The organism is Rhodococcus cerastii (assembly GCF_033042195.1).
GTDB lineage: Bacteria > Actinomycetota > Actinomycetes > Mycobacteriales > Mycobacteriaceae > Rhodococcoides.
Genome location: NZ_JAWLKF010000010.1, coordinates 1 through 115,343, shown reverse-complemented (window position 1 = coordinate 115,343; position 115,343 = coordinate 1). Strand labels below are relative to the sequence as shown.

The 115,343-nt window shown below is 65.5% G+C and carries 104 protein-coding genes, 1 tRNA gene and 1 pseudogene (1 of these 106 running past the window's edge); 68 read left to right on the top strand and 38 right to left on the bottom strand.

Annotated features, from left to right (window positions below):
* Window positions 1-154: the 3' end of a TetR/AcrR family transcriptional regulator gene (locus R3P93_RS17595; RefSeq protein WP_317533577.1), read on the top strand. The gene continues 512 nt to the left of window position 1, outside the view; only the last 154 of its 666 coding nucleotides appear in the window; its start codon lies off the left edge, out of view; the stop codon is at window positions 152-154.
* 11 nt (window positions 155-165) lie between these two features.
* On the opposite strand, the gene R3P93_RS17590 is transcribed toward R3P93_RS17595, so the two are convergent.
* Window positions 166-921, bottom strand: coding sequence for a TspO/MBR family protein (locus tag R3P93_RS17590; RefSeq protein ID WP_317533576.1), 756 nt, complete (start codon window positions 919-921; stop codon window positions 166-168).
* Window positions 922-1,078: 157 nt separating this feature from the next.
* On the opposite strand from R3P93_RS17590, the gene R3P93_RS17585 reads away from it, so the two are divergent.
* Genes R3P93_RS17585 through R3P93_RS17575 form a run of 3 tightly spaced genes read left to right on the top strand, consistent with a single transcriptional unit; the run spans window position 1,079 to window position 4,268 of the window.
* Window positions 1,079-2,299 carry an alpha/beta hydrolase family protein gene (locus tag R3P93_RS17585; RefSeq protein WP_317533575.1) on the top strand — a complete coding sequence of 407 codons (1,221 nt, stop codon included), beginning with the start codon at window positions 1,079-1,081 and terminating at the stop codon, window positions 2,297-2,299.
* Entirely contained in the window at window positions 2,293-3,156 is an 864-nt protein-coding gene (locus R3P93_RS17580; protein ID WP_317533574.1) for an alpha/beta fold hydrolase, read from the top strand. Before R3P93_RS17585 ends, R3P93_RS17580 begins: the two co-directional genes overlap by 7 nt.
* Before the next feature lie 29 nt (window positions 3,157-3,185).
* Window positions 3,186-4,268: a M20/M25/M40 family metallo-hydrolase gene (locus tag R3P93_RS17575; RefSeq protein WP_317533573.1), complete on the top strand. Its 1,083-nt coding sequence runs from the start codon at window positions 3,186-3,188 to the stop codon at window positions 4,266-4,268.
* Here R3P93_RS17575 and R3P93_RS17570 read toward each other — a convergent pair.
* The gene (locus tag R3P93_RS17570) at window positions 4,229-5,254 is read right to left on the bottom strand and encodes a LacI family DNA-binding transcriptional regulator (protein ID WP_068049304.1); all 1,026 of its coding nucleotides are present in this window, start codon (window positions 5,252-5,254) and stop codon (window positions 4,229-4,231) included. The two genes, R3P93_RS17575 and R3P93_RS17570, sit on opposite strands and share 40 nt — an antisense overlap.
* 201 nt (window positions 5,255-5,455) lie before the next feature.
* Between R3P93_RS17570 and R3P93_RS17565 the strand changes: the two genes are divergently transcribed.
* From R3P93_RS17565 to R3P93_RS17530, 8 genes are read left to right on the top strand one after another with little or no spacing between them, the layout of a single operon-like run.
* The gene (locus R3P93_RS17565; protein ID WP_231893772.1) at window positions 5,456-6,322 is read left to right on the top strand and encodes a BtpA/SgcQ family protein; all 867 of its coding nucleotides are present in this window, start codon (window positions 5,456-5,458) and stop codon (window positions 6,320-6,322) included.
* A 3-nt stretch (window positions 6,323-6,325) separates the two neighbouring features.
* Window positions 6,326-7,222: a carbohydrate kinase family protein gene (locus R3P93_RS17560; protein ID WP_068049301.1), complete on the top strand. Its 897-nt coding sequence runs from the start codon at window positions 6,326-6,328 to the stop codon at window positions 7,220-7,222.
* Window positions 7,219-8,232 carry a substrate-binding domain-containing protein gene (locus R3P93_RS17555; RefSeq protein ID WP_317533572.1) on the top strand — a complete coding sequence of 338 codons (1,014 nt, stop codon included), beginning with the start codon at window positions 7,219-7,221 and terminating at the stop codon, window positions 8,230-8,232. The genes R3P93_RS17560 and R3P93_RS17555 overlap by 4 nt, the downstream gene beginning before the upstream one ends.
* A gap of 4 nt (window positions 8,233-8,236) precedes the next feature.
* A complete protein-coding gene (locus R3P93_RS17550) occupies window positions 8,237-9,022 on the top strand; it encodes an ATP-binding cassette domain-containing protein (protein ID WP_068049297.1) in 786 nt (261 codons plus the stop codon).
* Window positions 9,019-10,053, top strand: coding sequence for an ABC transporter permease (locus tag R3P93_RS17545; protein ID WP_068049295.1), 1,035 nt, complete (start codon window positions 9,019-9,021; stop codon window positions 10,051-10,053). The genes R3P93_RS17550 and R3P93_RS17545 overlap by 4 nt, the downstream gene beginning before the upstream one ends.
* Window positions 10,050-11,081 (top strand): phosphotriesterase family protein, encoded by a 1,032-nt coding sequence (locus R3P93_RS17540; RefSeq protein WP_317533571.1) that lies wholly within the window; start codon window positions 10,050-10,052, stop codon window positions 11,079-11,081. The genes R3P93_RS17545 and R3P93_RS17540 overlap by 4 nt, the downstream gene beginning before the upstream one ends.
* A 9-nt stretch (window positions 11,082-11,090) precedes the next feature.
* Window positions 11,091-11,843 (top strand): glutamine amidotransferase, encoded by a 753-nt coding sequence (locus R3P93_RS17535; RefSeq protein ID WP_094669955.1) that lies wholly within the window; start codon window positions 11,091-11,093, stop codon window positions 11,841-11,843.
* On the top strand, window positions 11,840-12,493 hold the full coding sequence (locus tag R3P93_RS17530) for a TenA family protein (protein ID WP_317533570.1): 654 nt from the start codon (window positions 11,840-11,842) through the stop codon (window positions 12,491-12,493). The genes R3P93_RS17535 and R3P93_RS17530 overlap by 4 nt, the downstream gene beginning before the upstream one ends.
* A 31-nt stretch (window positions 12,494-12,524) precedes the next feature.
* Here R3P93_RS17530 and R3P93_RS17525 read toward each other — a convergent pair whose 3' ends face one another.
* Together R3P93_RS17525 and R3P93_RS17520 are read right to left on the bottom strand one after the other, a co-directional pair.
* Window positions 12,525-12,965, bottom strand: coding sequence for an Hsp20/alpha crystallin family protein (locus R3P93_RS17525; protein ID WP_317533569.1), 441 nt, complete (start codon window positions 12,963-12,965; stop codon window positions 12,525-12,527).
* A 169-nt stretch (window positions 12,966-13,134) separates the two neighbouring features.
* A pseudogene (locus R3P93_RS17520) lies at window positions 13,135-13,263 on the bottom strand (steroid 3-ketoacyl-CoA thiolase); the annotation flags it as partial.
* A gap of 133 nt (window positions 13,264-13,396) precedes the next feature.
* Between R3P93_RS17520 and R3P93_RS17515 the strand changes: the two are divergent.
* Complete coding sequence (locus R3P93_RS17515; protein ID WP_317533568.1) at window positions 13,397-13,792, top strand: VOC family protein; 396 nt, start codon at window positions 13,397-13,399, stop codon at window positions 13,790-13,792.
* A 349-nt stretch (window positions 13,793-14,141) separates the two neighbouring features.
* On the opposite strand, the gene R3P93_RS17510 is transcribed toward R3P93_RS17515, so the two are convergent.
* From R3P93_RS17510 to dcd, 7 genes are all read right to left on the bottom strand, one after another.
* Complete coding sequence (locus R3P93_RS17510) at window positions 14,142-15,257, bottom strand: fused (3R)-hydroxyacyl-ACP dehydratase subunits HadA/HadB (RefSeq protein WP_394855323.1); 1,116 nt, start codon at window positions 15,255-15,257, stop codon at window positions 14,142-14,144.
* Between the two features lie 50 nt (window positions 15,258-15,307).
* Window positions 15,308-16,276 (bottom strand): Hsp70 family protein, encoded by a 969-nt coding sequence (locus R3P93_RS17505; protein WP_262498501.1) that lies wholly within the window; start codon window positions 16,274-16,276, stop codon window positions 15,308-15,310.
* 140 nt (window positions 16,277-16,416) lie between these two features.
* On the bottom strand, window positions 16,417-16,704 hold the full coding sequence (locus tag R3P93_RS17500) for an ANTAR domain-containing protein (RefSeq protein WP_068049279.1): 288 nt from the start codon (window positions 16,702-16,704) through the stop codon (window positions 16,417-16,419).
* A gap of 151 nt (window positions 16,705-16,855) precedes the next feature.
* Window positions 16,856-17,932 carry a hypothetical protein gene (locus R3P93_RS17495; protein WP_317533567.1) on the bottom strand — a complete coding sequence of 359 codons (1,077 nt, stop codon included), beginning with the start codon at window positions 17,930-17,932 and terminating at the stop codon, window positions 16,856-16,858.
* A gap of 81 nt (window positions 17,933-18,013) precedes the next feature.
* Window positions 18,014-19,456: a CYTH and CHAD domain-containing protein gene (locus R3P93_RS17490; protein ID WP_121871235.1), complete on the bottom strand. Its 1,443-nt coding sequence runs from the start codon at window positions 19,454-19,456 to the stop codon at window positions 18,014-18,016.
* 55 nt (window positions 19,457-19,511) lie between these two features.
* Window positions 19,512-21,041 (bottom strand): Hsp70 family protein, encoded by a 1,530-nt coding sequence (locus tag R3P93_RS17485; RefSeq protein ID WP_147458333.1) that lies wholly within the window; start codon window positions 21,039-21,041, stop codon window positions 19,512-19,514.
* Between the two features lie 168 nt (window positions 21,042-21,209).
* Window positions 21,210-21,788 carry a dCTP deaminase gene (gene dcd, locus R3P93_RS17480; RefSeq protein WP_317533566.1) on the bottom strand — a complete coding sequence of 193 codons (579 nt, stop codon included), beginning with the start codon at window positions 21,786-21,788 and terminating at the stop codon, window positions 21,210-21,212.
* Window positions 21,789-21,928: 140 nt separating this feature from the next.
* Between dcd and R3P93_RS17475 the strand changes: the two genes are divergently transcribed.
* From R3P93_RS17475 to R3P93_RS17450, 6 genes are all read left to right on the top strand, one after another.
* On the top strand, window positions 21,929-22,642 hold the full coding sequence (locus R3P93_RS17475) for a hypothetical protein (protein ID WP_317533565.1): 714 nt from the start codon (window positions 21,929-21,931) through the stop codon (window positions 22,640-22,642).
* On the top strand, window positions 22,639-24,768 hold the full coding sequence (locus tag R3P93_RS17470; RefSeq protein WP_317533564.1) for an Rv1355c family protein: 2,130 nt from the start codon (window positions 22,639-22,641) through the stop codon (window positions 24,766-24,768). Before R3P93_RS17475 ends, R3P93_RS17470 begins: the two co-directional genes overlap by 4 nt.
* Before the next feature lie 117 nt (window positions 24,769-24,885).
* Window positions 24,886-26,667 (top strand): putative bifunctional diguanylate cyclase/phosphodiesterase, encoded by a 1,782-nt coding sequence (locus tag R3P93_RS17465; protein ID WP_394855322.1) that lies wholly within the window; start codon window positions 24,886-24,888, stop codon window positions 26,665-26,667.
* Between the two features lie 31 nt (window positions 26,668-26,698).
* Window positions 26,699-26,772 (top strand) — tRNA-Gly (locus R3P93_RS17460).
* A 271-nt stretch (window positions 26,773-27,043) separates the two neighbouring features.
* Window positions 27,044-27,895, top strand: coding sequence for a glycoside hydrolase family 16 protein (locus R3P93_RS17455; protein WP_317533563.1), 852 nt, complete (start codon window positions 27,044-27,046; stop codon window positions 27,893-27,895).
* A gap of 167 nt (window positions 27,896-28,062) precedes the next feature.
* Window positions 28,063-29,019: an esterase/lipase family protein gene (locus R3P93_RS17450; RefSeq protein WP_068049230.1), complete on the top strand. Its 957-nt coding sequence runs from the start codon at window positions 28,063-28,065 to the stop codon at window positions 29,017-29,019.
* 3 nt (window positions 29,020-29,022) lie between these two features.
* Here R3P93_RS17450 and R3P93_RS17445 read toward each other — a convergent pair whose 3' ends face one another.
* Complete coding sequence (locus R3P93_RS17445) at window positions 29,023-30,210, bottom strand: PucR family transcriptional regulator (RefSeq protein WP_094640608.1); 1,188 nt, start codon at window positions 30,208-30,210, stop codon at window positions 29,023-29,025.
* Between the two features lie 188 nt (window positions 30,211-30,398).
* Here R3P93_RS17445 and R3P93_RS17440 point away from each other — a divergent pair, with 188 nt between their 5' ends.
* From R3P93_RS17440 to R3P93_RS17420, 5 genes are all read left to right on the top strand, one after another.
* Window positions 30,399-32,117, top strand: a complete 1,719-nt coding sequence (locus R3P93_RS17440) for an aldehyde dehydrogenase family protein (RefSeq protein WP_176460203.1) — start codon at window positions 30,399-30,401, stop codon at window positions 32,115-32,117.
* 29 nt (window positions 32,118-32,146) lie between these two features.
* Complete coding sequence (locus R3P93_RS17435) at window positions 32,147-33,733, top strand: GMC family oxidoreductase (protein ID WP_317533562.1); 1,587 nt, start codon at window positions 32,147-32,149, stop codon at window positions 33,731-33,733.
* Window positions 33,734-33,895: 162 nt separating this feature from the next.
* Window positions 33,896-34,588: a hypothetical protein gene (locus tag R3P93_RS17430; protein WP_094640843.1), complete on the top strand. Its 693-nt coding sequence runs from the start codon at window positions 33,896-33,898 to the stop codon at window positions 34,586-34,588.
* A 93-nt stretch (window positions 34,589-34,681) separates the two neighbouring features.
* Window positions 34,682-35,152, top strand: a complete 471-nt coding sequence (locus R3P93_RS17425) for a hypothetical protein (protein ID WP_094640606.1) — start codon at window positions 34,682-34,684, stop codon at window positions 35,150-35,152.
* On the top strand, window positions 35,149-35,814 hold the full coding sequence (locus tag R3P93_RS17420; RefSeq protein ID WP_094640605.1) for a methyltransferase domain-containing protein: 666 nt from the start codon (window positions 35,149-35,151) through the stop codon (window positions 35,812-35,814). Before R3P93_RS17425 ends, R3P93_RS17420 begins: the two co-directional genes overlap by 4 nt.
* Here R3P93_RS17420 and R3P93_RS17415 read toward each other — a convergent pair.
* On the bottom strand, window positions 35,801-37,084 hold the full coding sequence (locus R3P93_RS17415) for a glycosyltransferase family protein (protein WP_255183106.1): 1,284 nt from the start codon (window positions 37,082-37,084) through the stop codon (window positions 35,801-35,803). The genes R3P93_RS17420 and R3P93_RS17415 overlap by 14 nt on opposite strands.
* A 112-nt stretch (window positions 37,085-37,196) precedes the next feature.
* Here R3P93_RS17415 and R3P93_RS17410 point away from each other — a divergent pair, with 112 nt between their 5' ends.
* From R3P93_RS17410 to R3P93_RS17390, 5 genes are all read left to right on the top strand, one after another.
* Complete coding sequence (locus tag R3P93_RS17410) at window positions 37,197-37,994, top strand: S-methyl-5'-thioadenosine phosphorylase (RefSeq protein ID WP_094640604.1); 798 nt, start codon at window positions 37,197-37,199, stop codon at window positions 37,992-37,994.
* Window positions 37,991-39,049, top strand: coding sequence for an NAD-dependent epimerase/dehydratase family protein (locus tag R3P93_RS17405; protein WP_094687074.1), 1,059 nt, complete (start codon window positions 37,991-37,993; stop codon window positions 39,047-39,049). The genes R3P93_RS17410 and R3P93_RS17405 overlap by 4 nt, the downstream gene beginning before the upstream one ends.
* The gene (locus R3P93_RS17400; protein ID WP_082898705.1) at window positions 39,042-39,695 is read left to right on the top strand and encodes a glycosyltransferase; all 654 of its coding nucleotides are present in this window, start codon (window positions 39,042-39,044) and stop codon (window positions 39,693-39,695) included. Before R3P93_RS17405 ends, R3P93_RS17400 begins: the two co-directional genes overlap by 8 nt.
* Window positions 39,692-40,342 carry a TIGR04282 family arsenosugar biosynthesis glycosyltransferase gene (locus R3P93_RS17395; protein WP_317533561.1) on the top strand — a complete coding sequence of 217 codons (651 nt, stop codon included), beginning with the start codon at window positions 39,692-39,694 and terminating at the stop codon, window positions 40,340-40,342. The genes R3P93_RS17400 and R3P93_RS17395 overlap by 4 nt, the downstream gene beginning before the upstream one ends.
* Before the next feature lie 196 nt (window positions 40,343-40,538).
* Window positions 40,539-40,700 carry a hypothetical protein gene (locus R3P93_RS17390; RefSeq protein ID WP_176460173.1) on the top strand — a complete coding sequence of 54 codons (162 nt, stop codon included), beginning with the start codon at window positions 40,539-40,541 and terminating at the stop codon, window positions 40,698-40,700.
* Window positions 40,701-40,706: 6 nt separating this feature from the next.
* Here R3P93_RS17390 and R3P93_RS17385 read toward each other — a convergent pair whose 3' ends face one another.
* On the bottom strand, window positions 40,707-41,141 hold the full coding sequence (locus R3P93_RS17385; protein ID WP_094687077.1) for a MarR family winged helix-turn-helix transcriptional regulator: 435 nt from the start codon (window positions 41,139-41,141) through the stop codon (window positions 40,707-40,709).
* A 179-nt stretch (window positions 41,142-41,320) separates the two neighbouring features.
* Here R3P93_RS17385 and R3P93_RS17380 point away from each other — a divergent pair, with 179 nt between their 5' ends.
* The 3 genes from R3P93_RS17380 (at window position 41,321) to R3P93_RS17370 (ending at window position 44,953) form a co-directional block, all read left to right on the top strand.
* Complete coding sequence (locus R3P93_RS17380; RefSeq protein WP_094687155.1) at window positions 41,321-42,391, top strand: DUF4185 domain-containing protein; 1,071 nt, start codon at window positions 41,321-41,323, stop codon at window positions 42,389-42,391.
* A gap of 23 nt (window positions 42,392-42,414) precedes the next feature.
* Window positions 42,415-43,038 carry a class I SAM-dependent methyltransferase gene (locus R3P93_RS17375; RefSeq protein WP_317533560.1) on the top strand — a complete coding sequence of 208 codons (624 nt, stop codon included), beginning with the start codon at window positions 42,415-42,417 and terminating at the stop codon, window positions 43,036-43,038.
* Window positions 43,039-43,117: 79 nt separating this feature from the next.
* Window positions 43,118-44,953, top strand: coding sequence for an acyl-CoA dehydrogenase (locus R3P93_RS17370; RefSeq protein ID WP_068049178.1), 1,836 nt, complete (start codon window positions 43,118-43,120; stop codon window positions 44,951-44,953).
* A gap of 246 nt (window positions 44,954-45,199) precedes the next feature.
* Here the strand turns inward: R3P93_RS17370 and R3P93_RS17365 are convergent, their stop codons facing one another.
* The 4 genes from R3P93_RS17365 to R3P93_RS17350 all read right to left on the bottom strand — a co-directional run bounded on the left by R3P93_RS17365 (window position 45,200) and on the right by R3P93_RS17350 (window position 51,061).
* The gene (locus R3P93_RS17365) at window positions 45,200-46,084 is read right to left on the bottom strand and encodes a hypothetical protein (RefSeq protein ID WP_317533559.1); all 885 of its coding nucleotides are present in this window, start codon (window positions 46,082-46,084) and stop codon (window positions 45,200-45,202) included.
* A 622-nt stretch (window positions 46,085-46,706) separates the two neighbouring features.
* Window positions 46,707-47,198 (bottom strand): flavin reductase family protein, encoded by a 492-nt coding sequence (locus R3P93_RS17360; protein WP_068049175.1) that lies wholly within the window; start codon window positions 47,196-47,198, stop codon window positions 46,707-46,709.
* 148 nt (window positions 47,199-47,346) lie between these two features.
* The gene (locus R3P93_RS17355) at window positions 47,347-49,581 is read right to left on the bottom strand and encodes a VanW family protein (protein ID WP_317533558.1); all 2,235 of its coding nucleotides are present in this window, start codon (window positions 49,579-49,581) and stop codon (window positions 47,347-47,349) included.
* 229 nt (window positions 49,582-49,810) lie between these two features.
* Window positions 49,811-51,061: a PucR family transcriptional regulator gene (locus R3P93_RS17350; protein ID WP_317533557.1), complete on the bottom strand. Its 1,251-nt coding sequence runs from the start codon at window positions 51,059-51,061 to the stop codon at window positions 49,811-49,813.
* 202 nt (window positions 51,062-51,263) lie between these two features.
* On the opposite strand from R3P93_RS17350, the gene R3P93_RS17345 reads away from it, so the two are divergent.
* From R3P93_RS17345 to R3P93_RS17325, 5 genes are read left to right on the top strand one after another with little or no spacing between them, the layout of a single operon-like run.
* Window positions 51,264-52,085, top strand: coding sequence for an ABC transporter ATP-binding protein (locus R3P93_RS17345; protein ID WP_256989537.1), 822 nt, complete (start codon window positions 51,264-51,266; stop codon window positions 52,083-52,085).
* Window positions 52,075-52,797, top strand: coding sequence for an ABC transporter ATP-binding protein (locus tag R3P93_RS17340; RefSeq protein ID WP_317533556.1), 723 nt, complete (start codon window positions 52,075-52,077; stop codon window positions 52,795-52,797). The genes R3P93_RS17345 and R3P93_RS17340 overlap by 11 nt, the downstream gene beginning before the upstream one ends.
* A 22-nt stretch (window positions 52,798-52,819) precedes the next feature.
* A complete protein-coding gene (locus tag R3P93_RS17335; RefSeq protein ID WP_094639203.1) occupies window positions 52,820-53,698 on the top strand; it encodes a branched-chain amino acid ABC transporter permease in 879 nt (292 codons plus the stop codon).
* A gap of 1 nt (window position 53,699) precedes the next feature.
* A complete protein-coding gene (locus R3P93_RS17330) occupies window positions 53,700-54,743 on the top strand; it encodes a branched-chain amino acid ABC transporter permease (protein WP_068049160.1) in 1,044 nt (347 codons plus the stop codon).
* The gene (locus R3P93_RS17325; RefSeq protein ID WP_317533555.1) at window positions 54,740-56,059 is read left to right on the top strand and encodes an ABC transporter substrate-binding protein; all 1,320 of its coding nucleotides are present in this window, start codon (window positions 54,740-54,742) and stop codon (window positions 56,057-56,059) included. Before R3P93_RS17330 ends, R3P93_RS17325 begins: the two co-directional genes overlap by 4 nt.
* Window positions 56,060-56,189: 130 nt before the next feature.
* On the opposite strand, the gene R3P93_RS17320 is transcribed toward R3P93_RS17325, so the two are convergent.
* On the bottom strand, window positions 56,190-57,533 hold the full coding sequence (locus R3P93_RS17320; protein WP_094612988.1) for an acetyl-CoA C-acetyltransferase: 1,344 nt from the start codon (window positions 57,531-57,533) through the stop codon (window positions 56,190-56,192).
* Window positions 57,534-57,616: 83 nt separating this feature from the next.
* Here R3P93_RS17320 and R3P93_RS17315 point away from each other — a divergent pair, with 83 nt between their 5' ends.
* Window positions 57,617-58,963, top strand: coding sequence for a 3-oxoacyl-ACP reductase (locus R3P93_RS17315; protein ID WP_317533554.1), 1,347 nt, complete (start codon window positions 57,617-57,619; stop codon window positions 58,961-58,963).
* Complete coding sequence (locus tag R3P93_RS17310) at window positions 58,960-59,817, top strand: MaoC/PaaZ C-terminal domain-containing protein (protein WP_094639226.1); 858 nt, start codon at window positions 58,960-58,962, stop codon at window positions 59,815-59,817. The genes R3P93_RS17315 and R3P93_RS17310 overlap by 4 nt, the downstream gene beginning before the upstream one ends.
* Before the next feature lie 70 nt (window positions 59,818-59,887).
* On the opposite strand, the gene R3P93_RS17305 is transcribed toward R3P93_RS17310, so the two are convergent.
* The gene (locus R3P93_RS17305; protein ID WP_032396646.1) at window positions 59,888-60,490 is read right to left on the bottom strand and encodes a TetR/AcrR family transcriptional regulator; all 603 of its coding nucleotides are present in this window, start codon (window positions 60,488-60,490) and stop codon (window positions 59,888-59,890) included.
* 62 nt (window positions 60,491-60,552) lie between these two features.
* Complete coding sequence (locus tag R3P93_RS17300; RefSeq protein WP_317533553.1) at window positions 60,553-61,728, bottom strand: glycoside hydrolase family 3 N-terminal domain-containing protein; 1,176 nt, start codon at window positions 61,726-61,728, stop codon at window positions 60,553-60,555.
* A gap of 155 nt (window positions 61,729-61,883) precedes the next feature.
* Between R3P93_RS17300 and R3P93_RS17295 the strand changes: the two genes are divergently transcribed.
* From R3P93_RS17295 to R3P93_RS17285, 3 genes are all read left to right on the top strand, one after another.
* A complete protein-coding gene (locus tag R3P93_RS17295; RefSeq protein WP_094639207.1) occupies window positions 61,884-62,351 on the top strand; it encodes a universal stress protein in 468 nt (155 codons plus the stop codon).
* A 103-nt stretch (window positions 62,352-62,454) separates the two neighbouring features.
* Window positions 62,455-62,625 carry a DUF2613 domain-containing protein gene (locus tag R3P93_RS17290; protein ID WP_082073827.1) on the top strand — a complete coding sequence of 57 codons (171 nt, stop codon included), beginning with the start codon at window positions 62,455-62,457 and terminating at the stop codon, window positions 62,623-62,625.
* A 22-nt stretch (window positions 62,626-62,647) separates the two neighbouring features.
* Window positions 62,648-66,895 carry an alpha-(1->3)-arabinofuranosyltransferase gene (locus R3P93_RS17285; protein WP_317533552.1) on the top strand — a complete coding sequence of 1,416 codons (4,248 nt, stop codon included), beginning with the start codon at window positions 62,648-62,650 and terminating at the stop codon, window positions 66,893-66,895.
* Here R3P93_RS17285 and R3P93_RS17280 read toward each other — a convergent pair.
* A complete protein-coding gene (locus R3P93_RS17280) occupies window positions 66,873-68,021 on the bottom strand; it encodes an acyltransferase family protein (RefSeq protein WP_317533551.1) in 1,149 nt (382 codons plus the stop codon). The genes R3P93_RS17285 and R3P93_RS17280 overlap by 23 nt on opposite strands.
* 166 nt (window positions 68,022-68,187) lie before the next feature.
* On the opposite strand from R3P93_RS17280, the gene R3P93_RS17275 reads away from it, so the two are divergent.
* From R3P93_RS17275 to R3P93_RS17265, 3 genes are all read left to right on the top strand, one after another.
* A complete protein-coding gene (locus R3P93_RS17275) occupies window positions 68,188-69,324 on the top strand; it encodes a DUF3068 domain-containing protein (protein ID WP_317533550.1) in 1,137 nt (378 codons plus the stop codon).
* A gap of 120 nt (window positions 69,325-69,444) precedes the next feature.
* A complete protein-coding gene (locus R3P93_RS17270; RefSeq protein ID WP_317533634.1) occupies window positions 69,445-70,158 on the top strand; it encodes a phosphotransferase enzyme family protein in 714 nt (237 codons plus the stop codon).
* Between the two features lie 92 nt (window positions 70,159-70,250).
* Window positions 70,251-71,744: a hypothetical protein gene (locus tag R3P93_RS17265; protein ID WP_317533549.1), complete on the top strand. Its 1,494-nt coding sequence runs from the start codon at window positions 70,251-70,253 to the stop codon at window positions 71,742-71,744.
* A 26-nt stretch (window positions 71,745-71,770) separates the two neighbouring features.
* On the opposite strand, the gene R3P93_RS17260 is transcribed toward R3P93_RS17265, so the two are convergent.
* Entirely contained in the window at window positions 71,771-72,994 is a 1,224-nt protein-coding gene (locus tag R3P93_RS17260; RefSeq protein WP_317533548.1) for an MATE family efflux transporter, read from the bottom strand.
* 25 nt (window positions 72,995-73,019) lie between these two features.
* Between R3P93_RS17260 and R3P93_RS17255 the strand changes: the two genes are divergently transcribed.
* The gene (locus R3P93_RS17255; protein WP_394855321.1) at window positions 73,020-74,756 is read left to right on the top strand and encodes a hypothetical protein; all 1,737 of its coding nucleotides are present in this window, start codon (window positions 73,020-73,022) and stop codon (window positions 74,754-74,756) included.
* On the opposite strand, the gene R3P93_RS17250 is transcribed toward R3P93_RS17255, so the two are convergent.
* Window positions 74,703-75,923, bottom strand: coding sequence for a glycosyltransferase family 4 protein (locus R3P93_RS17250; RefSeq protein WP_317533633.1), 1,221 nt, complete (start codon window positions 75,921-75,923; stop codon window positions 74,703-74,705). The two genes, R3P93_RS17255 and R3P93_RS17250, sit on opposite strands and share 54 nt — an antisense overlap.
* An 84-nt stretch (window positions 75,924-76,007) precedes the next feature.
* Here R3P93_RS17250 and R3P93_RS17245 point away from each other — a divergent pair, with 84 nt between their 5' ends.
* The gene (locus tag R3P93_RS17245; protein ID WP_262498494.1) at window positions 76,008-76,778 is read left to right on the top strand and encodes a class I SAM-dependent methyltransferase; all 771 of its coding nucleotides are present in this window, start codon (window positions 76,008-76,010) and stop codon (window positions 76,776-76,778) included.
* Window positions 76,779-76,787: 9 nt separating this feature from the next.
* Window positions 76,788-77,666, top strand: coding sequence for an ROK family protein (locus tag R3P93_RS17240; protein ID WP_094671025.1), 879 nt, complete (start codon window positions 76,788-76,790; stop codon window positions 77,664-77,666).
* Window positions 77,667-77,733: 67 nt separating this feature from the next.
* On the opposite strand, the gene R3P93_RS17235 is transcribed toward R3P93_RS17240, so the two are convergent.
* The 4 genes from R3P93_RS17235 to R3P93_RS17220 form a co-directional block, all read right to left on the bottom strand.
* Window positions 77,734-79,563, bottom strand: a complete 1,830-nt coding sequence (locus R3P93_RS17235) for a phosphoenolpyruvate carboxykinase (GTP) (RefSeq protein ID WP_317533546.1) — start codon at window positions 79,561-79,563, stop codon at window positions 77,734-77,736.
* A gap of 309 nt (window positions 79,564-79,872) precedes the next feature.
* Window positions 79,873-80,178 (bottom strand): DUF6802 family protein, encoded by a 306-nt coding sequence (locus R3P93_RS17230; protein WP_317533545.1) that lies wholly within the window; start codon window positions 80,176-80,178, stop codon window positions 79,873-79,875.
* 46 nt (window positions 80,179-80,224) lie between these two features.
* Entirely contained in the window at window positions 80,225-81,727 is a 1,503-nt protein-coding gene (locus R3P93_RS17225) for a P-loop NTPase family protein (RefSeq protein ID WP_317533544.1), read from the bottom strand.
* Window positions 81,724-82,752: a hypothetical protein gene (locus R3P93_RS17220; RefSeq protein ID WP_317533543.1), complete on the bottom strand. Its 1,029-nt coding sequence runs from the start codon at window positions 82,750-82,752 to the stop codon at window positions 81,724-81,726. Before R3P93_RS17220 ends, R3P93_RS17225 begins: the two co-directional genes overlap by 4 nt.
* A gap of 212 nt (window positions 82,753-82,964) precedes the next feature.
* On the opposite strand from R3P93_RS17220, the gene trmB reads away from it, so the two are divergent.
* Genes trmB through R3P93_RS17205 form a run of 3 tightly spaced genes read left to right on the top strand, consistent with a single transcriptional unit; the run spans window position 82,965 to window position 87,541 of the window.
* Entirely contained in the window at window positions 82,965-83,723 is a 759-nt protein-coding gene (trmB, locus tag R3P93_RS17215) for a tRNA (guanosine(46)-N7)-methyltransferase TrmB (RefSeq protein WP_094639229.1), read from the top strand.
* The gene (locus R3P93_RS17210) at window positions 83,720-84,424 is read left to right on the top strand and encodes an NYN domain-containing protein (protein WP_068049106.1); all 705 of its coding nucleotides are present in this window, start codon (window positions 83,720-83,722) and stop codon (window positions 84,422-84,424) included. The genes trmB and R3P93_RS17210 overlap by 4 nt, the downstream gene beginning before the upstream one ends.
* Window positions 84,425-87,541, top strand: a complete 3,117-nt coding sequence (locus R3P93_RS17205; RefSeq protein ID WP_317533542.1) for an MMPL family transporter — start codon at window positions 84,425-84,427, stop codon at window positions 87,539-87,541. It begins immediately after the preceding gene.
* A 118-nt stretch (window positions 87,542-87,659) separates the two neighbouring features.
* On the opposite strand, the gene R3P93_RS17200 is transcribed toward R3P93_RS17205, so the two are convergent.
* From R3P93_RS17200 to R3P93_RS17190, 3 genes are all read right to left on the bottom strand, one after another.
* Window positions 87,660-89,552, bottom strand: coding sequence for a DUF2339 domain-containing protein (locus R3P93_RS17200; protein ID WP_197477971.1), 1,893 nt, complete (start codon window positions 89,550-89,552; stop codon window positions 87,660-87,662).
* Between the two features lie 75 nt (window positions 89,553-89,627).
* Window positions 89,628-90,278 (bottom strand): DUF1707 SHOCT-like domain-containing protein, encoded by a 651-nt coding sequence (locus tag R3P93_RS17195; RefSeq protein ID WP_094639220.1) that lies wholly within the window; start codon window positions 90,276-90,278, stop codon window positions 89,628-89,630.
* A gap of 21 nt (window positions 90,279-90,299) precedes the next feature.
* Window positions 90,300-91,412, bottom strand: a complete 1,113-nt coding sequence (locus R3P93_RS17190; protein ID WP_068049066.1) for a glycosyltransferase — start codon at window positions 91,410-91,412, stop codon at window positions 90,300-90,302.
* A gap of 110 nt (window positions 91,413-91,522) precedes the next feature.
* Between R3P93_RS17190 and R3P93_RS17185 the strand changes: the two genes are divergently transcribed.
* Entirely contained in the window at window positions 91,523-91,912 is a 390-nt protein-coding gene (locus R3P93_RS17185; RefSeq protein ID WP_068049094.1) for an SRPBCC family protein, read from the top strand.
* Here R3P93_RS17185 and R3P93_RS17180 read toward each other — a convergent pair whose 3' ends face one another.
* From R3P93_RS17180 to R3P93_RS17165, 4 genes are read right to left on the bottom strand one after another with little or no spacing between them, the layout of a single operon-like run.
* Window positions 91,913-92,134, bottom strand: coding sequence for an autophagy-related protein 2 (locus R3P93_RS17180; protein ID WP_068049063.1), 222 nt, complete (start codon window positions 92,132-92,134; stop codon window positions 91,913-91,915).
* 37 nt (window positions 92,135-92,171) lie between these two features.
* Window positions 92,172-92,831 (bottom strand): response regulator transcription factor, encoded by a 660-nt coding sequence (locus R3P93_RS17175; RefSeq protein ID WP_317533541.1) that lies wholly within the window; start codon window positions 92,829-92,831, stop codon window positions 92,172-92,174.
* Window positions 92,828-93,997, bottom strand: a complete 1,170-nt coding sequence (macS, locus tag R3P93_RS17170; protein WP_317533540.1) for a MacS family sensor histidine kinase — start codon at window positions 93,995-93,997, stop codon at window positions 92,828-92,830. Before macS ends, R3P93_RS17175 begins: the two co-directional genes overlap by 4 nt.
* Window positions 93,984-95,162: an AI-2E family transporter gene (locus R3P93_RS17165; protein ID WP_149407095.1), complete on the bottom strand. Its 1,179-nt coding sequence runs from the start codon at window positions 95,160-95,162 to the stop codon at window positions 93,984-93,986. Before R3P93_RS17165 ends, macS begins: the two co-directional genes overlap by 14 nt.
* Before the next feature lie 142 nt (window positions 95,163-95,304).
* Here R3P93_RS17165 and R3P93_RS17160 point away from each other — a divergent pair, with 142 nt between their 5' ends.
* The 14 genes from R3P93_RS17160 to R3P93_RS17095 all read left to right on the top strand — a co-directional run bounded on the left by R3P93_RS17160 (window position 95,305) and on the right by R3P93_RS17095 (window position 108,467).
* A complete protein-coding gene (locus R3P93_RS17160; protein WP_068049088.1) occupies window positions 95,305-96,780 on the top strand; it encodes an adenylate/guanylate cyclase domain-containing protein in 1,476 nt (491 codons plus the stop codon).
* 9 nt (window positions 96,781-96,789) lie between these two features.
* A complete protein-coding gene (locus R3P93_RS17155) occupies window positions 96,790-97,920 on the top strand; it encodes a lysylphosphatidylglycerol synthase transmembrane domain-containing protein (RefSeq protein ID WP_317533539.1) in 1,131 nt (376 codons plus the stop codon).
* A 112-nt stretch (window positions 97,921-98,032) separates the two neighbouring features.
* Window positions 98,033-98,584, top strand: a complete 552-nt coding sequence (locus tag R3P93_RS17150) for a YceI family protein (RefSeq protein WP_094639223.1) — start codon at window positions 98,033-98,035, stop codon at window positions 98,582-98,584.
* Window positions 98,585-98,737: 153 nt separating this feature from the next.
* Entirely contained in the window at window positions 98,738-99,118 is a 381-nt protein-coding gene (locus R3P93_RS17145) for a DUF3054 domain-containing protein (RefSeq protein ID WP_394855329.1), read from the top strand.
* A 158-nt stretch (window positions 99,119-99,276) separates the two neighbouring features.
* Window positions 99,277-100,587, top strand: a complete 1,311-nt coding sequence (nhaA, locus tag R3P93_RS17140; protein WP_068049049.1) for a Na+/H+ antiporter NhaA — start codon at window positions 99,277-99,279, stop codon at window positions 100,585-100,587.
* A gap of 42 nt (window positions 100,588-100,629) precedes the next feature.
* Window positions 100,630-101,727: a serine hydrolase domain-containing protein gene (locus R3P93_RS17135; protein WP_317533537.1), complete on the top strand. Its 1,098-nt coding sequence runs from the start codon at window positions 100,630-100,632 to the stop codon at window positions 101,725-101,727.
* Window positions 101,728-101,793: 66 nt separating this feature from the next.
* The gene (locus R3P93_RS17130; protein WP_317533536.1) at window positions 101,794-103,047 is read left to right on the top strand and encodes an APC family permease; all 1,254 of its coding nucleotides are present in this window, start codon (window positions 101,794-101,796) and stop codon (window positions 103,045-103,047) included.
* Window positions 103,048-103,078: 31 nt separating this feature from the next.
* Window positions 103,079-103,444: an ArsR/SmtB family transcription factor gene (locus R3P93_RS17125; RefSeq protein ID WP_094640491.1), complete on the top strand. Its 366-nt coding sequence runs from the start codon at window positions 103,079-103,081 to the stop codon at window positions 103,442-103,444.
* Window positions 103,441-104,529 (top strand): ACR3 family arsenite efflux transporter, encoded by a 1,089-nt coding sequence (arsB, locus tag R3P93_RS17120; protein WP_068049037.1) that lies wholly within the window; start codon window positions 103,441-103,443, stop codon window positions 104,527-104,529. The genes R3P93_RS17125 and arsB overlap by 4 nt, the downstream gene beginning before the upstream one ends.
* Complete coding sequence (locus R3P93_RS17115) at window positions 104,529-105,203, top strand: arsenate reductase/protein-tyrosine-phosphatase family protein (RefSeq protein WP_317533535.1); 675 nt, start codon at window positions 104,529-104,531, stop codon at window positions 105,201-105,203. Before arsB ends, R3P93_RS17115 begins: the two co-directional genes overlap by 1 nt.
* Window positions 105,204-105,239: 36 nt before the next feature.
* The gene (locus tag R3P93_RS17110; RefSeq protein WP_068049031.1) at window positions 105,240-105,662 is read left to right on the top strand and encodes an arsenate reductase ArsC; all 423 of its coding nucleotides are present in this window, start codon (window positions 105,240-105,242) and stop codon (window positions 105,660-105,662) included.
* The gene (locus R3P93_RS17105) at window positions 105,659-106,075 is read left to right on the top strand and encodes an arsenate-mycothiol transferase ArsC (protein WP_317533534.1); all 417 of its coding nucleotides are present in this window, start codon (window positions 105,659-105,661) and stop codon (window positions 106,073-106,075) included. Before R3P93_RS17110 ends, R3P93_RS17105 begins: the two co-directional genes overlap by 4 nt.
* Window positions 106,076-106,080: 5 nt before the next feature.
* Window positions 106,081-107,136: an ArsO family NAD(P)H-dependent flavin-containing monooxygenase gene (locus R3P93_RS17100; protein WP_317533533.1), complete on the top strand. Its 1,056-nt coding sequence runs from the start codon at window positions 106,081-106,083 to the stop codon at window positions 107,134-107,136.
* Window positions 107,133-108,467 (top strand): FAD-dependent oxidoreductase, encoded by a 1,335-nt coding sequence (locus tag R3P93_RS17095; RefSeq protein ID WP_317533532.1) that lies wholly within the window; start codon window positions 107,133-107,135, stop codon window positions 108,465-108,467. Before R3P93_RS17100 ends, R3P93_RS17095 begins: the two co-directional genes overlap by 4 nt.
* Before the next feature lie 18 nt (window positions 108,468-108,485).
* Here R3P93_RS17095 and R3P93_RS17090 read toward each other — a convergent pair whose 3' ends face one another.
* From R3P93_RS17090 to R3P93_RS17080, 3 genes are all read right to left on the bottom strand, one after another.
* Window positions 108,486-109,232: a sulfite exporter TauE/SafE family protein gene (locus tag R3P93_RS17090; protein ID WP_068049019.1), complete on the bottom strand. Its 747-nt coding sequence runs from the start codon at window positions 109,230-109,232 to the stop codon at window positions 108,486-108,488.
* A 67-nt stretch (window positions 109,233-109,299) separates the two neighbouring features.
* Window positions 109,300-110,961 carry an NTF2-like N-terminal transpeptidase domain-containing protein gene (locus R3P93_RS17085; RefSeq protein ID WP_176460201.1) on the bottom strand — a complete coding sequence of 554 codons (1,662 nt, stop codon included), beginning with the start codon at window positions 110,959-110,961 and terminating at the stop codon, window positions 109,300-109,302.
* Window positions 110,962-111,069: 108 nt separating this feature from the next.
* Window positions 111,070-112,899, bottom strand: coding sequence for a penicillin-binding transpeptidase domain-containing protein (locus R3P93_RS17080; protein WP_317533531.1), 1,830 nt, complete (start codon window positions 112,897-112,899; stop codon window positions 111,070-111,072).
* A 91-nt stretch (window positions 112,900-112,990) separates the two neighbouring features.
* Between R3P93_RS17080 and R3P93_RS17075 the strand changes: the two genes are divergently transcribed.
* Window positions 112,991-113,536, top strand: coding sequence for a hypothetical protein (locus R3P93_RS17075; RefSeq protein ID WP_068049016.1), 546 nt, complete (start codon window positions 112,991-112,993; stop codon window positions 113,534-113,536).
* A 133-nt stretch (window positions 113,537-113,669) separates the two neighbouring features.
* Entirely contained in the window at window positions 113,670-115,280 is a 1,611-nt protein-coding gene (locus R3P93_RS17070) for an ABC-F family ATP-binding cassette domain-containing protein (RefSeq protein WP_317533530.1), read from the top strand.
* Window positions 115,281-115,343: the final 63 nt, after the last annotated feature.

The following is a 115,343-nucleotide window of genomic DNA, read 5'->3' as shown; positions in this document are numbered from 1 at the left end:
GGCCCGATGGTTGGAAGAGGACACGCGCATCGACGTCGAGCAGATGGTCGAGTGGCTGGTGCACCTCATCGTTGGGTGCCTGAGCACCGCGCCGGTTCTCGATCACACGCTGAACATCGACGGTGCTGTCGCATTGCTCCGAGGATCGGACTAGATCGCGGGGAATCACCCCACCGAGACGGTCCTTCGTCCACGGACCCGTACTCCTACCGTGGCAATCGCGACCACCACTGCAGCGAGAACGGCTGCCCAAGCGACAGTCGTATCGATCACCTCACCGGAGAAGCGGCCCTGCGCCAACCATCCCAATCCCCAGACGATCGCCAACATCGGTGCGACCGCACCACCGGAGAACTGGGCCAGAAGCACCCCGACACCGGCAGCCACCACGAGCACGATGACCGCCCATACCGTTGCACCACTGGTGAATCCGAGACTCACCAGCCACGCGGAGATGTTCGCGATCGTCGCCACACACACCCACCCGAGGTAGATCCCCATCGTGCCGTCGGTGATCACCGCGTCGGCCACACCCTCCGGTCGATGCTGCTGCATCAGCACGAACACGCGGACGAGCACCGCCAGCAAGGCGACGATGACGATCACGCTCAGCCACACCTGGCCGAACTGGATCACGAGAATCCACGCGGGATTGAGCAACATCGACGCGACGATCGGTGCACGCAACGCGTCGTGACGTGCGGTGCGGCCGGGTAGGAACTGCCAGACGGCGTAGGCGATGAGTCCGGTGTAGATCACCGACCAGATCGAGAACGCCGGGCCTGCGGGTGCCACCAGCGTGGACGTGGCACTCAGCGCCCCGCCCGCCGCCTCGGCGATCGGCGTTCCGATCCACGCACCGGACCCCAGAAACGACACCACGACTGCCACGACCGCACTGACGACGACCACTGTTTTCATAGCAGCACTGATCCCCTGAATACGACGGTCGCAAACACCGCTGCCGGGTTGGCGACCCGAATCGGCCGCCACTCACGACCTGGTCGACGATGTCCGCCGGAAGCACACGGGCAGTTGAGGCTGCCGATTCCCGCCAGGGTCTGGTAGACACGCGAGGGTGAATGCCATCAGTGGTCCGAATCGAGCTCGACGCGTCGGAGCCGTTCTCGCGGCGTCCACCTGCGCGCTCGTCGGGTGCAGCTCCCCGCCCGAGCCCGCGCCCTCGGTCACGCCCGCCGAGACGACGACCGCACCGGCCCCGCAGTACGACTTCACCGGAGTGCCGGGCACCGTTCTCGATTCCGAGGACTTCGGCGATCGATCGACGGAGCTCTCCGCCACCGGAGCCACGCTGTACCGATTCGTCTACGAGTCCACATCGGGTGTCGACAATTCCCCCACGGCGGTCTCGGGTGTCGCAGCCGTTCCGGCAGGCACCCCACCCGCGGGCGGTTGGCCGACCGTCGTCTACGGGCACGGCACCACAGGAATTCAGGCCGACTGCGGACCCACGCTGTATCCCGATCTACTCGGCTACCAATTCGCTGTGCAGGACTTCACCGAACTCGGATACGTCACCGTGCTGCCCGACTACCAGGGCCTGGGCACCGGCGGCGGCACCCACCCGTACCTGGAACCGCGCACCTCGGGACACAACATGATCGACGCGGCCCGCGCCGCCCAGAGCGCGCTGCCGGACATGTCCACCCGATGGGCCGCTGTCGGGTTGTCACAGGGTGGCCAAGCAGCCTGGGCTGCAAACGAACTCGCCGCCACCTACGGTCAGGGCCTCGACCTGGTGGGATCGGTGTCGCTGTCGCCGCCGACGGACCTGACGCCCCTGGTGCAGGCGGCAACGGACGGAAACCTCACCAGACCGCAGAAGGAGCTTCTGCCGTACCTGCTCTACGGCGCACAGCAAGTCGACCCGACGATCGATCCGATGGACTACAGCGGCAGCGTCGCGGAGGCCAACAACGAGCTGCTGCTCACCTGCTCGGGCGGAGACACGGACGGCAAGGAGCGAGCAGTCGAGGCAATGGCTCCGGACGAGTTCGCGGCCGACTCAGCGCAATCCGAGCAACAGCTGCTCGACGTGATCGGCCGCTACACACTCCCCCAGGTGCGAACCGAGGTGCCGATGTTCGTGGCCTACGGCGCGAAAGACGACATCGTGCTGCCCCAGTGGACCGCCGACGGTGTCGAAAAAGCCTGCGCTCTGGGTGATCCGATCGTCGCGCAGGAGCAGCCCGAGCAGGGCCACGACGTCAGCGACGAGGCCGCCATGCAGTTCCTGGCTGCCGTGTTCGCAGGCCAATCGGTGCCAAGCACATGCTGACTAGCGGCTCCGCGACGGAGAGAATCACCGAGTACACCCGTGACGGATTGGTGTTCGACGTCCTCGACCAAGGCCCGCTCGACGGCCCGATCGTGTTGCTACTGCACGGATTTCCCGAGCGGGCATCGTCGTGGTCCGCGGTGATGGCCGTTCTGAACGAGCACGGATTCCGCACTGTCGCACCGGATCAGCGCGGGTACTCACCGCGGGCCCGGCCGAAGCGGCGACGGGACTATCGCATCGGAGCGTTGGTCGGCGATGTCGCCGCCCTGATCGAGGTGATCGGTCAACCGGTTCATCTGGTCGGACACGATTGGGGAGCGAACATCGCCTGGGTCACCGCAGGACGACACCCTCGGCTCGTTGCGTCACTGACGGCGTTCTCGGTTCCACACCCCGGCTCGTTCATGACCGCGATGCTCACCTCGAAGCAAATTCTGCACTCCTGGTACTTCGCGTTCTTCCAACTGCCGCTACTGCCCGAGAAATGGATGATGCGGCCCGGCGCCCGGGCCGAGAAGTGGTACGAACAAAGCGGAATGACCGAAGACGACCTCGAACGGACGAAGACGGAGATCGTCGACTACGGCGCACTGCCCTTCGCCGTCACCTGGTACCGCGGACTGCCGTTCTCGAACCCGGGCATCGGCCGTCTGCGCATCACCGTGCCGACGTCGATGGTGTGGAGTGACGGAGACACCTTCATCGGACGATCCGCCGTCGACAATGCACAGCGCTACGTCGACGCTGCATACACCTTGACCGTGTTACCCGATGTGTCGCACTGGATTCCAACACAGGCATCGGATGCGGCCGCCGCAGCAGTGCTGCGGTCGATCGCCCTCAGCGGCACGTGACCGCTCCACAACCGGAGGCATACTGCACCATGGACACCACCGGCCTGCTCACTGAACTCGTCACCACGAGCACCGTTTCCGGCGACCCCGCACCGCAGCGACTGACCATGAACACGGTTCTGTCGCTGCTTCGAGCGCGCACTCCGAAGCTGACCGTGGAAGGCGACACCGACGGTCCGCACCCGTGGATGCTGATAACCAACGACGCATCTCCCGAGACGACGCGGCTGATGTTCGCCTGTCACGTCGACACCGTCCCGCCCGGCGACCTGAAGCACTGGCAGTTCGATCCGTTCGTCGCCGACATCGAGGATGGCGTCCTACGCGGCCGAGGCACCTCGGACATGAAGGCCGGTCTCGTGGCGGCCACGGCCGCGGTGCTCAACGCCATCGACGACGGCGTCCCGGTCGCATTCCTGCTCACCAGCGACGAGGAGATCGGATCGCTCGGCGCGCAGGCCGCCCGCCACGCCGTCGCCGACTGCAGCGTCGGAGCCGTCGTAGTTCCGGAGGCCACAGGAAACCGCGTACACCTCGGCCATCGCGGTGCGCTGTGGGTCGACGTGTTCACCGCAGGCGTTGCCGCACACGGCAGTACACCGCAACGCGGCGAGAGCGCCATCTTCAAACTCGTCGACGTGTTGGCGCGCGCAAAAGAGGAACTGCCGCTCGCCTCGGATGCGTTCCTGGGCGCGGAAACGTTCAACGTCGGACTGATCGACGGCGGTTCGGCCCCCAACATCGTGCCCGACGCGGCCCACGTGGTGATCGACCACCGTACCGTCGGCGATGGCCGGGATCTGCTGGCCTGGTGGAGGGATCAGCCGGAAGTGGATCGTGTCGACGCGCGGATCGACCTCCCCGGGGTACGCACCACACCGGACAACAACTGGATCTCCGCGCTCCCGAATCCCGTTGCAGCAGAGCCGGTCACCTACTTCACCGACGCTTCCATCCTGGCCGCCGCGGCCCCGTCGGCCCCGATCGTGGTGTGGGGACCGGGCACGCCGGCGCTGATGCACGCGGCCGACGAGAGCGTGTCCTTGGCCGAACTCGACGCCGCCGTCGCCGCCTACGGCGCGGTGACGCGAGCCTGGCCTACGGTCGACTGACGCACCACCAGTTCAGGTTTGAGCGCGATGTGCGCGGTACCGGTGAGGTCGGTGTTCATCGCCTGATCCAGCAGCCGCGTCGCCTCGGCCGCGATCCGTTCCTGGGGCTGCCTGATGGTGGTGATCGGCGGATTGCTCAAGGCGGAGAACGGAATGTCGTCGAAGCCCGTCACCATGATGTCCGACGGTACGGCGAGCCCCAGCGCCTGGCAGCTCTGCAGCACCCCCAGCGCGATCAGGTCGTCGGCACACACCACCGCGTCCGGACGAGACGCCGAACTGAGCATCGCCCGAGACGATTCGCGTCCCCAGTCGATCGAGTAGTCGCCCAGCTGGGTCCACTCCTCTCGCGTCTCGATGCCGACGCGGGCGGCGTGCCGAAAGAAGCCGGCCCGGCGCAGCTCGGTGGAGGAGTTGGTGAGCTCCGAGCTGATGAACGCGGCGCTGCGTGCGCCCTGGGCGGCAAGGTGATCCATCAGAAGTGCCTGCGCCGCATCGTCGTCCACGCCCACCCAGTCGGTATGCGTGTCGAGGGCGAATCGGTCCAGTTGGACGACGGGGATCGCGCGAGCCGAGGCTCGGACGGCGTCGGCGGATCGTTCACCGTGGCACGGGCTGATGATGATGCCATCGACCTGACGCGAGACCAGGCTTCGCAGACGCTGCGCTTCGACGGCCGGATCCGAGCGCGAATCGCAGAGGAACAGTTGCAGTCCACGCTGCGAGAGCACGTGTTCGACGTTGACGACGAGCGACGTGAAGAACGGGTTGGCAATGGACGGAACCACCATGCCGATGGTGTCGGTGCGATTGCGACGCAGCGAGCTGGCGATGATGTTGCCGGAGTAGCCCAGCTCGTCCGCTGCTCGCCGGATGGCCGCGGCGACCTCCTCCGAGACCGGCCGAGAACCCGACAGTGCCCGCGACACCGTGGCCGTCGAGACGCCCGCACGTTCGGCGACGTCGCGAATCGTTGCCTTGCGCATCCGACTCCTAGTCTTTGGTGTGGCCTGAGGGTAGCGAACCGTGGACACCGTCCGGTCTGGTTAACACGATAGAGGCAATCGTTTACATAAACGACTCGAGAATTCCTTGACATGAACGGGTGCTGATCCCCTACGGTGCATATACGCAAGGTAATCGATTACATGCCCGACTCGATTGCCCCGATCCCAGGAGCCACCCACGTGAGCACGCCCCCTCCGGAAGCCAGCCCGACACCGTCGCTGGGAGTATTCCCGTCCAAGCCGTCGGCGCTCGCCGACATCGTCGCCACCACCCCCGCCCTCATCGGGGCCATCCACCTCCCCGCGCTCCCGGGAAGCCCGCATTACAAGGGCCAGCCCGTCGCCGAGATCGCCGCCTTCGCAGTCGCCGAGGCACACGCCTACATCGACAACGGCTTCGACGCGGTCATCGTCGAGAACCATTGGGACATCCCGTTCCTCAAGCCCGGTGAACACGGCTACGAAACCGCGGCGACAATGGGCGTCGTCACCGCCGCCGTGGTCGCAGAATTCGGCCGAGCCGTCGGCGTCAGCATCCTGTCCAACGCAGGCGAATGCGGCGTGGCCGCAGCGTGGGCCGCAGGCGCGAGCTTCGTCCGCGTCAACCAGTGGGCCAACGCATACATCGCCAACGAGGGCTTCATCGAGGGCCAGGCTGCCAAGACCACTCGCTTTCGCCATCGCATCGGAGCCACCCCGGTCAAGATCTTCGCCGACGTGCACGTCAAGCACGGTGCGCACGCCATCGTCGCCGACCGCACCATCGCCGAGCAGACCGAGGACGCCGAGTTCTTCGACGCCGACGTCCTCATCGCCACCGGCTCCCGCACCGGTGACGCCGCCTCGGTGGACGAGGTGTCGGTGATCAAGAACAACACCGTGCTCCCGGTCATCATCGGCTCCGGAATCACCGCGGGCAACGTGGGCGATCTGATGAAGGAGTGCGACGGTGCCATCATCGCCTCCTCGGTCAAGGAGAACGCGCGCTGGTGGGGCCGGGTGGACGGCGACAAGGTACGCGCCGTCGCCCGCGCAGCAGGCAAGTAGCGCATGATCGTCTTCTTCGGCTACGCCAACAGCGATGTGACGGTGCATGTTCCGCACGTGCCGGTGCTCGGCGAACGGGTTCAGGCGACGGCCGTCGACACCATCGACGGGGGCATGACCGCCAACGCCGCCGTCGCCGCCGCCCGCATGGGTGCCCGAGTCGCCTTCGCCGGAGCCGTCGGACCGGACCCGCGTTCGACGCAGTTCCTCGCCACACTCGAACACGACGGCGTCGACACCAGCTGGTCACCGCGTGACGCATTCCTCTCCACCGCAGTGGTTCTCATCGCCGACGGCGGCGACCGATCCATCATCAGCCAGGACGACGCCAACGACGCCACCCGGTTGGCTGCGGTGCTCGCCACCCTCGCCGAGGGCGGCGGCCGACTCTTCCTCGACGGCTATCGAGCAGCGATGCTGCCCGCCGAACTCCCCCCGAACGTCAGCCTCGCAATCGACCTCGACGGCTGCGAGGACGCCGATGCCGCGCTGCGCGCATTCGCTCTCGCAGACCACGTGATAGTCGGACGCAGTCTCTGGCAGAACAGCTTCGGCATCGAGGCCGAGCGGTGGTCGACGCTGACCGCCGAGTACGACACCCACCTCGTCGTCACCGATGGCGAACACGGGTGGACCCTGGTCACGCCCACGGGTGAGACCGTCACCGAACCCGCGGTGCGCGTCGAGATCGTCGACGCCGTCGGCGCGGGCGACTGTTTCTGCGGTACCTACATCGCCTTCGTCGACGCAGGCACACCGCCGGCCGACTCGGCACGTCTCGCGGGAGTGTCGGCAGCCCTCGCCTGCGCCACCCCCGGGCCACGCGGCTGCCCCAGCCTCACCGAACTGACCGAATTCACCTCCACGCACGCACCATTCGACCTCCAGGAGATCCCATGATCAAACGCGCACTCCCTCTCGTTCTCGGTGCTGCCGTGGCGCTGACGCTCACGTCCTGCGATTCCGCCGCTCCCAGCGATACCGCCGGTGGGACCGACGTGGCCGCGTCGTCGATCCCCGAGCCCACCCGCGTCGCCGAAACCTGCGAGGGCAACAACGGCACCCTCAAGATCGGGCTGGTGACGATCAACCTTCAGGCCCTGTTCTTCAACCAGATCAACAACGCAGCTCAGAACGTGGCCGATCAGGCCGGTGTCGATCTCCAGATCATCAGCGGCAACGACGATTCCGTCACACAGGCCAACGCGTTCGACAACCTCATCGCCTCCGGAGTCGACGCCATCATCGTCGACGCGATCGACACCGACGGAATCAAGCCGTCCGTGGCCAAGGCAGCTGCCGCGGGCATCCCCGTCGTCGCCGTCGACGCCACCGTCGACGATCCGGCCATCTCCACCCAGGTGGGCACCGCCAACGCCGAGGGCGGGGCGCAGATCGGCGACACCCTGGCCGAGCTCGCGAACGACACCGGCACAGTCGGTATCGTCGGCGCGCTCAACAGCACCATCCAGCTCGAACGCCAGAAGGGCTTCACCGACACCGTCTCCGCCGCAGGCATGACCGTCGGAACGGTGGTCGACAGTCGCAACATCCAGGAGAACGCGCAGACCGCCGCGGAGAACCTGCTCACCGGTAATCCGGACATGGAATACGTCTACGCCACCGGCGAACCCGCGCTCATCGGTCTCGTTGCCGCAGTGAACAGTCAGAGCGCACAGGACCGGGTCAAGGCCGTCGGATGGGACCTGTCGGATCAGGCCGTCACCGCGCTCCAGGCCGGCTGGCTGGAAGGCGTCGTACAGCAGAACACCTTCGAATTCGGTTACGAGGCAATGAATGCCGCCATCGACCTCGGCTGCGGACGCACCGCCCCCGCAGACATCCCTGTCCCGACGCAGATCGTCACCCCGGCGAACGTCGGCGACTACATGTACTACCTGGAGAAGTAGAGCCATGACACAACAGCTTTCACCGGATCCACCCCTGATCGAACTCTCCGGAATCACCAAGTCGTACGGCCCGGTCAAATCACTCCGCGGAGTCGATCTCAGGCTCGGACGCGGCGAGGTACTCGGAGTCGTCGGAGACAACGGCGCCGGCAAGTCGACGCTCATGAAAATCCTTGCCGGCGCCGTTCAACACGACGGCGGTGAGATGCGCGTCGACGGCAACCCGGTGCGCTTCTCGACGCCGCTCGACGCACAGCAGAAGAAGATCGGCATCGTGTACCAGGATCTCGCCCTGTGCGACACCCTCGACGTCGCCAGCAACCTGTTCCTCGGGCGCGAGCCCAGGAAGGGCCCGTTCCTCGACCGGCACGGCATGCACGAGCGGGCCGCGAAGATCCTGGCGGACCTGCACGTGAAGGTGAAGTCGACGTACCAGGAGATCGGGCAGCTCTCGGGCGGACAACGTCAGACCGTCGCCATCGCCCGCGCCGTGTCGTTCCGTCCCGACGTGCTGATCCTCGACGAGCCAACGGCGGCACTGGCCGTCGCCGAGGTGGAGTCGGTACTGAAACTCATCACGGACGTCGCGGCCCAGGGCGTCGGCGTCATCCTCGTGACGCACCGACTGCAGGACCTGTTCCGCGTCTGCGACCGCATCACCGTCATGTACGAGGGCCAGAGCGTCGACGACGTCCCCATCGGGGACCTGAACATCGAATCCCTCGTCGGCCTCATCACCCGTACCCCGGTACCCACGCACTCCACGTCCCGGCCGGGAGGCCCATCATGACGATTCTCGACAAGAACGCTCCACCCAGCGTGGAGAAGCTCGCCAGCAGACCCACCCTGTGGCAGCAGGCGAACAAACCGACGCTGGCAATGCTGGCCGTCACCGTCGCTGTCGCCGCGATCTTCTCGGTCACCACATCGTCGTTCCTGACGTTCACCAACATCTCGAACCTCGCCACGCAGATCGCTCCGGTTCTGATCATCGCCGTCGCCATGACGTTCGTGATCACCACCGGTCAGATCGATCTCTCCGTCGGGGCCACGGTGGCGTTCGTCGCCGCGATGAGCGCCGAGCTGATCCAGGCCGGCGTCGACTCCTCGGTGGTCTTCGTGGCAGCGCCCTTGATGGGGGCCGCGTGGGGTCTGGTCAACGGTTGGCTCGCTGCCTACCAGGGCATTCCACCGTTCATCGTCACCCTCGCGACGCTGTCCATCATTCGCGGCATCGCCCTGTACCGCACCGAGGGATTCTCCGTCCCGATCACTCCCGGTACGGCGTTCGCCAAGCTGGGCACCGCATCGTGGCTCGGGTTCTCGGCCAGCGCCTGGATCGCCCTCGGCGTGGTGATCATCGGTGCAATCACCCTCAACCGCACTCGATTCGGCCGCTACGTCACCGGGATCGGCTCCAACGTCGAATCCGTTCGCCGCTCGGGCGTCAACACTCGCCGGGTGCTGATGATGACGTTGGTGTTCACCGGTCTCGCCGCGGGCATCGCCGGACTTCTCATTGCAGCCCGGCTGGGATCCGGATCGGCCAACTCCGCCAACGGATTCGAGCTCACCGTCATCACCGCGGTGGTACTCGGTGGCACCAACCTCTTCGGTGGACGCGGCACCGTGATCGGAACCGTCATCGGCGCGGTCCTCACCGGCATCATCGCGAACGGCCTCACCCTGCTGGGCGTCAGTCCATTCCTGACTCCCATCATCACCGGTGTCGTTCTGCTGATGGCGATCTGGATCAACATGCGCGGACATTCCCTGGCCTCGCTGTTCAAGCACCTGCAGAGTGCACCGGGGAAGCAATGATCGTCACCACCGTCACCGGAGCGATCGAATCCGATCGGCTCGGACTCGTCCTGCCGCACGAACACCTGCACAACGACGCTTCCGTCGCCTACTCACCGTCGCCGGATCCTGTTGTCGCGCAGATCCTCGCCGGCCCGGTCGCGTCGGAGAACGCGTGGCTGTTGCACGACAACCCGTACCACAGTGCCGACAACTGCCGAGTCGACGATGCAGCCGGGGTTCTCGACGAGCTGAAGACGTTCGCAGACAACGGAGGAACGACGATCGTCGACCTGACACCCCCGGGTATCGGCCGTCGACCACAGATTCTCGCCGACTACTCACGCCGGTCCGGTGTTCGGGTCGTCATGGGCTCGGGCTGGTATCTCGAGTCGACGCATCCGCCCGAAGTGGCCGCACTCGGCATCGACACCCTCGCCGCGTCGCTCATCTCCGAGTTCACCGCCGATACGGATGCGCCGAAGCCAGGCGTGATCGGCGAGATCGGAATCTCACCGTCGTTCACCGAGAACGAGGCGAAAGCGCTTCGCGCAGCATGCGTCGCTCAGCGGGAGGTGAACGTGCCCCTGTTCGTTCATCTTCCGGGTTGGAAGCGCTACGGACCGGCGGTGCTCGATATCGTTCTGGACGAGATGGGTGTCGATCCGGGCGCGGTGGTGCTGTGCCACATGGACCCGTCGGGCAACGATCCCGACTACCAGTGCGCGCTCGCCGATCGCGGGGTCTTCCTCGAATTCGACATGATCGGTATGCCCTTCGAGTTTCCCGGGGAGGGGCAGTCGCCGCCGCCCGCCGAGACTGCCCTCGCCGTTGTGGGTCTGGTCGGTGGCGGATACGGAGCGCAACTCCTCCTCAGCCACGACCTGTTCCTCAAATCGATGCTGCGAAAGTACGGAGGCAACGGATTGGCCTATGTGCCCGTCTCTTTCGCCGCTCGGCTGGTTCGCAACGGACTGGATCCGCAGCGCGTGTCCTCACTCATGCAAGACAACCCGAGGTCGCTCTTCGAGCAGGCCGGAAAAGGATAGAGAAGCGTCATGGGTAAGAAAGTTCTGATCGCCGGTGAAAGCTGGATGACGTCGTCCACCCACGTCAAGGGTGTCGACGAGTTCACCGTGCATTCCTACGTCGAAGGCGTCGGCCCACTGCGGGACGCGCTCGCCTCCCGTGGGCACGAGGTGGTGCACATGCCGGCGCACCTGGTACCCACCCAGTTCCCCGGTAACGCAGATGCGCTGTCGGAGTTCGACGTGGTGGTGCTCTCCGATATCGGTGCCAACTCGATTCAATTGGCACCCAATGTTTTCGACCGCTTCCAGGCGGGCGAGGATCGATTGGTCGAGCTTCGGAACTGGGTGCACGACGGCGGTGCGCTGATGATGATCGGCGGATACCTCTCGTTCTCCGGGTTTCAGGCTCGGGCCGCGTTCCGGCAGACGGCCCTCGCCGACGCACTGCCGGTGACGATGCTCCCGGAAGACGATCGGGTGGAGACGCCCGGTGGAATGATTCCCGTCGTCGTCGACGGCACCCACCCCACCGTGAGCGGCAGCGGCACCGAGTGGCCTGCCCTGCTCGGCTACAACCGAGTGATCGCCAAGGACGGGGTTGCCGTACCGGCCACCATCAACGGTGATCCGCTGGTGGCGGCGGGCGCCTACGGCAAGGGCCGCTCCGCAGTGTTCACCTCGGACTGCTCACCGCACTGGGCACCGCCGGAGTTCTGCGAACAATGGCTCGGATACACGGATCTGTTCGACGGCCTGATCACCTGGTTGTCCGAAAAGTGACTCGCTCCGCCGAACTGACTGCGCGGCAGCATCGCAATCTTGCTGCCGCGCAGCGTGTCCGCTTCATCACCGACTCGATCGACGGCACGTTGCGCGACGACGACTTTCGGCGCTACCTGGTGATCGAGGAAGCATTCGTGCTCACCGCGGTGCGCATTCTCGGGCTCGTGGTCGCGGAGTCGACGTCGTTGGACGACGCCACCGATCACGTGACGTCACTGTCCAACCTCGTCGGCGAGCAGCGCGAATATTTCGCCGGACTACGCGAGCAGTTTCCGTACGACGGTGACGTGGACGAATTGATCGAGGGCTCGTCCGTTCTGTCGAACTACGCACTGGGACTTGCCCGTAAGGACGGTAGAGCCGCAGCTCTGGTCGCAATGTTCGCCGCCGAGACCCTGTATCTGTCCTGGTGCCGCGCTGCGATGGACAGATCTGTCGATCGTGAACCGGCACTGCAGGAGTGGATCGAGATGCACACCCGCCCCGCGTTCGTCGCGCAGGTGGACGCGTTGGCCCGAGAAGTCGACGCGATGGACGAGGTGGACGACGCGACCCTGGACGCGTGGTTCGTCGGAATGTTGGCTGCCGAGATGGAATTTCACGACGCCGCGATTACCCACGACAGTGGTGTGGACAAGCGCCACTGAAGGCACCTATCCGCACCACTGCCGCAGGCGCTCAGCTTGTCTGAGTCTCGATGGTTCGTTGCGTGTTGTCGTGGGCGATCTGGATCTTGCGTGGCTTGGCCCGCTCCGCCAGCGGGATGGTGACCGTCAGGACGCCGTTGTCGTAGGACGCAGAGATCTTCTCCGCGTCGACCCCGTCACCGAGCGAGAGCTGGCGTCGATACGTTCCGGCAAATCGCTCCGACGAAAGCCACTGCACGCCATCACTGGTGGGTGCGGTTCGATGCGCGGTCAACGTGAGAGTGCCGCGATCGACGTCGACATCGATCGAGCCCGGATCGACACCCGGGAGGTCCGCGTTGAGGACGTAGTGATCATCGAGCTTGTAGAGGTCCATAGGCATGAACCTGGGTGCACGGTCCGAACCACTGGTCGCGCCGAGCATCCCGGCAGCAATCGAGTCGAGGTCACGGAACGGATCGAAGCGAAGCACAGCAACCACCTCCTGAACGACGATGCGTCCGCCCCTCTGGCGGCCGCGTCTTCACTGTGCGAGACCCAAGTTAGCACTCTGCACCCAAGAGTGCCAAGAGGGAATTCGCTCCGCAGTGGTGTGGCCGAGTGCCGCCCAGGGCACTCGACCACACCACTGCCGCAGGCACTTACAGCCGTTCGATGATGGTTGCGTTCGAGAGTCCTCCCGCTTCGCACATCACCTGCAGGCCGAATCGCTGCTCACGTTCGGCGAGGGCGTGAACCATCGTCGTCATGATGCGCGCACCGCTGCCGCCGCCATCCTCGATCTACAGAAGGGGCCGGATCGTAATCGTCTGGCGTTGTGCGATGCCCAGTGATGCGGTCAACTGTTTCTGCAGGATCGACCCGATCAGCAATGGTGCAGCACTCCCAGGAGACGACCCGATCATGAACATTTCGGTACATCAAGTGGTCCTCGACTGCACCGACACCCGTGAGTCCGCCGAGTTCTACCGGCAACTACTCGGATTCGAATACGTACCCGGCTACGCCGAACCGATCAATCCGGATTGGCTCGCGATCACCGCACCCGACGGTTCGTGGCGTATCGCGTTTCAGCAGGTCGGCGCACTTCCGGCCGCAACATGGCCGGACGGCGAACACCCTCAGATGTTGCACCTGGACTTCCGCGTCGATACTGTCGCGCAACTCGACGAAGAGCATTCGCGTGCAATGGGTTTGGGAGCTACTCTGCTTCGGGATCTGCACGACGACCCGGTGGAGCCGATCCGAATCTATGCCGACCCGGCCGGCCATCCATTCTGCATCTTCGTGGGTGGATGAACCCAGCGCACCGTCTCGCGGCCGATCGGCTCCCCACATTCGGATACCCGACGCCCATCGGAGTCAGAAATCCCAAACTGAGGAGCCGATCCGCGGCAGAGGCCGGGTGAACACATCTACGCCCCTCGCATGAATTCACGCCCGCTACAGGGGGTGCGTATTCCAACGAAGGGCGTAAATGCCGCTGCGCCCTGCAGATCGGCTCCCCACATTTGGATACCCGACGCCCATCGGAGTCAGAAATCCAAAACCGGGGAGCCGATCAGCGGCACAGGCGAACCAACTAAGCGGTCGAGTGGCGTGATTGAGTCCCGCCCAGGGCACCTGATCACACCACTGCCGCAGGCATTCAGCCCAATTGCACTGTTGCCGTAGCGCGGTGGCCGAAGATTCGCTTGCCCTCGAATGTCGCGCCCAGTGAGATCACTGCAGTACGCGTCGCCTCGTCCTTGGACTTGATCTTGCCGGTGAAGACGATTTCGGCGGCCTTGTGGGTGTCCACGGGGATGGGGGTGGTGAAGCGGACGGTGTAGTCCTTCACAGCGCCCGGGTCGCCGAGCCACTCGGTGACGTAGCCGCCGCCGACGCCCATCGTGAGCATCCCGTGGGCCAGCACGTTCTCGAGATCGATCAGCTTGGCGAACTGCTCGCTCCAGTGAATCGGGTTCGCGTCACCGGCAACGCCTGCGTAGTTGACCAGATCACCGCGGGTCAGGCGCACCGTGCGCGGCGGCAGTTCGTCTCCGACGTTCACGTCGTCGAACTTCTGCGTCGGCCGACCCCGGTACTCCTCGACGATCAGCGGCTCGTGCTCCTGCGGAGTGGACAGTGTGTCGCTCTGGCTGGAATCGGCTCCGCCGACGTCCGTCGTCGCACCGAACATGACCAAGTTCTTCGCGGACTCGGCGATGGCCGGATCGATCTCGCCGGACCGACCGACGAGGAGTGTGGTGTACGTGGTCTGAACCAATTCGTTCTTCTGATTGGACACGACGTTCTTGGTGACCATCATGTCGCGACCCATGACCGTCTTGAACGAATCGAGCGAGACATCGCATGTCAGTTGGTCGCCGGCAAGGATCGGCTTCTGGAACACCAGCACCTGATCGGTCTGCAGAATCTGGCTCAGGTCGTAGCCCTCGGCGATGGACTGGAGAAGCTTCTTCTGCGCGAGGGTGCCGACCAGCGACATGAACGTCAGAGGTGCGACGAGGGCACTGTGACCCAGCGCGGCCGCAGCGTCGCCATCCCAGTGGGCGGGGTGGAAATCCTGGACAGCGCGGGCATACTCACGGACCTTCTCGCGGCCCACCTCGTAGTAGTCCTCGGTGCGGTAGTGATAACCGACCATGCTCCGAGCGTGTTCCGCCGGATCGAACGCCTCCTCGCCGGTCGCTGCCGTACCGGACTCCGCTACCTGCTCTGCCACTGTTGTCCCACCGTCTCGTACCCCACTGTTCACCATTACCCGAGCAACTTACCGAACAACGGCGTTGGTTGGCCAGGCCGGAGGGGTCAAGCCGAGCGGTGTCGCGGAGAGTCGTGGTAGCCCACCATGCCCACCATCGAGGCGTGTTGCGACGGCACAACGTTGGCGATCATGGCACCACGCGGGCGATGGCGACGAGACGCGACCGCGTCGACCGCCATCAGAGCCGCACCGTGCGCGGTGAGGGACTCCGGATTGGCGGGCGCGACGACCGGCAGCATCAGATCACGACGAAACAGACGCCGCAGCGTGGGGATGTTGGCGCACCCGCCGACCATCACCAGGGCGTTGACGGCACAGGGAGCGTCGACAATGACACTGGCCACCCAGTCCTCCAACGAACGAATGCTGCGCTCGAGAACATCGTCGAAGGTATTGCGCCACAACCGCACCGGCCCGCCGACGAAAGGTCCGGCAACTTCCGCCACCCGCAGCCTCGACAGCTGCTCGCGTGCAGTGCGAACCGACACCGCCAGATCTGCTCGGGTGCGATCGGACGCCAACTCGTCCGCTCCGTACATCGAGAGCAAGTAGCGGGCGACCTGCTCGTCGCAGCTGTTACCCCCGAACAGCGTGGTGCGCACCGAACTGAAGACCGTGCCGGTGGCCGGGTCCGCGACCGACACCGTGGTGCCCGACGCCCCGACGTCACAGATAGCGACGGTACGAGCGCCCTCCAGCTGGCCGGTGCCCCGCAGATACCGCAGCTGAGCACCGAGCTCGGAGGCGACCAACAGACGATCGGCCTCGTACGTGGAGTAGGCGGAGGTTCGCGCGCGAGCACCGGGATCGTCGGGCACAGCCAAGACGATGTCGGTTCTGTCGACCATCTGGTCGCGCGACATGGAGTCCAGCAAGTCGATGGCGACCTGAAGATGGTCGTCGGGATCGAACGAGTGAACGATGTGGGCCGACCGCACCGACTCGTCGATCGCATCGACTGCGACCCCTCGGGCAGTGGCGGAACCCACCGAAACACCAAGGACTGTTCTCATGATTCCTCGACTCGACTGGCTACTCCGACCTGCCGATAGTAACCGTCGAACCGCCGCCTGGACAGCAAACTGGGTATCTCAATGAACTTTTGGTTTGTTTTGGGAGATACAACAAGCAGCAGGACGTCAACCGTCCATTCTCAGGCGACGTGGTCGAACGGTTCTCGACGGTCGGCCAGCAGCGGACCCCATTCCTCCTGCGCCGACGTCATCGCTGCGCACGCGACACCGTTGGCCGAAGCCATCCCACGCGCGGCCGCGACGATGGAGCGGGCGGACTGCACGAGCGAGACATCGAACCGGAAGCTGTGCGCCGCCAATTCGGCGAACGCCTCCTCCGGACTACAGCCACGCAGTGCGATGAGAACACCCACTGCCCTGTCGATGGTCGTGCGGGTCACCGGTTCTGCTGCGGGATGTTCGGTCATCGAATACTCACCGTCTACTGGTCGATCACTCGATGGTAGCGACGGCTGAGCAGAAGTTCAGGTGTCCGAGTCGAATTCACATACCCGTCACGCGAAGGACTTGTACAAGTATCAAAACCGCTCGCTCACAATGCAATCAACGGATCGAGGGCTATTCGACCGGATCTGCCGGCGGTTCTGTATCGGTGGTGGGGTCGGTGGTCTCCGGAACCTCGGTGGTCGGCTCGGCCGGGTCCGTGGACGGCACCTCGGTTTCGGGTTCCGGCTCGGGCGGGGGATCGACGGTCGTCGTTTCCTCGCCACCCGAGTCGCCACCCGAGTCACCACCCGAGTCACCACCGCCGGAATCACCGCCACCGGAGTTGCCCCCGCCGGGTCTGCCGCCACCCGAATCGACGGCACCAGCATCGACGGCACCCGAATCGACGCGACCGGAGTTGCCGCCACCCGACGACGCCTCGACGTACGGAGTGGGGACCGAACCCGCAGTGGGTGCTGCACTCCAGGTACCGACCGGCATCGGCCCGTACGCGGGGACCTCGAGCAACCCGGTGTCGACGGACGGAATCGCCGACGGGTCGGTAGAGGGGACCGCCGAATCGGCGACCACCACCGCCGAGGACGCGGCTTCGTTGTTTCCGCTCGACGGGACCTCGGCAACATCGGCGGTATCGACCACGGAACTCTGCGTCGGATCGGACGCCGCCAGAGCCCACACGGTGGCTCCGCTCAGTGCCGCGAGAACCGCGACGCCCAACCCGATCATCGTCAGTCTCGCGCTGCGGGGTGTACCGGCCACATCGCTGCCGGAACCACTCCGGTCCTCGTCACCCGTCGCATTCGGAACGGCCACCGGCTCGGCGAGGGCGGCCTTGGCTCCGATCAGTGCCGCTGCAATTCCCAATGGAACCGCGGAGTTCAACCGCGGATCTCCGGCATCCACCACCCCGACGTCGTGAACATCGTGGGCGGCCAGAGCGGCGCGAACGGTCCCGCAGAGCGCGATGCTGTCGCAGACCACCCCGGAACCGCTGATCAGCAGGTCGTTCTGGGCCGCCTGCACCCTCATGATTCCGAGCATCGTCGTGACGGCGTCACCGACACCCCCGGGAACCGAGGAGACGGAGACGGTGCGAGTGGAAATGGGGCCGAGCTCGGGTAGATCGGCCTCGACCAATGCAGCAGATATTTCGTCGTCACCGACGTGCACCCCGAGCGCAATGGCCATGATCGTCGACTCCCCCGAATTCGATTCGGGCTCAGAGTACCCTTCGGGTCTCGAATCGGGGAATCATCCCGGTTTCGCTGATCAGAACTCCAACCTGCTCGCCTCGTCCCGGGCTACCTCGGCGGCGCGACACTCGCGCTCGAACAGCAGGCCGAAGGTGAAACCGTTCTCCCCCGCCGTCGTCCCTGCCCGCGCGCCGAGAGTCCGCAGAATTTCCGCCGCGATCACCGCATCCTGGTGCTCTCCCAGCACCTCCTGAATCGTCTTGTAGTGCTTGATGTTCGCCTTCGAGACCTTCTTGTCCACCACCGGCGCAACCAACTCGGCCGCATACCGCGCACGTTTCGACGCCTTCCGTGCACGATGCAACGCCTCGTCGTCGGTACCGCGCACGGCACTCTTCGTGCGATCGATCGCCTTCTTTCCGGCCTTGCGCGCTAGCTTGACCAACACGCGGTCGGTGACCTCGCCGTCGATCGGTAGCCCCCGCGACCACTCCGACAGCGTCGTGAGCAGCGCGCGGTATCGCTCTCCGTCGAGTTCGGTCATCGCCGCCTCGCGGTATCGGATCTGCTCGGCCAACAGATCGTTCTCGATGCGCGACGCCACCGGCCCGAGCACCAGTTCGGGCGGCAGTTCGCGCAGCGCTGCCGCGAACCGAGCACGCTGCACCTGACGATCTCGAACCTCGCCGAGAATGCTTGCATACCAAGATAGTTCGGCCTCGAGTTGGGCAGCCGGCTCGTCCTCGAACAAACTCCCGAATACGCGGAGGGTACTGCGGTAGCGCCGAATGGCCACCCGCGTGGAGTGAATCGGATCCAGCCCCCGACGCAGATACACATCTCCTGCGACGATCGCCTGCGCCTGATCGTCGAGATAATCCGCCAGCAGCGCCACGCCGGGTTCGGCAGGCTCCTGGCGCACCACCGACAGCGCCCGATCCAACTTCGACGGATGCGCCGACGGCCGAGCACCGGCGGCGCGCAACACCTTGCCCGCCTTCTTCAGGAACGACTCCGAGCCTGCGGGGCCGAGTTCCACCTCCACCTCGCGCCACCGCGGACCGGTCGCGCCGCCGATCAAGACCACCGACACCTCGTCGTCGGCGATTTCCGCGACGACAGCCCCATCGGCGTCGGACACGGTGTGAATCGTTCGACGCGTCGTGAGCGTCGCGACCGCGGCCAACTCCGCGCCCATCACCGCACCGCGCAGCACATCGTTGAGCTCGTCCGGCACCGCGTTGTGCGCACCGCTGCCGAGAGGGAGCCGAATCTCGGTCCGCGCCTTCTCTGCCGGGACCTTCGCATGCCAGCCGTTGTCGGAATCACCGGTACGACGCCGGACGGTGATCCCGCGTCGCAACAGGTCGTGGCCGGCAGTGTCGAAGTACTCACTGCTCAGGTCGGTCTCGCTCGACACCAGTGCGCCGCCGGTGGGTACCAGCGAAGCGAGAGTGGGCAACTGAAAATCTGCGTCGACGTCGAACTTGTCTTCGCGCTCGGTCTGAATCGACTCCATACTGCTCATCCTGCCTCGAGTGCCCGGGCCGGTGACGGCGGAAAGCGCAGACCGGTCAGCGTCGCGGAAAGTCGAAATCCGGCAACGGAAAATCGAACGTCCGGGTCGACCGCGTGGTGGTCGTCGGCGTCGTGGTCCGGGTGGTCGTGGTGGGACGCGTTGTGGTCGGACGAGTCGTGGCGGCGGGTGGGACCGTCGTCTGCACCACGGTCGACGAATCGACGGTGGGCCTGCTCGGTGCCGTCGTCTGCTCGATGACGGACGGGGCACCGGTCGTGGTGACGACGCGCCGTGTGGCGGTGGCGCTTTCGGCGACCGTCGTGGCCGGTGCCGGGGACGAGGACGACGTTGTCGGCGCGCCGACCGGAGACGAGGTCGGCGTCGCCGTCGTGGTCGCGAACGGCACCGAGGGCCCGGCGGGTTCGGCGGGTTCGGCGGCTGACCCGTCCGCCGCAGGCACCACGGACTGCGACCGGGCGGGTTGCGAGGAGTCCTGCGACGTGGTCACCGACGTCGCTGGATCTTCGCCGCTGGTCCGTGCCGCCGCAGTGACCACGGTGCCGGCTGCACATACCGCGACGAGTGCCGCGAGCGCGCCGCCGAGATGCCGAGCCTTGTTGGCCCTGGTCATCCGCTTGAAGGAGGTGTCGCTGTGCCGGGGACGCTTGGAGACCACCGCGGCCACCTCGAGGTCTGCGGAATCCCGGTCCACGGCAGCGAATCGATCGGTGAGCACCTCAGGTGCCGCCGGCGCAGGCCGCAGACCCACCGTCCGAACGATCCCGGCAGCGCCGTAAGCCGCCAGCAGTTCCGGCTGCTCGGGCACGTAGACCGGCACCGCCACCGCGTCGAACAGGACCTGGCGAACTATCTGCATGTTGGCACCGCCGCCGACGGCGACGACGGCGTCGACGCGAACGCCCTGCGCGCTGACCGCATCGAGGACGTCGACGGCCATCGAAACGGCTCGGTGCACGGCGTCGCCGATGACCTCGTCGAGATTGCCACGCCACAGCGACGCTCGTCCGCCGACGAACGGCCCGATGATCGACACGCTGCGAAGCAGGGCCAGCTCGTGTTTGCCGTCGCGGACGTCGTGCACGAGCCGCCTGCGAGCCTCGATCGTCGGCGCCTCGGCCGCACCGAATGTCGCGATGAGGTGATCGCACAGCATTCGATCGCACTCATCGCCGCTGAGCGCGTCGGTTCGACGCGACGCGAGAACGTCACCGCTGTCGATGTCGACGACGGAGACCGAGGTACCGGATGCGCCGACGTCGAACAGGGCGACGCAGCGTTCGCCTGCCAGCACACGTGTCTCACGCAGTGCACCCAACTGGGCGCCGAGTTCGGATACGAGGACGACACCGTCTGAGAAGTCCTGGTCGTAAGCCGTTCGGGGGTCGCTCTCGCGCAATGCGAGCACCGGATAGAAATCCGCCGACGCATACTCCGTCGCCAGATTGTGTACCGAGGTGACGACGGCATCCCACGGATCGGGGGCGAGGCCGTTGGGTGCGGGCCGAGACGCGACGGGCTCGTGCACTTCCAGAACGGCACCGGAGCGCGAGTCGGCACTGATCACGCTGCGGAGACCACTCGACCCCAAAGAAGCGCCGAGGACGGACACATCGTGAACCGCGGACACTAGAAACCTCGCTCTGGTAGGCCCCAACCCACGTGAGGTCACCAGAGTACCGCTACAACCGGTCGTTCGTCATGTTTTACGGCTGGCAAACAAACTGCGAGATCGTTACTCGACGCTCGACCGGACGAAATTCAGGTAGGCCTTCGACGGCGTCGGCCCGCGCTGACCCTGATACTTCGACCCCACCGCGGCACTGCCGTACGGATTCTCGGACGGCGACGACAGCCGGAACAGACACAGTTGCCCGATCTTCATGCCCGGCCACAACGTGATCGGCAGGTTGGCGACGTTGGACAACTCCAACGTGATGTGGCCGCTGAAGCCCGGATCGATGAAACCCGCGGTCGAGTGCGTGAGCAGACCCAGCCGCCCGAGCGAGCTCTTTCCCTCGAGCCGACCGGCCAGGTAGTCCGGCAGCGTCGTCAGTTCCAGCGTGGAGCCGAGAACGAACTCACCGGGATGGAGAACGAACGGCTCACCGGCCGCGGGTTCGACCAGCGTCGTCAACTCGTCCTGCTGCAGCGCCGGGTCGATGTGGGTGTAGCGGGTGTTGTTGAACACCCGGAAGAGCTTGTCGAGCCGCACATCGACACTCGACGGCTGAACCATCGACGGGTCGAACGGTTCGATCGCCAGGTTTCCCAGGGTCACTTCGGCACGGATGTCACGGTCGGAGAGCAGCACCTCTGCAGGCTACTGGTCCTGGGCAGTCCGCCGCGACACACCCGAGCCCCGATCACGACAGATAGCTCCGCAAAGGAAAAGCCGGACAATCGAGCGGCACAACCATTCACATTCGGGCAACTCCTATCAGGAAGAGTGAAATGACAATTCCGTTCGACGTCCCCTCGTACTGGGATGACAGATCCCAATGCCTCGTTCTGGCCACCACTCCCGCCGAAAATCCGGCCTTGTGGGAACAATTCCTGGACGGTGCCGAGGAAAGCTACACGCGACACGGTGTGACCACCGCACTCGAAATGTCGACCATTCGTGACGGCGGCACTACCGCACTGTTCTTCGCAGCACTCGACCGAACCGGACAAATAGTCGGCGGGGTACGGGTGCAAGGACCGTATTCCTCGGTCGATCAATCGCACGCACTGATCGAATTCGCCGAATATCCCGACGGCCTCCGTCACGTGCACACGATGCTCGACGAACGCATCGGCTACGGAGTCGTCGAACTCAAGTCTGCGTGGGTCGCTCAGGACGCACCCCACGGCCGCGCCGTCACCGCGATGATCGCGGAGTCCCCCGCCTACAGCACGGCTCTTCTCGGCGCGCGCTACGCCCTGGCCACCGCGGCCTCCCACGTCCGCGCCGCGTGGCTCGACACCGGAGCGGTCATCGCCACCCAGATCGCGCCGATACCCTACCCCGACGAACGCTATCGAACCGAGGTGTTCTGGTGGGACAGAACAACACTCGCCTTCAACGCCGATCTGGCCACCTGGCGCCGGATGCGACACAACACGGTCACCCTGCTCGCACACCGCCGCGCAGCCGTCGAACTCCCGGAAGCAGTCGCATCATGAACGATCGAAACACACCCGGCCACTACTGGAAGCCTGTGATATTCGACGAGACGGACGCCACACAGCGCGCCGCACTCGACGAACTCAGACGCGATCCGACCCTCACATTTCTGGACGAGCGGAAGACGCAGAGAAAGGGCTTGCACTCACTGCTTCCCAGCCCTGAGCAGAGCCTTCTCGACGAAAACGAAAGGTGGGTATTCTTTCCCTGGCGAAAAACTGTCGTCGCCGTACTCGGACCCCACTCGTTTCGACACCTGAGGCTGGACAGAAACAGGAACAAGATAACCCTCGCGGAACAGAATTCCTTGGGAGATCTCACGATAGGAATCATCGGACTCAGCGTCGGGCACGCCATTGCCCACACCCTCGCACTCGAGGGAATCTGCGGGACGCTTCGCCTCGCAGATTTCGACGAGATCGAACTTTCCAACCTCAATAGAATTCCGGCGTCCATCCTCGATCTCGGCGTCAACAAAGCAGTCGTCGCTGCCCGACGCATTGCCGAAATCGACCCGTATCTACGCGTCGAAATCGCCGAGGACGGCATCACCGAGAACACCATCGACGACTTCTTCGACGGACTCGACCTGCTCGTCGAGGAATGCGATTCCCTCGACGTCAAGGTCCGCGCCCGCGAGGCAGCCCGGTCGCGACGCATCCCGGTACTGATGGAGACCTCCGACCGTGGACTCCTCGACGTCGAACGCTTCGACCTCGAACCCGACCGCCCTGTGTTCCACGGCGTCCTCGGTGAGATCGACTCGACGAGCCTGCGAGGGCTGGGCACCCGCGACAAGATCCCGATCGTGCTGGATCAGCTCGACGCCTCGCTGCTCTCGGCCCGCATGGCCGCTTCGATGGTGGAGGTGAGCGAAACGATCGAGACCTGGCCGCAATTGGGCGGCGACGTTCAACTCGGCGGGGCCACCATCGCCGCAGCCGTTCGACGCTTCGGCACCGGAGCGCACCTGCCCTCCGGACGAATCCGCATCGACCTCGACACCCATCTCGACGCGCTCGCGCCCCCGAACCCGACGCGTAGGGAGCAGCAGCCCTCGGACGATACCGCCGTCGACACACACCCCACCTCCGTCGAGCCCGACGCGCTCGTTCTCGACGCTGCCCGCCGCGCGCCGTCCGGCGGAAACAGTCAGCCGTGGACGTTCACCCGAGACGGACGCACCGTGCGGATCGGGGTCGATCGTTCACGAACCTCGACCCTCGACATCGCCTTCCGCGGCAGTTACGTGGCAGTCGGTGCGGCCGCCTTCAACGCGCGAGTGGTGGCCACCGCGCAGGGCAGACTCGACCGCACCGATGTCGACGAGCACGGAGTCGAGATCACGCTGAGTGCAGGCGGCCCACGACCCATCACCGATCGACGCCTGCTCGACGGCGTTCTCGAGCGGTGCACCAACCGGGAAATGGGTACCGGCGCACCCCTGGACGCGGACATCGCCGCCGACATCGCCGCTGCGGCAGCAGCAGAAGGTGGACGGGCAGTGCTACTGACGGCACCCGAATCCATGGCCGCGGCCGCGGATATCCTCGCCGCCGCCGATCGAATCCGGTATCTCACACCGCACCTGCACCGAGACATGTTCTCCGAGTTGCGCTGGCCGGGAGATCTCGATCCCGATCGGGGAATCGAGGTGTCGACCCTGGGGATCGACGACGCGGACCTGTCCAAGCTCGAGATCGTCAAGCGCCCGGACGTCATGGAACTCGTGCATGCCTGGGACGCCGGCGCGGCACTGGGGACCGATATGCGCGATCGAGTGCTGTCGAGTTCGGCACTTGCAGTGGTCGCCGTACCCGGATCGACCGCAGAACATTACATCAGAGGAGGATATGCAACGGAGAACGTTTGGGTAACTGCGCATTTGCGCGGTGTAGCAGTGCAACCGGTTTCCCCTGCGTTCCTCTACGCACGGACCGTGGAAGAATATCGACAACTCTCGATGCACCACGCAGAAGCATTGCAGCAGTTGAGTTTCGAGTTCCGCGCACTGCTCGAGCTCGAAAACACCGAGTCCGTTGCACTGGTGTTGCGGCTCAGTTGCGCCCCGAAAACCGCGATACATAGTCGCAGACTTCCTGTTTCAGCGTCTGTATCGGGGTAGAGTTCCGGCGAAGACCAGGGGGAACAGTCCTGCGCTGAGTCTACGAGAGGCGGGAGTGGGGCCCTGGAGCACAACCGGACGCTCGAGGTCCTCGTCACCGGCGTCGCAACCGAACTCATGGGAGTCGATGCGGCGACGGTGCGCGAGGCCTACGGATCCGTACTGCGGCAACTCGTGGACTACCTCGGCATCGACTTCAGCTTCCTCCGGCACAACGATTTCGAGGCCAGAGCCACCAGACTCACCGCGGAATGGCCACCTCGACTGACCGTGCCCGATCCGGATCCACTGGCAGTGGTCTACTTCGACGACGCAGACTCGGTATTCCGCCTGGCCGAAACACTGACCGAACCGGCAGTGTTTCGGCCGGATCCGGAACAGGAGGACTACCGCCGACGCGTCGAGCAGGGGTCGGGATTCTCCGCAACCTCGATGGCCGTCGTTCCACTGCTGCACTCCGGACGCACCACCGGCATCCTCGGCTTCATCAAGATCGGTGACCGAAGTTGGTCCGAGGCAGAACTCAACGCGCTCAAAGCAATTGCGGCCCTGCTCTCTCAACTGCAGTCGCGGGTGATCGCCGAAGAACAACTTCGATTCTCGGCGCTGCACGACCACCTCACCAAGCTGCCGAACCGCACGGCCCTCGCACAACACCTCCGCGAACGGCTCGACCCGTCCATGCCCGGCCCCGTCGCGGTGATGCACATCGACCTCGATCGACTCAAAGCACTGAACGACTTTCTGGGCCACCTCGCCGGAGACCATTACCTCGAGACCATCGCCGATCGACTGCAGAGCTTCGTCGGCAAGTCGGCCGGTCTCGTCGCGCGCCTGGGCGGCGACGAATTCCTGGTTGTGCTGGCCGGGCCCTGCTCGGCCCGCGTCGCGACACACCACGCCGAGATGATCGCCGATGCCATGAACGCCCCCGTCACCCTCGGAGTCGAACGCATCAGCAGAAGCGCGAGCATCGGAATCGCCTTCGGCCAACCGGGCAAGCACACCGCCGAGTCGCTTCTGCGGCAAGCAGATCAGGCCGCCCTCGTGGCCAAACGCGCAGGCGGCCACGACATCGCCCTGTTCACCGAAGAGATGCACGCCGAAGCCGAACTCCGCAACGACGTCGAAATCCATCTGCGCGACGCCATCGCAGGTGACTCACTCACCCTGCATTTCCAGCCCGAGGTGGACCTCGTCACCGGACGCATCACCGCAGTCGAAGCACTGGTCCGATGGCAACACCCCACCCGCGGACTACTCCCCCCATCCGCATTCATCCCGGTAGCCGAGGAGACGAACCTCGCCGGAGAACTCGGCCGCTGGGTCCTCGACCGCGCCTGCCGCACCCTCGCCGACTGGCAACGCGAAATCCCCCACCTCGACATCGCGATGCGCGTCAACATATCCCCCGTCCAACTGGTGACCAACGGATTCGTCGGAGCCGTCGCCAGAGCACTCACGGAGTTCTCGATAGCCGGGCCCGATCTCTGCCTCGAGATCACCGAAGTGGCAGTGGTACAAGACCTTTCCCGCACCCGTGTGACACTCCGCGAACTCCGCGAGCTCGGCGTGCAAGTGGCCATAGACGACTTCGGCACCGGATACAGCTCCCTGTCGCACCTCAAGGAACTCCCCGTCGACACACTCAAGATCGACCGCGCCTTCGTCACCGACCTCGGAGCCAGAGACACCGGCGACCTCGCCATCGTCCAATCCATCATCGGACTCGCCGACGCATTCGGACTGAACATCATCGCCGAAGGCGTCGAAACACAGACCGCCAGAAAAACCCTGATCGAACTGGGCTGCACCCGCGCACAGGGATACCTGTTCTCCAAGCCGGTAGCCGCACACGACGCCCTCACCCTGCTGCACGGCGTGCGAATCGACATCTGAACGCCCTGCTAACCTGACACCCGCACCACACGCCGGTGTAGTTCATTGGTAGAACGCGACCTTCCCAAGGTTGAGAGGCGGGTTCGATTCCCGTCACCGGCTCCACGCTGGCTCCCCCTCGAGTCGCTTCCGCCTCGCCCACACCGCTGATTTCGCTAACCCTCCCTAGTCACTGCGGTCACTCCTGAAACAAACCGACCACCGCAGACCATTGGTCGATACCCTTGCTACCGACCAGTAACATAGGCTAATTCATTCATTGTATTCGCAAGAATTCCTGCATTTCAAAAGAAACTTCTGTCGCCTAGTTTGCCGTGCTAGAAATCAAATGTCGACATTTGTTCACCGACATATGACCCTGACAGGAATCCCCCTCATGCGATCACTATTCACAATTGTCGCGGTCGCCCTGACGACGATGGCCGTGGCCGTCTCGTCGGCGACCGCAGCCCCGTCACTCGCCGCGCCCCCGAGAACCCAGGGCGGAGCAGGAACCGTGCTGTGGGAAGACCAATTCAACGGGCACGGCGGACCCGACCCCTCCAAATGGGGGTTTCAGACCGGCCGCTGGGGCGCGAGTTCCGGTGAGCAGCAGTACTATACGGACTCCTGGAACAACGCCAACCAGTTCAACGGCTCACTGAACATCACCGCGCGTCGAGAGACACCACCGGACCGCAAGCGGGCACCGTACAACTTCACCAGCGCCCGCGTGGTCAGCATGGGCAAGCAATCGGTGACGCCGCCGGTGCGCATCGAAGCATCGATCAAGATGCCGAGCGCCCAGGGCCTGCTGCCCGCATTCTGGACCCTCGGTCTACAACCCGGTGGCGAATATTCATGGCCCAGCCAAGGGGAAGTGGACATCGTCGAAATTCCCGGACTGTACGGACCGTCATTCAATTTGCACGGTCCCTCGAAGTGGAACTCCAATCAAGATGTGAAGACCGGCGGCAGTATGAATCCGGTCGGCAACGGATTCCACACGTACCGCATCGACTGGCTACCGAACAGCATCACCTGGTTCGTCGACGGGGTCGCTCGATACTCCTTCACTCAGGCCCAGTACGAGGCGAAGGGTGGCAACTGGAAGGCGTTCTCGGGCGCATGGCCGCACTACATCCTGTTCAACGTCGCCGTGGGCAACAACTGGACCGGCAAGACGCTGAACAGCACGCCGTACCCGCAGACGATGAGTGTCGACTGGCTGCGTGTGAGTCGCCTCTGACCTGCAGAGCAATCCTTCTCTCCGCACGGGGCCCAGCCACCACGGCTGGGTCCCGTGCGGTGTACGCGCCAGGCACGGTTTCGCGCGAAGAACAATTCTTGTGACTTTTCTCAGTCCACACCCCCACTCATAGGGACATTCCACAGTTCGAGGAATACCGTCTATTCATGCGCGGGCCACGGCGAAGTCTGATCACCCTCGTACTCGTCGCTGCCGCTGCGCTGCTGGCACCCTCCGCGCACGCGGGGCCGCTGATGCCCATCGCCGCTGCCCCCGAGCAGCCCGATCACGCCGATGCCATCCGCTACGCCGCATCCAATCGCGACGCCGCACCTCCCGGAGCCAACGATATGGGCTGCAAGCCCACTGCGGCGCACCCGAATCCAGTCGTCCTGGTACACGGCACCGACGCCACTGCGTACTCCGACTGGGCCGGCTTCGCCCCCATCCTGAAAGCAGCCGGATTCTGCGTCTTCGCCATCAACTACGGCACCTCGCCGGACGGCAAATCCAACGGGTACGGCGTCATCGAAGACAGTGCAGCGCAACTGAAGTCGATGACACTGTCGATACTTCAGGCAACCGGTGCCGGAGCAGTCGACGTGGTCGGCTACTCGCAGGGTGCCGCGGTCGCTCGATACTTCGTCAACAGGCTCGGCGGTGCCTACGTGGTCGACAGATGGGTGGGCATCGCATCACCGACCTACGGCGGCACCATGTACGGAGTAGCGCCCGTCGTACAGGCAGTGCCGGGTGCAACCGGGGTCGTAGCGGGCGAATTCGGCCCAGGGCTCGCCCAACTGATGGCCGGATCCGATTTTCTCGAACGCCTCAATGCAGGCGGCGACACCGTGCCCGGAGTGGAGTACACCTCCATCGCGACGAGGGTCGACGAAGTGATCCAGCCGTACACCAATGCGCTGCTGCGGGATCCGGGAGCGCACAACATCGTGGTGCAGGACGTGTGCCCCGATACCGAGGTAGCGCACTTCACGTTCACCTACGACCCCACCGCGCTGCGGCTGGCGCTCAACGCACTCGACCCGGCGAACGCGCGTCCCCCGACCTGCGTACCGGTGCCGCTGGGAGCCGGAATTCTCGACGTCGTCCTCGCCAGCCACTGACCCTCACGTCAGCAGCTGATACGCCCTGAGCCCGACGTAGAGTTCCGCGGCTTGAATCGGATCACGGAAGTCGCGTCCGGTGAGCTCGGCGATGCGACGCAGCCGATACAACACCGTATTGCGATGGTAGTGCAGCGATTCGGCGGCGTCGCGGGTGGAACCGCCGCACGAGAACCAGGCGTCGAGAGTGTCCAGCAGGCTCTGCCGTTCGGCTCGCGGCAGCGCCAGCAGATCACCGAGTATCTGACGCGAGGCGATGCGGCCCGACGAGGGATCGCGGACCAGCAGCAGCGGTACCGGCACGGAGTCGTAGCGCACCGGCGCGGACGGTGAGGCCGCGTTCGGGGTGCACGACCTCGCCAACCGGGCCTGACCGACGGCATCACCGATACCCGACGGAGACCGGAAGACCGAACTCACCCCCACCCGTCCCGGACACAGCTCGCTCAGCGTGATCAACGCGCAATCGATCTCCGATTCCGTTGCAGCACAGATCAGCCCGACGCTGCCGTCCACCTCGGCGTCCCACACCGATTCGGCACCCGCGGTACGGAGGCGGGAGATCAACCCGTCGATTCCCATCGCTGCGGTCAACGGCTCCTGCGAGACCACCGCGAAGTAGCCGTGGTCGGGAATGCGAAACGTGCGCAATGCGTCCGCTGCCGCAGTCGGATTCGCGCCGTGATCGGCGAAGAGCACACGGATGAGGCGTCCACGGGCTTCGGCGCTCTCCCGCGCACGCATGTCGGCACTCTCTCGATAGGCCTCCGCTGCCTCGTCGGAGTACACGTCGACCAGAGCCCAGACCTGGGCGGCCATGTCCAGCAGCGCATGACTCGCCCGGCCGTCCGAACGTTCCATCAATTCGTCCCAGACCAACCTGCCGCCCAGCCGAAAAGCGTGAAGCAGGGCAGCCAGCGGTACCCCCTGCTCCGCCTTGAGTCGGCCCGCGTCCCGAGCCGACTCGAGTCGCATGGGAGCACGACCGGACAGCTTGCCCAGCATCGACGCCAGATTGCTCCGCGACGCCTCGTAGAGCTGCTCGGTGGTGAGCAGCGTCGATTCCAGGTAGGCGTGCTCGGCCCCCAGGATCCGTCGCACGAGTTCCGTAGCCAGATCGTCGACGCCGTCGAGCATCGTCGCGGCCAGATCGGTCGGTGACGGATGCACGTCGAATTCGGTGGCGGTCATGACCGAACTCTAACCTCACCCGTGTAAGCCACGCCACAGCCAAATTGTGCGGCTGCACAAACCGCTGCATCCGATTGAGAGCCGTGGCCCATAGCGTCCCACGTCCGAGTGCGACCACAATCACAGTGGAAGCGTGTACCCGAACGACGAGTGGAGCCGAGAAGTTGACCAGCGACGTCACCCCACACCTGAAGCCCGTACCGACGCCGGGACCCACCGAGGCAGTCGACTCCGCACTCGCCGATCTGTCCGAGGGAGAGAAGAACTGGGGACGCCTCACCCTGGCCGAGCGGCGTGCCCTGCTCGAACGCGTGCACGCGCTGACCACAGCTCACGCGCAGGAGTGGGTGACGGCGGCAGCGTCGATCAAGGGACTCGACGCCTCGTCCACCCTCGTCGGAGAGGAATGGTTGTCGGGTCCGTACTCGTTCCTGAACGGACTCGGCACCGTGGCGCACACACTGGCGGCGCTCGAAGCCGGTAGCAGTCCGCTGGCCGGTGCCACGTTCGGAACGGCACCCGGTGGGCGCACGACGGTGTCGGTGCTGCCTCTCAACATCTTCGAGCGCCTCCTGCTCAACGGGTTCACCGCCGAGGTATGGCTGAAGCCCGGAATCGACCGTGCAACCGCACAGCGGACCGCAGGCCTCGCCCAGCTCGATCCCACCCGCACCGCGGGCATCGGAGTGGTACTCGGCGCAGGCAACATCACCTCGATCGCGCCGCTGGACGCACTGTACGAACTGATCGCGTTCAATCGAGTCGTCGCACTCAAGCTCAACCCGATCATGGATCCGCTGTTGCCGGTGTTCGAGAAAGTCCTCGCGCCGCTCGTCGACATCGGTGCATTGCGCCTGCTCACCGGCGGAGCCGACGTGGGCACCTACCTGGTCCAGCACGATCGTGTCGACCACGTCCACATGACCGGCAGCGCCATCACGCACGACGCGATCGTCTTCGGTCCGGGCCCGGACGGCGCTGCCCGCAAGGCGGCCAACGACCCGATCCTCACCAAGGAGATCTCCAGCGAACTCGGTGGCGTCTCGCCCACCATCGTTCTGCCCGGAGAGTGGAGCCGCGCCGATATCGAGTTCCAGGCCGAACACATCGCCACCCAACGCCTGCACAACAGCGGATACAACTGTGTCGCTTCGCAGGTCGTCGTGCTGTCCTCGGAATGGAAGCAGCGCGACCAGTTCGTCGCCGCCCTGCGCGCCGCGCTGGACCGCGCGCCCGCCCGTGCGCCGTACTACCCCGGCAGCGACAAGCGAGTGTCCGACGCCACCGCCACCTACCCGTCCGCCGAGCGCCTCGGCGAGCGCGGTGGCCGCGTGCTCATCACCGACCTGAACCCCGGTGAATACGCACCGCTGCTGCAGACCGAGTATTTCGCACCGGTCATGGGCATCATCGAATTGCCCTACAGCGGAGCAGCATTCGCAGCCAAGGCGGTTCAGGCCGCGAACGAGGAATTCACCGGCACCCTCGGCATCAACATCATCGGCACCCCCGGCACCATCAAGGGACTCGGGGAGAAATTCGACACCATGCTCGCTGACCTGCGCTACGGCACCATCGCCGTCAACGCCTGGACGGCCATCGGATTCCTCACCGCAGCAGCCACCTGGGGCGCATTCCCCGGCCACACCGTCGACGACGTCCAGAGCGGAATCGGCATCGTGCACAACGCCTTACTGATCGACGGAGCCGAGCGAACAGTGGTGCGCGGGCCCTTCCGGCCGATGCCGCGCTCGCTGATCAACGGCGAACTCTCCATCTCCCCGAAGCCACCGTGGTTCGTCACCAACAAGACCGCAGCATCGACGGGCAAGCTGCTCACCGCATTCGCGGGAGCACCGTCCTGGTCCAAGCTGCCGGCAATCTTCGCCTCCGCCCTGCGCGGGTAGAACCCACCGTCGACGACCGAAGGAAAATCATGAGCTCTCAGCGCACGACGGCCGACTACATCGTGGTGGGCGCAGGTTCGGCAGGCGCGGTGGTGGCCAATCGCCTCAGCGCAGACCCACGCAACGAGGTGGTTCTCCTCGAGGCCGGCCCCGAGGACAAGAACAAGTTCGCCCACATTCCCGCTGCGTTCTCCAAACTCTTTCGCAGCGAGGTCGATTGGGACTACTTGACCGAACCGCAACCGGAACTGCGTGATCGCAGCATCTATTGGCCGCGCGGCAAGATGCTCGGCGGTTCGTCGTCGATGAACGCGATGATGTGGGTGCGCGGATTCGCCGCCGACTACGACGAGTGGGCAGCGGTGTCCGACGACTCGTGGTCTTTCCGAAACCTCGTCGGATACTTTCGTAGGATCGAGAACATCGAGGGCACAACGGCAGTCGACGCCGGCACCGACGGCCCCCTCATCGTCTCCCACCAGCGCAGCCCCCGCGATCTGACGTCGTCGTTCCTCGACGGCGTCGAAGAAGCAGGCTATCCGCTGGAAACCGCGAACCTGCCCGAGCCCAAGGGCTTCACCCGCACGATGGTCAACCAGAAGCGCGGAGCACGGTGGAGCACCGCCGATGCCTACCTGCGACCGGCGAAGAAGCGCAAGAACCTGACCATCCTCACCGAGGCACACGCCACCCGTGTGCTCTTCGAGGGCAGCGCGGCGGTGGGAGTCGAATACGCCTCCGGCGGGCAGACACACACCGTGCGCGCACGCAAAGAGGTGATCCTCTCCGGCGGAGCCATCAACACCCCGCAACTACTGATGCTCTCGGGCATCGGAGACCAGGAACAGCTGAAGTCCCACGCCATCGCCGTCCAACACCACGCGCCCGGCGTCGGGCAGAACCTCCTCGACCACCTGGCCGCCCTCGTCGGCTGGAAAACCGAAAGAGACTCCCTCTTCCACGCCGAGAAGATCCCCGAGTTGGTCAACTACCTCGCGCGCCGACGCGGGATGCTCACCTCCAACGTCGCCGAGGCGTACGGATTCATCAAGAGCCGCGAGGACCTGGCCCTGCCCGACCTCGAACTCATCTTCGGACCGGCACCGTTCTTCGACGAGGGACTCGTCGGCCAGGACTCGCACGCCGCCGTCATCGGCGCGGTACTCGTCAAACCCGAGAGCCGCGGCGAGATCACCCTCCGATCGGCCGACCCGTCGGCCAAGCCCATCGTCGAACCCCGCTACCTCAGCGACCCCGACGGACTGGACCGCAAAGCGATGATCGAAGGCCTGCGCGCCTGCGTCGCCATCTCCGAAACCCCGTCGTTGAAGGGACTGCTCGGCGACGTCGTACGCCCCAGGGTGGCGTCGAACATCTCCCCGGCGGACCTGCTCACCGAGGCCCTCGAACAGAATGCGCACACGCTGTACCACCCCGTGGGCACTGCGCGTATGGGCAACGACCCCGCCAGTGTCGTCGATCCCGAGCTGCGAGTGCGGGGCGTCGATCGCCTTCGCGTCGCCGACGCGTCGATCATGCCCAGCATCATCCGCGGACACACTCACGCGCCGTCGGTGGTGATCGGCGAACGAGCTGCGGACCTGATCCTTCGTTGATCCCGAGTGAACCTTCGGAAAAATTCCGGTTTGACAGTCCGGTTTGTCGGGTAACAGGTGGACACGCTCCCTTGCAAGGGATCGAGATGGAACCCATCCGCTCGGCAAGCAGCGCCGAATGACCCACAACGCTCGAGAGACGAGCACGGAAGGTTGACCGACATGTTCACTGTTCGTAAAGCTTTGGCCGCCACCGCAATCGGTGCACTCACCATCGTCCCGCTTGCCGCATGCTCCAGCGACGAGGCGTCCGACACCGTCGACAACGCCACCTCCTCGGCAGCGTCGGCCATGGAAACCACCGAGAGCGAGCCCGAGCCCGCAGCCGAGGTCGACAGCCTCACCGGTGTCGACACCGCAGTTGCATTGGATCCCGGCTTCACCGGCGCGCTGACCACCCTGGGCCTCACGCCCGGCGTCGTCGGAACCGCCACTCTCGCAGACGGATCCATCCGCTTCCCGATCACCGGCGGAGACGTCAAGTACTGGGAGCCCGGCACCGTCGACCCCTACGTCCAGGGCGAGATCATGCACGACGGCAGCGGCCTGTCGCTGACCGCCGGCGAGACCGTCGTCGAGCTCATCAACTTCGACATCGATCCGGGCACTTCGCTTCTCACCGGTGACGTCATGGTCAACGGCGAGGAAGCTGCCGCAGACGCAGTTCTGTTCGATCTCGACGGCCGCACCCTGCAGCCGCTCGCTACCGGACCGGACAACACCGCGATCCTGCAGGGCACCGAGGTGAAGATCTCGGAGACCGCTGCCGGACTGCTCAACAGCACCTTCAACACCGATGCTGTGACCCCGGGACTGCTCGTGGGCGTTGCGACCATCACGATCAACACCGCCTAATCACAGTCTCCTGAACGCCCGTGCGCGAGTTGTCGCCGTGAAAACGGCGGCGCTCGCGCACGAGTGTTTGCATCGCACGGTCAGGAACCTCGCATGAGAGCCTTCACGAAGATCTACGGTGGACACCCGCTACACGCGGTCGGTCTGCTGCTCTCGTTCGCGCTGGTCGGCTACGTCGTGGCACTCATGGGGCCGCAGGCTCTGTGGAACAACGACGTGTGGTGGAAATCCGTTCTCGTGTGGTTCTTCGGATCGGTACTGCTGCACGACGCCGTACTCTTCCCGCTCTACTCACTGGCCGATCGGCTGCTCACCGGCATTCCGCGACACCGCCTGGCCGTGTCGCCGGTGAACTTCGTTCGAGTTCCCGCACTCGGAGCCGCCCTGACCTTCCTGATGTTCTTTCCCGGCATTCTCTCTCAGGGCGCGCAATCGTACCGAGCCGCAACCGGTTTGACCCAGGAACCCTTTCTCGGACGTTGGCTCGCACTGACCGCCGTGTTGTTCACCGTGAGCGCAGCCGCCTACTTCACCCGATGGACCCTCGTACGGAGCCGAGCATGAGCGTCACCGCCGATACACTCTTCAACCGCGCAGCAGCCGGACTACCCTGCTGGATAGGCGATTCCGACGGCAGCAGGCAGCAGCTTCCCACCGAGCGTTGGATGGGTGGCAGCGCCTCGTCGGCCGAGGATCGCCGCGCGGATCACGCGATGCTCAGCCGCTGTACCGGCCCCACGATCGATCTCGGCTGCGGTCCGGGTCGACTCACCGAAGCGCTTGCTCGACGCGGCGTTTCGGCACTCGGTGTCGACACCTCCCGAGCCGCCGTCGATCTGACCATCGGACGCGGCGGCAACGCCGTTCTCCGCGACCTCTTCGAGCCACTGCCCGACACCGGCAACTGGTCGTGTGTCCTCCTCGCGGACGGAAACATCGGCATCGGCGGAGACCCGGTGCGTCTGCTTCGCCGGGCCGCCGACCTGCTCGCCCCCCACGGAGCCGTCATCGCCGAAGTGGATGCGCCGAGCGACACGGGAATTCGCCACCGCACCGTTCGATGGGAAACCGACACCATGGTCGGCGACTGGTTCGCCTGGTCCAGTGTCAGCGCCGACGCCACCGCAGATCTCGCCGGCGCCGCAGGCCTGCGAGTGGTGGACGTGGCACCGATCCACGGGCGCTGGTTCGCTCAGATGACGCTGGCCCCGTTCACCAATTCGTGAACAGGAGATGATTGATCGCCAACGCGCCGATCACCTGCAGCGCCAACCAGAAACGATGCGTCCGGATCGGCAACACAGCAGGCGCGATCAGCATCCACATCGCGAAGGGCAACCAGATCCTCTCGGTCTCCGCTTTGCTCAACTGACTCAGATCCGCCATGACCACTGCCGCGATCGCCGAGATCACCAACAGGTTGATCGGCTCCAGCCGAGTGAGTATCCGCGGGAACGCCGCGGGCACAGCCACACCCAACGCACAGAACAGCGCCGCGAAGTTCGCCCAGCCCCAGTACTCGAACGGCCGGTCCTTCGCGATGCCCTGGTAGTAGCGCTCCTGCACCAGCAAGTAACCGTCGTACCACCAGAATCCGTACGCGGTGAAGATCCCGGCAACGATCAGCGCACCGATCAGCGCGCCGAGGAACGGCAGAATCCTTCGCCCGGCGATCAGCACCGCGATCGCAGGCAGGCCCATCAACACCAACCCGTAGTTGAGGTAGACGCCGAAACCGAGCAACACTCCCGCACCGATCGACGCGGGCCACAGGTAGCGCTTCGTCGAGATCGCCAGCAGCGCAATTCCCCACGCGGCGACACCGGCGTAGAACGCATCGGCGGAAACGGCGATCCAGATCGCGGCCGGGGCGATGGCCACGAACGGTGCTGCCCGCCGCGCGATGTTCTCGTCGCCGAGCACCCGGAGCGTGAGTACCAGCGCCACAGCGGCACTCGTGCCGACCAGCACACAGAGTGTCGCCGCCCAGGCTCCTCCGCCGAGGCCGAGACGATCGAGCCACACGAAAGTGAGCAGTGCGCCGGGGGGATGACCCGACACATGCGTCGTCCACGAATCGGCCTGGTAGTCCAGAATGCGTTCGGAGAATCCGCGGAGCGTGGCGGGAATGTCGGTGATGCCGGGCACTTCGTGCAGGTACTCGTCCGTCGATGCCAGCCGGTTCACGAAGCCGCGCTTCCAACCGTCCACCATCGCCAGCGACATCGTCCAGGCCGCCGACGCGCCCCACACCACGAACAACAGTCGCGTCCACGACAGTCGGCGTGCGACCGTCGGCCCCCACAGCACAGTGGCGACGGCTATCAGAACGGCGACAGGAGTTCCCCATCCCACGTGAATCTCGCGGAAGCCGAACAGCGGCGCCGCATCGGCGAAGTCACGTACCTGCTGCGGAGTTCTGTTGATGATGGGGGTGACGAGTTCGTTTCCCAGGTACGGAACGACGAATGCGACCACGACGAGCACGACGGCCAACGTGCCTGCGACGGCTTCTCTCCAGTAACGGATAGTCTTTTCTCCCTGCGGACTTGAAGGCGAACACGACTTCGGACCAGCATATCGACCGACGGTGATGGAGGATGAGCAGATGGACAACGACGCGACGGGGCGGGCCGAGATAGCCGTCATCGGCGGCAGCGGCTTCTATTCGTTCTTCGGAGCCGACGCCCAGGAGGTAGTGCTCGACACCCCCTACGGCGCTCCGAGCGCCCCGATCACGTTGGGCGAGGTGGAAGGTCGGCGAGTGGCGTTTCTGCCCCGACACGGCCGCAATCACGAGTACTCACCGCACACGTTGCCGTACCGCGCCAACATGTGGGCGCTGCGGATGCTCGGGGTGAGCCGAGTGTTCGCCCCGTGCGCGGTCGGATCCCTGGTGTCCGAGTACGGCCCGGGCACCGTCGTGATTCCCGATCAACTGGTCGACCGAACGTCCGGGAGAGCACAGACCTACTTCGACGAGGGCGGGATTCACGTCGAATTCGCAGACCCGTACTGCCCGACGCTCCGGAAGTCCGCGGTCCAGGACTCGGCGATCGACGGCGGCGTCATGGTCGTCGTCGAGGGTCCTCGGTTCTCCACTCGTGCCGAGAGCCAGTGGTTCGCGCGCCAGGGTTGGACGCTGGTGAACATGACCGGCCACCCCGAGGCCGTTCTGGCTCGCGAACTTGAACTCTGCTACGCACCGATCGCATTGGTGACCGACCTCGACGCCGGCATCGAGTCCGGTCAGGGCGTCAAGGCGGTGGACGTGTTCGCCGAGTTCCAGAAGAACATCGAGCCACTCAAGGCACTGGTGCGCTCGGCCATCTCCGACGCTCCCACCGGCGACTGCCCGACCTGTCGGGTGCACACCGGCCTCACGCTGCCGATCGAGCTGCCATGACCCGGGTACTGCTCACCGGCGCAGCCGGATTCATCGGCGGCCACATTCGCGATGCGGCAGCCGCCTCCGGCCACGAGATCGTTGCCGTCGACGCCATGCTGGAATCGGCTCACGGCCCAGGAGCGCGCGCCGACGGAATCATCGATCTCGATGTGCGCGACAAGGACTCGCTCGTCGACGCATTGCGCGGGGTGGATGTCGTGTGTCACCAGGCCGCCGTCGTCGGCGCCGGCGTCGATGCCGCGGATGCCCCCGCCTACGCCAGCCACAACGACTACGGGACGGCAGTTCTGCTCGCCGCGATGTACGAGGCGGGCTGTTCGCGGCTGGTTCTCGCCTCGTCGATGGTCGTCTACGGCGAAGGGCGCTATCTCAATTCATCGGGCGAGACCGTAGTTCCGCCGCCCCGCACCCGCGCCGATCTCGATGCCGGCTTGTTCGACAATCGCGATCCGAGGTCCGGTGAGCCCCTCGATTGGCTTCTGGTGGAGGAGGATTCGTTACTCGAGCCGAGGAGCATCTACGCGGCGAGCAAACTGGCACAGGAGAACTACGCCTCCGCGTGGGCGGTATCGACGGGCGGCTCGGTGGTCGCACTGCGTTACCACAACGTCTACGGACCGAACATGCCCCGCAACACCCCGTATTCCGGTGTGGCAGCGATGTTCCGCTCGTCGCTGGAACTCGGCCGGGCCCCGACCGTGTACGAGGACGGCAAGCAGGCCCGCGATTTCGTGCACGTTCACGACGTCGCAGCGGCCAACATCGCGTCGATCGACGCAGAGACCGAGGGCTTCACCGCCCTCAACGTCTGCTCGGGACAACCGATCACCATCGGTGAGGTCGCCACCATCCTCGCCGAAGCACGCGGCGGGCCTACACCCGAGATCACCGGACGCTACCGAGCCGGCGATGTACGGCACATCGTCGCCAGTTCCCGACTGGCCGAACAGACCCTGGGATTCCGCGCGAGGATCATGCCGAGGGACGGTCTCACCGCATTCGCCGACGCACCGTTGCGCGACGCCGAGGGCACGGGACCACCCCGTGTCTGAACAGAAATCGGTGACCGTCGTCATCCCCTGCATGAACGAGGCCGAATCGCTTCCGGCAGTACTCGATTCGGTACCGGCGGGCTACTCCACGATCGTGGTGGACAACAACTCCACCGACGCCACCGCCGCCGTCGCCGCAGCCCACGGAGCCACGGTGATCTCCGAAACCGTGCCCGGCTACGGCGCAGCAGTGCATGCAGGCGTCGTGGCAGCCGACACCGACATCGTCTGCGTCCTCGACGGAGACGGCTCCATGGATCCGCGTGACCTGCCGACCCTCGTGACGGCCCTCGACCATGCGGACCTCGCCGTCGGTCGCCGTCGACCGGCGAAGGGAAGCTCGCCCCTGCACGCCAGGATCGGCAATGCCGTTCTCTCACTTCGGCTTCGCACCAAGTACAAGCTGCCCGTGCACGACCTCGGAGCCATTCGCGCGGTACGCCGTCAGGCTCTGCTCGACCTCGGCGTCACCGACCGCCGCTCGGGCTATCCACTGCAGCTGCTGGTACTGGCGGCCGAAGCCGGCTGGACCGTCGTCGAACACGACGTGGTCTACCGACCACGGACAGCCGGAACGTCGAAGGTCTCGGGATCGGTGAAGGGAACCATCGTCGCCGTGCGGGATTTCTGGAAGGTGCTCTCGTGACCGTCACCGCTCTCGTCGTCGCCAAAGCCCCCGTACCCGGGCTGGCCAAGACCCGGCTCGCCGCCACGATCGGCGACTCCGCCGCAGCCGAACTGGCGGCGGCCTCGCTGCTCGACACCCTCGACGCCGTCTCGGCCGCCGACGTCGACCGCCGTGTCGTGGCCCTCACCGGCAATCTCGCCGACGCGGCCCGCGTCGACGAACTGACCCGCGCGCTGGCGTCGTTCACGGTCGTAGCGCAGCGCGGCGACGGGCTGGGCGAACGACTGGCCAATGCCCACGCCGACGCGGCCACCACCGGTTCCGTACTGCAGATCGGCATGGACACCCCTCAGGTCACGGCGCACTTGCTGTCCGACGCGGCCGCGCAACTCGGCAACACTGACGTACTCGGATTCGCCGAGGACGGCGGCTGGTGGGCGCTCGGCCTTCGCAACCCCGAACTCGCTCGGTTCTTGCTCGACGTGCCCATGTCCGCCCCGTCGACGGGCTCCGACACACTCGATGCCTTGACCGCGGCCGGGGCGTCGATCACGATGCTCCCGGAATTGCGCGATGTCGATTTCGAGTCCGATCTCGAAGCGGTGGTGCAATTGTGCGCACCGAACAGTCGGTTCCATATTGCCGTCGAAAAAGTCGGTAATTGAAAGCGGCCTCGGTCCGTTCCGTCAGGTCTGTTTCGACCGAAATGCCGCATCGAGCCCGCAATCTCCACATCCGTTGTGGAACAGCACCTTCGATCTGCCCGAATTGCCGGACCGCAGGCGACCAATATCGAATCGCAACAAAGCCGAACCACCGTTTCACGGCTATTTCACAGACACAGGTGCTAGAAAGTGTGACATGACCGGGTTGTTGATAGGCGTAGCCGTCTGGATGGTGTTCGCGACAGTCGTCGCCACCGTCCTCGGCCGCGTCGCGCGCCGGGGTGACTCCGAGGAATTGGGGTCGACGATCGAGTGGGACGTCGAGGCTCTCGAGCACGAACTTCACCACGAGAACTGACTGCGCTCAGTCGACCCGCTCGACGATCTCGGTGAGAATACGAGCCGCTGCGGCCAGCGTCTGGCGCTGCTGCGGCGTCAATTCGTCCAATTGTTCCGCCAGCGCGATTTCCCGAGCGGCAACCTCCTGCCGTGCAGTCGCCGTGCCCGCATCGGTCAACAGAAGAACCACCTGCCTGCCGTCCGTCGGATGCGGCTCCCGGCTCATCAAACCCAACTCGACCAAGGCGTGCGACGACCTGGACACCGACGGCGGCTTGATCCGCTCACGCGCCGCCAACTCCCCCGTCGTCATCGGCCCCTCACGAAGCAACGTCGTCAGAATCGACAGCTGAGCGACGGGCAATCTGTCGCTGGAATGGCGCAGTCGGAGTCTCCGATTCAATCGCATTGCACTGACGGACAAATCCCTCGCCAGCCGGGAATCGGGCAGATCACTCACGCTGTCCAGATTACGACACCGAGGTGCATTCGCCCGATTCCCAGAAACAGCGGATCGCTCGGTTTATTCCGCCTCGAACAAACCGCTGATATGGTTCTCGTCGGTTGCCGGGGAGTGAAATCGAATTGGGGGAGATCGTCGTGCGTCGCGTTGGTTCCAGAGTCTTGACCGTTGCCACCATGGCCGTAGCCACGTCGCTGCTGGTCACCGGGCCCAACGCCCTCGCAAATCCCAATGCGGTCAATCCCATTGCCGGACTCAACGGCACGTTCGGGCTGCCGCAGCTTCAGGGTCGCGCACAAGCCGTCGCTCAGGTGACCGGTATCTCGAGTCCCAACAACACGCAGAACGTCAACATGATCGGCACCGATCTCGGCATCATGTGGGACAACGGCCGCGGCGAGGTGCTGACGGCATTCGGCGATACCGCCGGCCTCGGCATACCCAACCTGCTGCAGGGCAGCCTGTGGTCGTGGCGCAGCAACGCCATCGTACGGAGCAACGACCGCAACCTCGCCGACGGCATGAACTTCGACAGCGTCGTACTCGACCCGATCGGCCAGACCAAAGAGGTCGTCCCCAGCCCCAAGATCCCGTTCGTCGAGATCAGCCGAATCCCGACGGCAGGCGTGGCCGTCGGCGACAGTCAATACCTCAACCTGATGTCCGTGAAGAACTGGGGACCGCCGGGAACCTGGGAGACCAACTTCTCCGGCCTGGCCGTGTCGAACGACAACGGGGAGAACTGGGCAGCGCTACCGGACACCCAACGGCCCAGCGTCGGCGGCGACCGCAACTTCCAGCAGAGCGCCTACCTGAAGGACGGCGGCTACGTCTACCAGTACGGCACCCCGCCCGGCCGCTTCAACCTCGGCCACGTCGCTCGCGTCAAGGAACAGGACATCGCCCGACTCGGCGAATACGAGTACTGGACCGGCCAGGACTGGAAGAAGGGCGACCCGGCCGCGGCCGCACCCATCGTCGGCGGCGTCGGTGAACTCTCCGTCGCGTACAACGCAGCCCTCGGTCAGTACCTGATGATGACGACCGACAACGCCAACTCGATCGTCCTGCGACGCTCGCCGTCACCCGTCGGGCCATGGAGCCCACCGGAGGTTCTGGTCGACACCCGCGAGGTCAGCTCCATCTACGCGCCGTACATCCATCCCTACTCGACCGGCCGCGACCTGTACTTCCTGGCGACGGTCTACCAGAACTACAACGTGCTGCTGCTGCGCGCGACGCTGTAGGAACCGCCACTAGGCTTCCGAAGGTGGACGCCGCAGAGTGGGATCGCAAGTACGAAGGCCGAGAACTCGTCTACGGCGAGGCACCGAACGCGACGCTCGTCGAAGTCGCGACGGCGCTCGAGCGAGGTCGCGCACTGGATCTCGCGTCCGGCCAGGGTCGCAACGCGATCTGGTTGGCAACCCGCGGCTGGACCGTCGACGCCGTCGATTTCTCCGCGGTAGCGCTGACGAGGGCGAACGACGTGGCGTCTTCGGCACCAAGGTCGGTGCGCGAGCGACTGACCTGGGTTCACGCCGATGTGACGCAGTTGTCAACAGAACCGAACTATGACCTGGTTCTCATGTTCTATCTCCACTTGCCCCCGAACGAACGGCAGAAGGCCGTTTCGGTCGCCGTTTCCGCACTGAAACCTGATGGAATCCTCATGATTCTCGGACACCACTCCGCGAACATCGACTCCGGCGTCGGTGGTCCACAGGAAGCCGAGATCCTCTACACGCCAGAGGATTTGGCGTCGGACATCGGTACTGGACTGACCATCCTCACTGCCGAAAACCGCTATCGCGACGTGACCGGCGGCACAGCGATCGACGCATTGCTACTGGCGAGTAGGCCTCCCCTTGGCAGCGAACCGGATCGGGGGTAATATCCGTTAAGTTACCGACGAGTAGCTAACTTGGGCGGTACTCACGAGACCGCACCACCGACTGGAGAGCGAACGAGCAATGGGCCATTACAAGAGCAACCTCCGGGATCTCGAGTTCAACCTCTTCGAGCTTTTCGGACTCGACGAGACACTCGAAGGCGACAACTTCGGCGACATGGACGGTGAAGTAGCCCGCGACATGCTGCGCGAGGTCGTACGCCTTGCCGAGGGACCGCTGGCCGAGTCCTTCGCGGACGCCGACCGCAACCCGCCCGTCTTCGATCCCGAAACCCACAGCCTGAAGCTGCCCGACTCCTTCAAGAAGTCGTTCAAGGCGCTCTACGACGGCGAGTGGTGGCGCGTCGGCCTCGACGAGGAAGTCGGTGGCATGGCAGCACCTCGCAACCTGCTCTGGGGCATCAACGAGATGCTCCTCGGATCGCAGCCGGCCGCGTTCATGTACTCCGCAGGCCCCGGATTCGCAAACATCTTGTACCACAACGGAACCGACGAGCAGAAGGAATGGGCCAAGGTGGCCGTCGAGCGCGGCTGGGGTGCCACGATGGTCCTGACCGAGCCCGACGCCGGATCCGACGTCGGAGCAGGTCGCACCAAGGCGATCAAGCAGGACGACGGCTCGTGGCACATCGAAGGCGTCAAGCGCTTCATCACCTCGGCAGTGTCCGACGACCTCTTCGAGAACATCTTCCACCTCGTACTCGCCCGCCCCGAAGGTGCCGGACCCGGAACCAAGGGCCTGAGCCTGTTCTTCGTGCCGTCCATCCTCTTCGACTTCGAGAAGGGCGAACTGGGCGAGCGCAACGGAGCCTTCGTCACCGGCGTAGAGCACAAGATGGGCCTCAAGGCCTCCGCCACCTGTGAACTCACCTTCGGTGGCAACGGCATTCCCGCCAAGGGCTGGCTCGTCGGCGAGGTCCACAAGGGCATCGCGCAGATGTTCGACGTCATCGAGCACGCTCGAATGATGGTCGGCACCAAGGCAATCGGCACCCTCTCCACCGGCTACCTCAACGCACTCGAGTACGCCAAGGAGCGCGTCCAGGGCGCAGACCTGACGCAGATGACCGACAAGACCGCTCCCCGCGTCACCATCACCCACCACCCCGACGTGCGCCGCAGCCTCATGATGCAGAAAGCGTACTCGGAAGGCCTGCGTGCGGTGTACCTCTACACCGCCGCACACCAGGATCCGGTCACCGCCAAGCAGGTCTCGGACGCAGACGCCGACATCGCATACCGCGTCAACGACCTCCTGCTGCCCATCGTCAAGGGCGTCGGCTCCGAAATCGCCTACCAGGTACTCGCGGAATCCCTGCAGACCCTCGGCGGCTCCGGATTCCTGCAGGACTACCCCCTCGAGCAGTACATCCGCGACGCCAAGATCGACTCGCTGTACGAAGGAACCACCGCCATCCAGGCGCAGGACTTCTTCTTCCGCAAGATCGCCCGCGACCGCGGCGTAGCACTGGCTCACGTTGCCGGACAGATCAAGTCGTTCATCGACAGCGAAGCAGGAAACGGTCGACTCAAGGCCGAGCGCGCACTGCTCGCCACCGCACTCGAAGACGTGCAGGCCATCGTCACCTCGATGACCCAGCACCTCATGGGCGCACAGGACCAGCCCACCGAGCTGTACAAGGTCGGCCTGGCATCGGTGCGCTTCCTCATGGGCTTCGGAGACCTGCTCATCGGCTGGCTGCTGCTGCGTCAGTCCGAGATCGCCATCGCTGCACTCGACAACGGCGCAGAGGGCAAGGAGAAGGCGTTCTACGAGGGCAAGATCGCAGTGGCCTCGTTCTTCGCCAAGAACATCCTGCCGCAGCTCACGGCAACCCGCGCCATCCTCACCAACATCGACAACGACATCATGGAACTGGACGAAGCAGCATTCTGATTCCCTGAACTCTTCGGCGGCCGCACTCGTTCTCGAGTGCGGCCGTTGTCATATGTACGCCGGGGCGGTGGTGTCGCGGCGGGGCCCGGGTTTGCCGCAAAAGCGCGCGCATTTGATTGGGAGGCGGGGGTGCGAGCCCCAGCCGCCGCAAAAGCGCGCGCGTTTGTCAGATGCGCGGGGTTGCAAACCCCCAGCCGCCGCAAAAGCGCGCGCGTTTGTCAGATGCGCGCGAATTCTGCCGAATACTCAGGCAATTTCGAGTGCATTCGGCGAATGCGCGCGCATTTGCGGGCCGCACGAGGTACTCCGCACCGTCCCTCGTGGTGGAGGCAGGGCAGCAGCCCGCTCCACAGCTCGGGCCACGCGCGCCACCAGCTCCGCCGGATTCGCCAAATCTGCCCACGTCCAGCGCACGACGGGATAGCCGAGATCGCGCACCGCGTCCTCCCGCACCTTCTCCCTGAACACCACGTCGCCGGGGTGCTCATCCTGCCGTAGGTACTTGGTGTACTTGGCTTTACCATCGAACTCGCACACCACGACGCCATTGACCAGCCAATCGATCCGCGCCACCGTCCGCCCGTCCGGATCCAGGATCTCCACCTGCGATTCCACGTCGAATCCGTTCTCACGCAGAATGACTCGACTCTGAGACTCGCCGGGGTTTTCGCTCCGAACGTCCATGAGAGAAATGGCTCGTCGCGCCTGCGCCACACCTTTCCATCCCCGAGCACGCTGCAACTCCGACTCAAGCTCCTTCGGATCGCAGCGCTTCAGAGCTGAGTCACCTGCGATCACCGCCGACAGAAGCGGCTCGGTACGGGCAAGGTCGACAACCGTCCGCGCCAATGAGGTCACGGGAATTCCGTCGACGGTGGTGCTGGGTACCCACGGCGCACAGTGCACGATCACCGCTGCATTCGCTCGACCTCCGCCGCGGCGGCGTCGGGTGACGTGAACTTTGTCGAATCCGCCCGTGGGCAAGGGTAATTCGTGCAGTAGCGCCGCCGAACGGTGACTCACCGTGCTGCCGTCCGCAATCATCGGAAATACGGCGTCGATCAACAGCCGATGCCGCTCCTGCTCCGAAAGGCCGGCCAGCCTCGACGTCGGAACGTAGACGCCATTCACCAAACGCTCCCAGCCCCCGCGTTCATACATTGCTCGCAGCTCGTGATCGGCATTGCCATCGGCAAGAGCCTCCGAGCGTCGCACCATTCGGTCATCCCTCATCTTTCGAGTCTCGACCATGCGCGCACCGATCCGAGGACGAAAGTACCTGCCTGTGTACAACTTCGGACCTGTGGATGAATACAGGTACGGGCGTACCAGTTCGCTGTGGCGCCGGAGCCGCCAACGCGCGCGCAGTCGTCAGGTGCGCGCAGAATTGCCCCCGATCAGGCCACCAATTCGCGCGCATTCAACAAACGCGCGCGCTTTTGCGAAGACTGGGGAACCGAAGCAGGCGAACGGGAACAGGGAACACAGGAACACGGGAAACAGGGAACAGGCCGACGGTGCATCGTCACGCGGGCCGACCCGACGAAGCGTCGAAGGGCGAAACCAACGCCGGACCCCACAAATGCGCGCGCAGCCGTCAGGTGCGCGCAGAATTGCCCCCGATCGGGCCACCAATTCGCGCGCATTCAACAAACGCGCGCGCTTTTGCGAAGACTGGGGAGGCGGGGGACCTAGGGAACCGACGAAGACTGGGGAGCCTGGGGGACCTGGGGAGCCGAACAGGGAACAGCCGCTACTGCTGCAGTTTGCGGAATTTGCTGCCGTGGAACACGATTGGGTTCACTTCACTCTGGACGTCCAGGGAATGTATGCGCAGCAACACTATTGCGTGGTCGCCCGCGGGGATTTGCTGCTCGATGGTGGTGTCGAGCCATGCGGTGGCCCCCACGATGAAGGCTGCTCCCCCGTCGGTGACGGTGAGGTCGAGGCCGGCGAATCGGTCACCGGTCTTGGCTGCCAGGGTACGGACGGCGTCGTTGTGTGCCTCGCCGAGAACGCTGACGCCGATGTTGGGTGCCAACTCGAGTTTCGGCCATGTCGTCGACGTGTTCTGGATGCACACCGCGACGAGGGGCGGGTCGATGGACACCGATACGAAGCTGCTGGCCGCCAAGCCCACCAGGACGCCGTCTATCTTCGCGGCGATCGCGACCACTCCGCTCGGGAACTGCGCGTACGCCTCACGAAGCGTCTGCTGATCGAGGACGGTACGTGTGAGCGTCATGGACGAAGCTCCCTTTCGATCTTGTGATGCAACCCCGCGTGGGCACAGTTCCGACGAGCGAACACCTAGTGCAAGCAAACACCCGATCGGGCGGCAACGCTACAGTCCGAATCGACGTGATTCGAATGACCCTCTCGCGGTTGCAGCATCACTCGTCTTCTTCCGGTTCCGGAGCCGGGTCCGCCGCGGGTGCCGGGCGATCGGGCTGAACGCATCGAACGATGGGGATCGGGTCGTATTTCACCGTTCGGGTGTTCCGCGAAATTTCCCTGCCCGACGCGGCATCGCTGATCACCCTGGTGTCACTGGCGGTGAATCCTTGGCCTCCACCGGACGCGACGCAGCCTGCGCCTGCGGGCAGTGTCACCGTGTCGGGTGAGGTGAAGTTGGTTCGCGAACCGGTGATCGATTCGACGTCGACCGTCTTGGTTCCCCACAGTCGGACGGTGACGCTGGACGAATCGGCGAACGATTGGATGACCACACCGGTGTCGTTCGGGTTGGTGAACTTCAGGTCGATGGCACCTTCGAAGACCGTCGCTTCGCGCGCCTCGGGGTATCGGCTGATGTAGTAGCTGTGCTCGGTGTGGTCGGTGTCTTCCATACCGGCGAAGTAGGACGCGTTGTAGAGCGTCGTCGCGAACTGGCTGATGCCGCCGCCGACGGCGCGATCGGGTCGACCGTTGTCGATGATCCCCGACTCGACGAAGCCCTGCGCGGTACCTCGCGGACCGGTGTACTCGTTGAGAGAGAACGTTTCTTTCGGCTTCACGAGCGCACCGTTCACGATCTGCGCCGTCAGCCCGATATTGACGCCCGACGCGTACTCGAATCCGCCGGTGGTGTACTCGGCAATCACTTCTCGCACACCGAGATTCTGCGCGGCTTCGGTGGTGAGAGCGGGCGGGGCCGGCTCGTAGATCGCCTCGGTGGTGCGGGGTCCGTCAGCGGACAGCAGGGCAGGCAACTGCTCGAGGGTCTTGCGCCACTCGACCAGCTCGCCCATCTCTCCGGGGACGACGGTCGGTGCACCGCCGGAGAAGGTGAACGACGCGTCCCTCGGCGGTACCTCGGTGCGCACGAGTTGCGGCGCGAGAATGCCTGTGGCGACGTCGGTGTCGTAGATCGGGGTCAGTCCGCCCTGGCCGTCGGGGTCGAAGCGGAGAACCTCGCCCACCCGATCCGTCGGCAGCGTCGCGTCGACGTTCTCGCGACCGGCGACAATCACCGGTGCCTCCACCGCAGGTGCGGCGATGTTCTCCAGCGCCTGGTCGACGGCTTCCTGGGTCACCGTGACGGGAGTGGACTCGTACACCGCTTCCGTTGCGCCCGAGGCCCATTCGGTCTGCAGGTTGCGACGCGTCCCGTCGGCGTCGAGTATCCGACCGGCCAACGGCGCGACGGCAATCGGTGTGCTGCCGTCGAACACGACGTCGCCTTCGACGGGGTCGCGGTCGGTTTCGACCCGCAGGCCATCGACGGCAGCGGTGAGCGCTTGCTCGTCCGTGGTCGACACGACGCCGATCTCGCGGCTGCCGAAGAACGATGTCAGTCGAGTGATCGGGTTGATCGGTTGCGATCCGGCGCGGTCGAGCGTGGCGTTCCAGTCCACACCGAGACCGGCAGCGGCAGGCAGTACCTCGACCTGTCGGTCGCCGACGTCGACCGATACGGGCTGCTCGGCGCGCGCACCGAGCTCCGAGCGCAGGAGTTCTTCGGCGTCGGAGTGGCTCTTGCCGCCGACCTCGATCCCGGCGACGGTCACACCACGGGGTACTCGGTCGCTGGAGGTGATCCAATCCGCCGCATACAGCAGCGTGAGAACCGCAACCACCGCGCCGGTCCCGATCGCGATCTTCCGCCACGGCGGCACGAACCCGGACCCGTCGGCGGCCTGCGGCGCTCCGTCCTCCGGCGGAATCACCGGTGGCTGGACCGGCGACTCGGCCTGGGGAGAAACAACGGTCTGCGCAGGAGCAACGGTCTCAGCAGGAACATCGGCCTCTGCGGGAACAACGGGTTGCGCGATCGTCGGCGATTCGTCGGCTGCGGGCGGCGGTGGAGGGGCCGGGACCGCATCGGGCTTCGCGTCCCCAGCCTCAGCGGCGACGGCGGTTTCGGTGGTCTCGACATCGTCGACGGCCGGGTCTGCGACAGTGGATTCCGCGTCGTCGGACTCGGGCTCAGCGGTGTCGGCTTCCACCTCGGATGCCGGCTCGGGCTCCGTTTCCGGGATCTGCTCGGCGTCGGATGCATGTTCGGGACCGGCCGCCTCGTCGCCGATCGCACCGAAGACCTCGGTGGGAGCGTCGTACGGCGGTACGTCGGGTTTCGGTTCGGCACCATTGGGTGCGTCACCCGACCTACTGTTGCCCTCGCTCACGTTCGACCCTTCCAGGACCACCGTTGGTTGTTCGTTCCGCCCTTCTGCACGGCGTACCCCCGGCACGAGCTTACGCAAACCGAACGGTGACGCTCACTCGGAGACCATCGGCGCAGGAACGACAAAGGCTCCGCGCTGCTGCCGGGTCGGGGGTCAGGCAGCAGCACGGAGCCAACTGGAATATATGCAGGCTGTGCCACCTCGTTACAACGACTGCGAAATTGTCTCGTCAATTCATTCGGTTGAATGATCCACGGGTCGTCGAACTGTCCCCTTGCCCGACGGCTCGGGCCCAATGTCCCGTCCTGACCAGCGCGAGGGTGAGCAAGAGCCGATCTCGCGGATCGGTCAGATCGTGCCCGGTCAACTCCTCGATCCGGTGAACCCGGTAGATCACGGTGTTTCGGTGGCAGTAGAGCGCCTTGGCGGCGTTGGTGGGCGAGCCGTCCGACGCGAGCATGTGCGCCAGGGTGTCGAGCAGCGTTCCTCGATGCGGCTCCGGGTGCGTCCACAACTTTCCGAGAGCGTGGCGAACCAGCAACTCCGACGACTGGTCGTCGGCCGCCATGATCACGCGGGGCAGTCGGTCCGTCGCCAAGGCAACGCCGCTGTCCTCGGTGATGGTCTCGGCTGTCAATGCCGCAAGGCGGTACGCCGCCGCGAACGACGACAGTCCCTCCGGAGAATGCGCGACCCCCACCGGCCCGACAGCCCGAGCAGCGAGCGCGTCGACGACGGAGTTCCACGATCCGGTTCCGAGTGCGACGAGCGCGAACTGGTGGCCGTCCCTGGTGTTCCAATGCGAGACTGCACCGATCTGATCCAACGCGTCCTCGGGTGCCGGGAGCGGCGGCGACCCTTGATCGTCCAGCGGTCCGACCACACAAGCGATCTGTTGCGATGCCGAAAGGCCAAGAGTGGCACGAGCTTCCATGACGAATGCCGGATCGCCACCTCGCCCCGATCGGAGGCCGTCGAGTATCACCAGAACGTTGGCGATATCCCGCTGCTGCATTCGAGCGCTTTCCCGGCGGTATGCCTCGACGAGAGTCTCGTACTGACTGTCGAGCGCACGCCACAACTGTTGACCGGCCACCAGAAGCAGATGCTCGTCGATCCTGGTTCGACGCTGCTCGCGCTCGAGCATCAACTCCTCCCACAGCGTCCGACTCCCGAGCGTGTACGCCTTGAGCACCAACTCCATCGGAATGCCCTGGCGTGCACGCTCCCTGCCGGTACGACGCCACACCTCACGGGTGTTGTCGTTCGCGGTACGTAGCCCCGACAACGTGCGAAGGCCCTGATTGATGTGCTCACGGGTACTGCGCCTGATCTCGCCGGCGATGTCCGGAGTGGAACTGGCCAGGTAGGCGGGTTCCTGCTCGATCAGCGCCAGCGTGATGGAGTCGGCGATCGCGTCGGCCCGTGGCGTCAACGCGGCCCACGCACTCCGAATTTTCTCCTGGTCGGAGTCAGTCACCGCTCCGCGGGCAGCCGAACGCGCCGATGCGCGTCGACCATCGGGAGCACCCACCTGAACAGTTTTGCGCACTGAGCCCACATGACAGGTCGATTTGACCGTTACTGGTGCCCAGGGACCCAAACATTCTGTGCGCAGCGCCCATATCGCCCGTTGTGCGAAACGCACCATAGTGAACGCAACAGATTGTGAGGTGGATCACTTGAACTCTCTTCGAACGAAGGACCCGGTCCTCACCATGGCGGACATCGAGGTGGCCTTCGGCGGCATCGTCGCGCTGTCCGGAGTCAGTCTCGAGGTGCGACCCGGCGAAGTTCTCGGCGTCATCGGGCCCAACGGTGCGGGCAAGACGACTCTGTTCAACGTCGCGTGCGGACTCGTTCGTCCCCGATCGGGAACACTCGGACGACTCGGCGAACCGTTGACCCGGCTACGACCGCACGACCTTCCCCGGCTCGGCATGAGCCGAACTCTCCAGGGACTCGGGCTGTTCGATCGGATGACCGTGCTGGACAACGTCATGGTCGGTGCCGACCGGACAGCGCACACCGGGATCCTCGCCGGCCTCCTCGGCCTACCGTCGAGCGCCTCCGACGATGCCGCCGTCCGTTCCACCGCGATGGCCACTCTCGAACGCCTGCGCATCGACGGCTATGCGCACCGATTGCCACCGAGCCTGCCGTACGCGGTGCGCAAACGCGTTGCGCTCGCACGCGCCCTGGTGAGCGCACCGACATTGCTCCTGCTGGACGAACCCGCCTCGGGTCTGTCCAGTGACGAAATGAGCGAGCTCGGCGACGAGATCCGATCGCTCGCAACGGCACCCACCGATTCCGAACCGGAACGACCCGCAACATCGGTGATGCTCGTCGAACACCACATGGATCTCGTGATGAGTGTGTGCGACCGAATCTACGTGCTGGATTTCGGCAAGGTCATCGCACAGGGAACGCCCGATCAGATCCGCGAGGACCCTGCCGTACTGGCGGCATATCTCGGAAACGAAGTGGCACATGAAGACTGACGCAGCACACCTGAAAATCACCGATCTGACCGTTCGCTACGGCCCGGTCACCGCCCTCGACTCGGTGTCGATGACCGTCGCGGCCGGAGCTGTCACCGCCGTACTCGGCGCGAACGGAGCAGGAAAGACCACTCTGCTGCGGACCATCTCGGGATTGCTCAAACCGGTATCGGGGAGGATCGAACTCGCCGGGGCCGACATAGTCGGCGTGGCACCGGATCACATGTCCCGCAAAGGTCTTGCGCACGTTCCCGAGGGACGTGGCGTCATAGCCGAGTTGACCGTCGACGAGAATCTTCGACTCGGCGCGATGGGACGCAACCGAAGTCACGACGCCGTCACCCTCGACCGCATCTACGACATGTTTCCGCCCCTGACCGGCCGTCGAACGTCCTCCGCACACACCCTGTCCGGCGGAGAGCGGCAGATGCTCGTGATCGGCCGAGCACTGATGGCGACACCGTCGGTGCTTCTGCTCGACGAGCCCTCTCTCGGACTCGCACCCAAAGTCGCCGCACAGATATTCGAGACGTTGCGCGGGCTCGTCGACTCCGAGTCGATGACCGTCGTTCTCGTCGAACAGAACGCTCGCAGCGCGCTGTCGATCGCCGAACACGCCGTCGTCCTGGATCTGGGCAAGGTCGCGGTGGAAGGTCCCGCCGACACCTTGGCCGGGGACGACGCCCTCCGACACGCCTACCTCGGGTTCTAGAGCCGAAAGGACGCCTGCCACAGTGCAACAACTGCTCACCATCCTCATCAACGGCGTGACGACAGGCATGATCTACGCCGCGTTCGCGCTCGCCCTCGTCCTCATCTGGCGATCGACCCGAATCGTCAACTTCGCCCAGGCCCCGATGGCCATGATCACCACCTACGTCGCACTGGTCGTCATCGACGCCGGCTACTCCTACTGGATCGGATTCGCAGTCGCGCTGCTGTGCGGCCTGCTCCTGGGAGCCTTGACGGAGCGACTCGTCATCCGGTTCGTCGACAGCTCGTCGCACATCAACCCGGTCATTCTCACGCTCGGGTTGTTCATCATCATCCACGCGGTGGCCGCCATCATCTTCGGCAACCAATTCCGTTCCTTCCCCGCACCGTTCGGCCTCACCGGGCAGCGGATCGGCGACATGAACGTAGCGCTGACCGGCTACGACATCTTCAAGATCATCGCCGTCCTCGTGGTCCTGGGACTGCTGATCCTGCTCTTCCGGTTCACCGATCTGGGACTGAAGATGCGCGCGAGCGCCTTCGAGCAGGAGGTCGCGAAACTCCTCGGAGTCCGCGTGAGCCGAATGCTCACTCTCGGCTGGGCCCTGGCCGCAGTGGTCGGTTCGCTGGCGGGGCTGCTCATCGCAGGTGGCTCGCTGGTACATCCGGGCTACATGGACTCGATCGTCGTATTCGGCTTCGTCGCAGCAGTTCTCGGCGGACTGGACAGCCCGGCGGGCGCAGTGGTCGGCGGACTGTTGATGGGCATCGGTCTCAGTTTCGTCAGCGGCTATCTCGGTCAGGATCTGGTCTCCAGCGCGGCATTGGTGATCCTGATCGTCGTGCTTCTGCTGCGACCGAGCGGGCTCTTCGCCGGCTCCGCGGCCAGGAGGGTATGACATGAACGCGACTCTCACTCGCCTCACCGCAACACCGGTTCGACGCCACTTCCTGGGCGCTGTCATCGGACTCGTCGTCATCGTGCTCGCCCTCGAATCTCTGAGCACCTTCCGTCAGAGCCAACTCACGTCCGTCGCCTACCTGGCGATCGCTGCCGGCGGACTGACGGTGCTGACCGGGTTGAGCGGCCAGCTGTCCCTGGGGCACGGCGCGTTCATGGCGGTCGGTGCGTACACCGCAGCATTGATGTTGCGCGCCAACGATTCGGGATGGTCGGTACCCCTCGTCCTGCTTGCCGCCACCGTGATCTCGGCAGTGGTGGGCATCGTGGTCGGAGTGGCCGCCGCCCGACTGCACGGGCCGTACCTGGCCGGCGCGACGCTGGCGCTCGCCGTCGCCGTACCGGGCCTGGCCCTGTACTTCTCGGACTACCTCGGCGGCGAACAAGGCCTCGTCGTCCCGGCACCGAAAGTGCCGGAGCTGATCGACGACATGATGTTCTTCGTCACCGGAAACGAGCTCAGCGGAACGAAATTCGTCGCGTACGTCAGCTGGATACTGCTCGTGCTGGTGTTCTTCCTGTTGGCCAACATCTCGTCGAGCCGCATCGGTCGTCGCTGGCGGGCCGTCCGAGACGACGAGGTCGCCGCAGAGTTGTCCGGTATCGACCTGGGCCGCGCACGCATCCTCGCATTCGTGGTCAGTGCGGCCTGTGCCGGCGCGGGCGGTGCAGTGCTGGCGATGTCGGCCCGAATCGCGGCACCGAGCGGCTTCACCCTCACCCTCTCGCTGACCCTGCTCTCCGCCGTCGTCATCGGTGGACTGGGAACCCTGTCCGGCGCATTGATCGGGGCCGTTCTGCTGACCTACATCCCGCCGGTGGTGACCAACCTCGGTCTCGATCTGGGGCTGAGCAGTCTGCAATCGGCCGAACTCGCACCACTGGTGACCGGAATCTTCACCGTCCTCGTCATCCTGTTCGCCCCACTGGGTTTGGTGGGCACGTATCGCAAGTTACGTACAACCAGAAAAGGAATGAAATGAAAAAGTACGGATCGGTGGCGTTCAGAACGACCGCACTCGTCGCCGTCGTCTCGTTGGCCGCGGCGTGCGGTGCAGGTGGCCGAGACGAGGCGACGGAGTCCTCGGAAGGATCGACGGTCGGCATCACCGACACGTCGGTGAAGATCGGTGCCCACTTCCCGTTGACCGGGGTCGCGGCTCCCGGCTACAGCGAAATCCCCACGGGCGCCCAGGCTTACTTCGATTACGTCAATGCCGCGGGCGGCATCAACGGCAGGCAGATCGAGTACGTGGTTCGAGACGATTCGTACGATCCGACCACCACCACCCAGGTGGTCAACGAACTCGTCCTGCAGGACGAGGTGTTCGCCGTCGTCGGCGGACTCGGCACCGCGACCCACAGCGCTGTCATCGACTTCCTCAACGAGGAGGGTGTGCCGGACCTGTTCGTCTCCTCCGGCGCGATCATGTGGGGCAACGATCCAGAGAAGTACCCCAACACGTTCGGCTGGCAGCCCGACTACCAGGTCGAGGGCAAGATCATCGGCGACTGGGTGACCAAGAACCGGCCCGACGCCAAGGTCGGACTGTTCCTCCAGGACGACGACCTCGGCCGCGACAGTGAGGAAGCGGTTCGCCAGTATCTCGACGACCAGATCGTCGAGGTCGTGCGCTACACCTCGGGCAACACCGATGTCGCACCTCAGATCGCGGCCCTGCAAGGTGCCGGAGCCGATCTGATCCTCGGCTTCAACGTGCCCTCGTACACCGCGCTGAGCCAGCTGACCGCCATGCGGCTGAACTACGACCCCGAGTGGTTCTACAGCTCGATCGGTTCCGACGTCGACCTCGTCGGCTCACTGCTGGGCCGCTTCTCGCAGGGTGCGGTCACCGACGGCGCACAGTCGCTCGAAGGGATGATCTCGCTGGAGTACATCCCGGGCGTCGACTCTCCGGAGAACCCGTGGACCCAACTGTGGCAGAAGGTGTGGGCGGAGAACGGAACCGGTGATCCACTGACGAACTACCGGATCTACGGTCTGAGCCAGGCCTACGCCTTCGTGCAGGCACTCGAGGCGGCAGGCGAGAATCCCACCCGTGAGGGCATCGTCGCAGCCATCCAGGACGGCGGAATGGACTTCGAGGGACCGCAGCTGGCTCCGTTCCGGTACTCGGAAGACAGTCACCTCGGTATCTCCGGTGCCAGTGTCTTCCAGATCCGCGGCGGAGTGCCCGAGTACCTGACTCCGGTACTGCAGACGGACATCGACGATTCGGCTGTGGAGGAATACACCGGCGAAGAATCGACCCCGCCGGAAAGCGGCATACCCGGCTGATCACACGAGAAAGGGGCACGCGGATGCGTGCCCCTTTTTCATGTCGTGGTCGGCAGATCCGAAAACCCCTCGATTACCGGATCCGCCGACCCTGTGTCCCCCGATTCGTGAGCAGCCGAAGCTGCAGTGATCAGCGCTCGATGATCGCGGTGACGCCCTGGCCACCGGCCGCGCAGATCGAGATCAGGCCACGGCCCGAGCCCTTCTCGGCCAACATCTTCGCCAGCGAGGCCACGATGCGTCCGCCGGTCGCGGCGAACGGGTGACCCGCTGCGAGCGAGGAGCCGTTGACGTTGAGCTTGCTGCGATCGATGGAACCGAGCGCGCTGTCGAGGCCGAGCCGCTCCTTGCAGTACTCGTCGCTCTCGAAAGCCTGCAGAGTTGCGAGCACCACCGAAGCGAACGCCTCGTGGATCTCGTAGTAGTCGAAATCCTGCAGCGTCAGGCCGTTGCGCGCGAGCAGACGCGGAATCGCGTAGGTCGGAGCCATCAGCAGGCCGTCCTTGAACGATCCGTTGCCATGGACGTAATCGACTGCGGCGGTTTCGGAATCGACCAGATGCGCGAGCACCGGCAGGTTGCGCTCGGCGGCCCATTCGTCACTCGACAGCAGGGCAGCCGACGCACCGTCGGTCAGCGGCGTCGAGTTACCGGCCGTCATGGTGGCGTCGCCCAGCTTGGTTCCGAAGACCGGCTTGAGCGTCGCGAGCTTCTCCACGGTCGATCCCGGACGCAGGTTGTCGTCTCGGGTCAGGCCGAGGAACGGCGTCACCAGATCGTCGAAGAAGCCGCGGTCGTAGGCGGCAGCCATGTTCTTGTGGCTCGCTGCGGCCAGTTCGTCCTGGTCCTCGCGGCGGACGCCGAATTCCTTGGCGGTGATGGCGGCGTGGTCACCCATCGACAGGCCGGTACGCGGCTCGCCGTTGCGCGGGATCTCGATGCCGAGCATGCCGGGACGGACGTTGCCGAGAAGCTTGATGCGGTCGGTGGTGCTCTTGGCCCGGTTCAGGGAGAGCAGGAACTCGCGCAGTTCGTCGTTGACGCCGATCGGAGCGTCGGAGGTGGTGTCGACACCGCCGCCGATACCGGCATCGATGCGACCCGACGCGATGGCGTCGCCGACGGCGATGATCGACTGAAGGCCGGTGCCGCAGGCCTGCTGGATGTCGAAGGCCGGGGTGTACGGGCTCAATGCACTGCCCAGTACGACCTCGCGAGTGAGGTTGAAATCGCGTGAATGCTTGAGCACGGCACCGGCCGCGACGAGACCGAGGCGCTCGCCCTGCAGACCGAATCGCGAGACCAGCCCGTCGATGGTCGCGGTGAGCATGTCCTGGTTGGACGCCAGCGCGTACTTCTTGTCCGAGCGCGCGAAAGGAATGCGGTTGCCACCGACGATTGCGACCGGTCGTAGCTGCTTGCTTGTCACTGACGTCTCCAAACATCGTCGAAAAAGGCCCTGGTGGAGTTTCATCTTACTGGCGAGTAAGTTGGTTGTCGACACCCGGTCGTGCGCCTCGCTCCTCGAGCGAGCAGCGCTGAATGAAAGGTACGACAGTGGCAGCCTCCAAGGGAGCCCCAGATCTCTACTCAACGTTCCTCGCGTCCGCGCCGGGAGCCTTCATCGCCAAGCAGGCAGGCCTGCCGCAGCCCGAGAAGCTGCGCCGCTACAAGGCAGGCGAGCCGCCGCTGGCCGGACCGGTCCTGATCGGTGGCAGTGGCCGCCTCGTCGAGCCGCTGCGTGAGCTGCTGTCGGACTACCCGCAGTCGCAGCCGCACGACGACAAGCACGGTGGACTGGTGTTCGACGCCACAGGAATCGGCAATGTCGCCGAGCTCGAGCAGCTCTTCAAGTTCTTCCAGCCGGTCATCCGCAACCTGGCACCGTCCGCTCGCGTCGTCGTCATCGGCACGACGCCGGAGGAGACCTCGAGCGTCGACGAGCACATCGCTCAGCGCGCCCTCGAAGGCTTCACCCGCAGCGTCGGCAAAGAGGTCAAGCGCGGTGCCACGGCGCAGCTCGTCTACATCTCCCCCAAGGCGTCGACCGGCCTGTCCGGCCTCGAATCCACCCTCCGCTTCCTGCTTTCGGCCAAGTCCGCTTTCGTCGACGGCCAGGTCATCACCGTCGGAGACGCCGACTCGCAGGCACCGGCTTCGTGGGACAAGCCGCTCGCAGGCAAGGTAGCCGTCGTCACCGGAGCGGCCCGCGGCATCGGTGCCACCATCGCCGAGGTCCTCGCCCGCGACGGAGCGACCGTCATCGCAGCCGACATTCCCGCTGCCGGAGAAGCACTGTCGCAGACGGCCAACAAGGTGGGCGGCACTTCGCTCGCACTCGACGTCACCTCCCCCGACGCCGGAGAGGTCCTCTCGAAGCACCTGCTCGAGCGTCACGGCGGAGCCGACATCATCGTGCACAACGCAGGCATCACTCGCGACAAGACCCTCGCCAACATGGACGACGCCCGCTGGAACTCGGTCATCGGCGTCAATCTTGCTGCCCCGCAGCGCATCACCGACGAGCTGGTCGCATCCGGCGCACTCAAGGAGGGCGGCCGCGTCGTCGACGTCTCCTCCATCGCCGGCATCGCAGGCAACCGCGGCCAGACCAACTACGGCACCTCCAAGGCAGGCGTCATCGGCCTGGTGCATGCATCCGTACCGGTGCTGGCGAAGAAGAACATCACCATCAACGCCGTCGCCCCTGGCTTCATCGAGACCGCGATGACCGCGGCAATCCCGTTCGCCACCCGTGAGGCCGGACGCCGCATGAGCTCGCTGCTGCAGGGCGGCGAGACCGTGGACGTCGCAGAATTGGTCTCGTACTTCGCTTCTCCCGCATCGAACGCCGTCACCGGCCAGGTCGTGCGCGTGTGCGGCCAGAGCCTGCTCGGCGCATGAGCACCGTCACGCTCACCGCGCAGCCGAAGACCTCCGACATCTACACCTCGGCTGCGCTCGGCGCGCTGCCGTTCCTCGGATCCCGGTCGTCGTCGGTGCCGAACACGGTGTACGAACTCAAGGGCCTGCGGGTGGACCCCGACAACCTCGCCGGGTACTGCCGGGCGACGGGGCTGCGATTCGGCGATCAGCTCCCGGTGACCTACCCCTTCACCCTCGTCTTCCCGACGGTGATGAAACTGATGGTGTCCAAGGGCTTTCCGTTCGCGGCCATCGGTTCGGTACACGCCGAGAACGTCATCGAGCAGTTCCGTGGCATCTCCGCTTCCGAACCGCTGGACATCCGAGTGCACGCGGAGAATCTGCGCGAGCATCGCAAGGGTTTGTTGGTGGACCTGATCAGCGAGGTCAAAGTGGGACGGGAACTGGTCTGGAAGCAGACCTCGAGCTTCCTGAGCCTGCAGAAGACCTCGCTGTCCGGTGGACCCCGTGAGGCACCGCCCGCCGACGAGGTCCCGCCGCCCCCGACCCGCACCCTGCGCGTCGATCAGCGGATCATCAGCCGGTACGCGGCCATCTCCGGAGACCGAAACCCGATTCACGTATCCTCGCTCGGCGCAAAGGCATTCGGGTTCCCGAAGACCATCGCGCACGGAATGTGGAGCGCGGCAGCCGTCCTGCAGACCGTCGAGGGTCGAATTCCGGAAGCCGTGAACTACAGCATCCGCTTCGGCAAGCCGATCGTCCTGCCCGCGACGATCAACGCCTACGCCGACGCCGTCGGTACCGGCTGGGACCTGTCGCTGAAGAACCCGAAGAAGGGCTACCCGCATCTGACGGGAACGCTGCGGTAGCTGGCTCGAACTCGAAGTTATGGACGGATTTCCTAGGATTTTCGTCCATAACTTCGAGTTCGGCAGGAGCCTAGGTCGTGGCGGTCTTCTTTCCCGCCAGGCCGCGCCAGGCCAGGTTCTCCAACAGGTCCGCTGCGGCGTCGACCTCGATTTCGCCGCCCGCCACGCGGTCGGCCACGGCCTCGCCTGCCCCGACCAACGCGACGGCCATCAGCCCGAAATTCTGCGACTGCTCCGGATCCCTCGTGCTCATGGCGAGCAAACCGGCCGTCAGCTCGATCAGCCGATCCCGGCTGCTCTGCACCTGCGAGGCGAACGCCTGCTGGCCGATCGCCTGACGGTAGAGCACCATCCACGATTTCCGGTTCTCGCCGACGAATCCCAGGAAGCCGATCAGCGCTTTGCGCAGCTGCTCGCGCGGCGTCAGCGTCGGGTCTGCAGCAGGAGTCAGGGCCTCGACGAATTTGACGCCCTCGCGATGAATACACGCCGCGAACAACTCGTCCTTCGACCCGTAGTACAGATAGAGCATCGGCTTGGAGATGGCCGCCTTCTTGGCGATCGAATCCATCGACGTCTCGTGAAAACCGTTGTCGGAGAACACATCCACCGCCGCGTCGAGCATCTGCTGCTCGCGGACGGCGCGGGGCAATCTCTTGGTGCCGCCAGCCATGGACCCTCCAATACGTACGAAGTACTAGACGTTACTCCACAGTAAGGTCCAGTACCGCACAATCAGGCCCCGCACGCCCCCTTGAACCGGGCAACCGTCGCCGCAGCCTCGTCCACCTGCGCCGCGTCGAGGCGTCCCGTCGCCACCGCGTCTTCGAGATTGTCCAACACCGCGGGCACCTGATCGGTGGTGAGCCAGAGCGCCACATCTGCTCCCGCAACCAACGCCGCCTCGACCGCGTCGACGATCCCGAGCCTCGCCGTGATCGCCGCCATGCCGCTGAGGTCGTCGGTGAAGATCGGGCCGTCGAACGGTGCGGCACCGTATCCGACGCCATCGCGCAACAACGCCATCGCGGCCGGGCTGATACTCGCCGGCACACCCGGCTCGGTCAGTCCCGGCACATCGAGGTGCCCGACCATGACGCCGACGCCGGTGTTGTTCAACGCCGCGAACGGCAACAGATCCTTGGCCTTCAACTCGTCGAGCGACGGCGTCGTCACCGCGCCGGTATGTGAGTCGCCCGATCCCGAACCGTGCCCGGGAAAGTGCTTGATGACGGGCTTGACGCCCGCGTCTTCCAGACCCCGCGCGTATGCACCCGCGTACTCGATGACGACCTGCGGATCGTCGGAGAACGACCGATCGCCGATGACGGAATCATCGGGCTGAGCGCTCACATCGACCACCGGAGCGAAGTCGACGGTGACACCGAGATCCTTCAACCCCTGGCCGCGCGTCAACGCCGCCTGATAGGCCTCGTCCACCGACATCGTCTGAGCCAACACTCGCGCCGACGGTGCCTCTCCCAACAGATCCGCGACTCGCGAGACCCGTCCACCCTCCTCGTCGATGGTGATCATCGGAGCCACCGCGGAGGCGTCGAGCACCTGCGGTACTTCCCGATTTCCGAGCATCGACTCGTCGGTCCAACTCCCGACGAACAGGCCACCGACCTGCTCGGTCGACATGATCTGCACCGCGTCCGCAGTTCCCGTGACTCCGACGGTGAGCAACTGCGCCAGTCGCTGACGCTCGGTGAGGCCGTCGACGAACGTCACGCACTCGTCGACGGGTGGGAGCGGTTGCGGGACCGTCGTCTCGGCCGCAGTCGTCGTCGAGGCAGGTGGTGCCGTCTGCGTCGACGCGACCTGCGTGGACTCACTCGAGCACGAGACCAACAAGCCGACACCGACCGTCATCACCGCAGCGGACCGAACCGAAAACCGAAGTCGCATGGAATACGACGGTAGCCGAGACGGGGGGTGTTCCTTGCGCGCCCCGGGTCCGGATCAATGTGGCTTTGTTGCACTCCGACCGACTGAAACCCACATTGATCCCGAAGGGGATGGGGGTAATCTGGACGAACGCGACATGAGGAGGACCTCGAACCATGCCCGCAGACCTCATACTCATTGCCTACGACGGCTCCGACAATGCCAAACGCGCCATCGACTATGCCGGACGCTTTCTCACCACATCACGTGCGATCGTCGTCACCGCGTGGGAGCCGATGGTGCGTCAGGCCGCGCGAATGTCCGGCCTCTCCGGCGTCATGCAGCCCGAATGGGTGCCCGACGACGAGGCCGAGGACGTTGCGCTCACCGACGCGAAGGTGACCAACAGCGAAGGTGTCGCGCTGGCCGAGGCCGCGGGCCTGAAGGTGGAGGGCCAGTGCACCGAATGCACCACCGCCATCTGGAGCGCGATCGTGGAGAAGGCCGACGAGATGAACGTCGACATCATCGTCACCGGCACGAGAGGCACCACCGGTCTTCGTGCGCTGCTCCAGAGTTCGGTGGCCGAGCACGTTCTGCGACACAGCCATCGACCCGTCCTGATCGTTCCCCCCGGCAAGTAACGCGTCCACCGGCCTGTTCTGCAGGTACGGGTGATACCGTGATGCCCGCGCGAGGGTCCACCTCGCCCGCTTCCTTCCTGAGCCGACTGACTGGAGAACCGAGATGAAGTTTGCTGTCCCGGGTGTCATTGCCGCCGTCGTCGGAGCCGTACTTGGTGCGGGCGTCGTCTTCGGAGTCACCGCAGCCGCAGCCGACAACTCTCGTCCGGATATCGATCGCTCCGGAAACGCCGACTCGTCCTTGCTGAACCAGGTTGAGTACGGCAGCCGCTGACGCTGGTCGCTTTCGTGAATCGATGATCTCGGCCGAGCCGCTCGGCCGTACATGGCTTTTCGGCGTCTCGATTCTGGCGTTCCTCCTCACTTTTCTTCAGGTCCCCGGCTTCACCGTCGCCGACACCAAGTTCGACCTGGCTCAGAACCCTCTCGGATTTCTCGAACGCGCCTCCCATCAGTGGAACAGCGCAGCCCCACTCGGCCAGGTGCAGAACCAGGCCTACGGCTACTTCTTTCCGCACGGTGCGTTCTTCGCCGGCGGCGACCTGCTGTCGATCCCGCCCTGGATCACTCAGCGCATCTGGTGGGCGCTGCTGCTCATCGCCGGCTTCTGGGGAATCGTCCGACTCGCCGAAGCCCTCGGTATCGGCAGCCGCAGTTCCCGTCTGATCGCGGCGACGGCCTTTGTTCTCTCTCCGCGAGTGATCACCACCCTCGCGTCGATCTCCTCGGAGACGATGCCGATGATGCTGGCACCATGGGTGCTGATCCCGATGGTGCGGTATCTCGGCTCCGACTCCGGGAAGTACACGGTGAGACGCGCGGCCGCGCAGTCGGCGCTCGCGGTCGCGTTGATGGGCGCAGTCAATGCCGTCGCCACCGCCGCCGCCGTTCTGGTGGCCGTCATCTGGATGTCGTCGCATCGGCCGAACAAACGTTGGGTCGTCTTCGGCGCGTGGTGGTCGGGCTTTCTCGTGCTCGCGACGCTGTGGTGGATCGTTCCACTGCTGTTGCTGGGCAAGGTCTCTCCACCGTTTCTCGACTACATCGAATCGTCCGGCACCACCACGCAGTGGACGTCACTGACGGAGGTACTGCGCGGCACCGGCAGTTGGACGCCGTTCGTCTCTCCCGAGCGAGTGGCCGGTGCGGTTCTGGTGACTCAGCCGGCGGCCGTCATCGCGACGGGTCTGATCGCGGCTGCTGGAATCGCGGGCCTGGCGATGCGCTCGATGCCCGCGCGCGGGCGATTGACGATCATGTTGTTCGTCGGTCTGGTCGGCCTCGGTGCCGGGTTCGTCGGCGAGCTGGACGGTCCATTCGCGGGTGCCGTCCGGGTGTTCCTCGATTCGGCAGGCGCACCGCTACGCAACATCCACAAACTCGAGCCGGTCATTCGAATACCGTTGGTGCTGGGCCTGGCTCACCTGTTGGCCCGAGTTCCGCTGCCGGGTTCCGCGCCGCGGACGCAGTGGCGATCGGCCGTCGCGCATCCCGAGAAGCATCCGATGATGGCAGTGACCGCGCTGATCCTCGTGGCCTTGACGCTGTCCACCTCGTTGGCATGGACGGGCAAGCTCGCGCCCCGAGGAGCGTACGAGGCCGTTCCGCAGTACTGGCACGACGCCGCGGACTGGCTCACCGAGAATGCCTCGGGATCGAGCCCGGACGGTTCCGACGCGCAGCGAGCCTTGATTGTGCCCGGCGCACCGTTCGCCTTGCAGACCTGGGGATTGACCCGAGACGAACCACTGCAGGCGTTGGCCACCACGCCCTGGACCGTCCGCGACGCGGTACCGCTCACCCCGCCCGGTGCCATCCGCGCGCTGGACTCCGTGCAACGACTGTTCGCCGACGGTCGGCCGTCGGCCGGGTTGGCCGATACCCTTCTGGGACAGGGCATCAGCTACGTCGTCGTGCGCAACGACCTCGATCCCGAGGACTCCCGATCCACCCGTCCCGCATCGGTGCACCAGGTGCTCGACGGTTCGCCGGGACTCGAGAAGGTGGCCGAGTTCGGTGAGGACGTGGCTCCGGGTCAGGTCGACGGCGTCGTACTCGACGGTGATCTTCGACCGCCGTATCCGGCTGTGGAGATCTACGCGGTCGGTGATTCGGCAGGCATTCCCGCGTCCGGTCCCTACACCGTCGATCTCGATCGTGTCCCGGTGGTCCAGGGTGGTCCGGAGTCCATCCTGCGCTCGAACGAACTGCGGAACAACGGGATTCGCAATCCTGTGCCGTCGGGTCCCACTCTGCTGGCCTCGGATGCAGCGGCGGCGGGGATCGCCGTGAACTCGGTGACGGTGACCGACACCCCGATGAATCGCGAGACGGACTTCGGTCAGGTCGACAATCACAGTTCTGCACTGCGGGCCGCCGACGAGCCGCGCCGTTCGCTCAACGAGGTCTCCGATTACCCGGTGTACGGGGCCGAGACCGTGGACGCCGAGTGGGAGGGCGCGACCCTGACGGCGTCGAGCTCGGCGTCGGACGCAACGCAGATCGGCGGCAGCGCCCCGGGTAGCGGTGTCGCCGCCGCGGTGGACGGAGATCTGGCTACCAGCTGGATCAGCAACGGTATCGAACGCGCTGTGGGGCAATGGCTTCAACTGGACTTCGATACTCCGGTGCGCGGCGGGCTGCTGCGCATGCGTACCAGCCCTGGGACGATCGGCGACCCGGTGAAGTGGGTGGAGATCACCACCCCGAACGGCTCGACCGCGGCGCGCGTCGACGAGCCGGGTGAGCCGATGACGGTGTCACTGCCGGGCGGAGAAACCCCGTGGCTGCGCATCACCGCGAAGTCGACGGTCGACGGAACCCGGGGCAGCCAGTTCGGCATCAGCGAGGTGTCGGTGGACGACTACTCCGACCGAGACAACCCGACGCAGGTACCGATCGTGCACCGCGCGGTGCTGCCCGCGACTCCCGACGGGGCGAGCGTCGACGCCTGGGAACTGGGCCAGGAATTCCCCGGCCGTTCCGGATGCCTCGACACCGAGGATCGAATCCGTTGCAGCAGTGGGCTGTCCAAGTCGCCCGAGGAATTGGGCCGCTTCTCGCGCACGATCGACGTACCGATGGGCACCGCGGTCATTCCGGACCTGACGGTGCGCACGCGTCAGTCCCCCGAACTCGAAGCGCTGCTGGCGCAGCCCGGGCGGCCGTTGGCCAGCGGGGCGTCGGACGTCGCCGATCTGCACGGTTCGGCATTCGCCGCGACCGACGGTGATCCGCGCACGTCCTGGACCGCGCCGGAGAAGTCGATCACCGATCGAGCCGGCACCAACCCCACCTTGACCATCGAATTGCCTACTCCCACACTGGTGGACGGGCTCGAACTCACCCCCAGCCTCGGCGAACTTCCGGCACACCCCACCCGGGTCGCCGTCAACCTCGGCAACGGCCCGATGGTGCGCGACGTCGACACCGACGGCTCGACGACTCTCGAACTGGCACCGTTCGTGACCGACAGGATCGCGTTGTCGATCGTGGACTGGGACGGCGTCCTGGACCGAAACTCGTTGGGCTTCATCCAGTCACAGCCTCCCGGCTTCGCCGAAGTGACGCCACTGTCCGGTGGTGAACCGATCGGCGCACCGTACGACGGCGATCGCCGGATCACCGTCGACTGCTTCGACGGCCCCATCGTCTCCATCGCCGGGCAAACGGTGCGCACGTCGGTGACGGCCACCGCGGACCAGTTCCGTTCCGGCGAGCCGCTGAAGGCGTCGGTGTGCGACTCCGACACCCCGCTGAACGAGAATTTCGTCAACCCGGTATCACTGCCCGAGGGACGCCAGGACGTGGTGGTGCAGCCGGGAGCATCGTTCTTCGTCGACGGTATTCGGTTGCGCACCATGCCCATTCCCGCCGATTGGCCGACAAGCTCGGCACCGCGGGCCGCCCGGACCACCGCCTGGAGCGCCGATCACCGCGAGGTGACGCTCACCTCCGCAACGGAGGACCGTCTGCTGGTCATCCCGGAGAGCAACAACAGTGGTTGGCGCGCAACAGCTCCCGGCGGCCTCGAGCTGTCCCCGGTAGTGGTCGACGGGTGGCAGCAGGCCTGGATCGTTCCGGCGGGGGCGTCGGGGACGATCTCGTTGGATTTCACCACCGACCGCTGGTACCGGCTCGGCATCTTCGGTGGGCTTCTCCTGCTGATCCCGTTGCTGTTCGTAGCGCTGCGTCGGCCGCGAGGAGTGCGTGATGTCGGTCCGTCGCCGCGGCCGTGGCAGAGCGTTCCGGTCGCAGTCGTGGCGCTGCTGGGAGCAACGATCGTGTTGGCCGGAATCGCCGGTGTGGTGGCCGTGGCCGTGATCGGCATCGGTGCCATGCTCCTGGACCGCCGTCACGGTCGCACGGCGTCCTCACTTGTATTGGCCTGCACTGCAGGCGGACTCACGCTGCTGGCACCAGCGCTGCTCTCGCTCGGACCATGGCGATCTCCCGACGGCTACGTCGGCGGTTCCTACTGGGTGCAGCTGGCGTCCCTCATCGGAATCGTCGCGTTGGCGATCACGGCGATACGGAAGCCCTGACCGCCTTCTTGCGGGGGCCGAAGCGTCGTCGAGCAGGATCCTCCACCAGCGCGTAGCTCGCCGCTGCCACCGGAATCGACAGTGCGAGCGTCACCGGCAACACGAACCACATCCCGCCCGAGAACGGGATGATGCCGAACACCGGGAACACGACGGCAAGTACAGCCAGATGCCAGATGAACAATCCGTACGACCAGCGGCCCAGCGTCAGCATCACCGGATGCTCGAGGAAGCGATGCCGGCTCCCGTCCTCGGCGAGAATCAGCGGGGCGAGCATCGCGAAGGCCAGTATCGCGCCGAGCAGGATCTTGATCTCGAACTGCCAGGCCGCCGGACGCACCAAGCCCTGCGGACCCGCCAGAGGAGTTGCCGATAGAGCGAACGCGGCAACCGCGATGGACGCCATGACACGTCGGCGACGAGCCAACCGATGCACCCAGGTCGTCGGCCCCACCGAGATCTCGGCGAGCAGCATCCCCGCCGCGAACCACGGGAAGTAGCCGGGGAGCCAGTTGTCATGGTGGATGCCATCGGGGGTCGACACCGGAACGAAAGCCCACGACAGTGTCAGCACAGCAGCGCCCAGAATGACCGGTATACGGCGGGCGGCGGCCGCACCGCGCAGGCGCACCATCAACCAGGCGAACACCGGCAGCAGAAGATAGAAAGCGATCTCGACGGACAGCGACCACATCTGCGTCAAGCCCTGGGTCAGGGTCAGCGGCACGAACACCTGAGTGAACGACAGGTTCGCCAGCCACACGCGGTAGTCACCGCCGGCATCGGGAAGAAACAGCAGGATCAGCACCACGCCGACCCAGTAACCGGGCAGAATCCTTGCGAACCGCGAACGGAAATAGCGGCCGAGCGGCTGGGCAGTCCCATGACCGCGAGCTGCCGCCGCGTGCGGACGCCACAGCAGGAATCCGGACAGCGAGAAGAAGATCGCCACCGTCAGGTCGAATCTGCCCCACACATGACCCAAGATCGGCGAGGTCGCGCCACCGGTCTGAAAGGCCACGTGGGTGACAACGATGCCGATACACGCGACGGCACGCATTCCCTCGAGTGACGGTACGAACCCACGAAGCGGGACAACGCTTGCCGAACGGGTCTGTGTGCTCATGGTGGTCTCAAGTGTGCCGTGTCGAACCGGCGCAGACGAGACCGGTGCCACTGTCGACTGTTACTGTCACCTGCGACGTGTCGTAATAAATCGGGCATCGGGTCGGGGTGAACATGTTTCCCGCTCGCGGTGTCTTCCATGAAGCGGTCAACTAAGGAGATTCAGCATGGCGGAGCGCTCAGGGCCGAGCCGGATACTTGCCCTCGTACTCATCGGCTTGGGCGCGTTTCTGGTGGTCGCCGCCATTCTCATTCCCACTTACACCATTTCGGCACTCGAGAAGACGCCGCTGGATCTCGAGGTCACCACCGTCTCCACCGGTGAGGGCAGCGTGCTCGATGCGACCTCCCTCGCCGCCGGCCGCGCAGTCGTCGACCAGAACGTTCCCCTCGTCTCGCAGCGATTCGTCACCGTCGAGGATCCCTCCGACGCCGACATCATGACGCTGCAAGCGGGCCAGACTCTGCGTCGCAGCGACAAGCAGGCCGACACCGGACTGCTGACCGCAAGCGTCGACCGCGTCACCATCGACCGCAAGACGTCCATGCCCGTCGAGAACCCGATCGGCACCATCCAGGTTGCCGGCAACGCGCCCGCCGAAGAGGTGGCCCACACCGGTCTGCAGTACAAGTTCCCGTTCAACTCGGAGCAGAAGAGCTACCCGTACTTCGACGTCAACGCGCGTGCGACCAAGGACATCGATTTCGTCGAGGCAACCGAGATCAACGGCACGCCGGTGTACCAGTACCAGCAGACCGTCGGCCCGGTCGACCTGTCGACCGTGGTGAACCTGCCGACCAACAAGGTCACCCTGCCCGCCGACACCTGGGGTGTCGAGGGTGGAGCCGCGCCGGTGACGATGACCCGTTGGTACGAGAACACCCGCACCCTGTGGGTCGAGCCCGAGACCGGCGTCGTCGTCAAGGGCGAAGAGCAGATTCACCAGTACTACGGACGTGAAGCGGGCAACGCCGAGGTCGACGTCCTCAACGCACCGATCACGTTCGACGAGAACACCGTCGAATACCAGATCCAGCAGGCCAAGGACGGCCAGGATCAACTCTCGCTCTTCGGCCGCACCGTCCCGATCATCGCCGGAATTCTCGGTGTCATCTCGCTGATCGCCGGAGTGGTCCTGCTCCTGCGCGGCGGCGGAAACGGCGGACATCGTCAGCCGGCCCGGGCCGACAACGCGCCGCGACCGAACCCCGCAGGCGGAGCAGCACCCGCACCCGCGAGCAACCGCGACTGGACGACGGATCGCACGGAAGAGATTCCGAGGACGAACCTCAACAAGGAGTAAGTGCGCTACGCGCAGGAGTGGAGCCTGCGGAACGACCCAGATGACAGTGGCGTGGTTGAGTGCCCGTGGGGGCACGCAACCACGCCACTGGTTTATCTGGAGACGGGACCCAAACCAGTGATGCTCCCCGAATCGGTGCGGTCATGTTGGCCGGGTCTCGCAGTCGACGGTCCGTTGTCCGGTGGTGCGCGAAACGACATCCGGTCCGGGCAGCTCGACGGCGTCCGAGTCGTCATCCGACACTCACGTCGCAATCCGAATTCTCGGTCCTGGGAGTGGCACCTTCTCCGCCACCTCCAGGAATGTGGCATCCACCTACCTGTGTTCATACCGTCGTCGGCGGGCGACCTGGACGTCGACGGCTGGCACGTCTACGAATACGTGGAAGGTTCACACCCCGAACCGAAAGACCCCCGCATCGCGGACGCCTTGGCCGCGGTCCACGCCGTGACCGAGGGCTGGCCGCAGCGCCCCGGGTCGGCGAGTTCGATCGATCTTCCCGAACTCCTCGTCGGTGGCGATATCGACTTGACCGCTATGCCAACCGAATTGGCCAACCAGATAATCGATGCCTGGCGAGGGGCACGAACGCCGTCCCCCACATGTGTGGTTCACGGCGACGCACATGCGCGCAATGCGATCATCGACAAACAAGGCCGGTGTGTGTTGCTCGATTGGGACGAAGCGCGGGTGGACCAACCCCACTACGACCTTCCGGTCGGTCCCGCCGAACTCAGAGCGAACGTGGCGTGGGAGATCGCTACGTGCTGGATACCCGAACCCGATTACGCCAGGTCATTGGTGCCGGACTTCACTGGTACAGCCTCACCTTGACCATCGTCTGGTCCGCACGGTATTGCACCTCTCGGTATCGCACACAGCGACGATGGTCTACGGTGTCGGAATGCTGACAATACGCAGAAAGAATGTCTCGGCCCACTGACTACGACGGCGCACCATCGCACGGTGTGCCCGATATCGTCGCCATGGCTGGCCACATCGCCTCGTTGTACACAGACGAAATAGCGGTCTATCGAGACTTGTTGCGGCACATTGCCGCCGATCGCACGTTGTCTCATCGCGACCCCCGCTGGCCGATCGACGACCACCCGGTGGAAGGGCCCTCGCTTACCGTTCCAGGTCTGCGAATACACATGCGGCACAGCTACCAGGACGCCGGGGATCTGGGATCGTTTCCGGCAGAGGGGAATCCGCTGCTTCTACGTATCCACGTCCAAGGGTTCTCCGATGAGTACCAGGACCGCACAGCTGCACGGTCCAATCTGGTGGACTCGGTGACCGATCCAGAATCCGAGGCCTGGACGCGTGCACTCCTCGGCGAGCGGTGGGCCGATTATGCATACGAATTGGTGCGTACCCCCAACCCACCGAAGAACCCGGCGACGCTGATGAGGTTCGCACAGCGTGTGTACGTGCTGCTGCTCGATACCGACGGTCAGCCGACACTTGCGCCGGACAATTTCGCTTTCCAGCGGGTGTGGGACGGGATCGATTCGGCCCGCAAGATCATCCCGACATCACCTGCTGTGGCAGCGCACCTCAGCGCCGTGGGTCCATTTTTCGAGACCGCCGACATCCGCGACCCGAATACCGAGGCCGATGGCGCATGGCGTCTGCACATCACCGGTGATGACACAGGAAGTCTCCCGACGCCAGCGTCCACGACCGCGCAGAATCTGATTCGGAGGGTGCGGGTTCGCGGACGAGTCGACACCAAGTTTCGCCCCATCCGCGTCCACGTCGAGCAGGACCAGGCCCGCGTCTATTTTCGTTGGGCGAAGAACCCGAATACATTCGCGATAACGTTGCGGCTTCCCCAGTCGGAGGACGACTTTTCCGGCCCGCCGCTGAATACGCCTGATTCCATTGTGGCCGTCTGTCTTTCGAGTTGGCAGGAGGATCTGCGAACAGGTTTGTTGGTATGGGGACAACGCACCCGAGAAGCCGACGGTGCTATTCACATCTCGTGGCCGATCACCGAGATGAGCGGAAGTCGTCAACATCGGGTGGCAGCGGTGCCTCGCCACGACACGTCAGGCTCTTGGCTCGCCGAAACCGGCTTGAACATCGGCACCGCCCGAGAAGCACTGAAGTCCGGTGTACTCGCGTGCTGGCTGCAGGCGTACCTCGACAACCGCGAGGTGCGGCCGTTCGTAGGACACGCCGCCGCGAGGTGGGTCGACGACACCACCGCGTGTATCGATGTTCTCGAAGTGGTGCCCGGCACCCGTGGGTCGGTGGCGACGCAGCTCCTGCACTCGATCACACACACTCTCGCCAACGCCGGCGCGAGAGCAATCGAGCTGCCCTTCACAGACGAGAGCTTCGCGGAGTTCGGGTACGTGCCGAATCCGACAACTGGCCGCGGCATGTACCTCGATGTCACGACAATGCCATGACAGCTCCGCCGTGAGAGCCGATTCCATCAGCGGGATCCGAGCCTCTGCCGACCGACGCCTCCTCCCCACAGCGCCAACCCACACACCACCACCATTGTCACCGCGGCGGTGACGGCCGCGACGACGACGAACTGCGCGAGTGTCGACGCCACGAACAGCAACAGCAACACCTCGACGGCGAGGGCGAACCAGGCGACGAGAGCGAGGTGAGTACGTTCGCCCGCGATGGCCCACAGCAGTGCGCTCTGCAGCACGGCCAGGCACGCACCCTGCAGCACGAACAGCCAGACATATTCCTGCACACCGGAATACGTATCGCCCACCACCAACGGCAACAGCGGAGACGCCAGCGCACCGCCGATCACCAGAACGGTACCGAGCCCCGCGACGACGGCCAGCGCCGATCGCACCGCGGACGCAGAATGCAGCGGGTTCGCCATCCGCGGATACAGCACCACGCCAACGGCCTGCGGTAACCAGAATGCCGCCTTCGACGCAACGGCCCCGACGGCGTACAGCCCGGCTTCGTTGGAGCTGAGCAGCGTGCGCGCCAGCACCAGATCCAACGCGGACATCGCAATCAACACCAACTGCACCTGTGACGCCTGTAGCACGGCCAGAACGGTGACCTTGGTTTCCGACACCGAGTTCACCGGTACCCCGGCCGTCCATCTCGCACCGAGTGCCACCACACCGATACCCGCGGCCGTGGCCAACAGAACCGAACCGGGACCACCGCCGAGCAACAACACCAGCACCGCCGGTGCCACCTTGCCGAATCCTGCTGCGGCCAGCACGACACTGAGGGCTCCGAATCGCCCACGCCCCTGCAGCAACCCCTGCTCGGCAGCCAGCAGCACCAACACCGGCGCAGCGATGACCGCCGACACGGTCGCCGTCATCGAGACGTCCATGGCCGCGGACAGTGCGGGTGCCAGTGCCAGAGCGAGCACCCCCACCACTGCCGCACACCGGTACCCCACAGTTCGCAATTCGCGAGAACTGCGTCCGCGCACCACTTCACGCGCAACGACGGACTGCAACGCCAACGCCGGAACCGCGAGAACCAATTGCGTAGCAAGCAGACTCGCGAATTCTCCGTAGCCCTCGACGCCGAGCATCCGGCTCGCAAGTACCTGCAGCAGGTACGCCGCAACGTTCGCGAACATCGAACCGGCCGTCACCATCCCCATCCCGGCGACCGACGCACCCGCCGTGTGGTCTGCCTCGGACGAGGCGCGGAAAGACATGAGCCCACGGTATAGGGTGCCGATCATGGCGTGGTCGAGGTCGAGGTGGACACCGCCGCTCTACAGCCTGCTGCTCGCCGTGGTGATTGTCGGCCCGCTGCTCGGCCCCGGCTATCTCCTGCTGCGCGACGCCGTCAGCACTCCCCGTTCCTACTTCACCGACTCCGCCTGGGGAATCGCCGACACGGCTGCGCGGGCCGTCCCGCAGGACGCCGCGATCGCCGCGCTGTCGACGGTGTTCGACGGCGGACTCGTGGTCAAGACCATTCTGCTGCTCGCGCTGTGGCTGACCGGGTGGGGTGCGGCGGTCATGGCACGAACGGTGCTGCCGACAGCCCCACTGCCCGCGCTGCTCGTGTCGTCGACGGTGGCCGTGTGGAACCCGTACGTCGCCGAGCGACTGCTGCAGGGACACTGGAGCCTGCTCGTCGGATACGCCGCTCTGCCGTGGACGGTGGTCGCTGCACTCGCGGTCCGAGAGGGCCGTTCCTGGTGGGCACTCGGGGTCTGTCTCGCCGCTGCCGGGCTCACCCCCACCGGCGCGTTGCTCGCCGCGACCATTGCCCTGGTGGTCCTCGCCCTCCCCGGGGGTGCCCGACGCGGCCTGCGCGTGGTCGGCGCCCTCGGAATGGCGGCGGTGGCGTCGGCACCGTGGCTGGTGGCGACGGCCGTGTCCGGCAGTGGCGTCGAGCAGGCGGATCCGGCGGGTTGGGCGGCGTTCGCGGCGCGCGCCGAGCCGGGCTTGGGCACCCTCGGCAGCCTCGCCGGTCTGGGCGGAATCTGGAACTCCGATGCGGTACCCGATTCTCGCACAGGGGCTTTCGCGTTCGTGGGCACGGCGCTGCTGCTGACCGTGGTCGCGTTGGGAGTGCGCCCGCTGATCAGGCGTCGAAGAAATCCGGTGATCGTGGGACTCGCTGTCGTCGCGTTGCTTGCCATCGCAGCGCCTGCGCTGGCAGCGACGGGACCAGGGTTGGCGATGGCCCGCGCGCTGGGCGAGACGGTGCCCGGTGCCGGCCTGCTCAGGGACTCACAGAAGTGGGTCGCGCTGGCGATGCCGATCTACGCTCTGGCCGCGGCGGCCGCGTTTTCTCCCCGTCGTCGACCGAATCGGGTGCAGCCAGCCGCGCTGAGCGCGGTCCAACGCACCCGATTCGGCAGTGCCGTGGCAATAGCGGCCCTGCTGATCGCACTACCCGACCTGGGCTGGGGCGTCGGGAACTCGATGCGGCCCGTGGTGTACCCGGAGTCCTGGCAGGCGGTCGCAGCCGAAGTACAGAGCGGCGACGGCGATGTCGCGGTGCTACCGGCCGGGATGTTCCGCCTCTTTCCCTACAGCGGCAGTGCTCCCGTTCTCGATCCCGCGCCGCGCATGCTGCCACTGGATGTGTTGCAGACCGGCGAGCTCATCGTCGCGGGCGGCACGGTGCGCGGTGAGGGGGTGCGCGCGACGGAGGTCCAGAATGCGCTGCTCGCAGGCGAACCCGTGGACGTCGTCGCAGAGCTGGGTGTCGGCTGGGTACTGGTGGAGAACACCACCCCCGGCGAACTCGGCGAATCCGAGCAAACACTGAATTCACTGGCCATCGCGTACTCCGACGACCAGCTCACGCTCTACCGAGTACCCGATCCCGTGCTCACCGAAAGCCGGCCAGCGGCAGCCGTCGTCGTTGCCCACCTCGCATGGGCACTGCTACTTCTCGGCGGACTAGCGGTAGGACTGCTGAGCCGAATCCGAGTGCTGCGCACCCACCAGACCTGACGACCACGTGCCACGCGTCGTGGCGTCGAGCACCGAGTACACACCGTCGGCGCACTGCTCCCAGGAGAACTCCCCCGCGCGCACTCGCGCCTTCTCGCCCAGGCGAGTTCGGGCTTCGGCGTCCTGCAGCAGCTCCGAGACGGCAGCGGTCAGACCGGAGACGTCCCGGTCCTCTTCACCATCCGAAAGCCCGCCCACCAGCACGCCGGTGACGCCGTCGATGATGGAATCGGTGAGGCCCTTGGAACTTCGGTAGCCGACGGTCGGCACGCCGTGCTGCGCTGCCTCGACGACCGCGAGCCCCCATCCCTCCTTGCGGGAGGGCATGACGTGCACCCAGGACCGACCGAGCAGCGCGTGCTTGCGGTCCTCCTCCACGTGCCCGTGGAAGGTGACGTACTGCTCGATGCCCAGTTCGCTCACGTAATCGCGGAGGTTCTGCTCCCACCAACCGCCGCCGATGACGTCGAGGTGGATGTTCGGAATTCGGCCGCGCAGCGCAGCAACGGCGTCGAGCGCGTCCTCGATCTGCTTGTGCGGAACCAACCGGGACAGCACGGTCAGCGACGGGTGCGCGGTACGGGTGCTCTCGTCACCCTCGGGCACAGACCGGGGAATCTCGTCGGCTCCGTTGCGCACCACGGCGATGCGCTCTCGGTCGACGCCCAGTGCGACCAACTCGTCCGCGGACGGCAACGACACCGTCAGGTACTGATTGCGGCGGTGTACCCGCGGAGACACAGTCGATTCGAGCCACCAGCCGAGCTTGGCCATCATCGGCCCCGCGACCGGCCATTGCTCCCGGTGGCAGTGGTGCACCAGCAGCGTCACCGGAACGCCGAACGCAGCACGGGAGAAGAAGGGAATGCCGTTCTGGGTGTCGATCACCGCGTCGGGTGCGATGCCCTTGAGCGGGCCGAAACCCAGCCGCCCGGCCGCGATGGCGGCCAGTGCGCGGGGATACACCGACAGGCGTCCACCACCGCGACTGATGCGAATGCCGTCGACGATCTCCTCGGCGGGAGCTCCGGGGTACGACGCCGTCCTCAGCGTGACGCGGACGCCGCGTCGAGCCAGACCTGCGCCCACCTGCTCGAGGTATCGCTCGCTGCCGCCGCCCTGCGGGTGCCCGGTATCGCGCCAGCACAGCAACAGAACCTCGCGCACAGCCCGCTTCACCCAATTTCCGCATGTTCGTTTCACGACCGCCGTCGATTACCGTTGCCACACTAACCGCTAGGGTTCGTCTTCGTGACTTCCGCCGTGACACGTTTGTTCGCCTCTCGCGCGACACTGCGTCGCTCGGTGAGTCTGCTGAAGGACTTCGGACATGAGCAGAGCGCTCCCGACATCTTCTACGGCGCACTGGCCCGCGATTCCGTGGAGCTGATCGGCGATCTGTATCGGGGCCTGACCGGCACAGACATGTCCGCGGCGACCGTGTTGGACGTAGGCGGCGGGCCCGGATACTTCGCCGAGGTCTTCGGGGCCGGCTGCGCGCGCTACCTGCCCGTCGAGCCCGATGCGTCCGAGATGCATGCGGCGGGACTGCAGATACCCGGTTCGGTGCGCGGCTCCGGGATGGCACTGCCGTTCCGCGACAACAGTGTCGACATCTGCTTCTCGTCGAACGTCGCCGAGCACGTCCGCGAACCGTGGACCATGGCCGAGGAGATGCTGCGGGTCACCAGGCCCGGCGGGTTGACGGTGCTCTCGTACACCATCTGGTTCGGTCCGTTCGGCGGCCACGAGACCCGACCCTGGCATTACCTCGGCGGCGAGTACGCGGCCCGCCGCTACGCCCGTACCACCGGTCACGAACCGAAGAATCGATTCGGCGAATCCCTGTTCGACATCAGCGCCGCAGACGGATTGCGTTGGGCACGAAGCACTCCCAACGCCACGCTGCTGGCCGCATTCCCCCGCTACCATCCCCGCTGGGCATGGTGGATGATGCGAGTTCCAGTACTACGAGAATTCCTCGGCAGCAACCTCGTCCTCGTTCTGAAACCGAACACCTAGCCTGGAACGATGACGGCACTCGCACTCGACATCGGCGGCACCAAGATGACGGCGGCACTCGTCGGCGACGACGGGCGGCCGGAGAATCCGGTCACGGTGCCGACTCCCGAGTCCGATGTCTGGGACGCCTGTGCCGAACTGCTTCGGAACACGGCCGAACCCGCCACTGTCACCCGGATCGGCGTCGCCTGCTCCGGTCCGGTGAATCTCGAGACCGGGTCGGTCGCTCCGATCAACATCGACGAGTGGAAGAACGGCTTCGGGCTGCGCGATCACCTCGCCGAACTCTTCCCCGAAGCCGACATCCGCCTCGCGATGGACGGCAGCGCAGCGGCACTGGGTGAGCACCGCTTCGGTGCCGCCGTAGGAGTTCCGGACGTGCTGAGTCTGGTGGTGTCGACCGGCATCGGCGGTGGGTTGGTGCTGGGCGGGAAGATCGTCGCCGGTGCCAGCGGCAACGCCGGGCACATCGGACACATCGTCGTCCCCGGTTCCACGACGCCCTGCGCGTGTGGCGGAATCGGATGCGTGGAAACCGTCTCGAGTGGTCCGTCGGCGGTGCGGTGGGCGCGCGAGCTGGGGTGGACCGGCAGCACCGGAACCGAATTGGCAGCCGATGCGGCCGCCGGGGAGCCGGTCGCCATCACCTCGTTGCAGCGCGCCGGAGTGGCACTGGGTCAGGCGATCGCGTCGGCCGTCGCCCTGGTGGACGTACGGATGGTGGTGATCGGTGGTGGCTTCGCCCAGGCCGGCCCGCCGCTGTGGAATCCGATTCAGGAGTCGATCGCGCTACATGCGCGTCTGAAATTCCTCGATGGCCTGCAGGTGGTCCCGGCCGCATTGGGTGGACTCGGAACGCTGGCCGGGGCAGCCGCGCTCACCGTCTGAACGGGGCATACCCACACAGCCAGAACGGGGCCCACCCCTCGGTGAGCCCCGTTCTGTGTCGTGAATACTACGCGCCCAGGCGCTGCTTGAGGGCGTCGAATTCGTCCTGAATTCCGGTGGGCAGCTTCTCGCCGACGAAGTCGAACCACTCCTGGATCAGCGGGATTTCGGCCTTCCATTCGTCGGTGTTCACCGCGAGTGCCTCGGCGACGTCGTCGACGGTCGTGTCGAGGCCGTCGATATCGAGTGCCTCGGCGGTGGGGACCACACCGATCGGTGTCTCGACGCCTGCGGCCTTGTGCTCGATGCGCTCGACGATCCACTTGAGCACACGCGAGTTCTCACCGAATCCGGGCCACAGGAAGCGCTTGTCGTCGCCGCGGCGGAACCAGTTGACGTAGAACACCTTCGGCAGCTTCGACTCGTCGGCGTTCTTGCCCAGGTCGATCCAGTGCTGGAAGTAGTCGCCCACGTTGTAGCCGAGGAACGGCAACATGGCCATCGGATCGCGTCGGACGGTTCCGACGGTGCCCTCGGCAGCAGCGGTCTGCTCGGAGCCGACGGTGGCTCCCATGAACACGCCGTGCTGCCAGTCGCGAGCCTCGGTCACCAGCGGAACGGTGGTCTTACGACGTCCACCGAACAGGATTGCCGAGATCGGCACGCCCTGCGGGTCGTCCCACTCGGGAGCCATCGACGGGCACTGGGCCATCGGCACGCAGTAGCGCGAGTTCGGGTGCGCGGCATCGGTTCCGGACTCGGGGGTCCAGTCGTTGCCCTTCCAGTCGATCAGGTGGTCGGGCTTGCCTTCGAGGCCCTCCCACCACACGTCGCCGTCGTCGGTCATGCCGACGTTGGTGAACACCGAGTTGCCCTGGTCGATGGTCTTCATCGCGTTGGGGTTCGAGTCCCAGTTGGTTCCCGGCGCAACGCCGAAGAAGCCGTATTCCGGGTTGACGGCATAGAGACGACCGTCCTCACCGAAGCGCATCCACGCGATGTCGTCACCGATGGTCTCGGCGCGCCAGCCCGGGATGGTGGGCTGAATCATCGCGAGGTTGGTCTTGCCGCACGCGGACGGGAACGCCGCGGCGATGTAGTACGCCTTGTCCTCGGGAGAGATCAGCTTGAGGATCAGCATGTGCTCGGCGAGCCAGCCCTCGTCGTGGGCCATCGCCGATGCGATACGCAGCGAGTAGCACTTCTTGCCCAGCAGAGCGTTGCCGCCGTAGCCGGATCCGTAGCTCCAGATCTCGCGATCCTCGGGGAAGTGCGTGATGTATTTGGTGTCGTTGCACGGCCACGGCACATCGGCCTGGCCCTCGGCGAGCGGAGCGCCGAGCGAGTGCAGCGCCTTGACGTAGAAGCCATCGTCGCCGATCTTGTCGAGCGCAGCCTGGCCCATGCGGGTCATCACGCGCATCGACACGACCACGTACTCGGAGTCGGTGAGCTCGACGCCCAGCTTGGGGTCGGCCGCGTCGAGCGGGCCCATGCAGAACGGCACCACGTACATGGTGCGTCCACGCATGCAACCGCGGTAGAGATCGGTCATCAGCGTCCGCATCTCGGACGGTTCCATCCAGTTGTTGGTGGGACCGGCGTCGATCTCTTCCTTGGAACAGATGTAGGTGCGTGACTCCACGCGAGCGACGTCCGACGGATCGGAGTTGCCGAGGAACGAGTTGGGCTTCTTCTCCTCGTTGAGACGAGTGAAGGTGCCGGCCTCGACCAGCTTGCCGGTCAGGCGCTCCCATTCGGCGTCGGATCCGTCAGCGAACACCACGGAGTCCGGTTCTGTCAGTTCGGCTACCTGAGCAACCCAGGCAAGCAGTTCTTTGTGTCGAGTCGGCACATTGTCGGTGCCGCTCAAACCGGGAATGGTCGCTGAGGTCATCTAACTCTCCTGGGGTTAGCCGGAACCGGGAAGAATCCGCACGGTCGCTGTGGGCGACTACGCGCGAATGAATCTCGGTTTTCCCCTCTCGGCGGGGCGCTGCTCGGCCGTTCGAGCTGCAGTACACCATGTTACCGCGTACAGCAAGCCAAGGACCGAGCGCCGGATGTCCTGTTCATCAGGTTAACGCCGAGCGACGTGAATCCAGAAACAGGGTGTTGTCCGATTGGTCACAAGACCGATTCAGATAGGGAAAGTTCCGTGCAAGAAGGCCCCCACCAGCGGCGATGCCAGGCCTGTACACACGCGCTAGAGCTCGCCCGATTCGGTCATTTCACCCCGGCCGATACCGTTCGCTTCTCGAAAAATCTCCCAGGTTCGGTATTGCCCGTCACGTCCGAAGGCCGTGAACTTGTCTGTCACACCGTCCCCGTCGACGTCGGTCGCCACCGTCATCCCGGCGTCGGTATGCCGCACGGTGGTCTCGTAGTGGCCGTCGCCGTCGAGATCGAACAGGTCCGTCGAGACCGTGGGCGCGCCCGGATCGTCGACCTCGTGGGGCTCGACCTGCTCGGTGAGGAAATCCCCTGCTGCGAAGCCATCCACCGCGATCATCGACGCTCCTCACTCGACCAACCAACCTGACGAACCGACACTGCACCTACTGACTCCGACGCACCGGCTCGTCGAACGGTTCCCCGTGCGTGGAAGAAAGAGGGACCGATCCACGAAATCGCTCGAGGCCCCGCTCCAGCGCAGACAGATCGCGATCGCAGGCAGACAACAGCGCCGATCGGTGGTCGGCGAGCCGGCGCAGCTCGGCGTCCACCTCGGCCAGTGCGACGTCGATGCGGGCCACTGCGTGCCGGTCCGCACTCGCGACAGCGGCCGCGAGCATCGACTCGGCGTCGAGAATCCGCGAGAGCAACCGCTGCTCCACCGACGATTTCACCCGAGCCACCGTTTCCTGCGTCCAACCGCGCAGGTGGGCGCGGTCGGCCACCAACGACCTCGAGCGCGTGATCCACCAGGCGAGCGCACCACCGAGGACGAGAGTGATCACGGTGTTGGCAACCGCCCAGGCCGGCACCAGCGCCATCGGCGAGACCACCAGCCGCCCGAGTCCCACCCCCGCCGACGCGCCGACCACGATCATGACGACATCCTCGACGCCCCGGCGCCGGGACGGCTCCCCGATATCGAGCGGGGCGTCCGCGACCGACTCCGCCTGCCGCGGCGTGAGCCCGAGCTCGGTCTCCACCGCCCGCAATCGGGCCGTGAGCGCCGCGTCGGCTCGATTCCGAGCACCGCGCGCAGACTCGGCGACGTGCGCTGGAAGGTGAGTGAGTTCGGCACGCCCGGCTCCGTCGATCGTGCGCTTGACCTCGGCGGTCAGAGCTCGAAAGTCTTCGGCGGCGGTATGGACGGACTCCACGCGTACTCGTTGAATTCGATTGTGCAGCAGCGCCCGTCGATCACCACCGAGATTGTCCCGTTCGCCGACGAGCTCGGCTCGCCGCGCACGGAGTTCGGCCGTATCACTACCGCCGGTCACCGCGCGCGCTCTCGCCACGATCGACGCTCTGGCTCCGGATGCGCAGTCCTGCACTGCCGCAGCATATTTACGCTCGGTTCCGAGAGCCGCGGTCTGCAGCAGCACAACGCCGAGCCGGTCCGCCACTGCTCCGAGACCCGACTCCGCGGACATCGCAGCGTCACCGCTCTCCCGGCCCATCCGCGCCAACCGAACCGAAATCGGATGGAACGTGCACTCCACCGCCCGTGGGACGCACTCGGCAACGACATCGGTGTCGGCAGAAACCACCTCACGCCAGTGCCGATGCACGTCGATCTTGTTCACCACGAACACGACCGGTGTGGATTCGAGGGCTGCTCGCCACTGCTCGACCTCGACGCGACCCACCGGGGCCGACGCGTCGACGACGATCATCACGACCGCCGCATCGGCCACCGAATCCGTGAATTCGATGGCGGAACCGACGAGCCGGGACAGCTCACGGCGCAGTTCGGACTTGCCCGACCCTGCAGTACCGGTGAGGTGAACCCCGGCAGGTCGACTGACCCTGGCGCGCTCGATCTCGTCCAGGGCACTGGAATCCCAGCGTCGTAGAACACTTTTCATGTCCTCCGACAGCGGGATCACCGGCGCAGCATTCGTACGTGGCCTCGGCACAGTGCGAGTGCGGCGCGACGTACGTCGGGATCGACGGCTGCGGCCGCCCGCCTCTTCCACAGCACCGCCTGCTCCGACGCGACCTGCTCCGAACCGGTCTCGATCGGCACTCCCAGACGTAGAGCTGCACAGCGCATTTCGGCAGCCACCGCCTCGTCCGAGGCCAGGTACGACTCGACAGCGGCACGAACACGCCGATGACCGGCGGAGATCTGTTGCATGCTGCGATGCAGCTCTGCGTCCCGAGCCGCTGCGGCCGCCGACACGGCCGTGGAGACCGCGGCGATCAGGGCATCGGCCCCGGTGGCGTCGGCCAGCATGCGCACCGCATCGCCGTCGGACACGGCGGGTCGCTGCCGCAGTACGTCGACCAGCAGGGCGAGACCACGCAGTTCGATGCATTCGATCAGAGCTTCTCTGCGACGCGTCGACACCTCGATGTCGACGGCGCGAAACCGATCGACGGTCATCAGATCGGTCGGGCGCAGATCGGCCGCCGCAACGGCTCGTACGTCGGCCATGTCCAGAGGCGCGCCGGCTCGGCCCACTCCCCGCATGCCCGCCGCGGTCGCTCCCATCACCGGCAACACCGTCCGCCCCAGCTGCTGTGAGGCCGCTACTGCGTCTGCTGCGGGATCGTCGAGTGTGTCCGCCTTCGTCAGCACGACGACGGTCCCGTCCAGAACACCCCTCGGCCTCGAACTCAGCAATGCGATGTCGACCGGCGACACCGCTCCCGCGATCACGTGGACGAGCACTTCGCCCTTGCTGTTGTCCGTCCTGCTCTCGCGCCATCGGACATCGAGGCCGTCGGCGTCGAGCGGCACCGACTCGAGAACGGCGAGAACAGCGGATTTCCCGACGCCGGCGCGGCCGGTCACCCGTGCGGTCAGCGGCAGCAGGCGATCGTGGACGGTATTTTCGACGGCCTCGCGTGCGTCGGTCGACGCGACCCGGTCACGCAACAGGCCCAGACCGGCCTCGGCGACATCCATGATCGATTCCCCCCAGAACGATCCCGCCGCCACTTTCCGGACGCGACGCACAGCCCCCTGCTGCGGCACCGATTCTGGCACATGCGGGCGCTCGCGAGCCGATCGAAACGAATTGCATCGTTGTAATTAGTCGGGTGCGTCCCACCGCTGATCAGCGGTTGGACGGCAAGTCTCAACTTCAACTCGAGACCCACCTGTCACACGCCCCGTCGATGCGCGACAATGGACCGGTGAACGAGCCCCAGGACACCTCTGTCGACACCGAGGAGAACGCCGTGCAGACCCAGGAACGGGGCTCACGACTCTACCCACGCGTGACGAGTTTCCGCTCTCGGCGCGGAGCGCTGACCGAGGCGCAGCAGACCACCTGGGACAGCCTGTGGCCGCGCATCGGCCGCGACGTCGCCGACGAGCAGATCGACATCGACGCCTGGTTCGGGCGCAGCGGCCCGGCGATTCTCGAGATCGGCTCGGGTACCGGTACGGCCACCACGGCGATGGCCTCGGCCGAGCCGCACGTCAACCTCATGGCCGTCGAGGTCTACCGCCCCGGCCTGGCGCAGACACTGCAGCAGATCGAACGAGAAGGCATCGAGAACGTTCGATTGCTGCGCGGTGACGCGATGGACGTGCTCGAGAACATGCTGTCCTCGCAGTCGCTGACCGGCGTCCGCGTCTTCTTCCCCGACCCATGGCCCAAGGTTCGGCACCACAAGCGTCGGCTGCTGCAGGGGCCGACTTTCGCGATGATCGCGGATCGGTTGAAGCCCGGTGGCGTTCTGCACGTGGCAACCGATCATGCCGAATACGCTGAGTGGATTGCCGAGGCCGGGAACGCCGAGCCCGGTCTGACCGTTCTCGATTGGGAATCGCCCATGACACACGAGCGACCGGTGACCAAGTTCGAGGGCAAAGCACAGCTGGTCGGTAGCTCGGTGACGGAATTGATCTGGGGAAAGAAGACAGCATGAGCGTCAGTACGGACATGCCCGACACCGTGGTCGACCCCTCAGAACTCGGTGCCATCGGTGAAACGCGCCACAGCAAACGCGTCCTGCTGGTCTGGGATGCCCCGAACCTGGACATGGGACTGGGCGCAATTCTGGGTGGCCGACCCACCGCCGCCTACCGTCCGCGCTTCGATGCCCTGGGCCGATGGCTGCTCAGCCGCACCGCCGAACTCTCCGCCTCGGGCACCGCGACGCTCGAACCCGAGGCCACGGTGTTCACCAACATCGCCCCCGGCAGCGCAGATGTGGTCCGACCCTGGGTCGAAGCATTGCGTAACGTGGGATTCGCGGTGTTCGCCAAGCCCAAGGTCGACGAAGACAGTGACGTCGACGCAGACATGCTCGACCACATCGACTTCCGCAACCGTGACGGCGGCCTTGCCGGTGTCATGGTCGCGTCCGCCGACGGTCAAGCGTTCAAGGGGCCGCTGGAGGCCATCGCAGCGACCGGAGTGCCCGTACAGGTACTGGGATTCCGGGAGCACGCAAGCTGGGCTGTCACGTCGGACATCCTGGAATTCCTCGACCTCGAGGACATCCCGGGCGTCTTCCGTGAGCCACTGCCTCGGGTGAGTCTCGATTCGCTCCCCGACGAGGGCGCGTGGCTGCAGCCCTTCCGACCGCTGTCCGCCCTGCTCGTCGGGCGCCAAGGAGTTTCTTAAGTGTTCGCCAGATGGGGAGACATCGTCTACCGGCTGCGGTACACCGTTATCGGTGTCATGGTGGCCGGACTGCTGGGCTTCGCCGCCTACGGTCTCGATCTCAACAGCCATCTCAGTCAGAGCGGTTGGGACGATCCGACGTCGGAATCGGCTGAGGCTGCCCGTCTGGCAGACACGACCTTCGGTCGCGACAAGCAGGGCGACGTCATCGTCCTCTACACCGCCCCCGAGGGCTCGACCATCGATGATCCGGCGTTCCAGTCGGCGATCACCGACAACTTGAACTCTCTGGTTGCCGACCATCCGGACCAGATAGAGAAGATCAACGGCACGTACTTTCCCGGGACGGGCGCGCCCAACCTCGCTGCACTCGGCACCACCGACAAACAGCACGCCATCGCCAGCATCGCCATCGCCGGAGCCAACGACACCGAACTGACCAACAACTTCCAGGCCGTAAAGGACGTCTTCTACATCGACGGCGTGGACGTGCAGGTGACAGGCCTGCAGGCCGTCGCGGGGGCATTGCAGTCGACGATGGCCGGCGACATCCAGCGCATGGAGATCCTCGCCATCCCTGCCGTGGCAGTACTGCTGTTCTTCATCTTCGGCGGCGTCGTGGCCGCCGCTCTTCCGCTGATCATCGGTGGCCTGACGGTCGTCGGTGCCAACGGCATCGTGAAGGTGTTCACCAACTTCACCGAGGTCAACTCGTTCGTCGCGCCCGTGGTCTCGCTCGTCGGCCTCGGCTTGGCGATCGACTACGGATTGTTCATCGTCTCGAGATTCCGAGAAGAACTCGGCGACGGCTACTCGACGCCACAGGCCGTGCGCCGGACCGTCATGACGGCCGGTCGCACCGTGGTGTTCTCGGCGACGATGATCGTCGCGTCCCTCGGTGGTCTGTTGCTGTTCCCGCAGGGCTTCCTCAAATCGGTCGCCTACGGTTCGATCGCCACCGTCGCGCTCGCCGCCCTGACGGCCATCACGATCCTGCCCGCGATGCTCGCCATTCTCGGCCCTCGCGTCGACGCGCTCGGTCTGAAGTTCATGCGCAAGACCAAGTCGAGCGAGGAGATCGAGAACGGCATGTGGGGCCGCCTCACCCGCTGGGTGATGCGCAACCCCGTCAAGGTCACCGTGCCCATCGTGCTCGGCCTGGTGCTCCTGACGCTGCCCGTCGGCAACATCAAGTTCGGCGGTATCAACGAGACCTATCTGCCTCCGGACAACGTGACCCGCGAGGCACAGGCCGAGTTCGATTCGCTCTTCCCCGGCCAGCGCACAGAGCCGATCAAGCTGGTGATCAGCAACGCACAGGGGCCCAACCTCGCAGCGATCACCAACCAGGCCAACAATGCGCCGGGATTGATCGAGCAGTTCACTCCCAACGGGGCCAGCAAGGACGGCATCATCGTCTTCAAGGCCGGACTGGTCGATCGCAACGACTCCAAGCCCGCCATCGACTTCCTGCGCAGTATCGACGTGCCAGAGGGAGCGTCGGTTCTCGTCGGCGGTACGCCTGCCATCGAGCAGGACTCCATCAGTGCACTCATCGACAAGCTGCCGTTGATGGCCGTGCTCGTGGTGTTCATCGTGACGCTGTTGATGTTCCTGACGTTCGGATCGTTGGTGTTGCCGATCAAGGCGGTGCTCATGACCGTCCTGGGCCTCGGTGCCACCATGGGCATATTGACGTGGATATTCATCGACGGCAACGGGGCGGGGCTGATGAATTTCACCCCTGGTCCGATCATGGCTCCGGTGCTGGTGCTGATCATCTCGATTGTGTTCGGCTTGTCCACGGACTACGAGGTGTTCCTGCTCTCCCGGATGGTCGAAGCACGCGAAAAGGGTGCCAGCACAAGCGAAGCCATCCGCATCGGAACCTCGCATACCGGACGCATCATCACCGCCGCGGCCCTGATCCTCATCGTCGTCACCGGAGCGTTCGCGTTCTCCGACCTGGTGATGATGAAGTACATCGCCTACGGCATGATCGCCGCCCTCATCATCGACGCCACCCTCATCCGCATGTTCCTCGTGCCCGCCACGATGAAACTGCTCGGCGACGACTGCTGGTGGGCCCCGCAGTGGATGAAGCGAATCCAGCAGAAACTCGGACTCGGCGAGACCATCCTCGAGGACGAGCTTCTCCCCATGGAAGACGTGCCCGAGCTCGCGCTCGCAGGCGGTGCACCGTCGAGTACCGTCGCGCCGCCGATGCGCCCGGCACCGCGCCGCAACGAGCCGCTCACCGAGCCCATTCCGGTGGTCGCACCGCATGGTGGGGGTCCCATTCGGGCGACCCACGCCGCGAAGGAAGAATCCCGACGCAGTGTGACGGGACGTCCGGCAACCCCACCGGAGCCGACCCGTGCGGCACCGACCACACCTCCGGCACCGGCTGCGCGCCCGACTCCTCCCCAGGGCCAGACTCCTACCCAGGCCCAGGCTGCTCCGCAGGACCGACCCGCTGCTCGGCCCGCCCCGAGCCGGCCGGTGGCACCGCGCCCGACCGTCGAGCCGGAGCCGACCCAGGCAGCAGAGATCGTCCGGCCCGCACCGCCGGTCAACCCGGTGGCTGCTCCCCCGTCGGCGGAGCCGCCTCGTGCACCGAGCGCACCGCGTCCGACCGTCGAGCCGCCGAGCCGAACCCGTGCTGCTCGCGCACCTCGCGCGGAGGAACCGGATTCGCGTTCCATCGAGAGCTGGCTCGCCGACCTGCGAGCACCCAGCGCATCACCGCCCCCGAGCACACCGCGCAACGGCTCGACCGCGAACGGCTCGAACCACAACGGTACGAACCACAACGGTTCGACCGCGAACGGCTCGGACCACAGCGGTGACGACGAGAACAGCTCGCCGCAGAACGGTTCCGAACGCAACGGGCACAGCGGCGTCGAGTCCGAACGCAACGGCACCGAGCCGAACGGCACCGAACGCAACGGCAGCAACGGGTCCGCGTCGAGCGAGACACCGTCCGAGAAGCCGTCGGGCCGTCGGGCCGCACCGACCACCGAGGGCGGCGACAGCGGTCGTCATCGCGGCGGGGAGAACGGACACGTTCTCAGCGTCAGTGAACTACTCGCGCGCGAGCGCAACCGTTCACGCTGACCCCGATGTGATTGGGGCGAAACAACTCCCGAGAACTCCTGACCCCACCCCCGCACCGCGTCAATGAACCACTGCACCGTCGAGACGCATGCAGTGGTCCATTGACGCAGCAGGGGGATCAGCGGGAAACTGCCGCACTTTCTCGGTCCGCGAACACCTTGGCGTATCGGGTACCGGCGATCAAGAGCAGCAATCCCACGGCGATGAAGGCGATGACTCGGAAGAGTCCGTCCAGAGCGACGAGGTCGAACAGAAACAGTTTCGCGATGGCTGCGGCGGTCAAGGACAGTCCGGCCAGCAGGGCCAGATGAGCGTGCGTGACGCTGCGCAGCCCGAAGGCCAGTAGTGCGAAGGCTGCGATCATCCACTCGATGGTTGCCGCGGTGTGGCCTGCGGTGAATCCTGTTGTTTCGCCGCCGATTCCGATGCCGAGGGTCACCGTTGCCGTCGTCAAGCCGTACAGGGCAAGTACGCCGGAGACGATGCCGAGGGTCTGCAGTCCGTCGTCGACCAGTTTCAGTTCGGCCAGCACGTAGACGAAAGCGAGTGCCGTTGCAGCGAGCAGGATTCCACCGAGAGAGATACCGACACTGCCGACGGCTAGATCGGAGTCGAGCAGCGCCTGCGGCGGGCTGACCGAGACGAACATCAACGTACCGATCACGCCGAATCCGCTGCCGATCGAGTATGCGAGAGTCGAGCGGGTGCTGTGGGCCACCGCGATCAGAGCCGAGGCGACTGCGAACATCACGACCGGGCGAATCTCGAGGGTCGTCGACTCGACTGCGGCCTGCAGCGTCGCCAGGGCTCCGACCACCGCGACGGTGATGCGAGCGTGCCCCGGCAACCAGTTCACCAGAATCACGATCGCCAGAGCCGCAGCAGCAAGAACCAACTGGAGGGCGACGGTGGCCCCGCGATCGAAAACGTCGGCGGAGACCAGCACGGGCAGAGACGTGAGAGCGATCATCACGGTGGCGACCACATCGGAGACGTTGCGGCGCAACAACTCCAATGACGTGCCGATGCCGAGGAGGGCTACCGCCACGACGACCAGGAACAGCCGGAGGTCGCCGGTGGATCCGGACAGATCGGCACTCGCGATGGCAGCCAGTACCGCGCCGACGAGCGGTACGGTCCGAACGGCCTGCAGAAGTTGCCAATTCCGACCGATCTGCGCCGGGAAACTCGAGACGTAGGTGGCGACGAGGAACGCGATCAAGGTCAGGGTCAGGCCGTCGGTCAGCACCGGTCCGCACACTGCGACACCGGCGAGGATCAGCACCGCCATCGGCTGCGACTTCCACTGCACTGCGAGTGCCGTTCCGGCTGCGGCAATTCCGAATGCGGTGATCAGACCGAGCACGGGATCGAGCCAGCCGTACAGGACGGATGTCGCGAGTACATCGAGATACAGGCCCGCGATGCCGGTGGCGGCGAGGGCGATCCCGCCGACGCGTCCACCCGAGCGACCGAAGACACGGACGCCCGCACCGATCAGCGCGAGTGAGAACACTGCGCCCGCCGCGACCCTCAGCGGAGGGCCGAACCACCCGGCCTGGGCGGCGAGAACGAGCAGCATCACGACACCGACGAGAGTGACGCCTGCGCCGGCGACAGCCAGCAGGCGGCTGATGACACCGTCACGCTGCCACCACGGTTCCCGCGGTGGAGCCGGGGGCCTGGGTGCGACGACCGGTCCCCTCGGCGGCGTGGGGTAGGGCGGGGCAGGCTGGGGCCGAACCATCTGCTGTCCCATCGGCTGACGGACAGCTTGGCCGAACGGCTGACCGTAGGGCTGCGGGGGCAACGACGGTGGCGCCACCGGCGGCGGAACGGCAGGGGCTGGAGCAGGGGCCTGACGAGGAGCGGCACCCGCGGCACCGAGTTGCGACTGCAGTGTCTGCAGATCGACGGCCACCTGGCGCATGTGGTCGCCCAGGGAATCGAAGCGGCTGGACAGTCGCGCGACGAGTTGCGGATCCAGCCCGGAGTTCTGGGAAGAAGTCATGGGTTCGATCCTGCGACCGTCGCGGCCGAAAAGCGTGAGTAGTGCTACTCGGATTCCTCGAGTAGAAGCGCCTCTCTAGCCGAACATGCGGCGGAACGAGCTACCGAACGGATGCTTGGCGGTCACCGAGCCCAGGCGGACCTTGCCCGAGACCACGAGGTGCAGTGGCCCGTACGGCGGGCCGGTGCGGACCTTGTTGGTGGCGCTGCCCGCCACCGTGTCGACACCGTTGAGATCGACGGTCGCCTCGGTCGGCACGATCAGGGTCACGGTGCTGCAGTAGTCGTCGACGTGTATTTCGACCACCTGGGTGGACATGACTGCCTGGGTGAAGTCGAGTGTCACCGTGGACATGCGGGTGGCGAGGCGCAGGTTCGACGGCACGTTCCACGGGCCCTTGCGGGTGATGGTGGACATGGTGCCGCGCAGTGTGTCCGACGCGCCGCTGCCGTGCCCCCAGTGCTCCTGAACGACGCGGCGCGGGGTCGGTTGCGGGGTGGGCGCGGCGAAGGATCTCGGTGCCGGGCGATGTTCCTCGGCGATCTGCATCCCGGGCAGGTCGGCGAGAACAGAGTTCAGTTCACCGCGGGTCTTCGACGCCAATGCGGTGTCCATTCGCTCGGTGAACTCACCGAGCGAGAGCATGCCCTGGCCCACGGCGCGCTGCAGCAGCTCTCCGACGTGCTCGCGTTCGGCATCGGACACTCGTAGATCCCTTGCCTCCATGTGATCAGGGTAGCGAAGATCTCACGCTGCGCGACCGCCCAGGACGGAGAGCATTCCGGACACCGACGCGGGCCATCCGAACTGTTCGGCGCGCAACCTGGCGGCGATGCGGCGGCCGTCGACCGGCAGTTCGAGTACTCGTTCTATCTCGGCGGCGAATCCGTCTGCGGTGTTCTCGGAGGATCCACCGCAGTGCGGGGTGACGATCTGCGCCAGCGCCGAGGTCTCGGAGACGACGACGGGCGTACCTGCGGCGAGCGATTCCAACGCGGCGAGCCCGAATGTCTCGTGCGGTCCCGGCGCGAGAGCGATGTCCGCGGAAGCCAGCAGGGCCGCGACGGCCGCTCTGCCGTCGACGAACCCGAGGAATTCGACGGGTAGACCGCGGGCGCGTCGTTCGAGGCCGGCTCGGCGGGGGCCGTCGCCGGCGATGACGAGCCGTGCCCGCATTCCCGAATCACAGAGTGCAGCAAGCGAATCGATGCTTCTCTCGACGTGTTTCTCCACCGACAGTCGGCCGCAGTGCACGAGCAGCCGGTCGGCGCTGCCCAGCCATGCGGACCGTTCGCCGGCAATGCGGCGACGCGGATGGAAGAGGTCGAGATCCACACCGAGCGGTACCCGTTGCACGTTCCGAACGCCGATGCGCTCGAACTCCTGTTGCGCGAACTCGGTGGTGCACACGACGGCGTCGTACTGTTCGGCGGTACGCCGGTTGGCCAGATCGGCCAACGGACGGGCGCAGCGCATCGGCATCGTCTGGGCGAGCAGTCGGTCCAGGCGTTCGTGGGAGATCATCACGCTCCGTACGTCTCGACGCGCTGCCCAGCCGCCCATGCCGCGCAGCGTCAGACGGTCCGATACCTCGATCACGTCGGGCCGCAGTCCGGCTGCCACCGAGGACACCCGGCGCGGGTCGGCCACTCGATACCCACCGGTGAGCGGGATCTGCGGTGCAGGCACCTCGATGCGCACCACTCCCGACGGCAGAAGCGTCTCGCTCCGTCGATCTCCCGGCACGATCAGAATCACCTCGTGGCCGCTCGCGACGTACCCCGATCCGAGCTGGTCGACGGCCGTCCGCAATCCCCCGGACCTCGGTCCGTAGAAGTTGGCGAGTTGGACGATGCGCACTCGACCAGTCTTCCCAGCGACAAGTCCGCCCGACGGCGCGGCGATGGATGGTGACCGAACCTTCGCGGAATTTCTGTGTGGGGATCGCTACCAACGGGTAGGTGGAACAGATGCGAGTGACACTGCAATCCACCGGTAACGCCCCCGCCGCCGAGGTCTGGGAGCGCTACATGGAACCGACGGCCTGGAGAACCTGGGCACCGCAGATCATCGGCGTCGAGTACCGCGGCGAGCGGCTGGACGCCGACACCACCGGCCGAGTACTGGGGCCGTTGGGCGTGCCGATCGACTTCCGGGTGCATTCGGTCGACGAGCAGTCGTGGACGTGGGCGTGGTCGGCGTGGTTCCAGAACCAGGCCATCGGGGTCGACCTGACGCACGGCGTGGTCTCACGCCCCAGCGGCACCAGGGCGTGGCTGACGATCGACGGCCCACTGCCGCTGGTTCTGCCGTACGTGCCGGTCGCCAAGTTCGCGCTCGGCAGGTTGTGCGCCCAGTAGCTACTCGGACCGTGTGACGGTCTTCTCGTCCGACTTGTCGGCGACGTCGGTCGGCTCGGGCGTCGGTAGCGAAGAATCCTCACCCGACCCGTCCAGATGGCCGTCGAATTCGTCGATCGCCTCGTCACGCTCGTCGCCGGTCTGATCGAGATCGGCGTCGACACCCTTCGAGTGCTTCGCCGGGTCGACGGTGGTGTCCACTGATTTTTCGTTGTCGGTCATGGGATGCAGAGTGCCCCTGAGCTACCGACGCAAACCCTCACAGCCCTTTTTCGATGACGTATCGGGTCAGTTCGACGCGGTTGGCCAGTTGCAATTTTCGCAGGGTCGCCTGGACGTGATTTTCGACGGTGCGATGGCTCAGCGTCAGTCGGGTCGCAATCTGCTTGGCGCTCAGACCCTTTGCGACCAGGCGTAGCACTTCGGTTTCGCGGTCGGTCAGCGTCGGGCGGGTGTCGGATTCCGGTTGTGGCGACGTCGACATCCGCCGGAACTCTCCGAGCACCAGGCCCGCGAGGCCGGGAGTGAACACCGCCTGCCCGGCCGACGTGGCGCGGACCGCGTCGAACAGTTCCTCGGCCGATGCACTCTTGACCAGGTAACCAGTCGCTCCGGCCTTGATGGCGTCGAGCACGTCGTTGCGTTCCGCGGACGCCGAGAGCACGAGGATTCTCGTCTGCGGCGATGCCTCCAGGACGGCGACGGTGGCGTCGGCTCCGTTGCCGTCCGGCAGATGCATGTCCATCAGCACGACGTCGGGAGTGGTGGCTCGCGCGCGGCGGCCGGCAGCGGCGACACCGTCTGCCGTGGCGACAACCCTGAATCCGGCAGCGTCGAGATCTCGGGCGACGCCGTCGCGCCACATCGGGTGATCGTCGACGACCATCACCGCGATGTCGGCATTCGTGTCCTCGGTCATCGAAGTCCCTTCGTTCGAGGAATGCGGATCTCCCATTCGGTTCCCTCGCCCTCCTCGGTGTCGAGTATCGCAGTACCACCGAGAGATTCGACGCGGCCGAGTATCGATTTCGAGACGCCCATCCGGCCTTCCGCTTCGGCGGCGGCGAGCCGTCCGGCCGGGATTCCGCGGCCGTCGTCGCGAATGCTGACGATCAATTCCCCGTCGACGTCCTCGAGCAGCACGTAGGCCTTCGCATCGGCACCGGCGTGCAGCTCGACGTTGGACAGTGCGGTCGCCACGACAGCGGCGAGCTCCTCGGCGACGTCGGAGTCGACGAGCACCGGATCGGCCGGAGTCGAGACAGCCACTGAGGAACCCGCCTGAGTTCGCAGCAGCGCCCGCACGTCGACGATCGAATCGGCGTGATCGCCACGCGGAGCCGCCTGTTCCGAGATCAGCACCCGCAGAGCGACCTCCTGCTCGCCGGCCAGCTCGGCGAGTTCGGCTGCCGGCCCGCCTATTTCGAGCCCACGCCGGCGCACCAGGGCCAGTACCTGCAGCACTCCGTCGTGCACCTGCCGGGCCAGCCGTTCACGCTCTTCGGTGATCGCAGCCGAACGTGCTGCCCGACGCAGTTCTTCGTGGGCGCGCCGGGCGGTGTTCGACGCCATCCCCAGCGCCAGTCCAGCAGAGAGCAGCACCGGGGCGGTGGCGTCGGACCAGAGGTCGGAGTCGAACCGGTCGCGGACGAGTGCGCTGACCACCGACATCGCCACTCCCGACGCGATCCCGCCCTTGGGACCCAACAGGATTGCGGCGGAGATGACCGCGTTGGTCGCCCACAGTGTGGTCGGCAATGTTTGCCGGGTGCTGTACCAGTCGTAATCGGCCACCAGCCGTGTCGACGCCATCAGGGCGACGACGATCACCTGATCGGCGAGCACCACCTGCCAGCGCGGAAGCGAGGCGCGCGCGAGCATCAGAGCCGACGCCCCCGACCACACGGCCATCAGCGCCACCAGCATCCAGCTCAACCGCGGATTGGTGTAATTGTCGACGGTGGCCACCTGGTAGCCGACGGCGTAGACGAGGGTGACCAGCCGAAAGACCTGGGAGGCACGCCACAGCGGGGTGTCGGGATCGGACGAGGCGAGCGTGGTCCTGGCCCGATCAGCCGTCTGCATCGGTCTTCTCGTTCGGAGTCTTCAACTCTCCCTTGGGGAGTCGCTCCGGCTCGTCGCTACCGGGAGGAGTGTGCGGGTCGCTCGGCTCGGCGGAGTACAGCGGGTCGGGCACCTCGAGTTCCTCGTAGACCTCGTCCGGGTCGGCGGCCAGCAGCGACCGCACAGCGGTGTTGAGGACGGCGACGATCGGTACGGCCAGCAGGCCTCCGACGATGCCCGCGAGCAGAATGCCGACGGTGATGGACAGGACCACCGCCAACGGGTGCAGTCGCACGGCGCGGCCCAGCAGGAGTGGTTGCAGCACATGGCCTTCGAGCTGCATGACGGCCACCACGATGCCGAGGGTGATGACCGCGGTGATCAGGCCCTTGGTGACGAGTGCGATGAACACCGCGACGAATCCGGTCAGCACCGCACCGATGATCGGGATGAACGCGCCGATGAACACCAACGAGGCCAGTGGGAGTGCCAGTGGCACACCGAGAATGGCCAGCCCGGCTCCGATGCCGATGGCATCGGCGGCCGCGACGGCAACCGTCGCCCGGACGTATCCCACCAGCGACCCGAAGCCCTGGATGCCTGCGGTGCGGATTCTTCTGCGTGCCGCGGTCGGTGCCAGCCGGGTGACGAACTGCCAGATCTGATCTCCGCCGTACAGGAAGAAGATGAGGACGAAGAGCGTGAGCAACGCGCCGGTGAGTATCTCGCCGATCACCGCCGCAGTGGTCAGCGCTCCGCTGGTGACGGCCTCCTGATTGTCCTGAACGACCTTCACGAGGCTGTCCGTGGCCTGCCTGATCTGATCCTCGCTGATGTGCAGCGGGCCGTTGCTGAGCCATTCCTCGATGCCGTTGATGGACTGGGTGAACTGATCACCCACCTGCGGTAGGCCCTCGATGAACTGCTCGACGATGAAGGTCATGATGCCGGCGACGACACCGATGCTGGCGATGATCACGACGATCACCGCGACGGCGCGTGGCACTCCGCGTCGGTGCATCCAATCGACGACGGGAACGAGCATCGCCGACGCCAGGAGCGCAAGACCGAGCGGAATGACGACGGTGCTGAGTTTGGCTACCACCAGGCAGAACGTGATGAATCCGGCAAACAGGACAAGCAGTCGCCACGTCCATTCCGCGCCGACCCGCACCAGCGGATGCACCGAATCCGCAGCCGAACTGGGGCCCGGGGACGCCCCCGTACCTTGCGCCCGCAACTCGTCGGTGCTCACCCGCTAAATTTAACCCGTGCTGGCATCTTTCCGAGCGGTCTCGCTCACCCTGAAGAGTCGCTGGCCGCTCTATATGCTCTCGATGCTCATCGCCAACGTCTTCGGTGCGGTGCTCGTGTTCGCCTTCGTGCGGTACGGCCTGCCCATCCCCGAGTCGCAATCGATCGTCGCCGACCGCGTCCGCAACGTGTACATCTTCGGGGCGTACCTCCTGGTGGCGCTGGTCGTCAGCCTGATCTACGCGTACTTCCTCCTGCGTTCGGTGATCCGGTGGCAGCTCCGCGGTGGCCCACCCACCCGCAAGGAGCAGATGACGACGCTGCACGCGCCGTTGCGTCAGGCGATCGTGCACCTCATTCTGTGGATCATCGGCGGCATCATCTTCGTGCTGTTGACCATCGCGGAGATGCCGTCGTTGTCCATCGCCGTCATCGTCACCGTCGGTATGGCGGCCACCGTGACGTTCGGATTCACGTACATGCTCGGCGAGCGAATCCTGCGACCGGTCGCGGCACTGGCGTTGAGCGAGGGCAGATTCGACCGCACGATGACCCCCGGCGTCGGTACCCGCATGGCGATGACCTGGGGCCTGGGCACCTTGATGCCCGTCATCGGCATCATTCTGCTGTGCGCCACGCAGCTGACCACCGATCTGGTGTTCTCCCCCAACGCGCTCGCCGTGGCCATCATCCTGCTCAGCGTGCTGGCCATCGTGCAGGCATTCGTACTCTCGATGCTCACCGCGAGCCAGATCTCCGACCCGATCAGTCAGCTGCACAGCGCCATCGAGCGAGTTCAGCGCGGCGAGACCGATGTCGAGGTCGACGTGTTCGACGGTTCCGAGATCGGACGCCTACAGGTGGGCTTCAACCGAATGATGGAGGAATCGGCCGAACGACGCGTCCTGCGGGAGTTGTTCGGCCAGCACGTCGGTGAGGACGTGGCGCGTCGGGCATTGCAGTTCGGAACCGAGCTCGGCGGCGAGACACGATTCGTCGCAGTGCTGTTCGTCGACATGGTCGGCTCCACCGCCACCGCCTCCGAGCGTCCGCCGAGCGAGGTCGTGGTGTTGCTCAACGAGTTCTTCCGGGTAGTCGTCGACGTCGTCGGGCGTCATCACGGGTTCGTCAACAAATTCATGGGCGACGCGGCCCTCGCGATCTTCGGTGCCCCATTGGATCGTCCCGACGCGCCGACCGCCGCGCTCGCCGCCGCGCGTGAACTGCGATTCGCGTTGGACGAGATCACCGGCCTCGACATCGGCATCGGCGTATCGGCAGGTCTGGCCGTCGCCGGCAACATCGGCGCGTCGGAACGCTTCGAGTACACGGTCATCGGAGACCCGGTCAACGAGGCATCCAGGCTCACCGAGCTGGCGAAACTGCGACCAGGACGCGTCCTGGCGTCGACCTCGGCCCTGTATTTCGCCGACGACGAGGAACAGGAACAGTGGGAGTTGGGAGACCAGGTTCAACTACGTGGTCGACGGCGGGCAACCCACCTGGCCTGGCCGGTGGAGTATCCCGACTCCTCCTCCAGCGACGGTTAGTCTGACAGGGTGCCCGACCCCAGCTCCACCAGCGGACCCGCAGTACGGCGTCCGCGCAACCGACTCCGGTGGGTCAAGTGGATCGCCGGAATCGCCCTGGTGGCCCTGCTGGTGGGCGAGGCGATCTACCTCTGGCCGCGGCTGCACGAATCCTGGACCGCCGTCCGCGAAATCCACTGGGGTTGGCTGGCGGCCTGCGTCTTCGCCCAGGCCGTGTCGCTGAGTGCATTCGGCCGAGTGCAGAAGCAACTGCTCGACGCAGGCGGTGTGAAGGTACGCCAACGCAAGTCCGTGTCCGTCATCTACGGCAGCACCGCAATGGCGCTCACCCTCCCCGCAGGCCAGGTGTTCTCCACCGCGTTCACCTACCGCGAGACCCGCCGCTGGGGTGCGAGCCCGGTCGTCGCGTCCTGGCAGTTGGCCATCTCGGGCGTGATCGCCGCTGCCGGTCTTGCCGTCCTCGGCGTCGCAGGCGGACTGGTGGTCGGAAGTTCGTTCAACACGTTCACCCTGGTTCTGCCGATCGCCGGTGTCATCGCGATCGTCGTCGCCGTCCGATACATCTCGAACCATCCGCAGTCGATCAAGAACATCGCACGCTGGGGACTGCGTCGATACAACGCGTTCCGCAACCACGAACTCGACGCCGGTGCCGAGGGCATCGACAAGATCATCGGTCAGATCCAGTCCGTCCAACTCGGCAAACGCGACGGCGCGCTCACTCTGTCGTGGTCCGCCGTGCATCGACTCGCCGACGTCGCCTGCCTGGCGTTCGCCTGCTTCGCCGTCGGCGCAGATCCGCGGTTGTCGGGATTGCTGATCGCGTTCGCTGCGGGCAAGGCCGTGGGATCGGTTCCTCTTGCACCCGGCGGCCTGGTGGTGGTCGACGCGACCCTCATCGCGTTTCTCACCAGCGCTGCTTCGATCAGCGCATCGCAGGCCGTGGCCTCGGCGCTGGTGTATCGCGGCGTCAGTTTCATCCTCGTCGCCATCGTCGGGTGGATCGTGTTCCTCGTGCTGTTCCGGGGGCATCAGCACGCCGATCTGGAATTCGACATCGCGCTCGAGCAGCAGGAGACCGCCGAGCTGCGGCGCACCGAGGGCATCCGCGACACCAAGGGCGATCCGGAAACCGCCTAGCCATTCCCCACACGGTATGGCGTCCGCCACTTTCTGTTCACCCGGAATATATACGGACCCCGGTCCGCTTGTGTACTATGAGTTTGAACCTTCAACCCAACTAGGAGTCCTCATGACCACCGCCATCGCACTTCCCGAGCTCACCGCAGGCACCTGGGCCATCGACCCAGCCCACTCCACCGTCGGATTCACCGTCCGCCACCTGGTGGTCAGCAAGGTTCGCGGCCGTTTCCAGGCCTTCACCGGCACGATCACCGTCGACGCCGACGGCACCCCGTCCGTCGACGCCGAGATCGACGTCGCGTCCATCACCACCGACAACGCGCAGCGCGACGGCCACCTCAAGACCGCCGACTTCTTCGAGGTCGAGAAGTTCCCCACCGCGACGTTCAAGTCCACCTCGGTCAAGGCCGACGGCGGAGACTTCGTCGTCACCGGCGACTTCACCCTCCACGGCGTCACCAACTCCATCGACCTGAAGCTCGAGTTCAACGGCGTCAACGCCGGCATGGGCAACGGACCGGTCGCCGGCTTCGAGGCCAGCACCGTCATCAACCGCAAGGACTTCGGCATCAGCATCGACATGCCCCTCGAGGGCGGCGGCGCTGTCGTCGGCGACAAGATCACGCTGAACCTCGAAATCGAAGCGGGTCTGCAGGCGTAATTTCGCCCCGCTTCACCCCCTCCCCCGCCGGATCAATGCGGCTTTGTTGCAGTCCAACTGACTGAAACCCACATTGATCCGCCCTGGGTGGACCTGCGAAAGGCCCGCATCGCATTCGTCGGTGCGGGCCTTTCGCCGTCGGTGTCTACAGTGGTGCGCGTGAAGTTTCGTTCTCCTGTAGTTGCCGGCGTCCTCGATCTGGCCATGGTCTTGCTCTTCGCCGCGATCGGTCGGCGCAGTCACGCCGAGGCCACCGCACTGTCCGGCCTGTTCCACACCGCCTGGCCGTTCGTCGTCGGTGCCGCCATCGGCTGGGGCGTCGCGTTTGCTCTGTACCGCAACAAGTTCGACGCTTTTCTCATCGTTCCGACGGGCATCGTCGTGTGGGTGATGACGGTTGTCGTGGGCATGGTGCTGCGCGCACTGACCGGGCAGGGAACAGCCGGGTCGTTCATCGTCGTGGCAACGCTGGCCACGGCAGTTCTGCTACTGGGTTGGCGTGCACTGGCGAAATTCGTGCCGAGCGTTCGTTGACTCCGAGCTCGTCGAGTTCGTCGGGAACGGCCTCGACGCGATAGGATGATCCACGGTGCGCCGGGAAGTCTGGTCGGCAACAACTCTGTGCTGCGTACCCACTGTCTGATATTCGGTCGGTTCGCAGCTCGACGAAGCTACCGAAAGGCGTTCTCTCCGTGACAGATTCATCAACCCCGAAAACGCGATTGCCGCTGTTCTCCCGGGGCTCCTGGTCCGAGGCAGATCGCGTCGCACAGATCCTCCGCAAGGAGACCGTCGGTGGCGCACTGCTCCTCGTCGCCACCCTCATCGCCTTGGTCTGGGCCAACTCACCGTGGTCCGCTGCCTACGACTCGCTGATGAGCACCCGCGTCGGACCGTCGGCGCTGCATCTCGATCTGACGCTCTCGACATGGGCCGCCGACGGACTGCTGGCCATCTTCTTCTTCGTCGTCGGACTCGAACTGAAGCGAGAATTCGTCGCAGGCGATCTCCGCGATCCCGCACGCGCCGCGCTACCGGTGGCCGCGGCGATCGGCGGAATGGCAGTTCCGGCAGTCATTTTCGTGCTGATCAACCTCGGCACGGGAGACGGTGCCCTGCTCGGTTGGGCAATCCCCACCGCGACCGACATCGCGTTCGCCGTTGCCGTCCTCGCCGTGATCAGCACCCACCTGCCGACCGCGCTGCGTACCTTCCTACTGACGTTGGCTGTGGTCGACGACCTCCTCGCTGTGAGCGTCATTGCCATCTTCTACACCGACGACATCAATTTCATCGCGCTCGGCCTGACACTGATTCCGCTCGCGCTGTTCGCGGTGGCCGTGCAGATGCGCGTCCGCTCGTGGTGGATTCTCATCCCGCTGGCGGTCGTGACCTGGGTACTCATGCACGAGTCCGGCGTTCACGCCACCGTCGCGGGCGTGTTGCTCGGCTTCGCCGTCCCGGTGATGCGCAGCAAGGCCAACGGTGGCCCCGAAGCGGGCCCCGGCCTCGCCGAGCACTTCGAACACAAGATCCGGCCGATCTCGGCGGGCATCGCGGTCCCCCTGTTCGCATTCTGTGCGGCCGGTGTCACCGTCGGCGGATTCTCCGGCCTGGCCAGCGCACTGACCGATCCGATCGCCATCGGCATCATCGCCGGCCTCGTCATCGGTAAGGCCATCGGCATCTTCGGCACCACCTACCTCGTATCCCGATTCACCCGGGCGACGTTGGACGCCGGACTGAAATGGCTCGACGTCCTGGGCGTCTCGATGCTCGCGGGTATCGGATTCACCGTCTCGCTGCTGATCGGCGACCTTGCCTTCGGCGAGGGAACTCAACGCGACGACCATGTCAAGGTCGGCGTCCTCACCGGTTCGATCATCGCGGCATCGTTGGCCGCCATCATCCTGCGCAGCCGCAACAAGGCCTACCGCGACATCCACACCGAAGAGACCCGCGACGACGACCACGACGGCATCCCGGACGTGTACCAAAAGTAGCGAGCGCTGGAATCCGGACCGCTGCGGTGACACGATGAGTCCGTGAGCGAGACCGTGCGCGAACTGTTGACCCGGCACATCGACGCTGGCCTGATGCCGGGGGCAACAGCGCTCCTGGGTGGCCCCGATGCGGAACCCGTCGCGGTCGGGTCATCGGCGGTCGGCGGTCCACCGATGGCGGTCGACGCAATGGTCCGGATTCAGTCGATGACCAAGATCGTCACCGGTGTGGCCGCCCTGCGGCTCGTGGAGGCGGGCCGGCTGACGCTCGACGACGACGTCGTGCCCTGGCTTCCCGAACTCGCCGGTCGCCCCGTGCTCACCCGCCCCGACGCTGCACTCGACGACACCGTTCCGCAGGACCGGCCGATCACGTTGCGGCACTTGCTCACCAACACCAGTGGGTACGGAATTCAGATGGGAGACACCCCGCTTGCTCGGGCGATGCGGGCCAACGACACGGAGGCCGGCCCCGCGCCGTCGCCGCTCGGCGCGGACGAGTGGTTGGCACGCATGGCGGATCTTCCGCTGGCTTTTCAGCCCGGTACCGGGTGGCGCTACCACCACGGCTTCGCGATCCTCGGCATCCTCGTCTCTCGTATCGTCGGCCGGTCTCTGCAGGATCACCTCCGCGACGACCTGTTCGGGCCGCTCGACATGCCCGACACCGGACTGTGGGTACCCACCGACCGATGCCATCGCCTGACGGCGGCCTACCGGTACGAGGACGGGTCGTTGATCGAAACCGAACCCGCCGCGGGCGGACCCTGTGCGGGACCGCCCCCAGTCGACGTGAGTCACGGCGAGCTGGTGTCGACCGCGACCGATTTTCACCGCTTTCTCCGTGCGATCCCGACGTCCGTGTCGACCGAGCACCTGAAGCTGATGACACACGACCAGGTGCCCGCGTCGATCAAGACCGACGAGAGTTTCTACCCGGGCTTCTGGCAGGGTACGGGGTGGGGATTCGGCGTCTCGGTCGTCACCGAAGGAGAGCACCTCGGCCGTTACGGATGGTCCGGCGGGCAGGGCACCGACTTCTTCGTCGACCCGGACGGGACGGTCGGCATCCTGCTGACGCAGACCGAATTGTGCGAGGCCACCTTCGCGCTGCTGTCGGAGTTCCAGGAACTGCGCTGACAGGATCGACGCCGAGTCGAGTGCAGCACCTACAGTTGTCGCCGTGATCGGCGATCGGTTCCCGGCATGACGAATCCGCCATCGCTCAGCCGTCGACTCGGGCTGTTCGACGCCATCGCCATCGGTGTCGGTTCGATGGTCGGAGCCGGGGTGTTCGCGGCGTTCGCCCCCGCATCGGCCGTCGCGGGCACGGGTCTGCTGATCGGTCTCGCCATCGCCGCGGTCGTCGCGTTCTGCAACGCCACCTCGTCGGCTCAGCTCGCCGCGCAGTATCCGACGTCGGGCGGAACGTACATCTACGGCCGAGAGCGGCTCGGCGAGTGGCCCGGCTTTCTGGCCGGGTGGAGCTTCGTCATCGGCAAAACCGCCAGTTCCGCAGCCATGGCGCTGGTGTTCGCGGCCTACGTCGCACCTGTCGGGTACACGAAAGTTGTTGCTGTGCTTGCCATCGTTGCGTTGACGGCAGTGAACTACTTCGGCATCACCCGCACGGCCGTGCTGACGAAGATTCTGGTCGCCGCCGTGCTCACCGTGCTCGTCGTGGGTGTCGTCCTGGGACTCACGGGCTCGATCGAGCCGAACGTCGCCGGGCTCGGCTCGTTCGCCGACAGTGGGTGGTACGGAATTCTGCAGTCGGCCGGCCTGTTGTTCTTCGCCTTCGCCGGCTACGCGCGCATTGCCACCCTGGGCGAGGAGGTCGTCCGGCCCGAGCGCACCATTCCGCGCGCCATCGTCTCCGCCCTGGGTATCGCACTACTGGTCTATGCGGTGATTGCACTGATCCTGTTGTCGGTACTGGGCTCCGACTCACTGGCGTCGTCGTCGGCTCCTCTGGTCGATCTGGTTGTGGCATCCGGACATTCGTGGGCGTCACCGCTGATGCGCATCGGCGCGGCGTTGGCCGCGCTGGGAGCCCTCCTCGCGCTGATCGCAGGCATCGGCCGCACGTCGCTGGCAATGGCCCGCCACGACGACCTGCCGTCGTATCTGACCGCGGTCCATCCCCGCTACTCGGTTCCGCATCGTGCCGAGATCACTCTGGCAGTGATCGTCTGCGTCCTCGTTCTCGTCATCGATCTGCGCAATGCCATCGGCTTCTCGTCGTTCGGGGTGTTGCTGTACTACCTGGTTGCGAACCTGAGCGCCCATACCCAGGACACCGAGAACCGGCGGTACCCCAAGGTTCTGCAGATCGTCGGCAGTATCGGCTGCGTCGTCTTGATTGCGACGCTGCCCGCCACCTCCATTGCCGTCGGAACCGTCGTGGTCGTGCTCGGTGTCGCCTACCGACTGATCCGCGTTCGGCAACTGTTCACTTGACGGCTGGTTCGATGAACGTCAATATAGACGCATGTCGAACCAAGACCGGTCGTCCGTCGACGGCGAGTGCTGCTCGCCGCTGATCCACGAACCCCTGACCGAGGATTGGGCCGGCGATCTGGCCCGGATGTTCAAGGCACTGGGAGATCCAGTCCGCCTGCGTCTGCTCAGCCTCGTTGCCAGCCATGCAGGCGGCGAAGCGTGTGTCTGCGATATCTCCCCCGCATTCGACTTGTCGCAGCCCACCATCTCCCATCACCTCAAGGTGTTGCGCGAGGCGGGGCTGCTCGATTGCGAACGACGCGGCACCTGGGTCTACTACTCGGTCGTTCCCGCTGCGCTGCAGCAACTGTCGGCAGTGCTGAACGCTGCGGAGTCAACGGAGGTCATGGCATGAGTACGACGACCGATACCGCCGTAGTCGGCAAGCTCTCCACCCTCGACCGGTTCCTGCCCGTATGGATCGGCGTGGCCATGGTCGTCGGCCTGATCCTCGGACGCATGATCCCCGGTCTGAACGACGCACTGTCGTCCATCTCCATCGACGGCGTGTCGCTCCCGATCGCCATCGGCCTGCTGATCATGATGTACCCGGTGCTGGCCAAGGTGCGCTACGACCGCCTCGACACCGTCACCGGCGACAAGCGACTACTGATCGGGTCGCTGGTCCTCAACTGGATCCTCGGTCCGGCCCTGATGTTCGCTCTCGCATGGCTTTTCCTGCCGGATCTACCCGAATACCGCACCGGGCTCATCATCGTCGGTCTGGCCCGATGCATCGCGATGGTCATCATCTGGAACGACCTCGCCTGCGGCGACCGGGAAGCCGCCGCGGTTCTGGTGGCGATCAACTCGGTGTTCCAGGTCTTCATGTTCGCCATTCTCGGATGGTTCTACCTGTCGGTCCTGCCCGGCTGGCTCGGGTTGGAACAGACGACCATCGAAGCCTCGCCCTGGCAGATCGCGAAATCGGTGCTGATCTTCCTCGGGATCCCGCTGATTGCGGGATTCGCCTCGCGCTTCTTCGGTGAACGCGCCAAGGGCCGCGAGTGGTACGAGGAGAAATTCATCCCCAGGATCGCCCCGTGGGCGCTCTACGGCCTCCTGTTCACCATCGTCATTCTCTTTGCGCTGCAGGGTGATCAGATCACGTCACAGCCCTTCGACGTGGTGCGTATCGCGCTGCCTCTACTGGTGTACTTCGCGGTGATGTGGGGCGGCGGCTACGCCCTCGGTGCCGCGATGGGTCTGGGCTACGAGCGCACCACCACCCTCGCGTTCACCGCTGCAGGCAACAATTTCGAGCTCGCCATCGCCGTCGCGATCGCGACCTACGGCGCGACATCCGGGCAGGCACTCGCCGGAGTCGTCGGACCACTCATCGAGGTGCCGGTACTGGTCGGCCTCGTCTACGTCTCGCTCGCACTGCGTAAACGCTTCGCCCCGAGTTCGTCCGCGACCACAGCGACAAAGGAGTCCTGATGTCCGACAACCCTTCTCCCAGCAGCCACCGCGCCCAGCCCGAACTGTTGATGCCCCAAGCAATTCTCTCGCGCACCGCAGAGAGACTCGCTGCGGAATACGAGGGCATCTTCTCCACCCAAACCGTCGAGCGTTACGTCTTCGAGTCCTACACCGCACTGCGTCGAACCTCGAAGATTCACACGCACCTGACCACTCTGGCCGGCAAGTTCGCCGCGGACCGTCTCACTGCACTCGCCCAATCACAGGGTGACGCACCGAAACTCGTGCCCGAGGTGCTGTTCATCTGCGTCCACAATGCCGGACGCTCCCAGATGGCCGCGGCCTTGCTCGAACACCGCGCACGGGGACTGGTCCACGTCCGATCCGCGGGCTCGGCCCCGACCTACGAAATCAACCCGATCGTCGTGCAGGCGATGGAAGAACTCGACATCGACCTGGGCAGCGAATTCCCCAAGCCGTTGACCGACGACGTCGTCGCCGCCGCAGATGTCGTGGTGTCCATGGGATGCGGCGATGCGTGCGCGGTCTACCCCGGCAAGCGCTACCTGGACTGGCAACTGACCGACCCCGACGGCAGATCCATCGACGAAGTGCGTCGCATCCGCGATGATCTCGACGCGCGTGTCCGCCAACTGCTCACCGAGCTGACCACCACCACCGTACCGGCCTGAGGCATCGGCCTCCGCGCTCGAAAGGCATACGACTCCATGTCCGACACACCCAGTGTTCTCTTCGTCTGCGTCCACAACGCCGGTCGATCTCAGATGGCCGCCGGTTTTCTGTCCCACCTCGCCGGCGATACCGTCGAAGTGCGTTCTGCCGGTAGCGCACCCGCAGAGACCATCAATTCCGCGGCGGTCGAGGCCATGGCCGAGGTCGGCATCGACATCTCGTCGCAGTCTCCGAAGATCCTCACACCCGAGGCCGTCGAGACATCCGACGTCGTCATCACCATGGGCTGCGGCGACGCCTGCCCGGTGTTCCCCGGAGTGAGTTACCGCGATTGGGCACTGGCCGATCCGGCGGGCAAAGGCGTCGAGGCGGTGCGGCCGATTCGCGACGAGATCAGAGGCCGAATCGAAGACCTGATCGCCGAACTGGTTCCGGCGAAGCAGAGTTCGGCGTCATGACGACACCCAGCGTCCTGTTCGTCTGCGTCAAGAACGGCGGCAAGTCTCAGATGGCCGCCGGTCTGATGCGCAAGGCAGCGGGCGATTCCGTGGAGGTGCACTCGGCCGGAACGAAACCGGGTGGCGCCGTCAACGCGCTGTCGGCCGAGTCTCTTCTCGAAGTCGGCGTCGACCTGTCGGGCGAAGCACCCAAGCCGATCGATCCCGATCTGCTCGCCCGCATGGACTACGTCGTCACCCTCGGCAGCGAGGCACACGTGGAACCAGTGGACGGTCCGACGTTCGAGAACTGGAACACCGACGAGCCGTCCGAGCGCGGTATCGACGGCATCGAACGCATGCGTCTGGTCCGCGACGATATTGCAGCTCGCGTCGAGGAACTCGCATCTCGGATGCGCGGCACCGACGCTTGACTCGAATGAAGTACGACGTGGTGGTGATCGGCGGCGGTCAGGCAGGACTGGCCGCCGGCTACTACCTGCGACGAGCCGGGCTCGACTTCGTCGTTCTCGACGACCAAACGCATGCCGGAGGGTCCTGGCAGGACTACTGGCCGTCGCTGCACCTGTTCTCACCGGCGGAGTACTCGAGACTTCCCGGCTGGCCGATGCCTCCGTGGCACAACGGTTTCCCACCCGCGTCTCATGTGGTCGACTACTTGCGAGCGTACGAGAAGAAGTACGAACTGCCGGTGCACCGGCCCGTCCGGGTGACGGCCGTGCATCGGGTCCCGGGCGGCTACGGAATCGACACAGATGGTGAGTCGTACACCGCCACAGCAGTCGTCAACGCGACGGGAACATGGTCTCGGCCCTTCTGGCCGAGCTACCCGGGCATGCGTGAATTCGATGGGACCCAACTGCATGCCGCCGACTACCGCACACCGGAACGATTCGTGGGCAAGCGAGTAGGAATCGTCGGGGGCGGAAACTCGGCTGCTCAGATACTTGCCGAGATCTCCACCGTGGCCGAGACCCTGTGGTTCACCGCCCGCGAACCGAAATTCCTGCCCGACGACGTCGATGGGCGCGTGCTGTTCGATGTCGCCAGCGACCGCGCCCGAGCGCTGGCAGCGGGTGACTCCGATACCGGCGGGGTCGCAGGCTTGGGTGACATCGTCATTGTCCCGCCGGTAAAGGAGGCCAGGGATCGCGGCGTCCTGCAGGCCCGGCCGATGTTCACGGCGATCACAACCGACGGCGTGACGGACGGGCACACGACGGAGAAACTGGATGCGATCGTCTGGTGCACCGGCTTTCGGCCCGCGCTGCGGCATCTGCAGCCGCTGCACCTGCACACCGACGGACCTCGGATCACGTTGGAAGACAATCATATTCACGATGAGTCGACCCTTATGTTCCTGGGGTACGGCGACTGGACCGGACCGGCATCGGCAACGCTCATCGGCGTCGGCCGTACCGCACGCGCAGCAGTGAACACTCTCGCTCGACGAGGAAAGGTAGATCAGTCATGAACGAATACCCCGTAGTAGTGATCGGCGCAGGACCCATCGGTCTCGCCGCCGCAGCACATCTCACCGAAACCGGCTCTGCCGTCGTCGTTCTCGAACGCGGGCCGTCCGCGGGCGCGGCAGTGTCCGAATGGAACCACGTGCGATTGTTCTCCCCGTGGTCCGAGGTAGTGGACCCCGCTGCCGCACGGTTGCTCGAGCCGACCGGCTGGACCGCACCGGACGGCGACACCTACGCCACCGGTCGCGAATGGGTGGAGCGGTACCTCGCGCCCCTCGCCGCTGTCCTCGGAGACGCTGTTCGAGTCGATTCCGAAGTGGTCGGTGTAGCCCGCCGTGGACGCGACCGCGTCGTCGACGCCGGCCGCGACACCGAGCCGCTGTCCGTGCACATCCGGCATTCCGACGGCAGCGAGGAACGTGTTCTCGCCCGCGCGGTCGTCGACGCGTCGGGCACCTGGGGATCGCCGAATCCACTGGGTAGCGAAGGGCTTGCGGCCATCGGCGAGAAGTTCTCCGCCGACAGAATCGACTACCGGGTCCCCGACCTGACCGATCCGGCGATTCGCGCCCAGTTCGCGGGCAAGCACACGGTCATCGCAGGCAGCGGCCACTCCGCCCTGACCGCCATCATCACCTTCGCCGAACTCGCGGCCGATGAACCGGGAACGACGCTCACCTGGGCCGTGCGCCGAGGCGTCACCGCAGACGTGTTCGGCGGCGGCGAAGCCGACGAACTCGCCGCCCGCGGCGCTCTGGGGCAACGCGCCAAGAAAGCCGTCGACGACGGCTTCCTCACCGTGCAATCCGGATTCCGCACCGAAACCGTTGCGGTCGAGGGTGATCGGATGACCCTCGTCGGCGATACCGGCGCTCGCATCGGAAATGTCGATCGCGTGGTCGCACTCACCGGCTTCCGACCGGATCTGTCGTGGTTGTCCGAGGTTCGCCTCGATCTCGATCCCACCCTGCAGGCACCCAAGTTCGTCGCCGAATTGGTGGACCCCAACATGCATTCGTGCGGATCGGTGTCACCGCACGGAGTCGAAGAACTCACCCAACCCGAGCCCGGCTTCTACCTGGTGGGTATGAAGAGCTACGGCCGCGCGCCGACGTTCCTCGCAATGACCGGATACGAGCAGGTTCGCAGCATCGCAGCCGAACTCGCCGGAGACCACGAGGGCGCACGAAAGGTCGAGCTGACACTGCCCGACACCGGCGTCTGCGGCGGCGCGGGCCTGTTCGACGAGCCCGACGCCCCGTCGAGCGGCGGTTGCTGCGGTGCCCCTGCTGCGCCGGAGTTGATCACTCTCGGCGCACCGTCGCGCAAGTAGCGAACAGGTGACCGCCCGTCAGCCGAAGGCCTGATACCCCAGCCATCCGGCGAGACCCAGTCCCAGAATCCCGACGCCGACGCGCAGGATGATCGGCGAGATCACCTTGACCGTCGGTGGCCCGCAGGCACCGCCGACGAAACATCCGATGGCCAGCGCAAGTGCCGCCCACCAGTGCACCTGACCGAAGAACGAAAAGATGATCGCCGCAATCAGATTGGCAATGCCGAGGAAGAAGCTCTTCAGAACGCTTGCGCGCCAGAAGGTATCCGAAGTGCAGATCAACGCCAACGCCAGAAAGATGACGCCTGCCCCGGCCCCGAAGTAGCCGCCGTAGATCGCCACGGCGAACAGGGCCAGCGGATAGAGCGTCGGAAACTCTCTGCCGCCGGACAGCTTTCGAATACTCGGCTGCAGCAGGAGCGCGATGGCTGCCATCGCCACCAGGAACGGTACGACCACCTCGAACGAACCGTCCGGCGTATTGAGCAACAGAACCGCACCGGTGGTACCGCCGAGAGCCGAGTAGATCGCGTACCGAACCAGCTGCTTGCCGTCCTTGGCGAGCTCGGCCGAGGAACTCGCCGTCGCCCCGACACCGGCCGCGACCAAGGCGACCGTGTTCGTCACGTTCGCAGACACCGCTGGCAGACCCACCGCAAGCAGCGCAGGGTAGGAGACCAGCGATGCGAGCCCGGTGACGAACCCGATGAGCCCGGCGAAGAACCCGGCCACCACCAGGAGTCCGAAATCGAGCACAGTCACCGAATAAAACTACCGTGCCTAACGATCGACCCGAATCCCTGGTCATTTCGCAGGCTCCATTCCTGCCCTACTCGACGGGGTTCGCCATCTCCTGCAGCAACCGGCTCGTCATGCGCACTGCCTGATCCCCGCCGTCCGCATCCTCGATGTAGACCGCGAACGCGACATCACCGCTGGTGGCGAGCACGAAGCGATCGTCGCCACTTTCCCCGGCGAATCCCTGCACCCCGTCGAACGTGTCGAGACCGCTGGTGCGGGACGAGTCGGCAAGTATGCCGCGCAACCGATTTGCTGCATCCGACCCGAGTGCCCGGGACTCACGATTGGCGACCGCGGTCTGACCGGCGACGATCGTCGGAGTCGGAGCGCTGCCCCGTGAGATCGCGGCCGCCATCTGTGCGAGACCGAACGGAGTCACGGTCGCCTCGTCACCGGAGGCGGTCGACACGGCCCTGATGCCGTCGATCGCGCTGCGACTGTCGGCGGGAGTTCCGGTGTAGGCGTCGAGTCCGGGCATCGAGTAGCTGACACCGAGACCCAGTGCCGCAGCTGCATCCTCGGCGCTGTCGTCGCCGCGATCGGACTGTGCCGCCTTGACCAACTCCGACGCGGTGCCGGCCGGGTAGGAGCCCCCGAACACCACGTCGCCCTGCTCGTTCGCGTAACTGTTCTGTGCCGCAGCGAGAATGGCACCGGTCGAGGTGGACAGGGCGACGATCGACGCCGACGACCCCGCCATGACCACCGCATTCTCGGCGGCGAGTTGAACGCGCGGATCGAGCGTTGCGTGCAGGTCAGGACCACCAGGGCCCTGGAAACCGACACGGCGCTCACCGATTCCGTCGACGGTGTAGGTGTCGACGGCCCAGCCTGCGGTGGCGTCGCGCCCTTCCTGCCATGCACTTCGCAACGAGTCGAGCACGGGTGAGGTGATCCGACGGTCGTCGACGATGAGCTTGGGTTGCGGAGAAACCACCACTCCCGGCACGGCACGCAGGTCGTCTTCGAGGACGGCGAAATCGTCGTCGCGCAGGGTCACTGCGGTGATCGGTGCACCGCCGGACGAGTTCAGCTCGGCCAGCATCGATTCGGAGGTGATGAGCGGTGCGACGACATCGATGACGTCTGCGAGTTGCGCGGTGGACGCCGCCGGATCGCTCGTCTGCGCCGGGTCGAGGGAGATGGCGTTGATGGTTCGCTCGCTCATCAGCACGTTGTTCGCGGCGTCGAAGATCAGCGGCGGGGCAGCGTCGGTCCGGGTGTATCGAACCGATCCGCCCGAGGTGAGGTCCGGGACGAGAGTGGCCGGATCCCACGCTATGCGCCAGCCGACGCTGAGCTTCTTGGTCGAGCCCTGAGCGCTGTACTTCCAGTCCTTGCCCTCACCGAAGTTCCACGCCGACGCGAGAGTGAAGTAGCCACTTTCGTCGGAGAGGTCCATGTACTGGGTCAGGTCGAAATCCCCGGTGGACATGCCGTCGGCCGACAAGCCGTCGAACATCTGGTTCAGCGCGGCCGTCGCGGCGTTGGGGTAGGTCGTCATCGCGGCAGCAGCAGCGACGTCTCGGTTGTCCAGGGCATCGACGAATTTCGAGACCAGCACCTCTGCCTCGCTCGGTGGGCGATCGACCATCCAGAACGCTGCCGAGACCGTCAACGTCGCCGATGCTGCAACGGCGACGAGGTAGCGACCGCGAACCTTGCGCGGGCCACGACGGGCACGACTCATAGAACTCATGAGTCACAATATTCACTGTAGTCACACGAGTAACAAGCACGGGATTCATACAAGCCGGTCACGATTGGGATACGCCGTGGTCGGTTTGCCTCAGGCTGTTCACCTCAGGAAGCGACCCGCAGCTTCGATGGCCGGGGTCGAACTGCCTGCGTCGTTGACGAACACCGCGAACGCGAGATCGCCGGAGATACCGACGAACCAGCCGTGCGCTCCTTCGTTGTTCGCACCGAATTCGGCGGTGCCGGTCTTGCCGAGCAACCCGGGGATGTCGTTCAGCGCTGTGGCCGTGCCGCCGGTGATCGTCTCGCGCATCATGGCCTTGATCTGCTCGGTGACCTGCGGGTTCACCGCTGCCGGCTGCATGTTTCCCACTCCCGGCTCACTGGGGACCACCGTCGGTGGGAGCAATCTGTTGTTCGCGATCGACGACGCGACCAGCGCCATTCCGAACGGCGACGCGGTCACCTGCCCCTGGCCGATGGCGGATTCGACCCGCTGCGCCGGGGTGTCGGCGGACGGCACCGAACCGGTGACGGTCGTCAGACCGGGGGTGACGTAGTCGACGCCGAGGCCGTACTGCGCGGCCGCGTCGGTCAGCCCGTTCGGTGGGAGCGCCACGCCCAGGCGGCCCATCGTCGTGTTGCAGGACCTGGCGAAAGCGGTGTGCAGCGGCACGTTGCCGAGATCGAAGTTGTCGTCGTTCGGGATCTGCCGACCCTCGATGTTCTCGGTCGCCGGACACGGCAGCACGGTATCGGGGGTGACTGCACCGGACTGCAGTGCAGCCGAGGTGGTCACCGTCTTGAACGTCGACCCCGGCGGGTACAGACCGGTGAGGGCGATCGGACCCTCGGCGTCCGCGGCGGCGTTCTGCGCCACGGCGAGAACCGCACCCGTCGACGGCCGAAGCGCAACGATGGCCGCCTGCTGCGGCAGCGACGCGAGAGCATTCTCGGCTTTGAGCTGCAGTGCCGAATCCAGGGTGGTCGCGATGTCGTCTCCCGTTGCGGCGTCGCGGCCGGCAAGCGGGGTGATGGAGCCGTCCGCGGCAACGGCCTGCACAGCCCATCCACGATTGGCGGCCTGCTCCTGCTCCCACAGCGTCGTCAGGTCGTTGAGGACCGGCGAAACGAGGTTCCGGTCGGTGGCGAGCAGCCGCGTCTGCGGAGCCAGGGTGACTCCGGGGACGGCCGCGAGCTGAGCACCGATGGGGTCGATATCGGACTGACGGAGGGTGACGATCGTCGCTGAGTTACCTTGCGCGCCGGCAACAGTCGCCGCCACAGATTCGGCCGTGACACCCGGAACGACGGAGCCGACGAGATTCGCGACCGCTGCCGGATCGGCCGTCGCATCGGCGTTGACGAGAGTGACCACCTGCTGCGACATCAACTCGACGCCGTTGCCGTCGAAGATGCGCGGTGCGACGAGCGCATCGGTGGGAGTGAAACGCACCGACGAGTCGGCGGTCAGGCCCGGAACCAACATCGCCGGATCCCAGGTGATCTTCCAGCCCTGCTCGGTCTCGGCCGCTGTCGCAGAGGTCGTGTAGTTCCACTCCTTCGGTTCGCCGTCGGGTTCGGCGGTGCCGTCGGTGGTCGTCGAGAACCGCCAGCCGGCATTCAACGTGAACGTGCCCGCATCCTCGTTGGCGTCGACGGCCTCGAAATCGGGAGTGGCCGTCACCGTTCCGCCGGCCGACAACCCGTCGTACAGCTCGGTGAGCGCTGCCGTCGCGCCTGCCGGGTCGGTCGTCAACGCGGCGGCCTGATCGATGTTCGAGCTGTTCACCGCCTCCGCGAACTGCTCGGCGACGGTCTGCGGCTGATCCGGCCCACTCTGCCCGCAGGCGGCGAGCACCAGTGCCAGTACGGACACGATCGCGGCCAGAGTCGTCGGTCTTCTCGAAGTGCGCACGGGGTCGATCATGCCCCAGCGCATCCGCGAAACACCGGTGGCACGATCTCGAAATGAGGTGTAATTATGTAATCAGTCTTACAACACCCACCGAGGAGTCCCCATGAAACCCAACGGACGCTCGTTCGGTCGCCCCGGCGGCTGGCAGCACGCAGACATTCCGGATGCCACCGATGCAGCCGACTGGTTCGGTGGCCGACTCCCGGACACCTGGTTCGACGGTGCCGCCTCGGTCGAGGTCGACCGTGAGGAAATCGTCGTCGTCGGAACATTGCCCGTGGAGCAGGACAGTTCATCCGCAGCCACCGAGGGCCGCATCGCGCGATTCCGCGAAACCACCCGGGGCGACCGCATGCAGATCGCCGACGAGGCCGAGAAGCGATACGGCCGCAAGGTCGCGTGGGGCGTTCGGACCGGGTCCGAGGTGGTCCTGTTCACCCACCTCGCCGTCCCGGTCATGACACGCCTGCGTCAGCCCGAGCGTCGCGTCCTGGACACTCTCGTCGACGCCGGCGTCGCCCGCTCCCGGGCCGACGCTCTGGCCTGGGCCGTGAAGCTCGTCGGCGAGCACACCCAGGAGTGGCTCGACGAATTGCGGGGCGCCATGACGACGGTCGACGAACTACGCAAGAAGGGCCCGTCGGTGTAATTCGATTGCGTGCCCGACGGGTTCGGAGCTAACGTGGCCTTTGCCTTGTTGCCCACAGATTCGGAGAGGCCATTGCTCTTCCAAAGGTTCTAGACGCCTGCAGATCGTCCGCATGCACACCTTTGGAGCATCCATGCCTCATTCATCCTCCCTTTCTGTCTCGCATCTGACGTTTGCCTGGCCCGACGGGGACTCCGTGTTCGACGCCATGTCGGCGATCTTTCCCAGCGGCACAACAGGTCTCATCGGCTCCAACGGCGCGGGAAAGTCGACGCTCCTGCGATTGCTCGCCGGGGAGTTGACTCCGCAGCGCGGTTCGATCTCGACTCCCGGCGTGCTGGGCCATCTACGCCAGGACGTCGCACTGGACCCCGATCTGCCCGTGGATCGGGTGCTGGCCATCGAGTCGGTGCGAAAAGCACTGCATCGCATAGAGTCCGGCTCCTCCACCGAGGACGACTTCGCAATCGTCGGATCGGCGTGGGACGTCGAGGAGCGCGCTCTGGCACTGCTGAACAAGCTCGGCCTCGGCAGCATCGTCGGGTCTGTGGGCGACCTGGATCGCCGCGTCGGCACCCTGTCGGGCGGCGAGACGACGCTGCTGGCACTCACCGCACAATTGCTCGCCCAACCCGACGTACTGCTACTGGACGAGCCGACCAACAATCTCGATCAGGTTGCGCGAGAACGGTTGTACACGGCTGTCGACGGCTACCCGGGTGTGCTGATCGTGTGCACTCACGACCTCGAGTTGCTCGAACGCGTCGACACCATCGCCGAGGTGCGAGCAGAGCGCAGCGGAGTGTCCCGGCTGCGCATGTTCGGCGGCAACTACCAGCACTACCGAGAGGTGATCGACGCGGAACAGCAGGCGGCACGGGCGACGATCCGCGATGCGAAGAACGACGTCCGCAAGCAGGAACGCGAATTGATCGACACCCGAATCAAACTCGACCGACGTCTGCGCTTCGGCAAGAAGATGGAAGAACAGAAGCGCGTGCCACCGATCCTTGCGGGTCGACGCAAGCGGGCGGCCCAGGAATCGGCAGGCAAACTCCACGGAACCCACAGCGACCGCGTCGACGACGCCCGATCGTCCCTGTCGGCCGCCGAGGACCTCCTGCGCGACGACCGCGAGATACGCGTCGACCTCCCGGCGACGAAAGTCCACGCGGGACAGGTGATTCTCGACCATCAGGAGCTCAGCGTTGTCGGGCCCGAGCGCATTGCACTGATCGGACCGAACGGCAGCGGAAAGACCACGCTGCTGCGGGCCCTGGACGCCACCGGGGCAGAGGTGCCGTGGAAGTATCTCCCGCAGCGACTCGACGTCTTCGGCGAATCCCGCACCGTCGCCGAGAACATTGCCGACGTCGCTCCGCAGGCCACGGCCGAACAGATCCGCGGCCAACTCGCCCGCTTCCTGTTCCGCGGATCCGACGCCGACGCCGTCGTCGCCACCCTCTCCGGTGGCGAACGACTGCGGGCCGCACTGGCCCGAATACTGCTGGCCGAGCCTGCTCCGAAACTACTGATACTCGACGAGCCGACCAACAACCTCGACATCACCAGCCGACAACACCTCATCGACGCGCTGGAGACATTCGAAGGTGCACTGATCATCGCCAGCCACGATCGACCGTTCCTCGACGCCATCGGACCCACCCACACCGTCGACCTCACCCCGACCGCCGAGTCTCCCGAGTCCGCCGAAGAAGCGCCCGCCCGTAGGGAGTCAATGTGACTGTGAGTATGGATATGTCCGGTTGATACTGGATATCTGCAGTGGGCTGGGGCCTGACTCACA

What these genes read in the sequence shown, in the direction of transcription:
- R3P93_RS17590 (WP_317533576.1), bottom strand. Translation starts at nt 921, where the DNA reads ATGAAAACAGTGGTCGTCGTCAGTGCGGTCGTGGCAGTCGTGGTGTCG.
- R3P93_RS17580 (WP_317533574.1), top strand. Translation starts at nt 2,293, where the DNA reads ATGCTGACTAGCGGCTCCGCGACGGAGAGAATCACCGAGTACACCCGT.
- R3P93_RS17575 (WP_317533573.1), top strand. Translation starts at nt 3,186, where the DNA reads ATGGACACCACCGGCCTGCTCACTGAACTCGTCACCACGAGCACCGTT.
- R3P93_RS17570 (WP_068049304.1), bottom strand. Translation starts at nt 5,254, where the DNA reads ATGCGCAAGGCAACGATTCGCGACGTCGCCGAACGTGCGGGCGTCTCG.
- R3P93_RS17560 (WP_068049301.1), top strand. Translation starts at nt 6,326, where the DNA reads ATGATCGTCTTCTTCGGCTACGCCAACAGCGATGTGACGGTGCATGTT.
- R3P93_RS17555 (WP_317533572.1), top strand. Translation starts at nt 7,219, where the DNA reads ATGATCAAACGCGCACTCCCTCTCGTTCTCGGTGCTGCCGTGGCGCTG.
- R3P93_RS17550 (WP_068049297.1), top strand. Translation starts at nt 8,237, where the DNA reads ATGACACAACAGCTTTCACCGGATCCACCCCTGATCGAACTCTCCGGA.
- R3P93_RS17545 (WP_068049295.1), top strand. Translation starts at nt 9,019, where the DNA reads ATGACGATTCTCGACAAGAACGCTCCACCCAGCGTGGAGAAGCTCGCC.
- R3P93_RS17540 (WP_317533571.1), top strand. Translation starts at nt 10,050, where the DNA reads ATGATCGTCACCACCGTCACCGGAGCGATCGAATCCGATCGGCTCGGA.
- R3P93_RS17535 (WP_094669955.1), top strand. Translation starts at nt 11,091, where the DNA reads ATGGGTAAGAAAGTTCTGATCGCCGGTGAAAGCTGGATGACGTCGTCC.
- R3P93_RS17515 (WP_317533568.1), top strand. Translation starts at nt 13,397, where the DNA reads ATGAACATTTCGGTACATCAAGTGGTCCTCGACTGCACCGACACCCGT.
- R3P93_RS17510 (WP_394855323.1), bottom strand. Translation starts at nt 15,257, where the DNA reads ATGGTGAACAGTGGGGTACGAGACGGTGGGACAACAGTGGCAGAGCAG.
- R3P93_RS17505 (WP_262498501.1), bottom strand. Translation starts at nt 16,276, where the DNA reads ATGAGAACAGTCCTTGGTGTTTCGGTGGGTTCCGCCACTGCCCGAGGG.
- R3P93_RS17500 (WP_068049279.1), bottom strand. Translation starts at nt 16,704, where the DNA reads ATGACCGAACATCCCGCAGCAGAACCGGTGACCCGCACGACCATCGAC.
- R3P93_RS17495 (WP_317533567.1), bottom strand. Translation starts at nt 17,932, where the DNA reads ATGGCCATTGCGCTCGGGGTGCACGTCGGTGACGACGAAATATCTGCT.
- R3P93_RS17490 (WP_121871235.1), bottom strand. Translation starts at nt 19,456, where the DNA reads ATGGAGTCGATTCAGACCGAGCGCGAAGACAAGTTCGACGTCGACGCA.
- R3P93_RS17475 (WP_317533565.1), top strand. Translation starts at nt 21,929, where the DNA reads ATGACAATTCCGTTCGACGTCCCCTCGTACTGGGATGACAGATCCCAA.
- R3P93_RS17470 (WP_317533564.1), top strand. Translation starts at nt 22,639, where the DNA reads ATGAACGATCGAAACACACCCGGCCACTACTGGAAGCCTGTGATATTC.
- R3P93_RS17465 (WP_394855322.1), top strand. Translation starts at nt 24,886, where the DNA reads ATGGGAGTCGATGCGGCGACGGTGCGCGAGGCCTACGGATCCGTACTG.
- R3P93_RS17455 (WP_317533563.1), top strand. Translation starts at nt 27,044, where the DNA reads ATGCGATCACTATTCACAATTGTCGCGGTCGCCCTGACGACGATGGCC.
- R3P93_RS17450 (WP_068049230.1), top strand. Translation starts at nt 28,063, where the DNA reads ATGCGCGGGCCACGGCGAAGTCTGATCACCCTCGTACTCGTCGCTGCC.
- R3P93_RS17445 (WP_094640608.1), bottom strand. Translation starts at nt 30,210, where the DNA reads ATGACCGCCACCGAATTCGACGTGCATCCGTCACCGACCGATCTGGCC.
- R3P93_RS17435 (WP_317533562.1), top strand. Translation starts at nt 32,147, where the DNA reads ATGAGCTCTCAGCGCACGACGGCCGACTACATCGTGGTGGGCGCAGGT.
- R3P93_RS17430 (WP_094640843.1), top strand. Translation starts at nt 33,896, where the DNA reads ATGTTCACTGTTCGTAAAGCTTTGGCCGCCACCGCAATCGGTGCACTC.
- R3P93_RS17425 (WP_094640606.1), top strand. Translation starts at nt 34,682, where the DNA reads ATGAGAGCCTTCACGAAGATCTACGGTGGACACCCGCTACACGCGGTC.
- R3P93_RS17420 (WP_094640605.1), top strand. Translation starts at nt 35,149, where the DNA reads ATGAGCGTCACCGCCGATACACTCTTCAACCGCGCAGCAGCCGGACTA.
- R3P93_RS17410 (WP_094640604.1), top strand. Translation starts at nt 37,197, where the DNA reads ATGGACAACGACGCGACGGGGCGGGCCGAGATAGCCGTCATCGGCGGC.
- R3P93_RS17405 (WP_094687074.1), top strand. Translation starts at nt 37,991, where the DNA reads ATGACCCGGGTACTGCTCACCGGCGCAGCCGGATTCATCGGCGGCCAC.
- R3P93_RS17390 (WP_176460173.1), top strand. Translation starts at nt 40,539, where the DNA reads ATGACCGGGTTGTTGATAGGCGTAGCCGTCTGGATGGTGTTCGCGACA.
- R3P93_RS17380 (WP_094687155.1), top strand. Translation starts at nt 41,321, where the DNA reads ATGGCCGTAGCCACGTCGCTGCTGGTCACCGGGCCCAACGCCCTCGCA.
- R3P93_RS17370 (WP_068049178.1), top strand. Translation starts at nt 43,118, where the DNA reads ATGGGCCATTACAAGAGCAACCTCCGGGATCTCGAGTTCAACCTCTTC.
- R3P93_RS17360 (WP_068049175.1), bottom strand. Translation starts at nt 47,198, where the DNA reads ATGACGCTCACACGTACCGTCCTCGATCAGCAGACGCTTCGTGAGGCG.
- R3P93_RS17340 (WP_317533556.1), top strand. Translation starts at nt 52,075, where the DNA reads ATGAAGACTGACGCAGCACACCTGAAAATCACCGATCTGACCGTTCGC.
- R3P93_RS17330 (WP_068049160.1), top strand. Translation starts at nt 53,700, where the DNA reads ATGAACGCGACTCTCACTCGCCTCACCGCAACACCGGTTCGACGCCAC.
- R3P93_RS17325 (WP_317533555.1), top strand. Translation starts at nt 54,740, where the DNA reads ATGAAAAAGTACGGATCGGTGGCGTTCAGAACGACCGCACTCGTCGCC.
- R3P93_RS17320 (WP_094612988.1), bottom strand. Translation starts at nt 57,533, where the DNA reads ATGAAACTCCACCAGGGCCTTTTTCGACGATGTTTGGAGACGTCAGTG.
- R3P93_RS17310 (WP_094639226.1), top strand. Translation starts at nt 58,960, where the DNA reads ATGAGCACCGTCACGCTCACCGCGCAGCCGAAGACCTCCGACATCTAC.
- R3P93_RS17305 (WP_032396646.1), bottom strand. Translation starts at nt 60,490, where the DNA reads ATGGCTGGCGGCACCAAGAGATTGCCCCGCGCCGTCCGCGAGCAGCAG.
- R3P93_RS17300 (WP_317533553.1), bottom strand. Translation starts at nt 61,728, where the DNA reads ATGCGACTTCGGTTTTCGGTTCGGTCCGCTGCGGTGATGACGGTCGGT.
- R3P93_RS17295 (WP_094639207.1), top strand. Translation starts at nt 61,884, where the DNA reads ATGCCCGCAGACCTCATACTCATTGCCTACGACGGCTCCGACAATGCC.
- R3P93_RS17290 (WP_082073827.1), top strand. Translation starts at nt 62,455, where the DNA reads ATGAAGTTTGCTGTCCCGGGTGTCATTGCCGCCGTCGTCGGAGCCGTA.
- R3P93_RS17285 (WP_317533552.1), top strand. Translation starts at nt 62,648, where the DNA reads ATGATCTCGGCCGAGCCGCTCGGCCGTACATGGCTTTTCGGCGTCTCG.
- R3P93_RS17280 (WP_317533551.1), bottom strand. Translation starts at nt 68,021, where the DNA reads ATGAGCACACAGACCCGTTCGGCAAGCGTTGTCCCGCTTCGTGGGTTC.
- R3P93_RS17275 (WP_317533550.1), top strand. Translation starts at nt 68,188, where the DNA reads ATGGCGGAGCGCTCAGGGCCGAGCCGGATACTTGCCCTCGTACTCATC.
- R3P93_RS17270 (WP_317533634.1), top strand. Translation starts at nt 69,445, where the DNA reads ATGCTCCCCGAATCGGTGCGGTCATGTTGGCCGGGTCTCGCAGTCGAC.
- R3P93_RS17265 (WP_317533549.1), top strand. Translation starts at nt 70,251, where the DNA reads ATGTCTCGGCCCACTGACTACGACGGCGCACCATCGCACGGTGTGCCC.
- R3P93_RS17260 (WP_317533548.1), bottom strand. Translation starts at nt 72,994, where the DNA reads ATGTCTTTCCGCGCCTCGTCCGAGGCAGACCACACGGCGGGTGCGTCG.
- R3P93_RS17255 (WP_394855321.1), top strand. Translation starts at nt 73,020, where the DNA reads ATGGCGTGGTCGAGGTCGAGGTGGACACCGCCGCTCTACAGCCTGCTG.
- R3P93_RS17240 (WP_094671025.1), top strand. Translation starts at nt 76,788, where the DNA reads ATGACGGCACTCGCACTCGACATCGGCGGCACCAAGATGACGGCGGCA.
- R3P93_RS17235 (WP_317533546.1), bottom strand. Translation starts at nt 79,563, where the DNA reads ATGACCTCAGCGACCATTCCCGGTTTGAGCGGCACCGACAATGTGCCG.
- R3P93_RS17230 (WP_317533545.1), bottom strand. Translation starts at nt 80,178, where the DNA reads ATGATCGCGGTGGATGGCTTCGCAGCAGGGGATTTCCTCACCGAGCAG.
- R3P93_RS17220 (WP_317533543.1), bottom strand. Translation starts at nt 82,752, where the DNA reads ATGGATGTCGCCGAGGCCGGTCTGGGCCTGTTGCGTGACCGGGTCGCG.
- trmB (WP_094639229.1), top strand. Translation starts at nt 82,965, where the DNA reads ATGCGCGACAATGGACCGGTGAACGAGCCCCAGGACACCTCTGTCGAC.
- R3P93_RS17210 (WP_068049106.1), top strand. Translation starts at nt 83,720, where the DNA reads ATGAGCGTCAGTACGGACATGCCCGACACCGTGGTCGACCCCTCAGAA.
- R3P93_RS17200 (WP_197477971.1), bottom strand. Translation starts at nt 89,552, where the DNA reads ATGACTTCTTCCCAGAACTCCGGGCTGGATCCGCAACTCGTCGCGCGA.
- R3P93_RS17195 (WP_094639220.1), bottom strand. Translation starts at nt 90,278, where the DNA reads ATGGAGGCAAGGGATCTACGAGTGTCCGATGCCGAACGCGAGCACGTC.
- R3P93_RS17185 (WP_068049094.1), top strand. Translation starts at nt 91,523, where the DNA reads ATGCGAGTGACACTGCAATCCACCGGTAACGCCCCCGCCGCCGAGGTC.
- R3P93_RS17180 (WP_068049063.1), bottom strand. Translation starts at nt 92,134, where the DNA reads ATGACCGACAACGAAAAATCAGTGGACACCACCGTCGACCCGGCGAAG.
- R3P93_RS17175 (WP_317533541.1), bottom strand. Translation starts at nt 92,831, where the DNA reads ATGACCGAGGACACGAATGCCGACATCGCGGTGATGGTCGTCGACGAT.
- macS (WP_317533540.1), bottom strand. Translation starts at nt 93,997, where the DNA reads ATGCAGACGGCTGATCGGGCCAGGACCACGCTCGCCTCGTCCGATCCC.
- R3P93_RS17160 (WP_068049088.1), top strand. Translation starts at nt 95,305, where the DNA reads ATGCTCTCGATGCTCATCGCCAACGTCTTCGGTGCGGTGCTCGTGTTC.
- R3P93_RS17150 (WP_094639223.1), top strand. Translation starts at nt 98,033, where the DNA reads ATGACCACCGCCATCGCACTTCCCGAGCTCACCGCAGGCACCTGGGCC.
- R3P93_RS17130 (WP_317533536.1), top strand. Translation starts at nt 101,794, where the DNA reads ATGACGAATCCGCCATCGCTCAGCCGTCGACTCGGGCTGTTCGACGCC.
- R3P93_RS17125 (WP_094640491.1), top strand. Translation starts at nt 103,079, where the DNA reads ATGTCGAACCAAGACCGGTCGTCCGTCGACGGCGAGTGCTGCTCGCCG.
- arsB (WP_068049037.1), top strand. Translation starts at nt 103,441, where the DNA reads ATGAGTACGACGACCGATACCGCCGTAGTCGGCAAGCTCTCCACCCTC.
- R3P93_RS17115 (WP_317533535.1), top strand. Translation starts at nt 104,529, where the DNA reads ATGTCCGACAACCCTTCTCCCAGCAGCCACCGCGCCCAGCCCGAACTG.
- R3P93_RS17110 (WP_068049031.1), top strand. Translation starts at nt 105,240, where the DNA reads ATGTCCGACACACCCAGTGTTCTCTTCGTCTGCGTCCACAACGCCGGT.
- R3P93_RS17105 (WP_317533534.1), top strand. Translation starts at nt 105,659, where the DNA reads ATGACGACACCCAGCGTCCTGTTCGTCTGCGTCAAGAACGGCGGCAAG.
- R3P93_RS17100 (WP_317533533.1), top strand. Translation starts at nt 106,081, where the DNA reads ATGAAGTACGACGTGGTGGTGATCGGCGGCGGTCAGGCAGGACTGGCC.
- R3P93_RS17095 (WP_317533532.1), top strand. Translation starts at nt 107,133, where the DNA reads ATGAACGAATACCCCGTAGTAGTGATCGGCGCAGGACCCATCGGTCTC.
- R3P93_RS17085 (WP_176460201.1), bottom strand. Translation starts at nt 110,961, where the DNA reads ATGAGTCGTGCCCGTCGTGGCCCGCGCAAGGTTCGCGGTCGCTACCTC.
- R3P93_RS17080 (WP_317533531.1), bottom strand. Translation starts at nt 112,899, where the DNA reads ATGATCGACCCCGTGCGCACTTCGAGAAGACCGACGACTCTGGCCGCG.
- R3P93_RS17075 (WP_068049016.1), top strand. Translation starts at nt 112,991, where the DNA reads ATGAAACCCAACGGACGCTCGTTCGGTCGCCCCGGCGGCTGGCAGCAC.
- R3P93_RS17070 (WP_317533530.1), top strand. Translation starts at nt 113,670, where the DNA reads ATGCCTCATTCATCCTCCCTTTCTGTCTCGCATCTGACGTTTGCCTGG.